Genomic DNA, 115,343 nt, shown 5'->3' with positions numbered 1-115,343 from the left:
TAAAGCATATAAAAAATGGTGATCAGGTAACTTGGTTGATCGCTACCAATGTGTTTGAAGAACATGGTTTTTCTAAAGAAAGAGTAGATTCGAGGCAAGAGGAAATTAAGAAAGTAGCTAAGGCTTTTGGATTCGAGAAGACATTCCTGTTAGATTATCCGACTATGAGCCTTAGTAGTGCTAGTATTATCAAGATGGTACCTGAGATTTCTGAGGTATTTAATAAAGTTAAACCAGAGGTTATTTATTGTTTAAACCGATCAGATGCCCATTCAGATCATAGAGTTTTGTTTGATGCGGTAATGGCCTGTACTAAATCATTTAGATATCCTTTTATTAAGAAAGTATTACTTTACGAATGCCTTTCTGAAACTGAATTTGCTCCAGCACTTGCTGAAAAGGCTTTTGTTCCTAATTACTTTGTGGACATCAGTGAATTTTGTCATCAAAAAATTGAGATCATGAAAATATTTGATTCAGAATTGGGTGAACATCCTTTTCCCAGATCAGCAAGAAACATTGAAGCATTAGCGACTTACAGAGGGGCCACAGTTGGTGTGGAATACGCTGAAGCTTTTCAAGCCCTTAAAATAATAGATAAGTGAATTATCAAAAGCACCTAGTTGACCAAGATAGTACCATAAAAGAAGCACTTGCAAAATTAGATGTACTGGCTGCAGATGCTATTTTATTTGTGGTTGATCATGAGCAGAAGCTTGTAGGATCATTAACTGATGGTGATGTAAGAAGAGGCTTGCTAAAAGATATGTCAATTCATCAGAAGGTGATTGACTTCATACAACCCAATCCAAAATACATACTCAAATCAAGTTATAATGTAGAGGATTTAGAAAAATTTAGGGCTGCAAATCTAAAAATTATCCCAGTTCTAAATGATGCCCATCAGGTCATCAATGTTATCAATTTTAGATTTCTAAAATCCTATTTGCCCATTGATGCTATTATTATGGCAGGTGGCAAAGGTACTAGGTTAAAGCCTTTAACCAATGACATTCCTAAACCCTTATTAAAAGTAGCGGATAAACCCATAATTGAACATAATATTGATCGTTTAATTACTTACGGAATCGATGATTTTTGGATCTCCATCAATTATCTTGGAAACCAATTGAAAGAGTATTTTAAAGAAGGAGAAAGTAAGGGTGTACAAATTAAATATGTTTCTGAGGAGAAACCTTTAGGTACTATTGGAGCCGCAAGAGCTATAAAAAACTTTCAACATGAAACTGTTTTAGTCACCAATTCCGATATTTTAACAAATCTTGATTATGAAGATTTCTATAAAGATTTCATCCAATCAGGTGCCGATCTGTCGGTAGTCACTATTCCTTATGAAGTCTTAATTCCTTATGCTGTATTGGAAATGGAGAAGGGAAGTGTAAAATCTTTTAAAGAAAAGCCTACTTATACTTATTATTCCAATGGTGGGATTTATTTGATCAAAAGAGAATTGTTGGAATTAATACCTGAAAATGAATTCTACAATGCAACAGATTTAATGGAAGAGCTGATAATTAGAGGGAAAAAAGTGAATTCATATCCGCTCAGAGGCTATTGGTTAGATATTGGTAAACATGAAGATTTCCAGAAAGCCCAAGAAGATTATAAACATATAAAATTTTAATGAAGCCATTAGTAGTGATACCAGCAAGAGGAGGTTCAAAAGGTGTTCCTCGAAAAAATATTAAAGAACTAGGAGGGAAGCCTCTTATTTATTATACGATTGAAGCTGCAAGAGAAGTATTTGAGGATAAATACATAATGGTAAGTACTGATGATGAAGAAATTAAAGAAGTTGTAGAGAGAACTGGACTTAAAGTTCCATTTCTACGACCTCGAGAATTAGCTACTGATGAGGCTGGAACTCAGGAAGTATTGCTACATTCTATTAAGTTTTCAGAAGAAAATGGTTATTACCCTGATACACTGATTTTACTACAGCCCACTTCACCTTTTAGAACAGGGGAACATATTAAGGAAGCTTTATACTTATATCATAATGAATTAGATATGGTGGTTTCTGTAAAGGAAACGAAGTCAAACCCATATTATGTATTGTTTGAAGAAAATGAAGAAGGCTATTTGAGAAAATCGAAGGAAGGTGATTTTACAAGAAGGCAGGATATACCCAAAGTTTGGGAAATTAATGGGGCAATCTATATAATTAATATGGCTAGTTTAAATACGAAAGTATTAACCCAATTAAAACGACTTAAAAAATACCCTATGAATGATATAGCATCAATAGATATTGATAGTGAACTTGATTTTAAATTTGCCAAATTAATTCAAAAACAATTAAGAATTGCTTAAAACACTAATACTAAATACTGTTTCGCAGTATTTTCTGAAAATTCTATTACTTGTCTTAAGCTTTTATACTGTTCCTTTATTTATCAAATTCGCGGGTTATCAGAATTATGGTATTTATCTTTTAGTTCAATCTATTGCAGGTAGCCTAGCTGTACTTAATTTAGGCTTTCCAAAAGGATCTGCCAAGTTCATTGCACAATTTAATGCTCTTGAGGACTACGATAAGCTAAACAGAATTATTAATAATAATTTCGTTTATTATTTTATAATAGGCTTAGTTATTTCTATTTTATTATGGTCTACTAGCATTTTCCAATTAGATCACTGGTTTGATATAAAGGCGCAACAAAGGTCAACTTTTTACAGTTTATTTACCTTCGCTGGTGTTTGGACACTGATTTATTGGCCTGCTACTGTTTCAAGCAATGTACTAATTGGTTTACAAAAAATTCTTTTGGACAATACAATTTCCGCTTTAAGTCAACTTCTAGGCTTCATAGGGGCTATTATATTATTGAAAATGGGTAAGGGGGTGGTGGAAGTTTTTATAGTTCAAAATTCTTTTATTTTAATAGGACTTATAATTAAGTTTATTATTATTAAAAATACTCTTCCATCCTATAAATTTTCTCCAAGATTAGATAAGGACATTTTTAAACTAATATTTGCTTACAGTGGATGGGTTGCTCTTACTAGCATTGCAGGTATTTTATTATTTAACTTGGACAATATAATAATAGGAGCGGTTCTTAGTGTTCAATTAATAAGCGTTTACAAAATTCTAAATACACCTTTTCGAGGAATTGGTACCTTAATCGGAACATTCAACTCGGCAATTATGCCCTACATAAGTCACAAAAATGCAGTACAAAATGAATCGGTCATAAATGATTTTATCTATAACGGTTCAAAGTTATTTAATTCTATCAATGCACTTATAAGTATATCTGCTTTCTTTTTCGTAAAGCCTTTTTTGTATTTATGGGTAGGTGATGAGTATAAAGAGTATTATTGGATAGCTCAATTACTTTGTCTTTTCCAAATAGTATGGAAATCAAACTCTTTTCTCATGCAAATATTCCATGGGATAGGTAAAATTAAGATTATTTCTATAATAACTATAGTATTTGCTATATTAAACGTTCCTATTGGATATTTTGGAGCTAATTATTTCGGCTTGGAAGGTACCGTTTATGCGACAATTATAGTTGCTTTAGCTATACTTCCTTTTCAATATATGTATGCCTTTCCAGTAATTAACGTTGATAAGCTAAAGTATTTAAAGGGGTCTATCTTAAAGGCATTTTTACCATTTGTAGGTTATGCATTAGCTTTGTATCTCTTAAGGGATTATTTATATGCAATCGACTCTTGGCTCTCGCTATTTGGTCACTCTACTATAATTGGTTCTATTGGTATGTTAATAGTAGCTATTTCCAACCGTAGATTAACAATACGTATAATAAAGAAAATTAAAAAAACATGAAAGTAATATTTGTAGAGCTAAGAATGATTCGAAGTAATCTTTATAGGAATTACGATATTGCAGAAATAAAACAAAATGGAAATGAGGTTGAAATTTGGCATGTAGGTAAAATTGTAAATGCCGTTGAAGGTTTTAAATTAGAAATACCAAACTCATTAAAAGGATTAATAAAAATTTTTTATAAGCGAGAAGAACTAGATTTAAGTATTTCAGAACTAACCGGTAGAGTTGTTTTTATCTCTCAACTTGGCCTGCAACGTAAATATCCTTCATTTATAGAACAAATAAGAAAATACGACAATTTTGCCTGGATTGGAAGAATAACAAAGCAGGCACCTACATCTGGATGGTTAAATAATTCAAATATATTTCAATACCTGAAACGTTTTGTGCCAATCAGATACGAGTATGAACCAGATGTATTGTTATTGGCTACTTCCAAAGATGTTTTAAGGCTCAAATTTCCTAATGACCCAAAAAAAATAGTCATACAGCATAGTGAAGACTACAATGAATATATACGACTTATTGAAACTGAGAGACCTATAGATTTCCCAAAGAATTATGTAGTCTTTCTTGATCAAATGATCTGCCATCAACCAGCAGTTCTGGCTTCTCTAGGTGAAAATTTTATCGATAAAGAAAAATATAAAAGGAAATTAATAGGTACACTTTCAGAAATTCAAGAAATTTTACAACTTCCTATTTTAATCGCAGCTCATCCCGAATCTGAAAAATATCCAGAATACTTAGCTAGTTTTCCATTTAAGGTGATTAAAAGTCGTAGTGCTGAACTGGTTAAATTTTCTAAATTAGTGGTTACGCATTATTCTACAGCCATCAATTTTGCTGTTATTTACAAAAAACCTATACTACTTTTGGATTTTCATGAATTTAATAACCACAAGTTAGTCAAGAAAGCAATAAATAATTTTCAGTATACTCTTGATATAACTAAGGTGTTTATAGATGAAAAAATCAATAAAAATGATATCAAGTTGAGCGTAAACGAAGATTGCTATAAGCATTATTTTAAAAAAAATATAAAAGAAGAAGATACAATAGAGGAATTAACATATCCCTATCTTCTAAAACTTTTAGAATGATGAAAGATGAAGTTTTTATTCATATAGGGTTACACAAAACAGCAAGCTCATTTTTGCAGCAGTCTGTATTCAGAGATATCAATATTAATTTTGTACCTATTCCAAGAAGGGAGTATTTCGTTAATGATGAATTTGATTCAAAAAAGGCTTTGAACGAGATTAAAGATCGATGTATTCAATCAAAAAATAGTAACAAGATGCTTATAAGTCAGGAGTACTTTTCTGGAGATATAGAGAACAATAATATAATTAATATAAATAAGGTTGCTGATAGACTCAAGTTTCTATTTCCCAATGCCAAAATTCTGCTTGTTTTGAGACATCAAATAGGTTATTTAGAATCTCTTTATAATTACAGAGTTGTAAATAGAGGTTATGTTTATACGAAGTTTGACCAATTTTTTGAAGAAAGGATTGCTCATAATATTGTAGAAAAGCTTTGTTATAGTTCATTAATAACAACATATCATAATGTTTTTGGTCAGCATAATGTGAAAATTCTACTTTATGAACAATTAATTGAGAATCAAGATGATTTTTTATCTAAAATTTATAAATGGTTGGGTGAGGTACCTAAAATAAAGAAGGATTACCAAAAAATAAATAACGTTCGTAAAAATCCTAAGTTAATAGAAGCGCATAGATTGGTAAATTACCCTTTTAACAAAGTGGTTGATTGTCTACATAGCAATAGAATAATATCAAAGGAACAATTACGAGTGTGGAGAAATTTTTATAGCAATAATAAACATAAAAGCATTACTAATTTTGCTAGTAAATTTATCAGTAATAAAAATACGCAAAAGTATGCTGTTTCTGAAAAATATGTAAAATATTTTAGAGCAGATAATAACTGGATAATGACAAATCTAGGCCTAGACTTGGAGTCTTATGGCTACCCGTTATAGCTTATATATGTCTAATTCTTTTAGCGTTCACATGTTGCTTACAAACATTGTAAAATCTAGAATAATATTGTTTAAATTAATATTGTAAAAATTATTAACGAATGAATAGTTTAGAGATGGACAGGCTCAGGTATGGCAGTAATTCATTTAGAGAGTTTATTAGACGGCCTGGATATAGATTTTGTCATTATTTCCGATGGTCAAAAAAATTTGGTTTAGCACATCCTTTAGGATTTATTAGCAGACTATTACTTAAATCAAGTAAAGTAAAGTATGGTTTTCAAATACCTCATTTTTGTGAAATAGGTGGCGGCCTGTTTCTAGGTCATTTTGGAAACATAGTTATTAATCAGCATGTTAAAATCGGTATAAATTGTAATTTGGCGCAAGGAGTAACAATAGGATATGTTAGTAGAGGTAAGATAAAAGGCTGTCCCACGATTGGTGACAATGTATGGATTGGTGCTAATGCTGTTGTAGTAGGCAATATTAAGATAGGCAATAATGTATTAATTGCACCTTTAAGTTTTGTGAACTTTGATGTACCTGATAATGCTGTGGTAAGTGGGAATCCTGCCAAAATAATTAATTATAAAGGTTCTGTTGGGTATGTAAATAATACCTTAAACTAGTTTTAATGAATATTGCAAATTTTAAAAAATTCATTGCTTACCACACTTTTAATCCTAATAATAATCTTGGAAAACACCTTAAATATTTAAAGTCACAAAAAGTATTAATTACCGTTGATGACGGGCATTTATCCTTCTGCAAAAATGCCTTTCCTTTATTAAAGCAATATCAAATCCCTACTTTTTTATTTATTATCCCTTCACTAATAAATACCGAAATACCATTTTGGTGGGATGAAGTGATGTATTATTTGGGGAATGAAAAAGGATCTAAAGAACTTCAAAGGTTAAAATTGATCCCCAATCAGGAAAGATTGGATTATTTAGAAGAGTTAAGGGATAATTCAGAACTGCCACCATTGAAGCAGCAGCAATTAACAGTTGCTCAATTAAAAGAAATGCAGGAAACGGGGATCATGATTGCCAATCATAGTTTTACGCATCCTATGTTTGATCAATGCACGGAAGAGGAGCTAAGAGATGAGTTGAGAAAGACAAAAGCTTTCTTTGAGAAGTATGATTTAAAAGGCTACGAATATTTTGCTTATCCTAATGGCAATTATAATGAGTTAGCAGAAAAGGTTTTAATAGAAGAAGGAGTGAAGTATGCTTTTTTATTTAATCATCAACTCAATAGGGGTAAGGTAAATCCGATGAGGATTTCTCGCCTAAGCGTGAATGATGATACACCGCTATGGAAGTTTAGGTTTATTTTGAGTGGATGGCATTCAAAGGTTTTACCGTTGAGGAAGAGGTTGTTTAGGTTTTTAAAGAGGTGAGTTTCATTAATTCTATATCATGGTATCGTTAAGTATTAAGCCTTTTACTTTTTCTTTTTTCTTTCCCGAATTAGTCGGGACAGGGATCAAAAGGAAACAAAAAGTCACGAAAAAACAAAGCTGCTTCTCTGGTCCGATGTTTTGTCCTCCAACCCGCCCTCTTCGATCATATTTAACAGGGGTTTGTTAGTTAGTAGCATATCATTTAATTCGGTAAAAACTTGAGTAAAAAACCTTTAAAAGTTCGTATATATACTCGTTTTAGAAACAGCGTAATTCTAAATGCTTTTCTAAATCTTACTCAAAAACCATTAAAACCTAAAAAATGGGTTTTTATATTGGGCTGCTATAATTCTGGTACCACTTTGTTAGCAGAATTGCTAAGTCAACATCCACAATTAACGGTACTGCCTGATGAGGGAGTGATGTTAACGAATCAGCTCAAAAGACCAGAGGATTTTGGCTGGCGTAGAATGTGGTGGAAATGTGCTGAAATGATTAGATCATCAGATTTAAAACTTAATAAAAAAAAAGCTCAAATTGTTAAAGGCCACTGGGCATTCTTTATTCCTAAAACTTCTAGTATTGTAGTTGAAAAATCTATTTCAAATATCTTACGAATTCACTTTTTTCAAAAATATTTTACTGATGCCTATTTTATCCATATCAGAAGAAATCCTTATGCCGTAGCGGAAGGGATTCAGCGTAAAGCCAAACCTATGGGAGCGCAAGCACAGAAATATGGTGTTCAATATCCTTTGGAACTCTGCATTCAGCAATGGGTAGCTTCTCAAACCGTATTTGAAAATGAAAAAGAAAAAATTCAGAATTTATATGAATTATCCTACGAAGACTTTACAGTTGACCCCCAAAAATTAGCTAATCAAATTTGTGATTTCTTAGGAATTAGATACTTCGATCCTAGAATTTTTACACAAAAAATGGAAGTTCACGGAAAATCTATGAAAATTATGAATCAAAATGATAAGAGCTTTCAAAGATTAAGTAAACAGGATTGGGGTCTAATAAATCAAAACGCGGAAAAAGCAATTAAGCACTATGGCTATTACCAGGCAGAAAAGCCTCAGTAAGATATTATTCATTCAAGATTCACTTGGCACAGGGGGAGCGGAGCGTAGTAATGCCAATCTTTGGTACTTTCTAAGAAGCCAAGGAATAGATATTAAAATTTTGGTGTTGGAACATAGAACCGTTGGGATTGAAAAGGAGATACTAGAAGCAGGCTTTGATGTTACTTTTCTGAAAAAAGGAAATCTTATAAAAACGGCAAAAAAAATAGCCGGTCAGATAAAAGCCTTTAATCCTGATTTAGTGCATTCGGTACTATTTAAAGCAACTTTGCGAGCTAGACTGTCAAAATTATTCACCTCTTTTACTTTAGTAGAAAGCTTGGTGAATTGCACATATGATCCCTCCCGATTAAAAGATCAAAACTTATCAGCTTATAAACTAACTGGCTACAGATTATTAGATAAATTTACTGCTCACCTATTCGGAGATTTTTATATTCCAATTACAGAAACAGTTAAAAAGCATTATCAGTCTTATCTAGGTTTAAACGCGAGTAAAATGAATGTCATCTTTAGAGGGCGGAAAGATAATGCTTGTGAGAGGGAAAATGTAAGAACTCAAATAGCTGAAAATGAAAGTCTAAATCCCGATAAAATCTGGCTTCTTCAAGTAGGCCGCCAAGAATTTCAAAAAGGGCATATTCACACACTTAAAGCATTAGCTAGACTTCCAGTTCCGATTAAAAATAAAATCGAACTGCTATTTCTTGGGAGAGAAGGGAACGCCAGCAAAAGCATACAAAATTATTTAAAAGAAACAGATTTAGTCCTTACTCTTCATTTCTTAGGTCATCGTTCAGATGTTGCACAGTTTATGAAAGCTGCTGATATTTTTTTGTTCCCTTCCTTATACGAAGGCTTAGGTGGATCATTAATTGAAGCACAAGCAGCTGAATTACCTATCATCTGTTCAAATATTCCGGTACTAAATGAAGTAGTGGAAAAGAATAAAAATGCTTTGATGTTTGCAGCAGGAAATGAGCAAGAATTTGCCAAAAAAATTCAAGAGTTAATTGAAAACGCTGATCTAAGAAAAGAAATGGGTGAGTATAGTTTTAAAAGGTTTGAAAAGCTATTTCAAATTGATAAAATCCATGAGGAGATGTTGGAATTCTACAAAAGTGTATTGACGGACAAAGTCCGTAGCTAACCAAAAAGACACGAAGTCACAAAGCAATTTTAATTCACTAGACATTAAATGAAAGTATTATTTTGTTGGGCCAGAATTATTTTAACTATCTTTTTTATACTTTCTTAATAAACTTAGTGTCTTTGTGCCTCCCGACTTCTGGTACGGGACAAGTTTTGTGGTTTAATAATAGCTTTAGCTCTCTAAAATATTAGCTTGAAAATTATACAGATCATACAGAAACCCCAGCTACGCGGAGCTGAAATGTTTGCAAGCCAGTTGAGTAATCATCTGCAGGCTCAAGGTCATGAAGTAGTTTTAGTATCATTATTTAAAGGAGCAGGTGAATTGAGGTTTTCAGGCAAACAAATTCATTTAGGTTTAGCAAGCAAGTTGAGATGGTTGGATTTTGCTGGCTTTAAAAGCTTAGCTGCAATCATCAAAAATGAAAAACCTGATATTATCCAAGCCAATGCAGGAGATACTTTAAAATATGCCGTGCTTTCAAAGCTAATGCATGGCTGGCCACAGCCCATTGTCTTCAGAAATGCCTCTATGGTCAGTTTGTATATTAAAAATCCTGTAATTAAAAAGTTAAATGGATTTTTATACCAAAATGTAGAGGGTATTGCTTCTGTAAGTCAACAGTCAAAAAAAGATTTGAATGATTTATTTCCTAATACAGAAAATAAATCAAAAGTAATACCTATTGGTATTGAACCGAAGCTTAGCGAAGGTCCTGACACGAAATCGTCATTGTCGAAGCAAAGCGGAGATCCCGAGAGGAACGAATCGGGAAAAAGAGAACTGTGCATAGTCCATGTTGGAGGCTTTAGTTTTGAGAAAAATCATCAAGGTCTACTCTCTATTTTCAAAAAGCTATTAAAAGAATATCCAAATGCTCAACTTAAATTAGTTGGTGATGGAGTTTTAAGAAAAGAAACTGAACAACTAGTTCAAGATACGGGGATTACTAATTACGTGGAATTCTTAGGTTTTCAATCCGATCCTATGCACTATGTTCGACAAGCGGATGTTTTTGTATTGCCCAGTATCATTGAAGGCTTACCTGGCGTTATTTTAGAGGCTTTTGATTGCCAAATACCTGTTGTGGCTTATAATGTGGGCGGAGTCGGGGAAGTGGTAAAAAATGAACAGACTGGTATTTTGATGAAAAAAGGAGATGAGGAAGGCTTTGTTGAAGCGATCATAGAAACCATTGAGAATCCTGATGCAACTAAAGAAAGAGTCAAAAGAGCTTATGAATTAGTGCAAAAGGATTTTAGGAATGAGGTCATAGCGGAAAAATTCGCTGATTACTATAAAGAGGTTTTAGACAGCCGGAGGCTGTGATGGAACCACAAAACTTGTCCCGTACCAGAAGTCGGGAGGCACAAAGCCACTAAGAATATTAATTAGTAATTAATAATTCAGTTTAAAAATACATAGTTATGCTAAAACCACTTTTTTATTAAAATTTTATTTGTGAAACCTTTGTGTTTCCCTGACTTTGTGGTTCAAAAAAGAGCTTTAGCTCCAAAAATCAATTTAAATGAATTATAGTTTTTTAAAAGGCAAACATATTTTAGTTACAGGCGGAGCGGGCTTTATCGGTCATCATTTGGTTAAGACCATTATTAGAGAAAAACCTGCTAAGCTTTATATCATCGATAATTTATCTACTGGTCTTCAAAGTAATATAGAAGATATTATTGGATTGCCTGAAGTAGCATTTATCAATGAGGATGTTGCCAAACCTTCAACAGTGGAATCTATCACTGATTTAGATTACATTTTCCATTTAGCAGCAGTGGTCAGTGTTCCTAAATCATTTGAGATGCCATTTTTAACGCACCGAACCAATGAAAGTGGTTTTATCAATATGTTGGAATTGGCAAGAAAGCTTAAAGTCAAAAAGCTATGCTATGCCTCATCCTCCGCAGTCTATGGTGAGCAAATGCAAATGCCCATACAAGAAACCGCTACATTAAACCCACAATCCCCTTATGGCTTAAGCAAATTGTTGAATGAGCAGTATGCCAAAGCATTTCAGGAATGGGAGGATATTGAAAGCGTAGGTTTTCGCTTTTTCAATGTTTTCGGTCCCGGACAAAGAGCAGATTCACCTTATTCGGGTGTGATTTCCATTTTCATGGATAGAATGCAAAAAGGAGAACCCATTCAAATCTTCGGAGATGGGGAACAAATCCGTGATTTTGTTTTTGTGGACGATGTAGTGCAAGCTTTGTTGTTAGGAGCCCAATCTGAAATAACCTTTGGATTATATAATGTAGGGAGCGGACAAACGACTTCTCTAAATGAATTGTACGATGTGCTAAAAAATCTAACGAAATACTCTAATGACCCAACATACCAAGAAGCTAGAAAAGGTGACATCAAAAAAAGTGCTGCGGATATAAACCTAATCAAAAACCAACTAAACTACAATCCCAAATTCAATCTTAAAGAAGGATTGGCTAAACTCATCGGGACAGCCTGAGGCTGTATTGAACCACAAAGGCACGAAGGCGCAAAGAAAAATGAGAATTAATGATAATGACAGTATTTACTGTCATTGCTAGGGATGAAGCAATCTCAAGTGTGCTTTAGCTTACAATAGATTGCTTCACCCTATATGGATTCGCAATGACGCTTGGAAATAGCTTTTGTGCTCAAGTTAATAATCCTTAGTGTCACTGCGACTCCCGACTAAAGTGCGGGACTGGTTTTGCGAGATTATTGTTTCAGCTTTAGCTGAATTACTTTGTGCCTTCGTGACTTTGTGGTTATCTACCAGCTTTAGCTGGTTCAGCAGCCCTTTGCCTCCTTACTTTCCTCATTCTTGCCCTAAAAGCCTCCTTTTTCTTATCATCATACATCTGAATGATTACAAAGAGAAATAAAATCATTACCTGGCTTTTCTGCCGGATGGCAATTCCCAAATTGCCTGAAATCTGTGCTAGTGCGATAGAAACGGTGATAAAACTAAAAAAAGCAGTTTTCACGGCAAAATCTCCTTTGATTATATAAGCTATTCCTCCTTTAAATACAAAAGCCAATGTAATTCCCAATAGAAACACATTTTCAAAGGATACGATAATCCCTAACATACCCGGAGCATCAAAAAAGAGGGGCCTAAAAAGAAAAGTAAAGACTTGCTCAGGCAGACTCATAGTAGTAATGTCTATACCGGAAGTAGCTTTTGCTAATTCAGAAGCTCTATGGTCCATATTTAAACCTTCAGTGAATAGGGTGTCTGTTTCTAAGCCCACCATTTTCAAAACATCTTGATAAATAAAGCCTAGCGCAATTGTAGCTACTGCAATCATTATGAACTTCACAGAATAACCTAAACCTTTGGTACTAAAGGTAAAACCAATCAAAGATGAAGCTAGAATTACCAGTAAAATATGTGGTCTAATATGATAGGTAATCAATGCTCCCACCAATAATACCCAATATCTTTTTTTAATATTGTTTAAGCTATAGAAAAGTAATCCAATTCCCAAAAAAATAAAAGAACCTTTCCCAAAGGAACCTGACCAAAAGTGAAGGTTGGGGAGTAGGAAAAATAAATGTAGGAGGTCAAAACCAAATAAGGTGTTTTTAAAAGCAATTCTCTCCCTAAAGAATTTGTAAAAATATATAAATCCTAAAAAACCAAATAAGGCAAATAGAGCCATCATTGCCTCATAAGAGAAGCCTAACCATTTTACAAAAGGATATCCTGTCCATTCTATAAAAGTGGTAGAAGTACCATAAAAGTCCATCCATTCAGGCCCTCTAAAGTTATTTATCACCTTCTCATAGTAAAATTGAGAGTCAGAAGGATTAAACAGTGCATAAGTATAATAAACCAAAGACAAAAACAGATGATACCAAAAAAGCTGCTTGAGAAACTTATTGTCTTTAGTGCTGTGGTTTGGGAGGCCAAATTTATTGAGGCCCTTACGAACTGGCATCAGTCGGTCTATCACCTGCATGGAAATGAAGTAGGAGAGGATAATGATGAAGATGCCGTAGATCATTTTGTAAAAATACTTTCTAATTAAATAGTCAGCAAAGCTTTGCATAATTAATTCAAGACTATGCTTTTCTTACAACGGAAAAAGACTGTATTTTTAACTAATAATTACGAATTAGTAATTAATTAATAAATCACATAATTATAACATCCATCCTTAATTCTCTTCCGATTCTCAGAACAGGTAGATTGGTAAACTTTTGTTTTCTTTTGCCTCTTTTGTGGTTAAAAAAATATCATAGCTTTGCATAATTAGCCGAGATTATTGATTAGAGAGTAGAAAATAGGAAAGTTTTCCATAAAATTAATGTTCAGCAGTTCAATAATTAACTAATTTCTAATTACTCATTACTAATTACCATTTAACCAATTACTTGCACACTTGCCAACATGACAACCAGCAAACCTAAAACAAAAGTCCTTCACATCATTAAATCCCTTGGTAGGGGCGGAGCAGAGATGCTATTACCGGAAACGCTCAAACTACACGATAAAGACCAATTTGAATTTCATTATATCTACTTCCTACCCTGGAAAGATCAGATGGTGGCGGCTTTGGAAGAGGCGGGTGCTAAAGTGAGTTGTTTGCCCGCTAAAAATAATATACAGCTGATGCGACAGATTGATAAAGTCGACCACTATATCAAAAAGCATGACATCAATTTGGTGCATGCCCATTTGCCCTGGGCTGGCTTTTTAGCGCGCTTTTTGCATAAAAGCAATCCGGTGCCTTTGATTTATACCGAACATAATAAGCAGGAACGCTATCATAAAGTGACCTTCTGGCTGAATAAATTAACTTTCAACTGGCAATCGAAAGCCATCGCGGTAAGCGCTGATGTGCATACTTCTATTCAGCAAAATATAAAGCCCAAGGTGCCAGTACAAACGGTTCTAAATGGCGTCAATACCGATTTCTATCAACGACAGACTTTGGATGAGACGGCTTCGGCAGTAGAAGCACTAGCTGATGAATCCAGTGCGATTACTTTTCGAGCAAATGATGCAGAGGCGGTCGAACTGCCTTTTGATAATGGAAAACAAGTTTTGCAAGAGCTAATCAGACAAAAGAGAGATAATCATGAGCTTCAGGTAGTGGGTACCATTGCCGTTTTCCGTTTTCAAAAGCGCTTAGTGGAATGGATAAAGGTATTTCATACGGCTGCCAAAGAAAATCCGAATTTAAGAGGAGTGATAGTGGGGAATGGTCCTTTTGCGGCTCAATTATTGCAATTACGCACTGAGTTGGGTTTAGAAAAGCAGTTATTTTTACCTGGCCTACAGACCAACACCAAAGATTGGTTTTCCATGATGGACATCTTTATGATGAGTTCTCAATTTGAAGGCTTACCCATAGCACTACTGGAGGCCATGAGCATGGAATGTGCGATTTTGTCTACTGATGCGGGTGGAGTAAAAGAGGTAATTCAGGAGGGTAAAAGTGGTTTGTTGGTAGCTGTAAAGGAGTGGGAAAGCTTAGCTAAGAAATTGGAGCATTTAAGAGATAAGGAATTGCGAGCCAAACTAGCAAAAGGAGCTAGAAAGAGAGTGGAAGAGGCTTTTAGTTTGAAACGGATGGTGAGGGAACTTGAAGAGGTTTATTTGGCTACAGCCAAAGGCTGATTTGAACCACGAAGACACGAAGGCACAAAGTTTTTTTAAGACTATAAATAACCATTTATTACTCTTTTTATCCCATTTTTGATTAAGGGAACATTAAAGTTTATCAGCAGTCCTAATTTATTATTGGTAAGTTTTAAATAAGTTAATAACTGAGCTTTATGGATAGGCATAAAAGAATCAACGCATTTTAGTTCGATTATTAACTTATTCTCAATCCATAGGTCAATTCAGTATCCTAATTCAATTTTTTTATTTTTGTAAACAACTGACAAAGCAACTTCTTTCTTAACCTTAATTCCTGCATCTTGTAACTCACTAAATAGACATTCCTGATAAACGTTTTCCAGTAATCCAGCACCTAATTCAGTGTGGACTTGATAAGCTGCATTAACTACAATTTTAGATAATTCATTTTCACTCATTTGATATGGTTTTGGGTTGAAATAGTATAATAATTATACTTTGTTAAAGTAATACAAATAAAAATTAATTAAAAGCAAATAGGATGATCCAGAATGAACTTGTCTTTTTAGTTCTTTTTCTTTGTGCCTTTGTGTCTTTGTGGTTAATTAGCGGCTTAGCCGTCAAAAAATGAACATAAGACCTTCAACTCAATCAGACATTCCAAATATAATCCAGCTGCTTAAAGCCAGTTTGGGTGAATCTATGATGCCAAAATCGGAGGAATACTGGCAATGGAAGCATATTAATAATCCATTTGGAGCATCACCAGTTTGGGTAGCAGAGGAAGCGGGAGAACTGATTGGAGTGCGGGCTTTTATGCAATGGAATTGGGAAAAGGAGGCTAAGATATACAGAGCTATAAGAGCGGTTGATACTGCTACCGATCCTAACCATCAGGGGAAAGGAATTTTCAAGAAGTTGACCTTAGGTTTATTAGAACAATGTGAAGCTGAAGGAATCCATTTAGTATATAATACACCTAATAATCAATCTAAGCCAGGCTATTTAAAAATGGGCTGGGAGGAAGTCGGAAAATTACCAATTCAAATTAGTATAAAGAAACCGATTCGTATTGCCATTGCTAAACTAAAAGGCGATCAAAAAACGGAATTTTTAGAATTGCTGAATCCTCAAGATTACAATTTGGAAAAAGCTCTAATTGATTTTAATTTCAAATTTGAAGCATCATCAGAATGGAACTCTAAATACTCATTAGACTACTTAAAATGGCGCTATCAGCAGATTCCTATTATTCCATATTATGCTCATTTCAATACAAAAGCCTGTGTGATTTTTCGTTTAAAAGCTGGAGGTTTAGGAGTAGAGCTAAGAGTTTGTGATGTATTTGGTGACAAGCATTCTGTGGAACAATTACTGGATGAAATCTACTATCAAAATGATTTTGATTATATGAGCATCAGTGGCTTTGAGTCTGTAAAGCTTCCTGGCATCTTAAAACAAAATAAAAAATTAGGGCCAGATGTGACCATTAGAACTTTAGCGGAAAAGGATCTGGATGAGTTCCGAAATTTTAAAAATTGGTATCCTGCTTTGGGTGACTTGGAGGTCTTTTAACAGCCGAAGGCTGCAGGGTAACCACAAAGACACAGCCTGTCCCGCATTTATCGGGAAAGGCACAAAGAAAAATAATTAGTAATTAATGATTGGTTATTTAATAATTAAGCTCGAATCTCATGCCATCTCCATACTTCATGTTAAATTTATTTATATGGAATCTAATAATTAATTTCACAAATATTTATTATTTGGTATTGAATATCAGAGAGATACAAGTTTTACTCGTGTAATAGCTTAATAGCTCTGTTTAAATATAGTTTTCTTTGTGAAAACCTTAGTGTCTTTGTGCCTTTGTGGTTCAGGTTTCAGCTTTAGCTGATAAATATTTATGTAAATTTGTAGTTATAAAAACTTAGAATTTGAATTCAATTTTCACCATATCACTTGACTTTGAGCTTCACTGGGGTGGCTTTGAAAAATGGCCTCTGGATAAAGCCAAAAAGCAATACTTTCTCAATACTCGAAAGCTTATCCCGCAGTTGTTAGATTTATTTGAGCATTATGAAGTGCATGTGAGCTGGGCTACAGTGGGTTTGCTGATGCATGAAAATAAGAATCAAGTTGAAGCAAATTTTCCTGATAAAAAACCAAGTTATGATCAAAAGCATTTATCCGCTTATCATTTTCTTGAATCTGTTGGTATTGGTGAGAACGAACAAGAAGACCCTTACCATTATGCAGATTCACTAATTAAAGATATTATAAGTCGAAGAGGCCAGGAACTAGCTTCGCATAGCTTTGCCCACTATTATTGTAATGAGAAAGGTCAAACTTTAGCGCAATTTGATGCAGACTGTAAAGCGATTACAAAGGCTTCTGAAAAATATGAGCAAAAGTTAAGATCCCTAGTTTTTCCCCGGAACCAATTCAATGCTGATTATTTAAAAGTATGCAGTGAGAATGGAATTAAAATTATCCGCTCTAATCCAGTGGATTGGTGGTGGGATATTTCCGATGGAGCATTAAATGAAAGCAAATGGAAGCGATTAAATCGTGGTTTAGATGCTTATTTTAATATTGGCGGTAAAACTTCTTATGGTATAAATGCTATTCAGCAAAAAGAAGGCGTGTATTTATTACCGGCTAGTCGATTATTAAGACCTTATAATCCTAAGGAGCTATTCTTAAATAAGAAAAAGATCAATCGTATAAAGAAAGAAATGACGATTGCAGCTCAAAAGGCTGAATTTTATCACTTATGGTGGCATCCTCATAATTTCGGCAATCATTCAGAAGAGAATCTGGATGGATTGAGAGAGATATTGACTCATTTCAGCTTTTTGCAGAAGGAGTACGGTATGAAGAGTTTGAATATGGGGGAGATAGCGGAGAAGTTGGAAGATGGAAGTATATTACAGCCCAAGGCTGATTTGAACCACAAAGGCACAAAGACACAAAGGAATTAGACCAAAATTTGATAAATGTATAGTAATTATAGATTTTGTTAGTCAATATTGATTTTCACTGGAAATCATATAACAAGATCTATTCATTTCAAACCCTTAGTGTCTTCGTGTCTTTGTGATTAGTTGCAGCCTTTGGCTGAAAATAATGCTTAGCATTATAAATAGAAATCAAAATTTGGCATCTTAGCAGTTTAAAACTTAATAACCTAAATACCTCAAAACTTCTACACTTACATACATGAAAAAAATCCTCCGCATTACCACAGTGCCTATCTCCTTAAATATTCTTCTGAAAGGACAACTAAAATATATGCGGGAGCAAGGTTATGAGGTAATTACAGCTAGTGCTGATGGTCCGGAGGTTCAAGAAGTATGCGATAGAGAAGGAGTAAAACACTATATAATTAATTTTACTAGAATTTTAAGTCCGCTCCAGGATCTTAGAGCGCTTATACAACTCATACGATTAATTCGAGAAGAGAATCCAGATATTGTGCATACTCATACGCCAAAGGCTGGCCTATTAGGGATGTTAGCAGCTAGAATTTGTAGCGTTAATTGTAGAATGCATACGGTAGCTGGAATGCCTTTAATGGAAGCCTCAGGTCTAACTCGCAGGATTCTTAGGGTGACAGAAAAAATCACTTATTTCTGTGCTCAAAAAGTTTATCCTAATTCATATAGACTGAAAGAATATATGGAAACTGCATTTCCTTCCTATCAATCTAAATTTAAAATTATAGGTGAGGGGAGTTCAAATGGAATCAATACAGATTATTTTTCGACCCATGAAGTATCGGAGGGCCTGATTAAAAAGGTTCAAAATGATTATAAGATTCCGTTGAATTCTACGGTTTTTGTTTTTGTGGGACGATTGGTTGAGGATAAAGGAATTCATGACTTAGTTAAAGCCTTTAAAAATATAGAAGCTAATTCTTATCTTATTTTAGTTGGAGCCTTTGAGGATGAGCGCGAGGCTGTGAATCCAGAAATCAAAAGTGAGATAGAAAATAACTGTAGAATTATACATGTAGGATTTCAAAAAGATATAAGGCCTTTCCTTGCTGCCTCAGATATTTTTGTTTTCCCTTCTTATCGCGAGGGATTTCCTAACGTTGTATTGCAAGCTGCATCCATGGGGCTTCCTTCTATAGTTTCAGATATCAATGGAAGCAATGAGATTATCACTCATGATGAAAATGGATTAATTGTTCCTGTAAAAAGTGCTAATGAGCTTGAATCTGCAATGGTGGAGCTACTTACTGATTTATCTAAAAGAAAAGAGCTAGCTGCTAAAGCCAGGCATTCCATACTGGATAAATACGATCAACAGAAAGTTTGGAAAGCAATTTTGAATGAATATCAGCAGTGTAAATAGGAGTGGTTGTTTCAGTCTTGCTTTCTTAAAATGACGGATGTTATACAACGTCAAACTTCTAACTGCAAACTATTCAACCTATACCAAGCTAAACCATATTTCATCTCCGGGTTTAAGCTGTGCCATTGAATCTAAATCATCTTCTTCGATATTGGCAATTCTGGGATAACCACCAGTAATTTGGGCATCGTTTAGTAAAATTATGGCCTGTCCACTTTGTGTTAATTGAATAGTTCCAGGGATTATTCCTGAAGAAATTAATTCATCTCTTTTTTCAGCCTTAGTAAGTTTGCTTTCTAAACGATACCCCATTCTGTTTGAATCATTAGAAATGGTATGTCCTTGGCTAAAAAACTCAGCTATGGTCATTCTAGATATTTTTTCGAAATCTGGTCCCGCCTTAACTTTCACTCTTATTTTGTTCGATAGAACGGGTAAAGTTTTGTTTTTATCCCAGCTTTCTGTTTTGTTTAAATAATGAGAATCAATTGATATTTTAGATCCCTTCTTTATGAAACTATCTGCTGTTGCCTCGGGCGATTGCAATAATGGGCTGGCACTGTTTTTCCACTTTTGTACGTTCCATTTTCCTGCTACAGCTAAGTAGGCTCTACTTCCTGCTTTCAGCTTTCCGAAGCTAATAATGGATCCGCTAGTTAAATAATGTGCTTTATTATTATCAATTAGTACTCCATCTGAATAGACTTCAAAATTTGCTCCGGTTATGGCAATTAAAGCATCAGAATCAAAAAGTATTTCAGGTCCAGTTAATGTAATTTCAAATACAGGTTCATTTTCATCATTACTGACTAAAAAGTTAGCCATTTTAGCAGATTTTTGATCCAATGCACCCCCAATTGGAATGCCCAGATATTGGTATCCTAATCTTCCTTTATCTTGAATGGTGGTTTGTAAACCAGGTTTGAGAAATGTGAGTGTAAGCTTAGGATCCATGCTGTACTAATTCTTTATATTCTTCTTGACCAATCGATTTGAACTTCACTTTATCCCCCATATTTAATAGTATGCCTTCCTCTTTTGAAGCATCAAATATTTCGATAGGAGTTCTTCCAATAATTTGCCAGCCTCCTGGTGCATTAATGGGATAAATTCCAGTTTGACTACCAGCAATTGCAACACTTCCCTTATCCACTCTTTTTCGTGGCGTATCCTTTCTTTTGCATTTAAGTTTTTCAGGAAGCTTACCCAAATAGGGGAAGCCAGGAAGAAATCCCATCATAAAGACATAATATTCTTGGCTAGTATGTAATTTGACTAATTCATTTATACTTAAGCCTAATTCATTTGATAAGCTTTCTAAATCTACTCCAAAGCTCAAATCATAGCAAACAGGGATTTCAATCAGATTTGAGTTCTCATTTAGATTAAGTTGATCAATTTCAATGTCTTCAATTTTGCTTTTTAAAGCATGATAAGAGGTTTTTGACTTATCATATCTTACGGTTAAAGAACAATATGCTGGGATTTGATATAGAATATAATCTAGCTTATTGATTGATTTAAAATAAGCATTGACTAGCTTGTTAATCTCTAAGTCAATTTTTTGCTCAAAATTAATGAGAAGAGCGCTATCACCATATTCTATAATATCCATCATATTGAAAAAGCTTTAATCTCAATATTTGAGTTCGAGATTATGGTTTTTAGTATTTCCTCAGCAAGTGGATTGTCTCCATGAATGCATAAGCTATCGATTTCTAGTGGAATGTTTCTGCCTGAAGAAGTTTTAACTGCATGCTCTTCAGTTATTAATTTAAGCTGCTTAAAGCTTTCATCTACTGACTCTAAAACAGATCCTTTTTCTTTTCTACTCATCAATTTACCATTCTCGAGATACCTTCTGTCTAAAAAGCCTTCTCTTATAAATTTAAATCCAGCTTTTTGTGCTTGCTCTTGAAATGGACTTCCTGCTAATCCCATAATAGCTAGTCTTGGGTCAATTTCTTTCACTGCCTGTAAAAACACTTCTGCTTCTTTCGAATTATGTGCTATTTCATTATATAGAGCCCCATGTGCCTTTACGTAATTCATTTTAGCTCCCTTACTTTCAGCCATGCCTTTAAGTGCAGCTATTTGATACTTTATTTGTGATTTGAGTTCCTCAGCAGGAATATCAATTTTTCTTCTACCAAAACCTGCTAAATCAGGATAGGAGGGGTGAGCACCTATTTGCACCTTATGTTTTATAGCACGTTCAATAGTCTTTTCCATATGATATGGATCTCCACCATGAAAACCACAGGCTATATTACAAGAACTTATGTAAGGGAAAACGGCATCATCATTACCTTTTTTGAATTGGCCGTAGCTTTCTCCTAGATCACAATTTATATCAATAGAATTCATTTGAATGTTTAAATAATTCCGAAGGCACTTAATATGCTTCTTGAACCTAATAAAATAGTTATCATGATAACCACAACGCCTATTACGTTAATGAGTTTAGAATTTACATGATTTCCCATTAATTCTTTATCATTTACGATCCATAATAAATAGATAGCTAATATTGGCAACAACAATCCATTGGTGACCTGAGCAAATAATATTAAGGCGGTAGTCTCAAATCCCCAAGAAGCAACTATAATTCCAGAGACAAGAACTAATGCCCAGGTAAGCTTAAATTTAATGTTCTGCAATCCGCCTTTCCAATCCAGAATTTCTGATGTGGCGTAAGCTGCAGCCAAGGGTGCAGTTATACTCGATGAAAAGCCAGCGGCTAAGAAACCAAATGCAATAAAACTTGTAGACCAATCACCTAAAATGGGCTGTAATTGTGCCCCCAAAGAATTAATGCCTTTAAATTCATTTTGATTTCCTTCAAAAGCAATCGCTGCTGTAATCATAATGGCCATGGTAATAATCCCTCCTAAAGTTACAGATATAACAGTATCCAATCGCGACATATTCAGACTGTCAGTATCTTTAAACTTAGTTTTACTAGCTGAAGCATGTAAAAATAAGTTATAGGGCACTACGGTTGTTCCCACTAATCCTACCACCATTAAAGTAGCATTTTCTGGGATAAGGGGTACAAATAACCCTTTAATAATTGCTGAGATTGAAGGTTCTAATAAAATGGCTGCACAAATGAAAACTATTCCCATAATGCTTACCAATACCACCAAGAATCTTTCAATGTATTTATATTTACCTATAAGCAACAAGATGAATGCTGTTATACCTATCAGTAACAATAAAGAGTTTATCCCTAAAAACTCTGGTACTTTACCGAAGCCCATTATTGCGCCTGCTAAGTTCCCGGATTCATAAGCTGCGTTCCCCACCACTATGGCACTAATGACTAATGCGAAACTGAGGTATCGAAAAACTTTATTGACTGACTTTTTTCTAATAGCCTCGCCCAAACCCATTTTGGCTTGTGTACCTAAGCGAGCCGTCATTTCTTGTAAGATTATCGTAGCAAAAATGGAAAATAACATGGCCCATAGGAGTGTATAGCCATATCCAGCACCTGCTAAACTAGCAGTAGTTACTGTGCCAGGACCTATAAAGGCCGCAGCTACAATCATTCCTGGCCCTAGTTGTTTTAACTTTTTAAACATGCTGAAAATATAAGTAAAATATTCTCAGCACGCTTAAATTTAGAATGAAGAATCGAGATTTATGCGGTTTCTAATTCTTGATCAAAAATACTACTGTCAGCAGCAAATTTTCTTATTACATTAATTTCCAATCTATCGGTTAATCCTTTTGAATAATGTAATTTTTTTAATCTTAAGCTTTCATCTACCAAAAACTCAGCTGGAATGGTATTTAGCGACTCACCCTCTGTTGGCATATTCATAGGTACACCTGCTATTTTGGCTTTGATTGCAGTTTGCACAAAGCTTTTTATATGACTTTTGGCTGAGGCAGATTTAGATTCTTCTAATCCATATTTGGCATAAATTTCCTTTTCAGGATCAGATATTAAAGGAATTGGAGATACTTCCTTGTGAAAAGTACTTCTTAACAAAACACTTTCTTTTGATTCAAAAAAGAAAATCATTTCTAAGCCTTTTGTTTTCAATTCTTCATGAACCTTCGTTAATGCGTGAACTCTTAGATTACAGAATGGACAACCGGCATGTCTAAAGAACGCTATGAGTAGTTTTTTACCTTTATATTCTTCTAAGTTAATTTGTCGATCATATATATCTTTTTCATTAAAAAGAGGCGCTAATGCTGTTTTTGTTAATCTCATATATTATTTATTTTCACTATTTACGATCATTCTATAATCGTCAGATTTAAAAATTAAATTTTGTTTTTTAAATTCTTAGGCTGACAACAAAGAAATCGTCAATCTGTTATCAGAGACTTAAAATTATATTGATTTAGGTTAAAAGAATGAAGTATACTATTAAAGTCTTTTAAAAAGTTAAGAGCTTTAATGAATTCTTGCTTAACTTTGCAACTAATGTCAGCAAAAGATGTTGACAATTGAAAATAAATGTATCACCAAAGCAGGGCTGTGAACCCTGTGAAACCGTGAATTATGAGTAAAAAAGGAAGAGTATTAGTAGCCATGAGCGGAGGAATTGACAGCTCATTGGCAGCTGTGTTACTACACGAGCAAGGTTATGAAGTTATTGGAATGACCATGAAAACCTGGGATTACGCATCTTCAGGTAGTTCAAAAAAAGAGACTGGATGTTGTAGTCTAGATTCTATCAATGATGCCCGAAATTTAGCAGTAAATTTGGGTTTTCCTCATTACATCTTAGATATCCGAGAAGAATTTGGAGATTATGTAATCGATCACTTTACGGATGAATACCTAGCTGGAAGAACTCCAAATCCTTGTGTATTATGTAATACGCACATTAAATGGGATTCCTTATTAAGAAGGGCGGATAAATTAGGATGTGATTATATCGCTACCGGTCATTATGCTAAAGTGAGAGAAGAGAATGGTCGATATGTTATTTCAAGAGGTAAAGACTTGAATAAGGATCAGTCTTATGCACTCTGGGGTGTATCTCAAGAAAGCTTAAGCAGAACGATTTTACCTTTAGGTGATTTAACAAAGCCTGAAATTCGTAAAATGGCTGAAGATAAAGGGTTCTATGAATTAGTGAATAAATCAGAATCTTACGAAATCTGCTTTGTACCGGATAATGATTATAGAGGCTTTTTGAAAAGAAGAGTAGATGGCCTGGAAGAAGAGGTGAAAGGTGGGGAATTCGTATTAGAGGATGGAACCGTAGTAGGTACGCATGAAGGATACCCTTTCTACACAGTGGGTCAAAGAAAAGGTTTAGGTATAGCGCTTGGCTATCCCGTTTATGTTACAGAAATACAAAAGGATAAGAACAGAGTGGTTCTAGGTACTTTTGATGAATTATCTCGTGATGGAATGTATGTTAAAAGTCTTGTGATGAGTAAATATGAATCACTTGATGACAGAAAAGATACCGTAACTAAAGTTAGATATAATGATGGTGGGACTCCCGCTGTAATAGAGCAAGTAGGAGATACTATGAAAGTGTTCTTTGGCAAAGGTGTTCCGGCTATTGCGCCTGGTCAGGCTGCAGTATTCTATGAAGGAGATGATGTGATTGGTGGTGGTTGGATTCATTCCTCTTTCAATCAACAAAAAATAAAAAATGAGGCTTTATCAAATTCTATTTAGTCTCTTTTTAATTCTTGCATCATGTGAGAATTCTACTGTAGCTCCAAATGAAGAAATATTGGGGCTACAGTTCTTTCCTCTAAATGTCAATGAATCTGAATTATACTCAGTAGAAGAAATCAATTACAATAATGATGGCTCTATTGATACATTACGCTATCAAATTCAAGATGAATGGGTTGATTCTATTTCTTTGCAGAATCGTATTAAATTAGAGGGGTATCGTTATAAATTAGATCAGGCTGGTAATAAGGAGATTTTATCTTCAATAGTAAAAGAAAGATCGGACAAATTAGCAAGTTTGAAAATTGGTAATTCTGAAGAAGTAAAGCTTAGTTTTCCTGTTGCCGAAGGTAAATCATGGGATGGTTTTCCTCAGGAATTTGAAGAAGATGAATTTGAAATTTTTAAAGCATTTCAACCTTATGAATTAGGAGATCAAACCTTTGAAAGTACTGTTCAAGTCATTCAAGAAGATAATCAAGATTCTGTATCTAATTATGATCAAAGAATTGAAGTATACGCTGCTTCACTAGGCCTTATTTACAAAGTATCCTCTCAATTAGAATTTTGTAGAGAAACAGACTGTTTGGGCTTACAACAAATTGAAATTGGTAGGACAATCCGAATGGAGAGAGTTATAAACTAAGCATCCTTAGGCTAAATTTCATTTCTATATTCATTATTCCATAAAAGCAGCTTAACTTGCAGGCATGTTAACATTAGGAAAATGGAATAAATTAAAAGTGGTCCGTGAGGCCCCTCAAGGACTATATTTAAGCGATGGCGAGGAAGATGTATTACTACCTAATAAATACGTTCCTCAAAATAAGAATATAGATGATGAAATAGAGGTTTTTATATATAAAGATTCTGCTCAAAGACCTATAGCCACCACTTTAAAACCTTTAGCTGAATTAAATCAAGCTAGTCTTTTTGAAGTAAGACAAATAACTAAAGTTGGTGCTTTTGTAGATTGGGGTTTAGAAAAAGAATTATTAATTCCATTTTCAGAGCAGACTGATGAATTAGAGGTAGGGGACTTAATAGTAGCTTTTGTAACACTCGACCCTAAAACTGAGCGAATTGTAGCTTCTATGCATATTGAATCCTTTTTAGAGGAAGGATCTGGTGATTTAGAAGAGGGTCAGGAAGTAGACCTTTTAATATACAGAATTACGGATTTAGGCTATGAAGTAGTGATAAATCAACAGTATAAAGGATTGATATATGAAAATACAGTCTTTGATCCTTTAGATATAGGGATGTCTGGAAAAGGTAAGATCAAATCTATCAGGATAGATGGAAAAATTGATGTTCAATGGAAAGTGGAGAAGGAGGAGAAGCAAAAAGAGATTCTAGAATTATTGAGGGATCATAATGGTTTTATGCCTTATCATGATAAATCAAAACCTGAAGAGATTTACGATATGTTTGGCTTGAGTAAGAAAGAATTTAAAAGACAGATCGGACATCTTTACAAAGAGAAGAAAATTACAATCAAATCTGATGGGATTTATTTAGTATAAATTCGGAATGAGTAAAATACTATACGATAACTGGAAAGAAAACAGCAAAGAATATAAGTCCAATAATAAGGATCTTTATAAAGCATTAAGAAAAAAGAAAAAGCTTGATGATGAATTCCATGAATTAGATGCTCTAGTATTTGATGAAATGGATTGTTTAGAATGTGCTAATTGTTGTAAAACTACTAGTCCCATTTTTCAGCAATCTGATATTGAAAGAGTTGCCAAAGCTCTAAAAATGAAGGTCCCGGAATTTATTGACCAGTATTTACATATTGATGAGGACCATGATTACGTCTTAAACTCTGCACCTTGTCCATTTTTAGGATATGATAACAAATGTATAGTGTATAAAAATAGGCCAACAGCATGTAGGGAGTATCCTCATACTAATCGTAAGCGCATGCACCAGATCCTAAATAAGACCTTTAAAAATGCTGAAATATGTCCGGCCGTTTATCATATTCTTGAGAGGATGAAAGAAAGAGAACGTTAACAAGTTTGTATGGTTTACTTTTTGGCATGTTTTAACAGTATCTTATTTATAGCCACTAATTTTAATATATGTATATCATTTGTTTTATTTGATTAATTCAATACTAACATCCAACTTCTATCTTCCAACTATTACTAAATTAATTTCAATACAAAATTGCAATAGATTATATTCGCACGTATGGCACAATCAGCAGAGCAAATACTGGCCGATCTTAAAAACGGAAATTACGCACCGGTTTATTTCTTACAGGGTGAAGAACCTTATTTTATTGATTTAATCAGTAATTATATCGAGAAGAATGCTTTAGATGAAAGTGAGAAGGGGTTCAACCAGCAAATACTATACGGAAAAGATGTAAAGTTAAATCAAGTTGTTTCTGCTGCCAGATCATTTCCTATGATGGGGCAAAGGCAAGTCATTATTGTCAAGGAAGCTCAGAATTTGGGTGAATTCACTGAAAGCAATTTCGATTTTAGTTTACTGGAAAATTACCTTCAAAGTCCTCAAGCTTCAACGGTTTTAGTATTCTGTTATAAGCATAAAAAGCTCGATAAGAGAAAGAAGATATATAAAAGCTTGCAGCAGCACACTATTCTATTAGAATCTAATAAAATATATGAGAATAAAGTGCCGGATTGGATTCTTCAGTATGTGAAATCAAAAGGACATGGTATTAATAGGCAGGCTCTGATGTTATTAACTGAATATATTGGCAATAACCTAGAGCGCCTATCTAATGAAATTGATAAAGTACTTGTAAACTTTAACGAACCTTCAGAAATAACAGAAGCTTTAATTCAGGAGTATGTTGGTATCAATAAAGATTACAATATATTTGAATTACAATCAGCCATTATTAAGGGGAATGCTTTGAAGGCAAATCGAATTCTTAATTATTTTGCCTCAGACCCCAAAAATCATCCTGCAGTAGTGAATATTGGTTTTCTTCATTCATTTTTCACAAAACTCCTGCTAGTACATCATTCTGGAGATAAAAGTGAAAGAGGTGTAGCGAGTGCAGCTGGAGTAAATCCTTTTTTTGCGAAAGATTATATAGTAGCTGTAAATCGTTACAATCTTGGTAAAACAATTCAGAATCTAAACCATATTTTCCAAGCTGATTTAATGTTTAAGGGAGTAACAGCAAATATCAATGAATCACAGTTGATGAAAGAATTGGTATATAAATTGATGCATTAAGTACATCAATTAAAATAAAAAGCTGATTTAGTAGTTAACTAATCAACAGCTAATATGATTATTTAATATAATTTAGGTATTGCATACAACAGGAAGTATGATTAAAAATATTTTAATAGCAGGAATTCTAATAGCATTCCCATTTACTCTTTTTAGCCAATATGCTTTTGTAAATGAAGGTGAAAATGACATTTACAGCAATGCATTATCTTTATATAAGGATAAACAATATTCTGCTGCTCAACATAAATTCGAAGAATATGTTCAGCATAAAAATGCAGATCAGTTAAAGGCTAAAAATGCAGAATATTACGGTGCCTTAATATCGATTTACCTTTATCAAAATGATGGTGAAAAGAGAATTAAATCTTTTGTAGAATCTAATCCATCACATCCTAAAGCCTTTGAGGCTTATTTTGAACTGGCAAACTTCTATTTCCGTGAAAAGAATTATGCAAAAGCCATTCAATACTATCAAAAAACGGATGATAATGTTTTAAATGAAGAGGATCAAAAAGACTATCAATTCAAATTAGCTTATTCCTATTTTAGCAGAAGAGCATTTGATGAAGCATTACCTCTTTTCAATCAATTGAAAAGAAGAAATAATGAGTATCAATCAGCTGCAAATTACTACGCAGGATACATCAATTTTAATCAAGGAAGTTTTGATAATGCATTAATTGATTTGGAAAGGGCTGCTGAAAATGATACCTACAAAGTCTCTACTGCCAATATGATTGCCAACATATATTATCAGAAAGGAGATTATAAGGCTTTAATAGAACATGCTGAAACATTACTTCCTCAGTTAAGTAGGATTGATGCTTTGAATATCAAATTGTTAATAGGAGATGCTTATTTCAATCAAAATGAATATAGCAAAGCAAGTCAATATTTTCAGGAATACAGGGATGCGAGCAGATCAAAGCTTGATCGGGAATTATTATATCGAATGGGTTATGTAGCCTATCAGCAAAAAGACTTTGAAGAAGCGGTTCAATTATTTGAAGAAGTAGGAATAGAAAAAGATTCTCTATCTCAATTTAATGCTTATTACTTAGGAGAGTTATATCTTAAAAATGAGAATTACAGATATGCCGCTAATGCCTATGAGCAAGCAAAATTGCTAGATTTTAATAGGGGCATTACTGAAGAAAGTCACTTTCAACTTGCGAAGCTTTATCTACAAGAATCTAATATATCAAAAGCAGTTTCTGAATTAAAATCTTTTATTTCTCAATATCCAAAGAGTAGTTATGTAACGGAAGCTAAGGAATTATTAAGTGAAGCTTATTTAAATTCAAATGAATACAATCAGGCAATTGAGTTTATAGAGTCCATTCAAAGTAAATCTTTAAAGCTAAAACAAGCCTATCAGAAAGTTACCTTTTTACAGGGTGCAGAATACTTCAACCAGGCGAATTATTTCAGGGCAGTTCAGTTATTTCAGAAATCTGTAGAATATCCTCAGGATAAAACATTATTAGGAGAGACTTACTTTTGGATGGGAGAGTCATATTCTACGGGAAAAAAGTATAAGGACGCCATCGCTGCATACCAAAAATCATTTAATTACAGTGTTGAAAAAGATGATTGGTTTTCAAGTTTAAATTATGGAATTGCTCATGCATTATATAATGATAAGCAATTTGAGAAAGCATTAGGGTATTTTAATGCGTATGTTAAAAAAGGAAGAAAAGCAATTTACTATCAAGACGCATTAATTCGATTAGCGGATTGTTATTATGTGACTAAATCATATGAATTAGCATTAGATTATTATCAAAGGGCGATAGGTGAGAAGAATGCTAATATTGATTATGCTTATTTTCAAAAAGGGATTATTAATGCGATAAATGGAAAAAATACTTTAGCGAACCAGAGTTTTGATAAGATAATAAATGACTATAAAAACTCGAATTATTACGACAATGCGATTTTTCAAAAAGCGCAATTGGCATTTGAATCCGGGCAGTACCAAACTGCAATTAATGGGTTTACAAATCTTTTGAAAAATCTACCACAAAGTCCTTTAAGACCCTATTCATATGCTAAAAGAGCGCTTGCCTATTTTAATTTACAGCAATATGAAAAAGCTGAAGGTGACTATAAGCTAATCCTTAATAACTATTTGACTCATTCCACAGCAAATGGTGCATTAGCCGGTTTGCAGGAATTATATGGCATTATGAATAAGGAGGAAGATCTTGATCAATATCTAACAGCCTATAAAAATGCTAATCCGAATGATGGGGAAGTAACTAAAATTGAATTTGATGCTGCTCAGTCATTGTATTTTAATCAAAAGTACGATCGTGCCATTGCTTCTTTTCAAGCTTACATTAACAATTATCCTGATCATTCATTGACAGCGGATGCTAAATACTATCTAGCGGATTCCTATTACCGAAATAACCAATTCAATGAAGCCTTGGATCTATTTTACGAGGTAGTTGAATCTAATAATACGGCCTTTAATAAAAGATCAATTCTTAAAATAGCAGAAATAGAATTACAGAATAAAGCCTATGATAAAGCAAGATTATACTTCTCAAAATTACTAGATAATGCAGAGAATAAGAAAGATAAATTCAATGCCTATACGGGTTTAATGGAGATTGCTAAATCTCAATCTGATTATAGTAAAATGATTTATTATGCTGATTTAATTATAAAAGAAGCAGCCGTTAATGCTAATGCGGTTAATGAAGCCTATTTAAATAAGGGAATGGCTAACTATTATCAAGGAAAGTACGATGAGGCAAAAGTGAGTTTCCAAAATGCTGTAAATGCAGCAAAGGATGAATATGCGGCTGAATCAAAATATATGATTGCGTTGATGCAATATAATTCTGAGGAATATCAGGAATCCATCAATACCTTGTTTGAGTTGAATAAAACGTATAATTCTTATTCAACATGGTTAGGCAAATCATTTTTATTAATAGCGGATAATTATTATGCAATGGGAGAGTCTTTTCAAGCTAAGGCAACCTTGAATTCTATTATTGAGAATTCAGATTCTAAAATTTTAAAAGATGAAGCTCAATTAAAGCTTGATTTGATTAAAGAGGAGGAGACCAGGCTAGATGGGATTGAAACGGATAGTATTTCAAGTAAAAAGAATGATAGCATTAGCAACTCATTAGAAATGAATGAAGTAATTGAAAATGACTCAACGAAGAATTAATATGTTAAAATATGTTTTAATTGTCATTTTAAGCTTTCCAATAGCTGTTTTAGCTCAGGATAATTGGAATCAGGAAGGTGATCTAGAGGATTCTCAGGTGATCATTGAAAAGGATAGAAAGATTGATTTAGCAAGGGTAAATAGAGATTTTAAAAAAGTGCCGAATGCTAAATCAAGTCAATCTTCCATTGATGTGAAATTCAATTCAAAACAGTTTATTCCTGAACTTAATAAATTGTCTCCTCGGATTAGAGTTTTGACTATTCAAGATGAAAAACTTGAGAAATTATATGGAAGCCAAGTAAGATTAGGGGGTGGAAATTATGGAGCTTCATATTTTGAAGGCAATTTCTCTAGCAAAAGAAATAAAGATAAAAGCTATGGTTTAAATCTACTACATCAAAGCTTTGCTAATGGACCTATTGATGGAAGGAATTCAGGCTCCGGATATCAAAACATAAATCCATATGGAAAATTTATATTTCAAAATGCAGCTCTTTCAGCTGACGCATTTTATGAAAGAAATAATAACTATTTGTATGGTTATGATACAACCTTAGTAAATGAAGTAGATCGAGATAGTATTCAAAGAACCTATCATTCAATTGGAGCTAATATAAAACTAGAAGATCGAAATGATAATTCTAATTACCATTATAAGTTGGGGTTAAATTCCTATCAGCTGTTTTCTAATATTGAAAATTCAGAGTTTTCATTTAACTATGCCTTAGATAATAGTTATGATATTAATGAAGACATCTCTGCCTATTTCAATCTAAATGGATTTCTCTCTAACCTTAATTTCAATGCAATAGATTCTAGTCAAAATAGGAATTTAATTCGTTTCCAACCTGGCATCCATTATAATTGGAATGATTTGAGAATAAAGGCGGGAATTATTATTGCCTATGAAAACGACACATTAGAGAATTTGGGCAAAACACATCTTTTTCCAGATTTGAATGCTGAGTATACTGTGTTCGATAAATTAAGTTTATTTATTGGGCTTAAGGGTGATATAAGAGCAAATCAATATAGAAGCTTCTTAAATGAAAATCCTTATTTAGACAATACCATTCCAGTATTTAATACTTTAATGCCTTTAAAATTCTATGGTGGAGTGAATGGTGCCATCAGTAATGTATTAGGCTATGAAGTAGGAGGAAGTATTGCATCTGTTCAATATAATTACGGTTTTGCTGCAATTTTTGATGAATCGGAGGGTGAATTAAGATATGCTCCTCGGTATTTTACAGAAAAAAATACCGAAGCCAATGCTTACCTCGCTTTATCTACGAATCTAGATAATTTGAATATAGATTTAAGAGGAGACTATTTCTATTATAATGTTGGCGATAATCAATTAATGCCATTTAGACCACAGTTTCGACTCAAGCTGAATTCAGATTATGTAATCGCTGACAAACTAAAAATAGGATTGAATGCACATTTACAAGGTGCTATGAACAATGAAAATATATTCTTAGAAGAAAATGCTAATTATTCCTTTAATATAGATGAAGCTATACCACCCATATATGATTTAGGAATAAAATTAGCATATCAATTGAGCAATAGAAGCCAGATTTTCTTACATGCTAATAACCTGATAGCCAACAAATATGAGTATTTCTTGGGTTATCCTAACCGTGGGTTCCAAGTTTTGGGAGGTTTCACATATTCATTTTAATGTTTTTAAAATCAATATTTGCCATTATATTTGATTTTTGTAATTAAATGTACTTATAAATAAGTATTGATTTTATTGAAAAATTATAGTTTATTGATAAAGTATTATGATTTTTTAATACTTTTAAGTTAGAGTAAACCTTAAATTACCAGAACATGGCCAAGAAGGACAAAAAAGACGAAGAGTATAAAGACGAAAACTTACATAATGGACCGGATCAAGATGATGAGGATTTCGGTTTGCCTGATTTAGATGATGAAAGCGATTCTGATCAATCTGATGACTTCAACACTACTGAGGATGATAAAGAGGTAGAAACTTCATTTGATACTTCAGAAACCTCAGAGACTTCTGATGAGCCTTTTTCCATGGAGGATTATGATCCAAATCCATTTGGAGACGATGATGATGAAACTCAAGAAGAACCAACTGCTACTGAAGAAGAAAAAAAGCCAGTAGCTTCTTATACTCCACCTAAAAAGCAATCAGCTGCTCCGATTATTATTACCTTATCAATTATTATAATTGCTGCAGTTGCTTTAGTATATTTTTTCTTCCTAAAAGAGCCTGAAAAAGAGCCAGTAGTAGAAGAGCCAGTTCAAGATACAACAACTTATGTGGTTGAAAAACCAGTTGAGCCTGAAGAACCAGAAGTTATTGAACCTGAAGAACCAGAAGTTGGAGTAGTGAATACACTAAATTCTAGAACAGGTCGTTCATATGTTGTTGTAGGAAGTTTCTTTGATGAAGATCTTGCGAAGGACTACGCAGAAGAACTTATAAAAGATGGAACGAATGCTTATATCATTCCTCCATTTGGAAAAAGTAAATTCAATAGAGTGGCTATTGAAGAAACTGAAAGTTTTGCTGCAGCTAGTACAAGAGCTACAGAATTATCAGGACAATTTAAAGAACAACCTTGGCCTTTGAAATATTGATAAAATAAAATATGACACTATTACAAGTTACTACCCTTGCAGATTCTGCAGCGGTAAACGCTCAAGAAAACAGCGTTAATTTGTTTGACTTACTTTTAAAAGGGGGATATGTTATGATTCCCCTTTTGTTATTATCGGCAGCGGCAATTGCAATTTTTGTTGAAAGAGTATTAACCATTAAGAAATCTTCCAAGACACCAACTGGCCTTCTAGATCAGGTAAAATCCTTGGTTTCTGATGGTAAGATTGATGAAGCAAAAATGCTATGCAGTCAAAATGAAACCCCCATAGCTAAAATGTTAGAGAAGGGAGTTTCTAGAATTGGTAGTCCTCTTAAAAACATTGAGGTGTCTATCGAAAATGTAGGAAAAGTAGAGATTTACAGATTAGAAAAGAATCTTTCTCTATTAGCTACAATATCAGGTGCTGCACCTATGATTGGTTTTTTAGGAACTGTTACGGGTATGATTCAAGCTTTTATAGCCATTGCACAGGAAGAAGGCTCAGTTAGTCCTAAATTATTATCTGAAGGGATTTATGAGGCTATGATCACAACAGCTGTAGGTCTTTCGGTGGGTATTATTGCTTATTTAGGATATAATTACTTAGTGACTCAAGTTCAGAAAGTAATCCATAAAATGGAATATACTTCGGTTGAGTTTATTGATTTATTACAAGAATCTAAATAAGTAAGGTGCTATGTCAATGAAATCAAGACATAATGTAGATCCAGCATTTAGCATGTCATCAATGACTGATATCATATTTTTGTTGCTTATATTTTTCATGCTTACTTCTTCTTTTATTACGCCTTCTGGTTTACCGGTTAATTTGCCTTCCAGTAAATCTACCAATATCGTAATGCAAAAAGTTAGCGTTACGATAACAGAAGATATGCTTTATTTCGTTAATGATAGGAGAGTTGCTGTTTCTGACCTAGAAACTGCTATTCAAAGAGAATTAAGAAATGCGGACGAAGGAGTTGTAGTTTTACATATCGACAAAACTGTTCCTACAGAATATCTAGTAAAAGTAGCAGGAATAGCAGCCTCATTAAAAGCAAAAGTATCAATTGCTGCACAACCGAATGAGTGATTATGTACATAGAGAAAAGAAAAATCGGATAATAGGAATATCCGTATCATTAGGGCTACACATATTGCTGCTCCTGCTATTCCTATGGGTAACCGCTTGGAAGGAGCCTTATCCACCTCTTCCAGAATATGGGATAGAATTAAATATAGGTATGGATAATACGGGATCAGGTGATGAACCCGTTGCAAGTCAAGAAACGGAAGTGACTGAAGAAGAGCCTGTTGAAGAAGTACAGGAAACTACCGAAGAGTCAGTAGAGGAAAGTGCTGAAACCGAACAAGTGATTGATGAGAGTGAGAATACTACTGAAGATGTAGCAGAAGAAACTGTTGAAGAGGTAGTTAGTAATCAAGAATCACCTGTAAAGGTTGAAGAGAAGAAAGAAGAAAAAAAGCAGGAAAAAACTCAAAAAGAAGAAGTAGAAGAGAAGAAAGAAGAGCCAAAAGCCAATCCTAATGCTTTATTTCCTGGTAATAATGATTCACAAGGAGAAACTACCAACAACAAAGGGGATCAAGGAAATCCTGACGGGCAAGTAGATGCCGAGGCTATGATGGGGCCTCAGGGTGGTGGAAATGGAAGCTCATTGGATATGGCCGGTTGGAAATGGGATTCTCCTCCCAGACCAAACGATACTTCACAGCAGAGTGGTAAAATTGTATTTGAGATTAGAGTAGACGGAAATGGAGAGGTCATTTCTGTACGGGCTATTGAGACTACTGTATCTGCTGAGGTGGTTAAAATTTACCAAGATGAAGTAGCTAAATTAAGTTTCAGCAGAACGTCAGGAGGTAGAACTGCTCCTCAATCTAAAGGAACCATTACATTTTTGATTCGCGCTAATTAAATGATGACCTATCAAGAAGCAGAAGCTTTTTTATTCGAGCAGTTACCCATGTTTCAGAGAGTAGGTAGTGCTGCATATAAAAAAGACTTACACAACACAATTGAATTATTAAAATACTTAAATAATCCTCATGAAAAGACGAGGTATATTCATGTTGCAGGTACGAATGGTAAGGGGAGTACCTCATCATTTATCGCATCGGCTTTAAAAGAAGCAGGCTATAAAACAGGCCTCTATACTTCTCCTCACCTTAAGAGCTTTACAGAACGAATGAGGATTAATGGATTATCAATTCCAGAATCTAGAGTTATTCAATATGTAGAAAAGTTTAAACCTATAATTGAATCATTAAAACCTTCATTTTTTGAATTAACAACTGCAATGGCATTCGATTACTTTGCTGAAGAAGAAGTGGATATTGCGGTGATTGAAGTGGGCATGGGAGGTAGATTAGATTGTACTAATATCATTAATCCAGAATTATCAATTATCACTCAAATTGGTTTAGACCACCAGCAATTTTTGGGTGATACCGTAGAGGAAATAACAAAAGAGAAAGCGGGTATAATAAAAGAAAAAACTCCTATTATTACTTCAGTGAATGAAAATGAACTTAGGTTAATTATTAAATCTATTGCTGATTCCAAAGGGGCTCCGTATTACGATGCTTCTAAATATTATGATATTTCTACAATAGAGGAGACGATCCCACATTGGAAATGTAGAGCAAATAGTCTTAAAAACGATTTATCCATTGATTTTGAATTAGGAATGTCAGCAAGCTATCAATTGCAAAATCTTAAATCTGTATTTACGGCTATTGACATTTTGAATGAACAAAATTATGGCATTTCAGAGCAACATATTAAAGATGGCTTAAAAAATGTAATAGTAAATTCGGGTATAAAAGGAAGATGGCAACGGATATCAAATGATTATAACAAAGCGAAGATTATTGCTGATACTGGCCATAATTATGCCGCTTTTGAACATTTGATAAAGATGATAGATAAAGAAGAAAAGGAAAAACTTCATTTCGTTTTTGCCTCTGTAAATGACAAAAAATTAGATGAGGTTTTATCTATACTTCCGAAAAATGCATGCTATTATTTTACTCAAGCAAAAATACCAAGAGCATTAGAGGCTTTAATTCTAAAAAACAAAGCTTCGGAATATGATTTACTAGGTGAAAGATATTCTTCAATTGAAGAAGCTTATGAGGCTGCTAAAAAAAATGCTAGTGACAAAGACTTAATTTTTGTAGGAGGTTCTACCTTTGCAGTCGCTGAAATTCCTGAATTATAATATGAGTAGACAGAAGTTAAAAAGGTTTGAAGATTTAAGAAATCGTCATAATGTAATTGAGTATGATGATGATAGATATTCTAACATTAAATCAAATTGGGCTAATGAAATCTTTAAAAATTCAAATCCTATCAACTTAGAGTTAGCATGTGGAAGAGGCGAGTATTCGATTGGGCTTGCTAAGGAATTTCCTAATGAAAACTTTGTAGGTGTCGATATTAAAGGGGAAAGGCTTTGGCAAGGGAGCACAAAAGCCTTAGAGGAAGGTTTAGAAAATGTAGCATTCGCCAGAAACTTCATTCTAGATTTGGAACAAATGTTTGCTGAAGGTGAAGTAAAAGATATTTGGATTATTCACCCAGATCCTAGGCCTAGAGATAGAGATGAAAAAAGAAGGTTGACTTTTCATAGGTTTTTGGATATATATAAAAACATACAAGGAGGAAATGGTCGTGTACATTTAAAAACAGATAATACTCCTTTATACGAATGGACTTTGAATGAAGTGCTTGCCAACAGAACTGATTTTAAAGACTTACATTTCGTGGATGATTTACATAATTCAGTATATTTAGAAGAGCATTATGGTATCAGTACTCGCTATGAAAGGAAATTTTCAAAAGCGGGTGAAACCATTAAATACTTAAGATTTGAATGGAAAGTATAAAAGATAAACTACAGAGTCCTGCATTTTTAATGTTTGTACTTTACTTTTTGACTGCTATTTCTTTGGTTCTATTTTTTGAGAAAGGAACTTTCATTTTATGGCTAAATCAAAAGCATAATCCTTTCGGAGACTCCTTTTTTAGTTTTATCACCTTGGTAGGTGAGTGGCATATATTTGTAGTGGTGGGTATTATATTGCTCATGTATAGATTTTATTATGCTATACTGTTAACCTTAACAGGGCTCATTCATTTTTTAATTATCCAGTTTTTAAAGATTATCGTGTTTAAAGCACCTCGTCCAGCAGATTATTATGCCGATAAATTAAGCTCATTTAATTTAGTGGAAGGAGTTGATTTGAAAAGCCTTTATGCAATGCCCAGTGGCCATACAGCTTCAGCTTTTGCATTAGCTACTATTTTGATTTTAATAACTAAAAATAAATTATTACAAGTGATTTATATGCTGATAGCGATACTAGTTGCTGTATCAAGAGTATATCTATTCCAGCATTTTATGGTGGATACACTAGTTGGAGCTTCAATAGGATTACTAGTTTCAGCCATAATCTGGTGGTACCTTTCTTTTAAAAATAAATCACTTCTATATAATAACAATCGATTACATAGAGGTTTAATCTTCAATAAATGAATATAAATGGTGTAGAAATAGCGCCAGGTGAAGAGAAAGTGGTTGATGTAAATATTGCACGTTTACCTTCTCATACTCCTATAGACGTTTCCATAACAATTGCTAGATCATCAGAGCCAGGTCCTACATTATTACTGATGGGAGGATTGCATGGTGATGAGATTAATGGTTCGGAAATCGTAAGAAGGATAATTGAAAAAAACGAACATATCCCGAAAATAGGTTCTGTAATATGCATCCCCATTATAAATGTATATGGATTCATTTATTTTTCAAGGTATGTACCAGATGGAAAAGATGTTAACCGATCATTCCCCGGTAATAAAAATGGATCTTTAGCTGCAAGAATGGCTTATTTCTTAACTAAAGAGATTTTGCCAGTAATCGATTATGGTATAGATTTTCATACAGGCGGTGCAGATAGAACAAATTATCCTCAAATAAGATGTATGATGAAGGATGATGTGAATGTAGAGTTGGCGAAAGCCTTTCATGCTCCTTTCACTTTGGATTCAAAGTTTAGACCTAAATCATTAAGACAGACAGCTAATAAATTTGGTAAAAACATATTAGTTTATGAGGGGGGTGAATCTTCCAGGTTTGATGAGTACGCTATCAAAGAAGGAATCAATGGAGCAAAAAGAATGATGAAACATTTAGGAATGAGGGATGAGGCAGAAAATGCACCATATCAGAATTTAATCATTAAAAACTCTTCTTGGGTGAGAGCTAAGAAATCTGGAGTGTTTTTGTCCGCAGTAAAAAGTGGGGATGCAATCAAAAAGAATCAATTATTGGGACATATTCATGATCCTTTTGGTGGCTTTAAAAGTAAAATTAAATCTGTTGTAAATGGTTATGTCATCGGTTTAAATCATAATCCAATAGTTCATGAAGGTGATGCAATAATGCATTTAGGAGTAATCAAATAATATGTATAGGAATTTCATAAAACCATTTTTTGATAAACTTACAGCATTAATTGCACTTGTAGTGGCGAGTCCTATATTTATTATAGTAGCTATACTGCTCGCAGCTTTTCAAAAAGGTAAAGTCTTTTTTACTCAAAGAAGACCTGGCAAAAATGCAAAAATATTTATGCTTGTTAAATTTAAAACTATGCGTGATGATAAGGATGAGCAAGGAGAGTTATTACCCGATGCGGACCGCCTTACCTGGATTGGTAAAATAGTTAGAAAGACCAGCATGGATGAGATACCGCAGCTACTAAATATTCTAAAAGGGGATATGTCATTTATAGGCCCCAGACCATTATTGGTAGAGTATCTTTCATTGTATAATAGCGAGCAAGCGAAAAGACATCAAGTAACGCCAGGTATTACAGGGTGGGCTCAGGTTAATGGAAGAAACACTATAAGCTGGAGCAAGAAATTTGAATATGATATATGGTATGTTAAGAACCAATCTTTTTGGCTCGATTTAAAGATCATCTTTTTGACTATTTTTAAAGTATTCAAAGCGGAAGGAATTAGTGCAGAAGGAGCAGCTACTATAGAAAAGTTCACGGGTAATAATGGTTAGTGTATTCCTAGATTATCCGTTTATTATCAATTTTCGCAGTTTCGGTTCTTAATATTAAGCCTATTTTAACAAGAGGTTATATTCATTTTAATTTCATTATTTGGATGTACTACTAATTATATTTTTTACAAACTTGGTAGAGAGTTAATTGGAACAGACAAAAAATGAACCCTGCTAAAACAGCCATAATTGCTGATGATGATAAAAATACGCTTAGAGATTTAGTAGATGTATTAGAATCTGAAAATTTCAATGTATCCCTTGCTCTGGATACAAATCATGCCATTCAACTTGCCAACAAAATCCAGCCTTTACTTGTCATCTCAGAAGTTGCTAACCAGAATTATGATGGTATCAGCTTATTCAAATATTTCAAAAATCAGCAAAATAATTGTAAGCATGATCCTAAATTAATTGCGTTAACATCCAATTCTGATGAACAGTATGAGATATTGAGTTATGATACAGGAATTGATTTCTTTTTGAAAAAACCATTGAGAAAAATGGCTTTTAAACATAGAATATCAAAATTTTTTAATGATGAAGAAATCACTTCTGGAACTGCTTCTATGGAGGATTATCAAATCCGAGATTTGCATTTTGATATCAAACACCATTTACTTTATAAGCTTCCAAATAGAAATCAAATAGTTATTCAATCCAAATCATTTGATATTCTATTGCATTTGGCAAAATACCCTAACCAAGTATTTAAAAGAGAACAATTATTAGAAGATATATGGGGAGGTGAATCAAAAGTTAGTTTAAGGACGGTTGATATTCACATCTTAAAAATAAGACAAGCTTTAGGTGATGAATATATCAAAACTATTAAAGGTGTAGGCTATATTTTTAAGCTTAAAAAATAATATTCCTCACTATTTTCTGTAACCTATCGAATTTGAATCAGTTGTTTAAATGAAAACAAAATCAAATTATGCAAATTATAGAAAATAAAACAGCACTAATTACAGGTGGAAGTAAAGGAATAGGGTATGGAATTGCTGAGGCATTACTTGCTAAGGGTGTAAATGTAGCTATTACAAGTAGAAGTCAAGAGGCAGCAGATAAAGCAGCAGAATCTTTAGCGAAAAATGCTAAAGGTGAGGTTTTAGGGCTTCAGGCTGATGTGAGATCATTCGAAAATCAACAAACTTGTGTAAATGCTGTATTAGACAAATGGGGTAAGCTTGATATTGTTATTGCGAATGCAGGTCTAGGTCATTTTGCACCCATAGATGAAATGGAAATCGATCAGTGGAATGAAGTGATCGATACAAACTTAACGGGTGTATTCTATACTATTAAATCTAGCGTTGAAGCATTAAAGAAAAATGGCGGTTATTTCTTCACTATTTCTAGTTTAGCGGGTACTAATTTCTTCCCTTCAGGTTCAGCATATAATGCAAGTAAATTTGGGTTAACTGGATTTACACAAGCTGTTATGATGGATTTAAGGCAATATGGTATCAATGTTTCCACTATAATGCCCGGCTCTGTAGCTACTTACTTTAATAATCATGAACCTAACGAAGATGATTATTGGAAAATACAGAAAGAGGATATTGGTAAGATGGTAGTAGATTTATTAGAATTAAATCCGAGAACATTGCCAAGTAAAATAGAGGTAAGGCCAAGTAGACCTCCTCAAAAATAATAGATAAAAAAAGGTCAGCATTTACTGCTGACCTTTTAATATATACCGTAAAACTAGGTTTTAATATAAAAATTCTAGTGCTACTCTATCAAACTGACCAAATTCACCATCTTCATTTGCACTAAAGCAAGCTAACATTAATGAATTAGGGTCGATATCAGTAGGAGTACCAGGAATATGAATTGCACCAACTCCAGCAGTACCTTCGCTTCCGCCTGTACCACAAGAGAACGAACGGTTGAACCAGTCAGTGTGTCTTAATCCAACTGAATGGCCTATTTCATGACCTATTACGTGTTCTACTACGTTGGTGTCAAAATTACTAGTTCCAGATTGGATTTGAATGAATTTGTTTGGATTTCCTCCGCTTGGGAAGCCTGCACTTCCACCACCAGATCCATTTACTCTATAAACAACCATATCAAAAGGGCTGAAATTTGAACCAAAAGTAAGAGTGAACGTTAAGCCAGTATTTAATGCGTTATAATTATCTATTGCCCACGATAATGCAGTTCTCATCTTAGAATCTAATCCATTTGCATTATTTGCAGTGTAACCGATTACATTAATGGTACGGTTTTGACTTACTAGGTTTGAAGTTCTATACTGTTCTGCAAATTTTCCTGTATGAAAAATTTCACTATTAGACATTTCATCTAATTGTTCTTTACTTATTAAGATATCACCTTCAACCACATAGTTGAAACCCTGATCACCAGTAAGAGGATTATTGAATTTTTCTTTGTAAACATCAGAAGGATCAAAACCTAATTGGGTCAATTGCTTTATTACTTGATCAGAAACAACTGTGTTGTCTACTTGATTTGCCATTTCGTCTTCTTGGCATGAAGTCATTAGTAGTGCTGTCATTACGAAAGCGATAGCAAGCGTAATGCCTTTTCTTAAATTTGTCATAACTTTAATAAAATTTTGATTAGGTTTGCAACATATTGTAATTATTTTGAAAAGGAAAAATATTACATTAAATAATTTCGAATTAAGATGATAAATCATATTAATTATTTGAATAATAATATTAATATGAAGATGATTTAACCAAAACTGAATGAAATCTTACTTATTTACGAAGGCTAGTTTTAAAAATAATCTTTTTCTCTGCTTTTTATTTTTATATTTCCTAATCGTTAACAATTCTCTATTGTATGGTCAAGGAATAAGCAGCAATTCAAAAGAGAATTATATTATTGATAAACAAGAATCTCTGAATAGTATAAAAAATCAAAAGTATTACTTGGTTCATTTTGAGTCTGATTCTAATTTGTTAAAAAAGAATTTTTCTGTTATTAGAAGACTAAAAAACAATGATTATATTGTTAGAGCTAATGATTTAACTGATTTAAGATATAAGACCTCACAAAATGAATTCTCTATTTTTAGAGTAAATAATAACTGGAAGAAATCTTCTAATATAACAATTTCAAATAATCACTTATTAAACGGAGTATATTGGATTGAAAGTCAAGATATACAAAAATGTAAAAATTTTCTTGCTTCAAACCCTAAGATAAATACTATTTTGACTCAAAATTATTTTTTTAAAATTCATGTAGATAATGTTATTTTAGATGAATTATTAAATAAATCATTCATTTCTTACATAGAGAAAGTGCCTCAAAATGTCATAAGTGAGGCTAGAGTGCTGGATCTAAATTTAAATCCAAATAAAATAAATACTATTCAGGCCTATTATCCAGAATTGGATGGTTCAGGTGAAGTAGTAAGTATAAGAGAGCCTTTTTATACTATTGAAGATATAGATTTACAGGGGCGATATATTCAAACTGGTCTTGAAAGTGAGTTTTCTGATAATCATGCCCTAGAAATGGCAACTATAATTGCAGGAAATGGTAATTCTTTTTTGACAGGTTTAGGTGTTGTTACAAATGCTCAACATACTTCTTCCTCTAATGCAGAAGTTAGCCCTAATAATTATGGTTATTTTTCGGATAATAATATCCAAACTCAAAACCATTCCTATGGTACTGTGATTGAGTCTTTTTATGGAGTGGATGCTGCTTTATATGATCAGCTGGCGTTTGAACATAAAGAAATAATTAATGTTTTTTCAATTGGTAATTCAGGATTAGAAACAGCCCAAGAGGGAGTGTATGCCAATATAAATGGTTATGCTAATATTACTGGAAACTTTAAGCAGGCAAAAAATATTCTGACCATTGGAGCTGTAGATACTGCTATGAATTTAATCAATTTCAACAGTAATGGACCTGCATTTGATGGAAGAATAAAACCAGAATTGGTGGCCTACAGTATGGCGGGTACTTCAAACGCAGCTGCTTTAGTAAGTGGGACTTCTGTTTTAATGCAACAAGCTTTTAAGGATAAGTATAATACCCAAGTAAATTCAGCATTGTTGAAAGCTATTTTGATAAACGAAGCTGATGATATTGGTTTATTAGGGCCTGATCACAAAACAGGTTTTGGAAGTTTAAATAGTTATTCGAGTGTTAATGCAATTTATAATGAAAGCTATCTAGAATCCGAATTAGTTAGTATTGAAAATACACATACTTTAAAAAGACCAATAAATGCTTCTCAATTAAAAATGACCTTAGTTTGGACGGATCCGCCAGCATCTCCTAATGATGCATATGCTTTGGTAAATGATTTAGATTTAAAGCTAATTGATGCTAATGGTAAGGAGTATTTACCATGGGTTTTATCTACAGAGGCTAGCTTTGAAGCCTTAAGTTCCTCTGCAACATTAGGTGAAGATCATATTAATAATATAGAGCAAGTTTATATTGACAAGATTAAAACTGACTCAGTTAAGATAATTGTAAGCACTAATCAAACTACTGATATTTCTCAGCCTTATTCAATTGCTTATAAATGGATTACAGAAAATGAGTTTAGTTGGACAAGTCCCACATTTAAAGATAACATTCCTTATAACGGTGAGACTGCATCTCATATTAGATGGGAGAGTACTTTTGATTCCAAGGCTCAAGCTAATTTATTTTTTAAATTGGTTGGAGAATCAGAATGGACATTAATAGAGGAGAATCTTAATCTTTTAGCTGAAAATTATAGATGGAATCCTATTATCTATAATGATTTTGCACAGTTAAAAATGGAGATCAATCAAGAGAGCTTTGTCAGTGATACTTTTCCAATCTCTAGCCCTATTCGCTTAAATGTAGGTTTAAACTGTAGTGATTCAATTTCATTGAATTGGAAAAGGATTGAAGGTGCAGATTATTATAAAGTTTATAATCTTAAGTCCAACGAACTATTCACGATTAGCCAAACATCTGATTCTAGTATTACCCTTCTTAAATCGAATATAGAGAGTGATTATTTTAAAGTACAAGCTTTCAAAAATGATAAAGCATTAATAAATGGGGTTTTAATTAATTATACTCAACAAGGTGCAAACTGTTATTTAAACTCCTATTATTTGGAAACAGTACAGTCAGAGGGGATTTATCAAAACATCCAATTAGCTTCATTAAATGGAATAAGGGAACTATCCATTGAAAAGCGTTTGAGTGATGGTAATTGGAATGTCATCAGCACCTTTACTCCTGAAAATTTCGAAAATATCTATTTGGATGAAAATCCAGATAATGGATTTAATTATTATAGAATTGTAATTCATTTTGAAAATGGTCAAGAAATAATTAGTCAAACGGAATCAGCCTATTATGTAAAAGATTCCAACTTTATAATCTATCCGAATCCCTGGAATACAGAGGAAGATTTAAAGGTATTTTCGAAAGAAGAACTACCAAATGCAATCATAACTTTCATAAACTCCACTGGCCAGGAAATAGGCTCATTCTCAATTCCAAGAGATCGCAACTTTTTGCAAATTGAAATCTTAGAGGAAGGTTTATATCTCTATCGTATTTCTAATCAAGAGGAAATTATCTCTTCAGGAAAATTACTGATCAAAAGGTAGTTTAAATATTAGGGAATATTTCCAGTAATTCTGTTTTCTGACCATTTATATAATTCCAAAACAATTCATTGTAGTCGTAGTGTTTTTAGCGTAAACTAGTAAAATGAATGAGTTTTTCTTCACACGTTTACAATATGAATCAGGCGATTGGAATGTAGATCAACGGATGCCTTCTAATCTATTGAATTCATTAATAGAATATACAAACATTCCGGTAGATACTCAGGAAAATGTTGTGGCTTTAGCAAGTAAAGAGCTTTTTAATTGTCCCTTCTGCTATTTAAGTGGTCATAAATTGGTTCAGTTTACTGCTGATGAAAAGGAGAATTTCACAAAATATATCGAAAACGGAGGATTTATATTTGTAGATGATTGCAATCACGATATTGATGGATTATTTGCTAAATCATTTGAAAGACAAATGAATGAAATATATGGAGAGAATGCCTTGAAGAAAATTCCTAATGATCATGATATCTATTACAGTTTTTTCGAATTCGAAGATGGTCCTCCTACTACTTCACAGGAGCTAAATGGTTGGGGGGATGATATTGTTCATGATTATTTAAAAGCTATTGAAATAGATAATAAAATAAGGATACTATACAGTAATAAAGATTATGGTTGCGAATGGGACTATGATTTTAGAAATAAACGATGGTTAGCAGAAGACAATACCAAATTTGCAGTCAATATTGTAATGTATGCACTATTTAACTGATAAACCTTCAATTGAACATAAAAAATGGAAGAAAAAGAAATAAAGGATGCGGTTAATAAATTTAAATCGGCTAGAAAAGAACTATCAAAAGCGATTATTGGCCAGGAAAACGTAGTAAGTGAGGTATTTATGGCCTTATTAGCAAATGGCCATATTTTATTGGAAGGGGTTCCTGGTTTAGGGAAAACCCTTTTAGTGAGGTCATTAGCTAAAATTTTACATCTTGATTTCCATCGTGTTCAGTTTACCCCTGATTTAATGCCCTCGGACATAGTTGGGATGGAAGTTTTGGAAGAAGATAGAAGCACTGGCAAACGATTCTTTAAATTTAATAAGGGCCCTATTTTTACTAATATTTTATTAGCTGATGAGATCAATAGAACTCCACCTAAAACTCAATCCGCTTTATTGGAAGCCATGCAGGAAAGGGAAGTTACTTATGCTGGTACAACCTATGAGCTGCCTAAGCCTTTCTTTCTTTTAGCTACTCAAAATCCTTTGGAGCAATCAGGGACATATCCTTTGCCTGAAGCTCAATTAGATCGCTTTCTATTTTACACGGTAGTAGAATATCCAACAGATCAAGAAGAAGTTGATATATTAGAGCTGACCACAGCAAATGAAAAAAATGACCTCAAATCAATTTTGTCAGCAGAAGATATTATTCAGGCAAGATCTTGGGTTCGCGATATCCATATTGATAAAAGTTTATTAGAACTTATCAGCAGATTAGTACGTTCAACCCGGCCTCAAACTTCTGATCTGGAGATAGTAAAACAATATGTAGATTGGGGTGCAGGACCAAGAGCTGGGCAGTCTATAGTTCTGGCAGCAAAAGCACATGCTTTTTTGGCGGGTCGGTTATCTGTAATTCCTGATGATATAAAGGCCGTAACTTTAGCCGTTTTAAGACATAGAATTGTTTTAAACTTTGTGGCTAAAACAGAGAAATATACTGTTGATCAACTTATTAAGGAATTGCTAAAGCAGATTAAATAAAGCTTCATGAGTTCATTCAATACCATATTTCAATTACCTGATTTTGAAGCGCTGAAAGCAATGCAGCTTTTCATAAAGCATCATATTGAAGGTTTGATGATTGGTTTGCATCAAAGTCCTAAATCTGGATTTGGAATTGAATTTAAGGAATACAGGAATTATACACCCGGTGATTCATTAAAGCAATTAGATTGGAAATATTTTGCCAGAACGGATCATTATATGATCAAGGAAGCTGAAATGGAAAAGCAGCACGACTTCATATTTGTACTGGATAATAGCCTTTCTATGAATTTTGAATATAGCAAAAATTCTAAATTTAATTGGTCCAGAACCTTAATTGCTGCTCTTGCATATATAGCTAATAATCAGTTTGATAAATATTATATTTTCAATCAAGATGATCCGCCACAAGGCTTCGAAGAATTCCTTTATCGCTTGATTCATCTAGAAACCGAACAGAATATTGAGCTAAAGGATTTAAAGCCTCATTCTCAAATCAACAATAAAAATACAGTATTCCTATTTACTGATGGATATGGTGAGTTTTCTCAGCTAAAAAGCTTGTTAAGTGATTGGTCAGTGGCATCAAAAGAGGTAATGCTCATTCACCTATTATTTGATAATGAAGAGAATTTAGATTTCGAAGGACAGTATTTTAGCTTTAAGGATTTAGAAAGCGAAGCTATAGTAGAAATAAATAAAAATGAAAGTAAGACTGAATATGTTGATAGAATTGCAAAATGGAAAGCTGAAATCAAACAAGAATGTGTGAAAAACGGAATCGTGTATTGGCAAATGAATGGTAAAGAAAGCTTCAATAAATCTATATTTCAGTTATTGTCTCACTTAAATCAATCTTGGGTATGAGTTTGACTAACTCTATAGCATTCTATGGGTTATTGGCACTCATCATTCCTATTGTTATTCATCTATGGAGTAAGAATAAAACGAAGCTTATTTCCTTAGGAAGTATTCAGTTTCTTAAGGAAAGCAGTACACAGCGATCAAATAAAATTGCATTTTCAGAAAAGCTATTATTTCTATTAAGAGCCTTGATTTTAGTTATGGTAGTATTCTTAATGTCGAATCTATTCTTTAAACAAGAAACTGAAAAGAAGACTGTTGTATTAATAGGAGAGGATATTGACCTTCCAAATGCTTACATTTCTGATAAATATCATAAAATGGAAGCTATTGAATTTAAAACCTATTCACTTGCAAACAAATGGTTTCTTTTAAGTGAGTTAGCAAATAAAAGAAATGATATTGATTCAGTAATTTACATTGATAACTTACCTAAAAACGGCTTTGTAGGAGCGATACCAAAACTTCCATTTGATTTGAAAATTATTAACAAAGGTGAAAATAATCAATTGAAATCTCTGGTTAAATCAACTGATACAATACGTTATAATCTAGAAATTGAGGATAAACTAGTAAATAATAAAATAGAAAACGTATTACAGGCCAATCAAAATTATACTTCAAATCAATTGGTATTTCAGCCAAATAAACAGCTCAATTCAGAACTTATTTTATCTGATGAGTTAGGTGATTTAAATGTCAATCAACTTGTCATTAATAATTCTGTGTCAAGTGATTATACCTTAGAAAGATACCCTAATTACCAAGCTTTACTTATTAATAAGACTTGGTTTTTAAATCCACTAAATGAGGATTTTATTGTATTATTAATCTCTGAATTTATAGCTGACATTGCTCAACCAGAGTATTATTATTCCTCATTAAATCAATTATATAATCGTCAAAACGAAGGTAAATTAAAAGCCATTATTAATCAGGATTATGACGAATGGATTATGATTTCTATTCTCTTATTAATTCTATCAGAACGTTTTATAAGTTATAGAAAGCATCATGGATAGAGCGTTTAAAAAATATTGGAATAAGCTTTTAATTCAATTTTACTTAAGATTAATAATCAATGTCTTATTGTGGTTATTTAGTTCTAGCTTATTGCTTGAAACTTTATGTAATATTTTTGATCTTCAGTCGGTACTAGCTTTTCAGATTGTCTTTCATTTATCAGTTTTACTACTAGTATTATTATGGCATCCTAGAATACTGTGGAATGATGAGGAGATCATAAGTTTTTTACATCATAAATACCCTAAACTTGAATATAGTTTAGGAGTTTTTCAAACAGAGCGAGTTAGTGAGCTAGAAGAAATTCAAAAATCTAAAGTCAAAGCTCATTTACCAAAACTCAACCAAATCAGTTTTGACTTTAATTGGTTCACTTCATCTATTTTATTGGTATTGAGTGTATTAATTTGGATTATATCAATAACTATTCCGTTCGATTTTCCATCGGATTCACAGAGTCTATCTAAGGAAAATTCACCTAATGAATTATTACTTTCAAATACTGATGATAGTTTGATATTTGATTATGAGCTTAAAATATATCCGTCACTTTATACGGGATTAAGATCATTTATTTGGCAAGAAGGTAAAAAAATACCTGAGTACAGTAAGCTTATTTTTTCAAATAGGGGAGAAATAGATTATGATTTATTATGGCAGAATAAGAGCACATATTCAGTAGCTAAAAATACTCGAAAGATATTTAATTTTTATAAGTCATCATTGTTTGAGATATCATACTTGCAACAAGACAGTTTAATAACAAATGAACCAAAACTTTTGGAAATAATTGAAGATGATAAACCCGCTCTCTCAACAAATTTAGAATTTAACCGATATGAGATCAAATGGGAAGATATTAATCAAAGGTTTGAATTCAACTTAACGGCAGATGATGATTATGGAATCAAATCAATCGATGCTATTATGACCTTGAGTAGGGGTGAAGGTGAATCTGTAAAGTTTCGAGAGATGAAAGCCTCAATCCTGAAAAGAAATCAGAGTTTAAAAGCATTTCAAAACAAAATCAAAATACCCTTAGATACTTTTGATCTAAATCCTGGAGATGAATTGTATTTCTATTTTGAAGCAAAAGATAATAATCCATATCGATCTCAATTTACCAGAACAGATGTGTATTTTCTTTCTATTGAAGATACAGCAGAATATGAGTCGGTAGAATATGAAGGTTTCGCTTTAACCAATGAAGCAGAATATTTTAAAAGTCAGCGACAAATTATTATAGATACGGAGGCTTTACTTAAAGATCAAAATGCGATTAGTAAAAATGAGTTTGATGCTAGAAGTAATAACATTGGCGCGGATCAAAAAGTATTAAGGTTACGGTATGGAGTATTTTTAGGAGAGGAATTTGAAACTACTGGAGGCTTAGGAGAAATTGATCATTCAGGACATGACCATGGACAAATAGAAAGTGAAGAAGAGTCCGAGCATGAAGGTCATGATCATGAAAATGAAAGTGGAGATGAGCATAGTAATTTTTCTAATCCCATCTATAATGAAACTCCTGAATTAGCTGCTTATGTACATGCTCATGATGAAAGTGAGTTGTCAACTTTTTTAGATGCGGAAGTAAAAGCTAAATTAAAGGAAGCCCTCGCCAATATGTGGGAAGCGGAGCTTTATCTAAGAACCTACAAACCCAAAGAAGCTTTGCCTTATGAATACCAAGCCTTGAAGTTGATCAAAGAAGTTAAAAGAGCTTCCCGAATTTATGTTCAAAGATTAGGCTTTGAACCGCCACCAATAGATGAGGCTAGGAAGCGCTTAACTGGAGAATTGAAAGAAATTAAACCAAATCTTGTCAATACCAATAGACAAGAAATAAGCTTTAATGAAAAGATAAGGAATACTTATCAAGGATTAAATTCAGCTTATATAGCTAATGATTTAGAAGGTGCAGATAAAATATTAAATAGTTTTGTTGAGGCACTAATAATCAAAATCACAAATGAGCCTGTTCGTTATTCCAAAATTTTAGTAGCTATAAAAGCTTTCCAAAATGACAAAACATTAGATAATCTACGTGATGTATTGGCTTATTTAGAGTTGATTTTAGAATTGAATAATCAAATATCCAAATCTAATCAGGCTTCATTGAAATCAGACTTATTGCAATCCTATTATCAACTAATAAATGAATAAGTTTTTACTAAATATATATTGGGAAAATCAGTGGTCTTTTGAACATCTAATTGTGATAATTTCAATTACAATACTTCTACTCTTTTGGGAAATAGGAAAGAAAGGAAGAAGACTTCCTTTAAGAGTTTTAGCTGTAATATTGACAATTGCTTCCTTATATCTCATTTATCTAAAGCCTTATATACTACAAGAAAAACCCAAGAGCTCTGCTGTATTAATTAGTCACGGTCTATTGCATAATTTTCAAGATTCATTATTTAGTAAATATGATATTCCAATTTTAAAACAAGATTCAAATTACAAGTTCAGCTATTTCGGAACTGAAAATGCTAATTCATTTTCACTTGAGGAATTAGATTTTCAAATTGATACGGCATTCTTATATGGCTATTTTCCACAGCTTAATCCTCGTTATTTTAATACAAGAATTGATCTTAATTTAAAGGGGGGACTAACGATCGATTATCCAAAGTCAATTGATTTAGGAGATAGTTTAAAGATCATAATTAAGAATAATTATGATCAAGAGATATCAGAAAAATTATTCATAAATCAGAATACAATTCCATTTAAAGTGGCTAAAAAAAGTCAGGCTGAAATATCTACTTTACCGAAAGTATCAGCCGATAATTTTATTAAAATATCAGATAAAAATTACGATTATAATTTTTCTGTTGAAGTTAAAAAACCTGAATTATATAGGATTCAAATTCTATCTGCAGCACCTGATTTTGAGTGGAAATTTTTAACAAATTATTTAAAAAATGAAGGCCATTCTGTTTATCAAAAAACAAAAATTTCAAAGGATAAATACAATATAAAAAGAATTAATTGGAGTGATTCAATTTCAATTAATAGGGGGGTAGTTTCCAATTTGAAAGTTCTATTGGTAGATGCTAAATCTTGGAATAATTTAACTAAGGTGCAACAAGTTAGATTCCGAGATGAACTCACTAAAAACAAAGGTAGCTTAATCTTCAGATCGAACGAAAACACGAATATCTCGCTTGATTTAGATATGTCTAAAATAACTAATATTTTTAGTACGGGCAATAATTTACTTGATCAAGAACATTATAAGTACCTACAAATCAATAGTATAAGAGGTTTTACCGAAGTAGCTGAAAACAGCCTTTTTAGGATGGTCAGGCCTGATATAATTTATGGTGTAATAAATTTTCAAAATACATTTCAATTGAGCTTATCTGGCAATAATGAAGAATATAATAGAATATGGAAGAACGTGTTTCAAGAATTAGTACAAAATGAAAAATCAGTATTTTATAATAAAACTGCTTGGCCTGTTTTACATCATCCTTTTAATTTTACGGTTTGGTCTGAAAATAATTTTGATCGATTAGTAGTAATTAATCCTTCAAAGGACACTATTGAAATGGTCAAAATTAAGGATGAAATTTACCCAGAAAGAGCGCACTATATGTTTTATCCTGCAAGGCTTGGATGGCATTTTATCCAGCTTGAAAATCCTTCAAAATTAATCCCTTTTTATGTTCATGATTCTGAGCTTACAAATGCTTCACAATTCCTGAATGAATACAACAATAGTTATTTAAATTATCTTAATTTTGAAAGTTTAGAGCAGAAGCAATCAAACTATAAATTTCAAAAGCACTTTATAACAATATGGATTTTTATACTGTTTGTTATAGGTGTTGGATATTTATGGATGGAAGATAAAATAACCTAATATGAGGCTAATATTTTTTACGCTATTTACTTTTTTAATTTCGAGTGTAGTAGTAGCTCAAAAAATATCTTATTCTGATAGTTTACCTAAATCAATTTCATTTCAAGAATCTATTGATTTACTATCAGCCTACATACAAAGAGAATCTGTATCTGGTAGTGAAAAAGAAGCCGCTATCTTTATTGAAGATTACATCCTAACAACTGATCTACATTTAAGAGTTTTTTCAAACTTTTCGGATAATTATAACCTGGCTGCCTCGCTTTATCCCTTAAGTAGTGGTAAGCCTAACATCATTCTTCAAAGCCATATTGATGTAGTTCCTATTGATGACTTAGATCGATGGAAACATGATCCGTACAGTGGTCATTATGATGGAAGTTATGTACACGGTAGGGGTGCTTTAGATGCTAAAGGTCTTGGCATTATGCAAATCAAAGCCTTGGAGGCTTTTCAACATGATTACGATACAACTGAATTGCCTTATAATGTTACAGTCCTATTTCTTTCTGCTGAAGAAACTGGGGGTAAAAATGGAGCTCGTTATCTAATGAATAATTTTAAAGATGAACTAAATGCAGCAGTAGTATTAGGTGAAGGAGGAGCAGGCTATCAAAATGTATTGAAAAATTATCCAGATAAGGTAGTTTTTGGAGTTTCGGTGGCCGAAAAACAAAGCTTATGGCTTCAATTAAAAATCAACAGCAATTCTGCAGGTCATGGAGCAGCACCTTCCAATAATTATGCAAATATGCAGCTGATCAATAGCCTTAATAATTTAACAAATCGAAAGGTTATACTTTTCTTCAACAGAAGCACTCGACAAATGTTCAGAAGGTTAGGTAGGGCTGAAGGTGGAGTGAGAGGCTTTTTTATTCGGAATATTAACTGGTCAATTTTAGCCCCTTTTGTACGTAAACAAATAGAAAGAGAGCCCTTTCTATCCTCTTTATTAACGAATACTGTTACAGTAACTAATATCTACAATCCACCTGGCCCACCGAATCAAGTAAGTACATCGGCTACTGCAGTGTTGGATTGTCGCTTAGTACCTGGCACATCCTCAAAAAGCTTTATTCGTTATATCGAGAGAAAGTTAGATAATGAGAATATTGAAATTAGTGTGATTGCTGAAAGTCCGGAAGCGGAACCTTCTAAATTGAATAAATACTACAAAGTAATTGAGAAATCAATTTCTGTAAGCTACCCTGAAGCGGAAACCATTCCATTTTTATTTCCTGCTACAAGTGATAATAGCTTATTTAGATCATATGATATTCCATCTTATGGTTTTATACCTGCTGTAGTTACTGAAAGAGATATAAATAGCATTCATGGTTCTAATGAAAGAATAGGGGTTGAAGTACTCAAGTCTGGAATTACGATCTATTATAACTTTATAAAGGAAATCCAGTTTAAAGAACCATTTTCGTTATTTAACTTAAATAATGATGAAGAAAATTAGCTATGAAAAAGTCTAAAGTATTTTTAATAATTGCCATAATATTTATGCTCATTGTTTTCTATGTGGTGTATGATATGTCCACTAGAACAAGGTTTCCAGGGGGAAAGCCATCTAAGAAAGGGGAGTATAACAATTCCGATAAAGATAGTGTTAAGCAAGTGGATCCAATGGAAGTAGAAATCCGAAGGTAATATATAGAATATGAGTGAGAAGGGTAAAAAAATTGATGTTGATAAAATAGATCTGGATAAAATGAAAGAAGGTACCACCGAAAAACCTGGTACTATTTCTTTTCCGCATCATTCTGGCAGTGCTATTATTAAACCAACCGATAGAGGTAAAATTAAAGGCAGAGCGGTTTTAGCCATGCATGAGCAAACTGATCGTCAGATGAGCCAGTTGTATGAACAAATGCAGTTGTTGGCCAAGCAGGCGAATGAGCTTCAAAATAGAGTTGAAATTTCAGAGCGAATATATTTAGCTAAGATTAATTTTGAGCCACTTATCAATCATACTTACTATATGTATGAAGGTGCTGATGGGAAAGATATCTTATCTTTAGTTGCACCAGGGGAATGGGGTAGAAGTCAGAAGAATATGAGATATTTAGCTACTGTAAAATTATTGGCAGATCATACTTGGGAAATAATTGAAAAAGCTGAAGATTAATTGCTTAGGGTAACTTAGGTTACTGCTTTAGTCCGAATTTATATCTAAATTGATTTTGTTATCTAATTAGAATGAATATGAAAACTTTGGGACTAATCGGAGGTACCTCCTGGCATGCTACGGTAGAGTATTATACACAAATCAATCAGAAAGTATCAGAAGTAATAGGGAAACAAGCCAATCCAGAGCTTTTAATTTATAGCATTAATATTGAGTTAATGCGAGAACAAAATAAGGAAAAAATCAATTCCAAATATCTTGAAGTAAGCAAAAAGTTACAAGAAGCAGGAGCGGAAGCTATTATAATTTGTGCTAATACACCACACATGGTCTACGATTATGTTCAGCCTAAAATTGATATCCCAATCTTACATATAGGAACTGCCACAGGAAAAGCAGCTCAAGTTTCAAAAATGAAAACATTAGGTTTACTTGGGAATAAACCCACCATGACTGGTGATTTCATATCTTCAAAATTAAAAAATGATTACGATATGGAGGTCATTATCCCTGAAGGCGAAAGTTTAGATAAATCTCACTACTATGTTTCCAAAGAGCTTACTCAAGGCACATTCTCTGACGAAGCCAAATCTTTTTACCTAAATCAAATTAGGGATATGAAGAAAAGAGGAGCAGAGGGAATAATATTGGGGTGTACAGAACTCCCAATTTTGCTAAAAGGAATAGATTCAGAATTGCCGATGCTTCGAACAACAGACTTGCATATTAAGATGGCGGTTGAATTTATATTAGAGAATTAACAAATTCATATTTGAGGAGTTAATAGGAAAAATAATAGATGAAAACTGAAAAAACTCTTCAACTAAAGCCCACCCATTTCAAAAACCACGTCTTTTCAAGGGAATTTGAATCTTACTATACAGAAGAACAAATCTGGCAATGGCTAAACGACCCAAAAACTTTTACCGATAATCAAATATGGCCATTTAGAGTTGAGTTTCTTAAAGATGCTTCCCAAGAACATGAATTTGAACCCGGTGTATTAAACACTCACCATGGGCCGCTATTGTCATTAGCGGGTGAAATAGGAGAGGTAAATCCACATTACAGAGATTTAAACTATTATTACGGTAGTTATGTGTTTTCATTTAGATTCATTCGTCCATACCGATTAGAGTTTTTTACTGAAGATATAGAGGATAAACGAATCGTTACAGTTCAGCTTAGTAGCTTTGTAAAACCATCATTTTATAAATTATGGAGCTGGATGCAAGGCTTATTTTGGTCAAATTTCGGAAAATGGATGAATAAAAGTATTAAGAAACGTTTGAAATGAGTTTAATAAATTCTGAATCAACACTTGATGAAATAAAAGAAACGGTATTAAGTCTTTTAAACCGAGCGGGTAATGACCCAAAATCAGCATATAGGTACATTGTGTTTAATACCCTTTCAGATGACTTTCCTAATGCGAGATATGTAGTGTTAAGGAAATTCGATAAAATAGAATTAGAGCTTTATGTTTATACGGATTATCGTTCAGATAAAATTCATGAAATAGAAGCTAATCCTAGGGTTTCAATACTTGCTTATGACAAACAAAAAAAGTTTCAGATTAAGTTAAAAGCACAGGCTACATTGCATTATAAGGATGAGATATCGAATCATCATTGGAACTCAATTAACTCAGGAAAGGAATCTTATAACACTGAATTGAACCCGGGTAAACCAATTGAAAGCATAACTGAAGGACATAAATTGAAGCCTGAGATTGATGATAAATATTTCACAGTCATTAAGCTAAAGATTCAATTTATGGAAGTATTGCAATTAAATAAAGAAGGGCATATTAGAGCTAAATTTGATTTTGAGAATAATAATGAAGCATTTTTGGTTCCTTAAAGTTTAAGATTTATAATTCAGGATTCTTTCTCAGTTTTTTCTTTTCGGAATGTAGTTTCTTAGACTTTAGTCTTTTTTTCTGTGCAGCTTTGGTTGGCTTGGTCTTCTTTCTAACTTTTGGCTTTTCAAATGCCTTTTTTAATAATCTCTCCAGCTTTTTATATGCAATTTCCTTATTCTTTAGTTGAGATCTTTTTGCTTCAGCAGTAACGATTAATTCACCATTTTTATTTAGTTTATTGGATAACTTTTGTTTTATCAATTCCTTTTGATGGTTATTTAGAGATCGGGAGGTATTAATGTTGAATTTCAGCATTACTTTGGTTTCTACCTTATTCACATTCTGTCCTCCCTTACCACTGCTACGTGAAGTTATTATTTCAATTTCTTTCTTTATGTCGCTAAAATTTAGATTATTCATACATTCATTTGTCTGTCAAAAAATAATATTGGTCTAATAAGTATTAATATATATCTATATTATTTACTGAAATTCAATAATTTAGGTAGTTTTGTTTCATGTAATAATTTAATCTTTTATATTCGTATAGATCAATCCTAATACTGAATGATGAGAATTTATAAAATTTCCATTATTTCAACCAGCATTTTCTTATTGAACTTAAGTTTAGTATTTGCCCAAGAAATAATTAAAACTAATCTTTCTGACTCAATAAATACAATTTACACAGAATCAAAACCCATGATTTCTGCGGATGGTAATTATCTGTTTTTTGCCAGACAAAATTCACCTGACAATGTTATGGGTGTTGATGACGACCAGGATATTTATGTGAGCAAATATGGTTTAAGAGGATGGGAAAAAGCCATTAACATTGGCGAACCACTTAATAATGAATATCCTAATGGAGTAGTTTCAGTATCTCCAACTGCAAATTCTTTATTCTTACTCGATTCCTATGATAATTCTAAAAAGGAGGAAGGTATAGCGGTTAGTAATTTAACAGACAGTGGATGGACGGTACCTAAGAAAGTAGCCATTAAAGATTTCTATAATAAAAGTTCTTATATCGATTATTTCTTTAGTACCAGTGGTAAGGAACTACTTATTGCTGTAGATCGTAATGACAGTTATGGTGATCAAGATTTATATGTTAGTAAAAAGGATAAAGAGGGTAATTGGTCTACTCCTATAAATTTAGGAGAGCAGATTAATACCAAAAGGCCTGAATTTTCTCCCTTTCTGGCAGCGGATAATAAAACTTTATTTTTTGCCTCTATGGGACATGAAAACTATGGGAATGCCGATATTTTTTATTCTAAAAGATTAGACTCTACCTGGACAAATTGGTCAGAACCACAGAATCTAGGGCCTGATGTTAACAGTGAAGGATTTGAAGCCTATTATACAATACCCGCTAATGGATCAATTGGCTATTATGTTAGTGCGGAGGGCGGAAGAGAAGGTAGCAGAGATATATATTCCATCACCATACCCTATCAGTTCCGACCAGATCCTGTAATCTTACTTAAGGGTCAATTTCTATCTGAAAATAAAAGTTCAGATAGCATTGAATATAATGTGAACTTTTTGACAACAAGTGCTTCAGAATCTGAGGTTAATATAGATTATGAGGCGGATCACTTTAATGCCATTCTACCTACTGGTGCATCCTATTTCTTTTATGTAAATAAGTCAAATGTCATAAGCGAGAGTCATTATATTGATCTAACTAAGCAAAAGGAATACATGATTGAAACAGCGGATATTCATACAGTTCCGGTTCAGGAAGGAGAATCATTCACAAGTCATAACATTCAATTTGAAAAGGAAGGTTCTGAATTTGTTATGTCAACTTATTTTGAATTAGTCAGATTATTAGAAGATTTCAAGCAATATGAGGGATTACAATTTGAATTGACTGGACATGCACATGATTTTGAGGATAGTTTACAAAACTTAGAGTTATCAAAAGAAAGATTAGAGAAGATACGGGAATTTTATGTTCAGCAAGATTTTAATGAAGATCAATTCATACTTACACCTAAAGGAGATGTTGAGCTTAATCAAGATGATTATAAGAAACATATCAATTCCATATTTAATGTTAATAATAGAATAGATTTTAAAATTATTAGTACGAATTGGGCAGAGGAATTCAAATTGGCAATGCTTAGTGAAAATACCAGTTCAAGCCTGAGCAGCGGCAGCAGCGCTTCAAAAGCAGGAAATAATCAGACCGAATCAGAAGATATAGTGATTAAAAACTATTCAGTACTATTTGATTTTGATGATGTAGTAATTGATGAAAATCAGAAATCATTAATGGAATTGAATGAGAATTTGAAAAAGGGCTATATTAAGGGTTTTGTGCTTACAGGGCATACTTGCAATGTTGGAGATGAAAACTACAATAGAATCTTATCTGAAAAGAGAGCTGAAAGTTTAAAAAACTGGCTTATAAAGCATGGAGTTAAATCTGAAAACATTTCAATAGAACCAAAAGGAGAGTTAAACCCAATTGCTGACAATTCTAGTATTGATGGTAGAAAATTAAATAGGAGAGTAGAGGTTCAGATTAGAAATTAATATTCGATATTAAGAATTTCGATTTCTCTGGTTTCTTTACCCAATTGAAAGCTGGTTGTATCACCTTTTTGTTTACCAGTTAAGGCTCGTGCAATTGGTGAGAAGAATGCAATCTTTTGCTGCTTTACATCTGCTTCATCCGCTCCCACGATTTGGAAATTCTGAATTTGATTATTCATTTTAAATTTTATGAGGGCTCCAAATCTGACCTCATGAGGGTTTTGGTTGTCATTTATAATGACTTTGGCAGAATTTATTCTTTCTTCTAGAAGCTTTAGTTTTCCATTTATTTCCAGCTGTGATTTTCGTCTGTCAGATTCTTTTTCTATTTTCTTTAATTGCTCCTTTTCTAGCTCCAATAATTCTTTTTCTTTCAATAGCGCTTCTTTACCTGCTGGAGTCACATAATTAGATTCCCCTGTAGGCAGTGGTGCTCTGGGGGGTATAAATGGAGCTTCCTCCTGATCATCTTCTTTAACAAATGCTCTACTCATAATTTCATTTCTTTAGTAATTAATACGGAAATGAGAATTTATGATTCAGAAATGGATGAATTTTGCTTCAACCAATTTAATTTTGGATGAATATAGGTTTTACAAAAAGGCTTATCCGGATTGTTTTGAAAGTAATTTAAATAGTCATCTTTATTTAATTTGAATTCAATAAATTCTAATGTTTTTGTGATTAATTCTTGATTGAATTCGTTTTTTAGTTCATTTAAACACTGATCAGCTGTACGCTTGTCTGTTTCATGAAAGTAATAAATAGCGGATCTATATTTAGATCGCATACTATGTTGAGAAGTTGCACTATGAGTGTTTAAGTGTATGTAAATGAGTTCTTTTAAGGATATTATGGACTTGTTGTAATGTACAATAACAGCCTCTGAAAATGAATGATTGGGATATTTAGATTTTATCCATCCTTGCTCGACTTTTTCTACTCCCTTTACAGATTGAAATACTGCTTCAGTACACCAATGGCAACCGCCACCAAATCCTATTTTATCTATAGTATTATCCAAAGTGAATTTTCAACAGGAATTACATATATTTAATTTCCTAAAAATATAATTTCACATTTAAATCTTATAATATGAAAGAAGCACAAGCGCTTAATTCTGTTAGTAAATTTCATAAAACCTTTAACCATCCTATATTATCTGATCCTCAAATTCCACCCCAAAAGAGAGCTGAATTGCGTCTGAATCTTTTAAAGGAGGAACTAAAAGAATTAGAAGAAGCGGTTGAAAATCAAGATGTTGTTGAAGCTGCAGATGCTTTATGTGATTTGCAATATGTTTTAGCGGGTGCAATTCTTGAGTTTGGGATGGGAGATAAGTTTGCAGAATTATTTGAGGAAGTTCAAAGGTCAAATATGAGTAAAGTTTGTACTTCAGAATCAGAAGCGCAGGCAACCGTAAATCATTACCAATCCCAAAATCAGGATGCGTTTTATGAGAAAAAAGATGATTTTTATTTAGTGTTCAGAAAGGATGATCACAAAACATTAAAATCAATTAATTATTCTGAGGTCGATTTGAAAAGTATATTAGACAAATAAATATTAAATATGGATTAATCTGGTCAGAACTGAAGGTCTGACAGAAATTACTTTAGGTCTGACTGTCGTCTGACCATATGAATCAGCATTAAGGTCAGCACCAAAGGTCTGACTATCGTCTGACCAAGATGAGTCAGGCATTAAGGTCAGTACCAAAGGTCTGACCTTTTGTTTCTTTTATAGCATGAAGAATTCAACTATCGTCTGTTCGTTTGCACAGTTTTTCAGCAATTTTGGAATCAGTTTTAGGTCTGACTGTCGTTTGACCATATGAATCTGCATTAAGGTCAGCACCAAAGGTCTGACTATCGTCTGACCATATGAATCAGCATTAAGGTCAGTACCAAATGTCTGACTGTCGTCTGACCAAGATGAGTTAACATTAAGGTCTGTACCAAAGGTCTTACTATCGTCTGATCAAGATGAGTAAGGCACTAAGGTCTGTATCAAAGGTCAGACCTTTTATCATTTTCTTGATATAGTTCAGGTAATAGATCTTCATTGATGATGGAATATGAATCATTGTAAAATGATCCTGCGTCTAAATCAAGTAATTCATAAGCAAGTTTGAAATTACAAAGTGTGCCATTCCTTAAACCCATATAATCCTTAAATGATGAGTATTCCCAATCTTCCATTTTATTAACTATACCAGCTTTTAGAGGATTTTGATGAATATAATTAAAGCAAATAAAGGGATAATCACTTTTTGAATTTTCTAATTCTTTAAACTTTGTTTTTTGCCTAAACAAAGAACCAGATCGACTGTGTTTTTTATTATAATCATTAGCATAAGAACTATTCAACAATCTGAAACCATTTTTTAATGCTTGTGAGTTTATATTTCCCAATTTAATGGGTTTAATTGAATCCTCAGTCGTGGAAATTAAAAAGTGATAATGATTCGGCATAAGGCAATAACATATAATATTTGAAATGGAACCTATATTTATTCTAACCTTATTCAGGAAGTTTAAGTAGTCTTGATGGTCTCTAAAAATCGTTTCCTTATTGTTACCTTGATTATATACATGATAAAGTTGGTTGGTTGAAATATTCATGCTTTAATATAATATCTTCCTAATAATAAATTGAATTAAACTCTTTTTTTTGAGGTTAGCTTTTACCAAAGGTCCGACTGTCGTCTGACCAAGATGAGTAAGGCACCAAAGGTCTGACTATCGTCTGACTAAGTTAACTCAAACACAAGGGCTGGTGCCGAAGGTCTGACTGTTGTCTGACCAAGATGAATCAGCACTAAGGTCAGTACCAGAGGTCTGACCTTTTGTTTCTTTTATAGCATAAAGTATTGAACTATTTTCTGTTCGTTTGCACAGTTTTTCAAGAATGTTTTAATCAGTATTAGGTCTGACTATCGTCTGACCAAGTTAACTCAAATACAAAGGCTGGTGCCTAAGGTGTGACTGTTGTCTGACCAAGATGAATCAGCATTAAGGTCAGTACCAAAGGTCTGACCTTTTGTTTCTTTTATAGCATAAAGAATTCAACTATCGTCTGTTCGTTTGCACAGTTTTTCAGGAATGTTTTAATCAGTTTTAGGTCTGACTATCGTCTGACCAAGTTAACTCAAACGCAAAGGCTGGTGCCGAAGGTCTGACTGTCGTCTGACCAAGATGAATCAGCATAAAAGTCAGTACCAAAGGTCTGACCTTTTATCTTTTTTATCAATTATTGAGGATTAAGCCTATAAACAACTTATTTAATTTTTTGGTTATCATACAAATACTAGAAATATGACTAAGGAAGAAGTAATCGAGGCAATAAAAGATATTCCAATTGATAGTAAAATTCAGGTTATTTTAAAATCTGGTGCTATACACGAGGCAAGGTTGTCTAGTCATAAGGTTGATAAAATTCCTGAAAAGAAATACGAAACGCTTACAGTTCCTGAACTACCACCTGCATTATTGGTAAACGGACATATTCGGCAGGGTAATTATAGAATTGAAGTTGAAGATATTGTCAAAATAGCATGGGTTGACAATTAAATTATTAGCAGTAGAAATTTATAACATAAAAAAGGCGGTTTGAAATATTTCAAACCGCCTTTTAACTTTTATCACTTAGTTATTGCTATTGTATTCCATTTGCTTCTTCCTTTAATAGATCGTTATCATCTTCTAGGCCAGCTTGAATGAATTCGTTGATTGCATCATTTCTTTCTAAGCCTTTATTCAATAACACACCTAAAGCAATAGTAACTCCAATTCTCGTACCTACTTTCTTTTTAGCAGTACCAAATAATGGTTCTAATTCTTCATAGCTTATATCCTCTGCAAGCTTTATTATGCTGTTTCTAGCAGTCTCTAATTTATTGCCTGACAGATTAGTGTATTTTTTACTGATCTTCTGTAATTCATTAATTGGGCTTCTTCCACCACCTTTTGCAGGCGCCTGATTCTGTTTTGGAGCTTGGTTTTGCTCTTTTGATTGACTCTTAGCCCATGAATCTTTTAGTCCTACTGTTTTATTGAATATGAGATGATCCTTCGAAGAATCTTTGTCTAAAGTAAAATAGCCAACTCTCTGAAATTGAAATTTATCATCCATACTTGAGCTAGCCAAAAATGGCTCTAAATAGGCCTCTTTAGTGATTTTTAAGGAATCTGGGTTAATAAATTCCATAAAGCTTTTTTCTCCATGTGCATCAGGTGCTTCATCAAGGAATAATCTGTCATATTCTCTCACTTCAGCTTTGACCGCATGTTCAATTGAAACCCAATGCAAGGTTCCTTTTACTTTTCGCATACTTGCTTCTGTTCCACTTCCAGAACGCGAATCTAAATCAGCAGTACAATAAATAGTGGTGATGTTACCGTTTTCATCCTTGTCAACAGATTCACCCTTTATGATATATGCATTTTTCAATCTTACTTCTTTACCTAAAGTAAGTCTAAAATACTTATTACCTGCTTCTTCTTTAAAGTCATCTTTTTCTATGTATAGCTCTCGTGAAAAAGGGACCTCATGAACACCAGAATTCTCCATTTCAGGATTATTCTCAGCTTCAAGCATTTCTGTTTTTCCCTCAGGATAATTGGTGATAACTAATTTAACAGGATCTAAAACCGCCATTGCTCGTGTTGCTTTTTTGTTTAAATCCTCTCTAATCGCATATTCTAATAAGGATACATCCGTAACGCTATCTCTTTTAGAAATACCTGAGATCTCACTGAATTTTCTAATGGATTCAGGTGTATAGCCTCTTCTTCTTAATCCTGAGATAGTAGGCATACGTGGATCATCCCAACCAGCAACTGTTTTTGATTGTACTAATTCTAATAATTTACGCTTACTCATTACCGTATAGCTTAAATTACGTCTGGCAAATTCTCTTTGCTTAGGTCTTAATTTGTTCTCATCATAAATTTGATCTAAGAACCAATCATATAATTCTCTGTGCGATTTGAATTCAAGTGTACAAAGGGAATGCGAAACTTGTTCGATATAATCAGACTGACCATGCGCCCAGTCATACATAGGATATATACACCAATCTGTACCCGTTCTGTGGTGAGCCTTATTTATAATTCTGTACATTAAAGGATCACGCATTAACATATTAGGAGAAGCCATGTCAATTTTAGCTCTTAATACATAAGAACCAGCTTCAAATTCTCCATTTTTCATTTTCTCGAATAAATCAAGATTTTCTTCTACCGGTCGGTCTCTATGTGGAGAAGGCTTACCAGGCTCTGTAGGTGTTCCTTTTTGCTCTGCTATTAATTCAGGAGATTGGCCATCAATATAGGCTTTTCCTTTTTTAATCAATTCTACAGCCCAATCATATAGCTCTTGAAAGTAATCAGATGTGTAGCATTCTTTTGCCCATTCAAAACCTAACCACTCAATATCACTTTTAATGGAGTCCACAAACTCTTGCTCTTCTTTGCTTGGGTTAGTATCGTCAAACCTCAGATTTACAGGAGATTGATAATCTTCACCTAATCCAAAATTTAGGCATATTGAGGCTGCGTGCCCTATGTGTAGGTAACCATTTGGCTCAGGAGGAAATCTAAAACGCAGGACATTTTTATCCATTCCTGATTTTAAATCTTCTGAAATGATTTGTTCTATAAAATTGAGTGAATCTGATCCTTCTTTCATGATTGTTAATTTGAGATGCAAAATTAGCTTAAAAGCATTCATTTGCAATAGGAGATAAGCTCTATTTCTCCGATATTATTTCACTAATTCTTCAGCTACAGCTTTTATAAAAGGCCATTTTGGTACTGTATTCATAATTCTAAGGTCTTCTAAGAGATTAGTTTCCTCATTCAGGAATTTAAGGAGTTGCGGCAGCTTATTTTTCTTGTATAAATTTCCAAATACCTGATGGCCACTGCTTTTGGAAGTGTGCAATACGTTGATTAAAACCTCATCATAAAATTTAAACTTAACAGAGCTATTAATAGCAAAATCATCTTTATTTGATTTTATATTTTTAATAATCTGCTGAATATGTTGATAATTTCTCACAAATGAATAGCCCGTGCTAGGTTTAACGGTGCCCGCTAAAGTACCAATCGGAACTATACTTTTTGACCTTTGTGAAAAGCTGGCATTGGTCATCGGAATTTTATTAAATTCGATTTCTTCAATTTCATATTCCTTGATTCCAAGATTATTTTGGATATAGTCAATTAAGGCATTTTTATAATCTTCTTCTGACCACAACTGAGCAGAAAACAAAGTATATTCCACCATTGCTTCATATTGCGAATCAGGCAAAATGTAGGCAAAGCTTAATCCCTTGATTTCCTCAGCCACATTCATATCCATATAAGTGATGACTTTGGGATCGAAAGCAATTTCTTTAGTTTTGATCTTCCAACCGTAGAAATGCTGCCAAATAAAATGTTGCTTTGGATTTTGAACCGAATTTAATTCATCTGGATAGAAATATGATTTGAAAAAGTAGTCCTTGAAATGATAGGTTGACTCGGAAGTGGTCACTGATTTTTCATTTGCATCTTCCGAAATTATATGGTCTTGAATAAAAGTGATTTGGGAGTAATTATTTAATTCATTTTTAATGAAGTTATAATAATCTATTCCTTCAATTTTATAATAACGATAGGGGGCTAAGTCTTGCACTAAATCAAAGTCCGAACCCTTTACCTGAGCCTTATTCCATGATTGCTTGATTGGTAGTTCTGTAATCCACATTTCAGGTTTAGCCCAAAAGCACCAAGTACGGTCATTGGCTTCTTTTTTATCCGCATCAATTATTAATAATTGCTTATCATCCAGTATGTTATGCTTCGCCATTTGCCAGGCTAAAGTAAGTCCGGATAAGCCAGCACCTCCTATAATGTAATCGTATTTCATGTGATCAATAACCGTATCAGATTCAAGATTGATTAGCTTAAATTTAAAATTAAGCTTATTGTTATAAGAATATCGAATTCAACGGAATTATTTTGAAAATCACTTGTTAGCCCTTATCGCGGAATATGTATGTTATTCTGCTATATTGTTGTATATTTGAGCTTTTAAAGCAATATTAACGCTTGTAAATTCATAAAAAGAACCAAGTCTATTATTAAATTGAGGAAGAGTACATTAATAATTGCCATTGTTTTAGGCGTAACCGCGATTAGTTTTGCTTTTTACACTACCACTGAAGTTGCCTTCACTAGATCCATAGATGAGGGGAATCAGAGTCAATTAAATTACATTAATTTTAATGTGGTTGCTCCAGCACCCGAAATGGACTCAGTCGAGTTTAATCCTGAATTTGATCAAACCATACATAAGTTTTTGGATAGATGGGATATTAAGGGTGCTTCTGTTGCTGTAATGAAGGACAATAAACTGATTTATTCAAAAGGCTACGGTTATACTAATATAGATACTAAAGAACCTACAGATACAAAACATTTATTTAGGATTGCAAGTGCCTCTAAATTAATAACCGCTATTACCATCATGAAAATGGTGGATGATGGGATTATTGATTTAGATGATAATGTATTCGGTAAAAAAGGAATCTTATCTCATTATGATGAGATGAAAGACTCTAATCATAAAAAAGTAAAAGTAAAGCATTTGTTGAATCATAAAGGTGGATGGAGTTGGAGAGATGGTGATTTTATGTTTCAAGCTGCTAAGATCAAAAGAATAATGAATCTGCAAGGGCCACCTTCAGAGGATGATATAATCGAATTCGTTTTGAAGCATAGAAGATTAAGATATATACCAGGAACACAATATGCTTATTCCAATTTTGGATATATGCTGTTGGGAAAAATAATAGAGCAAAAAACAGGGACTTCATACGAGAACTATGTGAATCATAATATTTTAGAGCCTAATGGCATCTATGGTATGCGGATTTCAGGGAATTATGAATGGGAGAGAAGACCATTTGAAGTTCACTACTATAATCATCCTGGAGCCTATAAATTCGAATCATTCGATGGTAATTATGAGTCTGTAGATAAACCTTATGGCGGTAGTGATATCAATACTTTAGGCGCTGCAGGCGGATGGATTGCAAATGCATCCCAGCTTGCTAAGCTTGTTACCTTAGTGGATCCGAACAATGCCTATCAACTGCTGTCGGATGAGAGTAGATCCATGATGGTAGCAGGAAATTCCTATAAGGACGCATATGGATGGAAAGGGGCTAAAGGTGAAAATTTTTGGCGTACAGGAACATTAGCTGGCTCTGCTTGTTTTATTAACAGAAAAGATAATGGTTATACTTATGTAGTCATTCTCAATTCTAGTGTATGGATGGGACATAAATTCAATCGTTATATCAAGTGGATGATGGATAAAGCGATTTGGAAATTGGAGAATCATGATAGAAATCTATTTTACCAAAATCCAACGGCTTCAAGCATACTGCCAATGGCTTTATAACCGCTTATCAAATTCAGTAAAATAAATTGAAAATTTTCCGTTCAAGTATTTTGAACTACAATATTTACAGCATGAAAAAAATATTCATTTATATTTTAATTGGCTTATTTAGTGTTAATGCATTTGCGCAAAAAGAGAAATCTTCGAAGCTTAGCCCTAATCAAAGCCAATCAATGGAGGCGCGTTTAGTAGCTGGTTTACTAACCCAATATCATTATGAAAAGATTGCAATTGATGATGATCTATCACGAATCATTTTTGATGAATATCTTTCTTCACTTGATGTAAACAAGCATTATTTCCTTAAAGAAGACATAGAAGGCTTTCAGAAATATAGAGAACGTTTGGATGACCACATCAAGCTTGGTTATTTATTACCTCCTTTTGAAATCTTTAATGTTTTTAGAGAGCGTTTTTTCGAAAGAATGGACTATATAGAGAATGAATTATCTTTCGATTTCGATTATACAAAAGATGAGTATTTAACAGTTAATTCTGATTCTATTGATTACGTAGCATCCAAAGATGAATTAAATGATCGTTGGAGAAGATTAGTAAAAAGCCAAGCAATAGATTATAAATTGGATGACAAGGCAGACACTACGATTGCACGTTTAATTAAGGAGCGTTACAGCAGATTGAAGCAAACAATAGGAGAGTATGAAGGGCGAGATGTCTTCCAGTTATACATGAATACTTTCGCAGAAAGCTTTGATCCTCACAGCAGTTACTTTTCACCTATCACATCTGAAAACTTTAAAATTAGAATGAGCCAATCCTTAGAAGGAATTGGTGCAACCCTAACTACAGATGGGAATTATACTAGAGTGGCTTCAGTAGTACTAGGTGGACCTGCCTTTGAAAGCAAATTAATTAATACAGATGATAAAATATTAGCGGTAGCACAAGGTATTGAAGGTGAATTTGTGGATATCACCGGTTGGAGATTAGATGATGTTGTTCAAAAAATTAGAGGTCCGAAGGGAACAATCGTTCGTTTAAAAATTATTGAAGCGGGTACTCCAATTTCTACTGGCGTTCCTCAAGAAATCACGATCGTTAGAGATAAAATAAAATTAGATAATCAAGTTCCTTATGCTGAGGTAAAAGAGGTTTACCGTGATGGAAATCAATACAATGTAGGCATTATTACTATTCCTTCCTTTTACTTGAATTTTGAAGCCATGCGTAATGGTGAAGAAGATTATGGTAGCACTACCAGAGACGTTAAAGCGATTCTTGATACTATTAAATCAGAAGTAGATGGAATTGTAATTGATTTAAGATCAAATGGTGGTGGATCTTTACAAGAAGCTATAGAATTAAGTGGCTTATTTATTAAGGAAGGACCTGTTGTGCAGATTCGTGAATCAGATGGGAGTATTGAGTTAGGCGAAGATGAAGATGAAGAAATATATTATGATGGTCCTTTAACGGTTTTAACCAACAGATTCAGTGCTTCTGCTTCAGAAATCTTCTCAGGAGCAATTCAAGATTATAAAAGAGGTGTAATCATTGGAGAGAATACTTTTGGGAAAGGAACGGTTCAAAACTTAATCTCTTTAAATCAATTTGTGCCTAAAGTTCAAGATACATTAGGTCAGGTAAAATTAACTTTAGCAAAATACTATAGAGTAAATGGTAGCAGTACACAACATAAAGGAGTGTCACCTGATATTAAAATGCCATCGCCTTATGCTGCAAAAACTTTTGGTGAAAGCTCTTATGTACGTGCTCTAGAATGGGATCAAATAGAAAGCTCTAATTATCAGACTACCAAACACATAAATGATGATATACTGACGAAACTAAATGCCAAACACGAGAAAAGATTAGAGGAAGAGCCATATTTAAAAACGCTTAAAAATAACGTAAAAGAAGCGGTTAGCCAGCAAAGTATGTATAGAGTCAGCTTAAATATTGAGCAAAGAAAAGCTGAAAATGAAAAAGCTCTAGAGAGGCAAAACGCAGCTAACGAATTAAGTGAGAAAATATCTGCTGATCCTGAATTGGTGAATAAAATCAATACGGATGGCGAAATTAAAGACCCTTATTTAAGAGAAGGAGTTGTAGTGCTAGCAGACCTTATTGCATTAGGAATTGGTTAAAATGCTGAAGGTAAGAAGTTTTAGGGTGTAGGTTTTAAGTAAGGATGCAGATATCACTTGGGTCTGACCGAAGGTCAGAACCAATAGCAATTAGCATAGAAAGAATAACAATTAGGTCAGTACCAAAGGTCGGAATCATTAGCAATTTGGTCAGTACCGAAGGTCGGAACGATTAGCAAGTCAGTACCAATGGTCAGAACCATTAGCAATTTGGTCAGTACCAATGGTCAGAAGCATTAGCAATTTGGTCAGTACCAAAGTTCGGAACCAATAGCAACTTGGTCAGTACCGCAGGTCGGACCAAAAATAAAGCCCTTTAATAGACCATACCTAAAACTCTTTACTAATATTTGTCAAAAAAGTGACTGTAAAATCGCATTCAGAACCGATAGGATGATGCTAAAGAAGAAAGCCCACCAGAAACTTTTTACCACGAATCCCTTCAATATTTTATCCACCAACATGATCATTAATGCATTGATTACCAGTAGGAAAAGGCCTAAAGTAATAATTGTAATCGGGATGGTGAAAAATACCAATATAGGCTTGACGACTGCATTTACGATTCCTAAAATGATCGCCACCATAATAGCCTGACCAAAGCTTTCTAGCTTAATGCCAGATAATAATTTAGCACTTAAAAACACTGCAACAGCCGATAATAATAAACGAATTATAAATTCTGTTAAGTCCATAGCTTATATTTATTGGATGAGCACTGAAGTTAGAAAATTAATTTCAAGCTACCAATAAAGCAATATCTCGAATAATCAATAAATGCAGTATTTCTACTGAAAGAATATCCATAAAGTTTAAATAAGGAAGAGGATAATAAGAGTTGAATATCAGTGAGTTATAAATATATTCTCATCTTTTTATAGTTAAATACAAGTAGTTATCGGTGAAGGTAAAACTCAATCTCAATATTATGTTAAGTTGAGGATGAAAACTAGAGATTAATCAAGCCTATTCACCGCTCAGATAGAGAAGAGTAACCATAGCGAACAAGCCTCGTGTTCATAGTATAACAAATGGACTTTTTATGATTTTGAGAGGACTAACTTTTTTAATAATAGTAACATTTACCAGTTTTAATGCCCAGGCTCAGTTTGACTTAACTCTGGAATCAGGCGCTGCTTTTAATGGTTATAATGATGTGCGTTATGCAAATGCGGAAGGCAATAAAGGAGATCTATTTTCACTTACAGATGATTTTGAGGTGAATCAACCGGTCATTTATGCTAGGATAGAGGCTAAATTCCAGTTTTTGGATCGTAATATCATAGAGCTAACTGCCGCACCTTTAGCATTTGACTATACAAAAACAAGCGCTGAGAATATCGTATTCGGTGCTCATACTTACGGACTAAGTAATGATGAAGTCTCAGGGCGTTATGAATTCAATACCTATAGAGCCAGTTATCGCTATCAATTTATAGAGTCCGATCAATGGTATTTATCGGCTGGAGCTACCGTATTAATACGGGATGCTCGAATTGCATTAGCAGAAAGTAATCTGGAGGATGAAACCACAGACTTAGGCGTAGTACCGCTGCTTAGTTTTAATTTAAAACACTATACCTCAGACAATTTCCATCTATTGTTAAAAGGAGATGCTTTAGTAGGAACTGTTGGCCGAGCTGAAGATATATTGATTGGTGGCGAGTATCAATTCGGTGATTCAAATCTAAGCGCTCGTGCAGGCTATAGAATTATTGAAGGCGGTGCTGACATCGCACAAGTCTATAATTTCTCCTTAATTCATTTTGCTTCGGTAGGCTTGCAGTATAGTTTTCTTAGATAGGGCATTACAATTAAAAGTCTTTAGGTTTTAGGGCTATTATTATGCTTCATTACAAAGCGCATCAAGCGCATACATCAATCTGTTTTGAGCTCCTAATTGCGAGCCGAAAATGGAGCGATACAATTTCCCATCAGCTGTAATTAAAAGCCATTGCGGGGTACCTTCAGCATTAAACTGATCGTACACTTTGTGGTCCTGATCAAGATAAATAGGGAAGGGCAATTCCCCGCTGGTGAATATGCTCTTTATATCTTCCTCTGTAACAGGGAGTTTGTTGAAAATAGAGTGAATGCCAATTACTTGAAGATTATCATATTCTTGCTGATATTCATAGGCTAGAGGAATGGCACGACCCGTACATCCCAAACATTGGTTATTATAGATGATGATTAAAAGCGGCTTTCCCGCATACTTATCCATCAGGTTAAGCTCCTGATTATCAAAATCCTGTACTTTTATAGAGGGTATAGGGGCGATTTCTGTTTCCATGCCTGATCATTGTATTGAGATGCAAATTTAGCTATTTCAGAATACACAAACTCAATATTACTAGCATTTAGTTCAGGCTTGCAATATTTTCTAATATGGCAGATTCGAGGAGCCTATAAAAGATCTGTGCTTTAAATATTATGTTAAGTTAAATGGATTTATGAAAATCTCTTAAGAAAGTGGTAGTGATTCTACTGTGAGATGTATTCAATAATGAAAACAAAACTGATTGTTTATAAATGAATTGTAGAGCTCTAGGTAACTAGAGCTATTTATAATGCGCTATTTTCCTAAAGAGATTTTAAACTCCACATCTGTACTATGTATCGCAAAATAGAGCGCTGAGATTAGATGATTTATGAAGGAAGAAATTTAAAGCTGAAATAGAGCGGCTAAAATATAGAGGGCTTTACCATTGGGAATACATTCAAAAATAGAGCAATAGAAATTAAATGTTTATAGAACCATTGGTTTTACATGAAGAATCTAGATTGACTAGCGCTTCGCTAGAGGTAATCCTTATTCGGAAAATGATAAGATAGGTGGGAATTAAAAAACATAACTTAACATAATATAAATTATATAACCTTTATCCATAACAAAGTGATGCGATGTGTATATTTAGATTCTGATCCTCAAATAAAATAAGATCAGTCACAGCCAACAGTTGAGAAAATTTTTATTGTTTATCCCTGATTGCTCAGGATATTATTCCTCAATCTATTAATTTTCGACTGCACTATAATAAGATCATCCAAACATGAGACGTAAAATTCCGGAATCTACATTGCCTAAATTGAATCGATCGCAAATGATTACTGCTGAAGGATTACAAAAATTGCGGGATGAGCTGGATCATTTGTGGAAAGTGGAACGCCCAGAGACTACGGCCAAAGTTTCATGGGCCGCCAGTTTAGGCGACCGATCTGAAAATGCTGATTATCATTATAATAAAAAACGCTTACGTGAAATTGATAGCCGTGTTCGTTACCTGCGCAAATGCATTGATAACTTTAAAGTCATTCATTATCACCCTTCTCAGGAAGGCAAAGTAATGTTTGGCGCCTGGGTGGAAGTTGAGAATATTGATAGAGGATTAAAAAGACGATTTCGTATTGTGGGATATGAAGAGATTATTGGCAATAAAGACTATATTTCCATGGACTCTCCTCTTGCAAAAGCGCTTTTAAATAAAACTGAAGGCGATGAAGTCGTGGTTAAAACGCCTGCCGGTGAATTTAATTGGAGAATACTTAAGATTGACTACGAACAAACTGATACTTCTGATTCCTAAACCATCGGTTTTTTGCTTTCCGTCAGCGCTTATTTTTAAATTCATCATACGACAATTCATACAATTTCACTGGATGATCCGTTATGGGGACTTCAATATTACCCACATGACTAAAGCCAACCTTTTCTAAAACTTTGCTCGAGCCTAGGTTATCTACATTCGTGATTGCACAGACTTTACTGAGCCCATAGGTACCAAAGGCCAAATCTACCATTTTTTGAGCTGCTGCAGTGGCATAGCCCATCCCCTCATAGCGTTCTAAAATGGCGTAGCCGATATCAACCCCATTTATTCCTTCTCTATCATGTAGACTACAAGTTCCAATCTCCGCTTTTGTTTCACTATCCATAATAATATGGTTGACAAAAAAGCCTTTTTTCTTTAAATCAGGATGCATTTTGGCTAGTATATACTGCCTGGCATCCGCTTCAGATTTAATCCCCCTATCCCCGATTTTGGCCAGAAATTTAGCGCTGGTCATCAATTCAAATAATAAGGACGCATCTTCTGGTGCTACGGGTCTTATAGTAATTGCTTTTAAGGCTATGACATTCACTGGCTGCTGAGTTTAAAGAATACTTTATTTTTATTTTAATAAAAGTAGTGAAATAAATTAAACAGAATAATTGAGATAAAGCGACCTTAGTTTTTATAGCTATATAACTTAATTCCAGTTTGGTTTTCACTATAATCTGATGTATTTAGCAATAAATACCCATCTGATATGAAATAGCTAATATTTTTACGTCTGAAGCCATTGATAATCTCACCTTCAAACCGATCTATAATGGCTGTAGTTTCTACATTATATATGAAATTCTCAGCGGGTTCCTTTGCTCTTGCGCTATAATTCTTTTTAAATAGATAATGATGTCCTGAATTACCTATCCAGCCATGTGGTTCACCGAGTTCTTTATTTGAGAAGTATTCCACCACTTTTCCCGCAGCGACTTCTATAATTTTAAAACAATACTCTTTATCACAAGCACCATAAGCTGTAGATTCATAGTTGCTTACCGCAAGATATTGACCATCAGGAGAAAAGCTGTTCGCTAAATAGGAAGTTTTGGTAAAATTTTTTTTGATTTACATCATAGGCTACAATTCCAAAATTGCTTTGTATATCATTTGATCTAAAATAGATGGTATTCATCTGATCATTTTTAATCCAGTTCAATTGAAAGGGATAATAATGGTCCATTTCTAAGCTCACCTTTCTCCCATTATGTAATTAAGTATCTTCTTTACAGCTATTCTAAATGTTTCAGGATTTGTTCTGTACAAATAGCATTGAAATTAAAAGATTTATTACTTTTAAATACTAATGCTGTTTAATATGGATAAAAGAAAACTAAGTGCTGGAGAATTCATTGAGGAGCTAAAAAACATATCGAAAAGAAATTCAGGTGATGTAAAAATGGATAATATTATAATTGAAGAACCACTATCCCTAATAGGTATAGGCATGCAAAGCTTATCTTTTGAGGATTGTGAAATCTCTCAATTAAGTATTAGCTCTGAAATTCGAAAAAGCATTTCGCTTAATGGAATTAAAGGTGAATATATAAAAATTACCAACTTGGGATGCAATTTGATTTCTTTGAACAGCTGCACTTTAAACAGTTTGGATATTAAAAAGAATTTTAATGGAAAGTTAAATATAGGGCCTTCGAATGAAGTAAAAGACATATTATTTGAAAATATAATTCCATCTGGCGGAGAAATCTATTCTAAAAACAAAGTGGTGTTTTCTGACTGCAAACTAAAAGAATTACTCAAAATTAATACACGTGAATTAACCTTTTCGAACAATTCTAATATTATTAAGCTTGAACCAGAAAAATCAATAAATATTTTAAAATTCTTAGACTCCAGTTGTGGTCACCTTCAAACATCTCAACAAGGAAACTTAACCATTTCAGGTGAAAATGTTAATTTAACTACATTAGAAATCAATTATGATATCGGAGAATTAAATTTTCTTAATTCTTCATTACAAAAAATAAAACTTGAAGGGCACCAGACATCATTAAATAAAATATCGCTTTCAAATTGTAGAGGTTTAGAAAGCTTCACTTGTGATGGGTATTTCGTAAATGAGTTTTATGTAGACAGAATTGTGAACTACTCTAAATTCGAAATCACACATTCAAATATTAGTGATAGTTTAACGATGACTGACTGTGATCTTTCTGATGCTGTTTTTAATGACCTAAATCTATCATCCTGCACTTGCAAGTTTAATAGATCATTCTTGGTTGGTGCCAATTTTTTTAATATTCAGTGGAATGAAAAAGAAATGATAGGTAAGGAAAACAAAAAAGATCTTCAAGAACTAAGGGAAAGAAAAGAAGTATTTAGGCAATTAAAATATGCCCATTCAAAACAAGAAAATGCTCTGGACGCTTCTTTTTTTAAGGTTCAAGAATTAGAGTCCTATAGAAAGTTACTAAGTATTATTAGAACAAGAAATATAAGAGTTTTAGGAGATAGACTGATTCTATGGACTCATAAAGTTCTAGGTGGTTACGGAGTTAATGTCTGGGTTCCATTCTTCTGGTTATTTAGCGCTCACCTTCTATGGTTTTGTTTAAGTGAATTCTCCCCTTCAATCATGAATTCTGCAGATGATTTTAGCTGGACAAATACTAAACTGGCAATTGTTTCATATTTTTATTTTCTAAATCCAGTTCATCCTTTCTTTTACCAAGGGGAAAGAATTATGAGTGGCTGGGATATATTGATGCGACTTTCTTCAGGCTATTTTATCTTTTACTTTTTAAAGGCTAGCAGAAAATTTCACTAAGACTGGTTAGGAATCCAATTTAGTATTTTGCTAGAGGTACATATTTATTTATGTTTTATTGAAACCATGTTTATAAGCTTAAAATAGAATTAGAGTGTTTTTTAGATAAAATATAAGCTAATCATTTTCATCTGCTTCTTCTTCACTTAACTCAAGTCTCATTCTAGCACTTTGGACTAGGTCAGAATAGGTAATTATCTTAATATTCTTGTGGGAATCTTTCAACTCACGGTAAGCTCTTTCACAATTGGTGTTATAAGCATCTCTTGTTATTCTACCCCTAACACCATCCTCTAAATCATCATAGTCCTTAGCCCAAGTTCGCGTAGAGCCAATAATAATGAGTCCAGTTGGTCGAACCGTATCTACATTGATTAACTCACCAAGCTCGTCATTTAAGTATTCTCTTACAGTTTGATTGTTTATAAGGTATTCTCTATCGTTATCATTGGTTACTGAAGTAATATACCTTTCTGTTTGAGCAATCGCTTTTGATAGTTCCGAAGAGGCGTAGAACTTATTTCTTCGATCATCAAAGTCTAAGACAATGGTATCAGTTCTTTTTAATTCTACTACTTCAATATCTCCCAAACTCGTAATTAAAAGTAAATCAAATTGTGCCCGAGGAAACCGGTCGTTCATCACATACTTGCCTGTATTAATAAGAGCGGGAACTCCAAAAAGGGCGTGTTGCCCAAAGTCAGTTAATATTTTTTCCATTAAATGCTCTGGACCCTTAATGGAAGCTTGGGTGTATTGCTCGATTTGTTCAGCCCCAAGCTCTTTGGATCTTGGAACAGTCAAATTTCCTTCATCAATAATTATCTCTATCGTATTAAGCAACCATGAAACTTGTTTATTCACCTGTTTTTCCAGGACAATTTGAATATTCTCCCCTGGGTTTAATTGATTAGCTATTTCCTGAATGTCTGCTTGGGAGACTTCTCCACTTGCAATTACTTCTTGCAATCGAACACCCCAATCAATTTGATTTTCAGGAATAGCTAGTTCATATCCAAAGTTTTGAGCAATTAGAGGCTGTACTCGTGTTCTAAATCGAATGTTTTCATCTCTTCGTTCTTCTGTGTTTATAATCCTCAGTGTATCATAGAGTCCATAGGTGAGTTCAAGATTATTACCGTCAATTCTACTCTCAGTTGCACCAATGATAATACGATTTAAACCTTGATTATGCTGACTTCCTACGAGGGTGAATATTTTCTGAAATAAGTTTTTAGGTTTAGCTGATGAGCTACTTATTAAGGGAATTGTTTCATGTGAAAGTATTATCCTAGCTGAAAAGTCTGCTTCTCCTATTCGATCTTCAGATCTGGGGTAATATCTTCTCCGAGAATAGGTGATGGAATTCTCATTGAATGATATGAGCAATTGACCTTGGTAATAGATTCGGTTTCCATTTCTATTCAATTCCGGGTTATTATTCAGAATCCCGTTAATTCTTGTTTGTAGCTTTTCATATGGTGTTTTCCTAGCCATTTATACAACAAACCTTTTTTGAATTACTTTACAAATTATTCCGAAATGTTTATGTTTGACAGGCATATCTTTTAGGTTTTAGTTGAAAGTAATTAATAATCTCAATCTAGCACTTTTAGATTATATATAAAAGGCCTTTAGACCAATCAACTAAAATCTTAGATGAAAAATAGGGCGATCTCCCCTATTCCCATTTTTATTTTTTAATCCACGCATAAAAAATTCTAAAAAAATTTCACGCATATATGCGCGATGAATTTGAAGTACGCATATATTCTAGCTCTACAGAAAAACTTATGCGTACTTTTAAAATTTGAACCACGCATAATTTATTTTACAAAATAAAAATACGCATAATTTTATTTGGATAAAATTAAAAAAGCCATGCGTAAATATGGTTTTTGGCACAATGCTTGAATGTTCTATTAGCATATGTTCAACCCTAAACTTAATGCCTTATGAAAACTAAAGAAATTAGTGCTAGAGTATTTCGATTCGTTCGAAAATACCACAAATTCAGCCAGCAACAACTGGCAATTAAACTCAATGTGAATCAATCCACCATCTCCAAAGTAGAGCACGGAATTCATCTCCCCTCTGCCCAACTCTTGAAGTGCCTTGAGCAATTCATGAATAGCAGTATGCGAGAACTGGTAAGGCTATCCCGATTTGAATTAGCGTAGTATGTTCAACCTTTTAAATATAAATAAAAATGAAAACCCTAGATCAAATGACAAACGAGCAGTTGACTTATCTGAAGCAGAAATGGTCAGCAGAATCAAAAGAGTTAGATAGAGATATTGTGCGATCACAAGTACGATTGACCAATAAGCTGTCTAAACAGGAAATGGATCAAAGCGAAATTGATGCATTAAAGGATGATTTAGCCAAAGCGGAAAGCTTGTTGGCGCACTTAAACAGTACCAATGCGCCTCAAGAGATGATTGACAATCAGCAGGCTTTGTTAGACAAAATCAGCATGGAAGTAGAGACGGAATCGAAAGGTAGAAATGTGTTGACCCCAGAGGAAGCCTATCTTCAGCAAGCCAGTATCGATGAACTAAAATTGCAAAAGCAATACAGAGAAGATAAAATTATGGAAATTGAAAGTCTTCTAACCGCATAGCATATGATCATTTCATCGCCTTAAGCCCTTTGAGCAATTTTGTTCAAGGGGCTTTTTTGTGGGTGAGAACCACCCCGTCCTTCGGACTGGGTATTGAAACCACCCCGTCCTTCGGACACCCCTCCTTTGAAAGGAGGGGAGCCGGGAACTGCTTCTAGCAAACTTGGTAGTTATTTTATAATACTATCTAAAATTAGCACACTTTTTTTTAAGATGTAATTAAATATTAAGCACGCTGATTATGATTTGCACACTCTGCTGCTCCCCTTTTTAAGGGGAGCTTCCGCCACTAGGCGGATGAGGGGTTTTAATTATTCCCCTTTTAAGGGGAGATTCCGCTAGCTAGCGGATGAGGGGTATTATCTATTCCCCTGTTTAGGAGATATTCCGCTATTTAGCGTACAGAGGGGTTATTTCTTAAAACAGCTTTTAATACTCTCCAACACACTTTCTGTATGATCAAAAACCATTTTGTTTTCGAATCGAATCACTTTTATACCCTGGGCATTTAAAAATGCAGTTCTTTGCTGATCATATTCATAACCTGCATCTGTAAAATGGGCAGCGCCATCCAATTCAATGCATAACTTCTCAGCAGGACAATAGAAGTCCAAAATGTAATGACCTACGCTAAATTGCCTTCTAAATTTCCTTCCTTCTAGCTGTTTGTTTTTTAGAAAACTCCACAAATAGGCTTCAGCTGGGGTGCCATTGTTTCTAAGGTTTTTGCGGTAGGCTTTTAGTTCGGGTTTATTGTTTATTGGTTGATTTTTCACTTTTTGGGGAATTAAGCTTCATCAAGATATTAATTTTATTCTAATCTTATGATGCTAGGTATTTAAAAGTTATCAGTCCTGCTGCGGAATGGGATTTAAACCACCCCGTCCTGCGTACTTGTTGTTAAAACCACACCGTCCTTCGGACAAGGTATTGAAACCACCCCGTCCTGCGGACACGCCTCCTTTGCAAGGAGGGGAGCTGGGAACTGCTTCTAGCAAACTTGGTAGTTTAATTAATATCATATAATCCTTGAATTAATAATGTTGATAAAAATAAATGTTAAGCAGTCAGATTATGATTTGCACACTCTGCTGCTCCCCTTTTTAAGGGGAGCTTCCGCCAGTAGGCGGATGAGGGGTTTTAATTATTCCCCTTTTAAGGGGAGATGTCCGCCAACTGGTGGACAGAGGGGTATCATTTACCTCTGTTTATGGGAGCTTAACGAACCAAAATGCAAAAGATTGGTTAAGTTTGCATTCTTATTGAAATTTTTAGCATGATTAAAAAGTACCTTCCCTATTTTCCCATTTTTGGCTTGGCCATTTATTTAGTTGTTTTTACCCTCGCGGCATCGGATTATCCTGGAGGTTCTCAAAATCATGCGATTTATGAGGGGTATAGCTTCTTTCATAACTTTTTATGTGATGTGATGAATCCTGTGACGGAAGGTGGATTGGTAAACGAAGCTAGGGGTCTTGCCATAGTCTCACATCTGATATTGAGCCTTACCATGATCATTTTCTTTTACATACTACCCGATATTTTTCATTGGGAAAACAGAAAAACTCAGCTCATCAGAGTATTTGGGGTGCTTACCATGACGGCTTTTATATTTATGTATACGAGCTACCATGATGCAATTGTGGTGGTGACCGCTTTATTTGGAAGTGTAGCCTTAATCCCCTTCTTTATTGAGCTTACAAAATATTCAAACAAAGGATTTAAAAAGCTTGCCTATGCTTGCTATCTACTCAGTTTTGTGGTATTTGTGATTTTTGTAACGAAAATAGGCTTCTACTATCTTCCATTTTTACAAAAAATAGTATTCTTCCTGGATGCTTGGTGGGTCATTTGGGTTAGTGTTATTGTGATTAACAAACAGACATTAGTAGCGGAAAGAGCATAAGGTATTTCCAATAAAAAAACCCCTGGAAAACTTATGATCCAAGGGGCTATTTCTTTTACCGTTAAAAAAATCTGAATAGACATAGCTTAAAGCTTTGGCTAATTTAGAGTGAACAATAATTATAAAAGATAGCTATTATTTCTTCTGCATTTTGCACTACACTGCCTTCAGTAGGATAACCCTCTGCATTATAAGTATAACTAATGGTAGAGCTTTCATCTGCAACGAATGCCCCAGCCACTGCATCCCATTCTTCTTGCACAATAGAAACTACATTATGATCAGAAAAGTCCATGCCTGGAACATCAATGTAGAAGTAGAAGAATCCCCCTACCATTCGGTATGGGTTTGGATTAGAATCGTAAGTGTAGAAGCTTCTTTCAGTAACTAAGCCGCTCGATTGGTGAGAGTTTACCTGCTCGGGATCATTAGTAGTTGTGTTAGGGTAAATATAAGTATGGTAGCTGCCAGGAACAGTGTAATTTCCTGACCCATCATTATTATAAAATTGACTTTTTGTAAGTTGAGTGCCCGTATAGGTATTTACAATGCGTCCATTAAGTTCAAAGTTTCCAGCCCCTAAATTATCGTAATACAAATATTCTGAAATTCTACCGCTACCATCATAAAAGTATTCATACGCCCCATCAATACTTTCGGCTCGGATTACCTGATCATTGCCGTTATAGGTTAAGTTCACTTCAAAATATGGAGGTGCACTCTCCTGCTCCAATAAACCGATTACGTTCCCTGTGGTCTCATCATAATAGAGCTTGTATTCATTTTCCTCATCAGGATCCTCGTATTCTATGTATCGAACTCCTGTAAATTGACCTTCAATAAAACATTGATTTTCGGAATTTGTAAAGGTCACATCAATATCATTTGTACTATCATCAACCTCTATGGTAAAAGAAGAACTACCCGCTTCAAGTGTTGCATCAATTGTAATCGTGTAATGATCTTTTGGTTGGGGATTGTCGATAGTTCCTGAAACGGTTCTTGAGTCAGTTGTACCATCGGATTTTGTAAAATATAAAGTCGCATTTATGGTTAAGGGTCCAACCTCAAAATAACCCGATCTAGTCTCATCTTTTACAAAAATTAAGGCATCAGAACCTAAAGCTACTTCTGTTTCCCAATCATCAAAATTGGTTAAAACACTATCTGAATAAGCAACACTTACTTTTACATTGGCCAATTCGCTAGTTACGATTACCTCTTCTACTTCTCCTTTATTAATGGTGAATAATGAACTAGTACCATAATAATATGGATTATCGAAAGCAGCAGGCAGCAGGTTATTTGAATGAACCACCACATAATAATTACCTTCCGGCAATTCCACTTGTGCTGGCATGTCTGCAAATCTTTCAAAAGAGCTAACCTCATTATCTAATTCATCATAAATAATCACTTTAAAATCATCAGTATTGACAGACAATTGTCTATTAGTCTTTTGAATGTCAATATCTAAATTTAAGGCTAGTGACAAAAACCCTATTTCCTTTTCTGATTCTGGATCTGTGAGTTCTTCATTACAGGAAAGGAATGTGGCAAGGAATACAATGGCAAGATAACTAGATATAGTTTTCATAATAGGTTCTTAATGTGATAGTTATACCTAATTTATGAATAAAAAATGAAATAATTATAATATTTTGTTAAAACAATTTTTGGAGGTTTTGGGAATGTTGGGGGTTAGAAGTTGGATGTTGGATGATGGATGTTGGGGGTTTGATGTTGGATGATGGATGTTGGATGTTGGGAGTTGTGGATTAGAAGTTGTAGGTTGAATTTTCTTGTAAGACTTGGTTTAAAAATCTTTTTTCTTTTTTAAAAAGCTATAAGATACCACAGCATGACTGTTCCAAAAGCAAAAATTGGGGCTAGAATAATAAAAAAGATACCTCCTTGTCTAAAATCCTTTTGTTCCATCATACCCGTAGAATAGGCAATGGCATTTGCTGGAGTTGAAACGGGTAAAAGTACTGCGCAGGAGCAACTTAAGGCTACAATAATAGGACCAGTAATCCCAAATGGAAGGGCTAAACTGGCTGCTAATGGAACCAAAATAGAAGCCGCTGCCGTATTGCTCATCACATTGGATACTAGCACTGCCAGCACACTGAAGATTATCGTTACGAATAGGACTGATATAGGCAATGCATTAATCTCATTGATCACGATCTCAGCCAGTCCAACTTTAACAATGGCTATACCTAATGCCAAACCACCCGCTACTAGCATTAAGGTATCCCATGGTAGCTTGCGGACATGTTCCGCTCTGATAACCTGAGTAATGGTTAAAAATAAAATAGGAATGGCGGAGGTGGCAGCCACTGGCAAACCATGGAAATATTCAGTTAACCACATGATAATGGTCACACTCACGGTGATCATTACAGCTCTTCTTTTGAATTTATCAGTATTTTGATTGGGTTGTAAAATTTCATCGAGATTCAGTCTGACTTCCCCTAACTTTAATCTGCTTTTTAGAAAATACCAAAACATATAGACTAATATAATCACCATAGGAAATCCTATCGCCATCCAGTCGGTAAAGGAAATATAGATTCCCACTTCTTGCAATGCCCCAACCGCTATAGCATTTGGCGTGCTCCCAATAATGGTTCCCACTCCCCCTACGGATGCCGCTGCTGGTATGCCTGTTAAGATGGCTTTGGAGAAGGGAGATGATTTTCCGATCGTATGCACTAGCGGCAATACAGAGGTAATCATCATCGCTGTGGTGGCAGTGTTCGACATCACCATACTGGCTATGGCAGTAGTGAACATAAGGCCAAGCAATAATTTATCTTCCTGATTTCCAAATCGTTCTACCGTAAACCGAAATAATGCTCTGTCTAAACCTGCTATTCGCATACCTTCAGCCAGAAAAAAACCTCCTAACAATAACCAAATCACATTGCTAGTCCAGGTGCCGGTAAAAAGTTCTACTGGAAATTTTGTTTCTAATAAATAGTCTGTGCCAAAGCCAAAAGATAATAATGAGATGATGAGGATGCCAACTGCAAATGGTGGAATGGCTTCTGTAACCCATAAGCCTACAGATAATATACTAACCAAAAACACAAAATCTACAGCCTCACCGTATCCTAGCCTCCTAAAAAAATAAGAAATAATCAAAGCTATGAACAAATTGCCTATAAAGGTGGAAGTATTGAAAAGCCAGTTTAAATGCAGCTTTTTATACATCCTTCTAGCCGTTTTACGGGAATCATTAAAAAATCTCATAGGGGTAGAAATTAATAAGCAATTGTAGTTATTTAACTTTGCAAGTTTAGTATTTTTTTTCAACGATCTAAACCTAAGAGTAGTGCTATTTAAAGTAGAACTATAATATCATTGAACCTCAAATCCTTAATTTTACTTATTTTCTAGTGCTACTATCATTAAATAAATTTCATTAGGACACTAATCACAGATTCCCTATTTTCGACTTCAAAAAAAGAGCATGAATATATTCCAAATCATAACTTTACTAATCGTCATTTCTGCCTTATTTAGTTATTTGAACGTTCGGTTTTTCAAATTGCCGACTACCATAGGCCTCATGATCATGGCCATGCTGTTCACGCTTGGCATTACCATTTCTTCTTTTTTTACGGATGTGCTTTTAAATAATGCGGTTGAAATTATTAGTTCTATTGATTTTAAAGAAGTTCTACTTGATGTAATGCTTAGTTTCCTGCTTTTTGCTGGGGCACTGCATACTAAACTGAGCCATATCAAAACACAACGCTATCCTATTTTGATGTTTGCTACTTTCGGGGTTTTGGTATCTACCATATTGATTGGAAGTCTTACTTTTTACTTGCTTAACTTCATGAATCTTCCCATAAGCTTTATGCAAGCTTTACTTTTTGGTGCGCTCATCTCTCCTACTGACCCTATTGCGGTTTTAGGTATTCTCAAAAAAGCGGGTGCTCCCAAAAGGCTGGAAACCAAAATAGTAGGTGAAAGCCTTTTCAATGATGGTGTGGGAGTAGTCATTTTCCTGGTCCTTTTTCAGCTCGCAGCCAATCCTGAGGCAGATATCTCCATAGGTCATATCAGCTTTTTATTTTTTGAAGAAGTGGGTGGTGGTATACTTTTAGGTTTAGGCTTAGGCTATGCTACCTATTGGATGCTCAAATCAATTGACAATTATGAAACTGAAGTCATGCTAACCTTAGCTATGGTGATGGGAGGCTATTTATTGGCTAGCAGTTTACATTTCTCTGGTCCTTTAGCCATGGTAGTGGCAGGCTTATTTTTAGGGAATGATACACAAAGACAGTCTTCCATGAGCGAAATTACTGAACGCTATGTAGATAAGTTTTGGGAAATCTTAGATGTATTTTTGAATGCCATCCTTTTTGTTTTAATAGGTTTAGAAGTACTGATTCTAAGTTTTGAAGATAACTATATTATAGCCGGATTAATCCTCATTCCTATTTCCTTGATCTGTCGTTACCTAGCACTTTTAGGGCCAATTCAAATTTTCAAAAAGAAATTGGATTTTGTTCCAAGAACAGGATTAATCATGACTTGGGGAGGATTAAGAGGAGGAATCTCAATTGCCTTAGCGCTTTCCCTTACGGATGAGATGAATCGAGAGCTTATTGTGGCCATAACCTATATCATTGTGGTATTTAGCATTATCGTACAAGGACTAACAGTAGAAAAAGTGCTTAAATGGTTGAAAGTGAGTTGATTTTGAAGAGAAAAGTATAAAACATATAGTACTATGGCACTTATTCGGCTTAAAGTACTGAGAATATTTGATCCCATAAGACGATTCGGATTATAGTATATTTAAGCCCTTTCTATTACTTTAGCGGGCAAAATGAACCTGACTAAACTTATGAAGTATTTTTTGCTGCTGTCATTAAGCTGCTCTTCAAGCTTTTTCTTGTCTGCTCAAACGAACTTTTTGATGCAAGAAGATTTTATAGCCCCAGCTCTTTCATGGCAATTTAAAAGTGATAGTTATGCCCAATATCATTATGATGGTCAGCGCTTAAGCATCGACCGAACGAATCAAACAGATCTTTTTGCTACTTATAGTCACATTGCCATAAACCCTAAATCAGATTATAAAATTGAAGCTTTGCTTAGGCAAACTCAGGGTGGAAATGAGGCTTCATACGGTATCCATTGGGGATCGGATTATAATAGCCGATCGACTTTTTCCTTTGTTATTAATTCTACCGGAGTCTATAAAATTTATTCGAGCTGGGGAAGTCGAATCAAGCAGTTTACGGGCTGGCGTAAGGCAGCTGAAATTCGAGGCAAAGGCAACGATCATAAACTGACCATTCATAAACGGCAAGACTCCATATATTTTAGTATAAATGATCGAGAGTTAGCTCAAATACGGGCAAGCAGGTTCCATTTTCAAGGGGGCAAAATTGGAGTGGTATTGAATGGAGATATTGGCATAAGCGTAGATTATTTCCACGTATTACAAGATAAACCGGCAATTAATCAATTGGCAAGCCAGCCTAAAGTGATCAAGGAAAAGCTCCCCTATCCTATTAATACGGATGCCCAGGAATTAAATCCCATCGTGTCTTATGACGGCCAAAGCTTATATTTTACCAGAAATGAAGGGGGCGAAATGGCGCAGGAAATATGGCGTTCTAATTTGGAGAATGGGAAATGGGGAAATCCGGTAAAACTGGGGTTTCCACTGAACACAGCCGGCAACAATAATGTGATGGGGATAGGCACTGATAATTCTACACTAATTTTAAGCAATACCTATTCAGATGATGGTTTAAGCCTAATTGGGAAGGGCTATTCAATTGCAAAATGGGAAGGCGATAAATGGTCTATACCTGAAAAAATAGAGATATCAAGTTATATGAATTCCTCAAATACGGCAGAAACGAGCCTTTCAGCCTCAGGTACCACTATGATTATGTCTTTAAAAACAGGGTATAATGCCGGTATGAATGATTTATACCGATCTATTTCACGAACCTACACTAAAAGTTGGTCGGGCCCCAGTTCTTTAAAAAATGTTGTGAACAGCTTTGGTAATGAAATTACCCCCTTTTTAGCGGCTGATGGTAAAACACTCTATTTCTCCAGCGAAGGGCATTCGGGTTATGGTGATCAGGATATTTTTATGAGTCGTATGTTGGATGAAAGAGGATTTGAATGGAGTGAGCCGATCAACTTAGGACCTGAAATCAATACCGCAAACTGGGATGGATATTTTACGATTCCGGCTCATGGTGAGTGGGCTTATATGGTATCAGCAAATGATAATGCTTCCCAGTTAGATCTATACCGAGTGAAACTACCAGAAGCACTAAAACCTGATCCTGTGGTATTGATTAAAGGTAAAGTGTTGGATGCTCAAACAAAAGAGCCTTTAAATGCTCAGATCTATTTTGAATCCTTACCTAGAGGAAGAAGATTAAATAAAGTAAAGTCAAAGGGCTCTAATGGAACTTATCAAATAATCCTGCCCTATGGTGAGCACTACGGTTATTATACACACTTAGACGGTTATTTATCTACGCATGACAATATAGATTTAAAGCAAAAGGAGAACTATCAGGAAATTACCCGTGACATTTATTTAAGCCCGCTAAGCGAAGGCTCATTTATAAGTTTGAATAATGTATATTTTGCTCAAGGGAGCTATGAAATTTTGGAAGCTTCATATCCTGAATTAGATCGCTTGATCAGACTCATGCGTTCTTCTGAAACCATGGAAATAGAAATTGGAGGTCATACGGAAAGAAGAGGTTCTGCAAGGCTTAATAAGATCTTGTCACAAGACAGAGCCGATGCTGTAAAAGCCTATGTAGTGCAGGCAGGAATTGATGAGAAAAGAATTAAGACCAAAGGTTATGGTTCTTCAAAACCTATTACGGAAGGAAAAACTGAGTTAGAGAGAAAGCAGAACAGAAGAGTGGAATACACTATATTGTCTTTATAAATTATTCTTGAGTACTTAAAAGGTGGCGTTTCAATTAGAAAATGTTTTTTAACGATAGTCCGCCTTATGTAAAATAGTCAAAAAAGAAACTTAGCTATTTACCGCTAATAGGATGGATAGCTTTGGTTATATTTTTCTAATGTTGTTTAAAACAATCAATAATAAATTTTTTGTTAGCAATTATCAGCAACTATCTACAATTTAGCTGAGGCTTTTAAGAAATTCTATTCATGCATTCGAGCTTTCTTTTTGTTGTAGTGGTCATTTCCATATCGGTATCACTGCTATTAGCGCTTTTTCTTTTTACCCTAAAGTCGCCTAATCAGCGGAGTAATTATCTATTTGCAACCTTTTTATTACTCACAGCTATTGATACAAGTGGCTATTTTTATACTTCAGATAATGGACTGATGACCAATCTGGCGATGATGAGGAATCTGGTGATCTTTTTGCAATTACCAACTTTGTACCTTTATGTACTTTCTGCTTGCTATTCTAATTTCAGCCTTCGACCTAAACATCTGGTACATACTATACCTTTTGTTGTGGTTAACCTGATGTTTATGCCTCGTTTTTACTTGCAGGGAAATGAACAAAAAATACAGTTTCTTACAAATTTTAAAGAGGTATTTGAAGTACAAGTCAATCATGTGTTACTCCACTTACAAGTCATCCTTTACCTGGTGTTGATTTTTTTAGCTATAAGGAAAGCGAGAAACTTATATATGGAAAATAATGCCGGAAAGAAAGTACAGGCCTACCAATGGCTATTTCAATTGGCATTCGCTATATCGTTATTTTATGCGGTGGCCTTACTTAAAAATATCTTCAAGTTTTCGAGCTATGAGCATATTTCCACTCTTTTACGTGCTTCTTTATATGTCTTTTACCTCATCATCATCTGTTGGTACTTATTAAAATCCTTGAACAATCCTGGCTTATTTAGGAATGTAGATTCTAAGCAAAAGCTTGTAGCTACTTTGGTAGCCGAAAATAAAACTGTAGACAAGAATGATACCCTTCACAATGCCCGAATTAAAGAGCTTAATGATTATATGCTGAAAGAAGAGCCTTATCTCGATCCATCGATTAACATTCAGGCGCTATCAGATAAAATTGAATTACAGGCAAGGGAGCTTTCTGTCTTGATTAATCATGAAATTGGTCTTCATTTCTTTGATTATATCAACTCATTCAGAATTAAAAAGGCAACTCAGATTTTATCTGATCAAAATAATAAGAAGTTAACTGTGTTAGAGGTATTATATGAAGTAGGCTTTAACTCAAAATCTTCATTCAATACGGCCTTCAAAAAACATACAGGCTTCACACCTACAGAATACCGTAAAAAGCACTTATAATCAGGCTCTTGTAAAAAGTCGAACGTTTTGTTTTGTAAGTAATGCGTTCGACTTTGCGTTGTCGGTCGATTCAGAATGACTTTAGGTGCAGATTTGTGTCATCATTTAATCAAAAAATTAAAACACAATGAAAACTGCATTTACTATTATTTCGCTTCTATTATTCGTTAATACCTTCACTTACGCTCAGCGCATCACCCAACGTATCGACTCTCTGGTCAATAGCTTCCATGAGTCTAATCCTGAGATAAGCATGAGCGTTGGCTTTATACAAGGAGGAGAAACTTTTTTTACGGCTTATGGCAATTTGAGCCGAGAAGGGAATGAAGCTATTGACAAGCATACGCTATTTGAAATTGCCTCAATCACCAAGATTATGACTGCGAACCTAATTGCTCAGGCCGTATTAGAGAGTAAGTTAAAGGTTGATGACTATATTGATGATTATTTGCCTGCGGTTTATCAGCTGAATAAAACTATTCAAAACAAGATCAAAATATCGGATCTGGCCTCGCATCAATCAGGTTTGCCAGATATTGATTTTAGAGAACTCATTGAAAAAAATCCTCAACAACCTACTGCTTCGGTAGACCAAGATTTATTAACTAAGCTGATCAATCAATGTAACAGCTTAAAAGACTATGGTAGTTATAGATATTCTACTGTCGGTTTTGTGCTGCTGGGTCAGATTTTGGAGGATTTATATGGGAAAAGCTATGATCAACTTGTCAGAGAAAAGATTATTGCCCCACTCAACATGACCCGTACTTATACCACAGACTTTGATGTTGCTAATGTCGCAATTGGCTATAATAAAGACGGTGGCGTGCAAGCTCCTTTTATCTGGAATATTGTTGCGCCTTCAGGCTTGGTGAAATCAAGTACCTCTGATATGATGAAATTCTTAAGCGCTTTGCTAGATGAAACTAGTGCAATCGGTCAAGCTGCTAAATTAACTGAAGTACCGTATTTTATTGAGGGAAATGAAGCTATTGGCTTAGGTACAAATATTATACAGGATGGCGATAATACTTTATACCTAAAATCCGGAGATTTATTAGGACAATCCTCTATGCTCTGCTATAATAGACTTTCTGATTGGGGAGTGCTAATTTTTATGAATCAGAATGACTGGAAGCTCAGAAACGATATGCTTAATACCATGTATGAAAGCATATTAAAGGATCAATAAAATAGCATTATTTTTATTAGAAGCTCCATCGACCTGATGGAGTTTCTGTATTTTAAAGTATCAGTATTTGCCCTAAGCGCATCATAAGCATACTATCAATGATATTTAATGAGTTTGGTGTATCATTTTTTTTTCGCACAATCCATATTGACATACCGATAATAAGCATCAAATCATTAGCTAATAGTTCCAAGAGCTTTAAGATCGATTCTGGCTCCTATATTAAAAGCATTCTAACTTTTCATTCAGATCTATTAAGTAGTGGTTGTTTCTTCAGTATTTTGAATAATTGCGTGTCAGGACCTCATAGTGCCATTAAATTATTTTAATATGAAAATTAATTTTTTTTATATGAATAATGTGAACAACTGTACTCCACCTATGTTAATACGATTGTAATAAAAAAAACTAACTATGAAAAAATTAAATTATTTATTCGCGATTGGATTATTGTTCTTGTTTTCATGTGGTGGTTCTTCAGAAAAAAGCTCTGATGAAAGTGCCGACATGACTGAAGAAACAGTAGAAAACACAGAAATGTCAGAAGCTGAAGAGGTTGTAGAGGAAGTGATGGAAGAGCCTTCAAATGATATTGTAGCCCTAGCTATGGGTACAGAAAGTTTATCAACTTTAGTAAGTGCTGTAAAAGCTGCGGGTTTAGTAGAAACATTACAAGGAGAAGGTCCTTTTACTGTTTTTGCTCCTACCAATGAAGCATTTGCTGCATTACCTGAAGGTACTTTAGATGACTTATTGAAACCAGAAAATGTTGAAAAGCTTAAATCTATTTTAACCTATCATGTTGTAAGTGGAAAGGTGATGTCAACCGATTTATCTGATGGTATGGAAGCTGCTACTGTGAATGGTAAGAAAATTACAATCGGAACTACTGATGGGGTTAAAATAAACGATGCAAATGTTGTTTCAGCAGATGTTGAGGCTTCAAATGGTGTTGTTCACCTTATAGACGCTGTAATTCTTCCACCAGAGAATTAAAAAATTAAAAAACATTATAAAAAGCTCCAATTGGAGCTTTTTTTTGGTCAATACTAAAATGAAATGTGAGTTACTATTCTTGCCTCAGTTTATTTAAATAACCTATTTCAAGTAAACATAAATAAATTATATGTAAATCATAAAATATATTAACTTTTATTTATGTTACAAATGCTTTTCCTTTGCATAAAAATAAAACGTTATGCAAACAAACCTTTACGCTTTAGTTCCCCTAGTGGCTCCTTTACTTCTGTATGGACTGGCCATAATGTTACTGTTTAAATGGAAAAAACCAGCGAAGCTATTGATAGAAACAATAGGTTGGTTAGGTATTTTCATATCGCTCACATGTGCTTTTGTTGTCTACTTTTTAGGGTCTAGCCAATCCATGCTTTTAGGAAGTTCTGGTTTAGGATTTGCAATAAGAATGGATCCTTTGAGTATCACTATGTTGATTATGATCGCACTATTAGGATTTATAGTTTTAAAATATAGCCTAAACTATCTTGATGGTGATGATAGACAAAATATTTTCATAGCCAGATTAGCGACCACCATTGCCTCAGTAGAACTTCTTGTGATTGCAGGGAATATTGCTCAATTATTTATCTTCTGGGTAATCACCAGTATTTGTCTTCACTACCTTCTTATTTTTTACAAAAATAGACCTCAAGCAGTTGCAGCAGCTCGAAAGAAATTTATTGTTGCTAGAATAGGCGATTTCAGTTTTTTAGCGGCTTGTATCATTCTTTATCTACAATTCAATACAGGAAATCTGGAATTAATTTTTGAGAAAGCCAGTGCAATCTCTAACCTAAATACAGCTTTAACATCAGCAACTATTCTTTTGGTTATTGCAGCAGTATTGAAATCAGCGCAATTTCCAACTCATGGCTGGTTAATTGAAGTAGTTGAAACCCCTACTCCTGTATCTGCTTTACTTCATGCAGGTTTACTTAATGCAGGCCCTTTCTTGATGGTCAGAATGGCATTCTTAATGAATATGTCCGAACCAGCTTCTCTCCTACTTATCTTCATCGGAGGATTTACCGCAATGATTGCTTCAGTAGTATTTTTGACTCAACCCACTGTAAAAATTGCTTTAGGATATTCCTCAGTAGCTCATATGGGTTTCATGTTGCTAATTTGTGGCTTTGGAGTTTACACGGCAGCTATTCTTCATTTAGTGGCGCATTCATTTTATAAAGCCCATGCTTTTCTTTCTTCAGGAAGTGTTATTGACACGGTTAAGGCTAAAAGAGTTAAGCTACCTAGCAGAAAGGGAAGTATTGGCAGAATTATCACTAGTATAATGATAGCCATTGTTATTTATGGATTATTTAGTTGGATTTGGGGCATTAAGCCAGATGAAGAATTTGCACTTATGGCTACTGGAGCCATTATTGTAATGGGTTTATCTCAAATAATTGCTCCAGCTTTAGATTCTTCAGGTGGCATAAAAGGTATTATGAAATCAGCCTATTTAGCTTTCATGGTTGCACTAGCATTTTTTAGCTTAGAAAAAGGAGCTCATTACTTATTGCACAGTCAAATCCCAACACATTACGAACCTACAATGGTTATTAAAATGGCTGTACTATCAATTTTAATTCTCTTTGCTTTAGTGGTTTTATTGCAATTAATGGCCCCAAACCTCAAAAAAGGGAGTTTTACATACAATCTCGGTATCCATATCAGAAATGGCCTTTATGCCAATGTAATTTTTGATCGATTGATCGGGGCTTTAAAGAAAGATAAATTCAAGTGGGCAAATCTTACTGTTGAGGAAGAGCAAACAGAAGAACAAAGGTCTTCTGAAATAAAATTAAGCATGGAATCTCAACGATAATTAGATCTAATAATACTTTAATTGAAATCAAATGCAAACTCAAAATAACATCAAGCACGGGACAGTTTCTGCCGCAGTTAAAAATGCAGCATCAAAGATTGCCCCTTTATGGTCTTTAGAAAATTTTGTTGCTGTAAATCCATATTTGGGAATGGCAGACCAAAAATTCTCTAAGGTTATGCAACAATTGAATATAACCGCTAATGCAAAGGCCACATTGCCCATTTCTTTTTACCTGGAAGCTTTAAATCAAGCTAGAATTACAAATGATGATATTCAGGAAGCATTAAAAAGAAACCATTCAAATTTATCGGTAAATGAATTTATTCAGGCTTTGATAGAGGATGATATAGAAAATGATCAGTCTTTCAGAGTAAAATCAATAAGTGAATTGTGCAGCGAGTTGGAGGAAAAAGATTGGAAAAGATTTATGATTGATCGTATTTCTCAATGGGCTGCCGCTTACTTTGATAATGATCAAGCCATATGGAATACGCAGGATAAAAGTGATTCAATATATCAATCTTGGAAAAAAGAGGCTGAAGTAGACCGAAGTACAGAACTGATGGGCTTAAAAGGTTTCAGAAGCTTGATAAAAGAACTACCTAATAATTACTTAGAACTGAATGAACTGCTAATCAATAAGCTAAATATACATGATGAATCGCTTGATCTTTACTTACATTCTATTTTAATGTCCCTTGGGGGCTGGGCAGGATTTACCTCGAGAATCGATTGGGATGCGAATTTAGCTGGAGATCAAGAATCACATGCTACTGAAGAACTTTTAGCTATATTATTAAGCTGGGAATATGCCTTTTATAAAATTAAATATTCAAAAGAGCTGGAAAAAGAATGGCTTAATGATAAAGTTAAAATGAGCTTGTTTGCTAATGATTCTGATCAAAGCAAGGCATTAGCCTACCAACTTATTATGCAAGATGCTTTTGACATAGCCAATCAAAGACAAATTATCTTAAAATTTGAAAATCAAAAACTTGATAATGATGAAATAGAAACTAAAAAAGCTCAAGCCATTTTTTGTATTGATGTTCGATCTGAATTATTTAGAAGAAATCTTGAAGCTGCTGATTCGGGAATTGAAACAATGGGATTTGCAGGTTTCTTTGCTTTTCCAGTTAAATTCCTTCAATTGGGACATAATGAAGCAAGTAATCAATGCCCTGTATTGTTAAATACAACGCATACAATAAAGGAGACGACAAATAACAGTCAAAATGATTTGAATGCTATAAAAAGTAGAACTTTAAAACAACATGTTAGCAGAGCTTGGCATTCATTTAAGCTAGGAGCCATCAGTTGTTTTAGTTTTGTAGGCCCAGTGGGACTCTCCTATCTCCCTAAATTATTTACTGACTCCTTTGGTTTAAGCAGGCCTTTTCCCCATCCAAATGAAGATGGAATTAATAAGAAGTTAAATCATATTAAGAGGGTTGATCTGAATTTTACAGATGTTGAAGGCAATACTTATGGGATTTCGGATGAAGATCAATTAAGTATGGCAGAATCAACATTAAGAGCCATGTTACTTACTGAAGATTTTGCTCGCACTGTAATGATTGTTGGGCATGGTTCAAGTACGGTCAATAATCCACATGCAACAGGATTGGATTGTGGAGCATGTGGCGGGAATACGGGTGAGGCTAATGCAAAAGTTGCGGCAGCTGTTTTAAATCAGCCTAAAGTAAGAGCTAGATTGAATGAAAAAGGAATTCACATCCCATCAGAGACTCATTTTATTGCTTGTCAGCACGATACAACAACAGATGAAGTAACAATTTATAATGAGGAATTAATTCCGGCATCACATCATGCTGAAATTGAAGAGATAAAGCATGCACTTAAAGTAGCAGCTAAATCTTCAAGAAAAGAGCGAGCTTCACGAATGAATATAGAAGCTTTAGATTTAGATTTCAAAGTTCTTTCTAGATGTAAAGATTGGTCTCAAGTTAGACCAGAATGGGGTTTGGCAGGTTGTTCTTCTTTCATTGTGGCTCCCCGAAAAAGAACTCAAAATTTAGATTTTGGTGCCAAAGCCTTCTTGCATAGTTATGACTGGCATAAAGATACTGAATTTGGGGTGTTAGAATTGATTATGACCGCTCCTATGGTGGTGACAAGCTGGATCAATCTTCAATATTATGCTTCTACAGTAGATAATAAAGTTTTTGGGGCAGGTAATAAAACGCTTCATAATGTGGTAGGAGGATTAGGTGTTTTGGAAGGTTTTGGAGGTGATTTAAGAGTAGGCTTACCGTGGCAATCAGTTCATGATGGTACGCAATATCAGCATGAACCACAGCGATTAAACGTAGTTATTGAAGCACCAATTGATGAAATGAGTAAAATTCTAGAAAAGCACCAATCAATCCGAGACTTATGCGATAATGAGTGGATTTATTTATTTGCGATGAATGAGGAAGGAAAGGTTGCATATCAATACACTGGTGATTTGGAATGGAAAATTATTAAATAAAATATTTTTTATTGCTAAGGGTAAACAAATTATACCCTTAGCAATTTTACTTTATTGAATTATTGATACGATTTACTTAATGAAAACTAAGCTTTGTCCGTCTTGTAATCTTGAATATGATGTCATGTATAGAATTCAGCAAAGGAAAGGGAAAGATTGGATTTTCGTTTGTAAAAATTGCTTACCAAAATATCAATCTTTAGCAGATTACCGATATGGAGGAACCTGGAAGGGTTATAGGCATTAATCATCCTAATTTTGCCATTTTCATTAAAACTATATTACAATATTAAATTGAAATTAATGCTGGATGTATATTTTCAACCCAATCTAATTAGTTAAAACTTTAATCACTTTAGAAACAAAGTTGATATTTTGCCCTTTGGTTTTGTTAATCTGATGTATTCATTGATGAATATTTACTAAATTGAAAGAACAAAACTAAACAAGAACATGAAAAAGAAAATTTTATTAGGAATCGGAATACTCTTCATAGTTTTAATAGCCTACATTGTTTACGCTTTGTTCATAGCTACACCCGTTAGTCCTCCTGCAACGGTATCCTTTAATGAAGATGGATTAGAAATCACTATAGATTACAGTCAGCCTTCAAAGAAAGGTAGATTGATTTTCGGAGAGGAAAGTGAGCAGGCACTTCAGCCCTATGGTAAATACTGGCGATTAGGAGCAAATGCGGCCACTGAAATCACTTTTAATAAAGATGTTAATTTTGGAGGCAAAGCGGTCTCAGCTGGGACTTACCGTATGTATGCCATTCCAGGCCCAGAAGCTTTCAAAGTAATTTTAAATAGTGAAACGGGTGTCTTTTTTGGCGCAGTAGAACCTGATTATGAGTTGGATGTGGTAGCTGTAGATGCACCAGTAGAAAAATCAGCTTCAATTGTTGAAATCTTTACTATTGGTTTTATGCCGAATGATGGAGGCACTACCATCCATTTTAGCTGGGACGATGTGATGTTTACCGTTCCTGTATCAGTACAATAAATCATGGCATTCTCAGCAAAAAAATGGGTAGGAATACCCATTTTAATTCTACTTTTTCTAGGTCTTGCCTATTGGTTAATTGGCAAGATACATTATCGATTAAACGTAATGGATGTTGAAGAATATGAACCTATCTCTACCTTAAAGGTAGAAGAACATCACTTGAAAAGTGCGAAATTCCCTTTCGTGGATGTTCACAATCATCAATGGACTATGCCTGTACAGGATTTAGATAAACTGGTGCAAGAGATGAATGACTTAAATATGGCTGTAATGGTAAATTTAAGTGGATTTAGAGGTAAATATCTGGAAGAGTCTCTTGAAAATGTGAATGAACAATACAGCAACCGCTTTGTATTATTCATGAACCTTGATTTTGAGAAACTGGATGATGAAGGATGGCCAAATGAAACCTTATCGGTAATGGAAGAAGCTGTAAAAATGGGTGTAAAAGGCCTTAAAGTGTATAAAAGTTTAGGGCTTACGGATACCGATAATGAGGGAAACAGAATTAAGGCAGATGATCCCAGGCTTGATCCTATATGGGCTAAATGTGGTGAATTGGGTATTCCAGTATTAATTCATACCGGAGAACCCGAAGCTTTTTGGTTTCCTAAAGATAAAAACAATGAACGCTGGCTAGAATTAAAACAATATCCTAGCCGATACAAGGATCCTGAAAAAAATCCTTCTTTTGAAGAAGTGATGGCTGAACAACATGCTGTTTTTAGAAAGCATCCGGAGACCACATTTATTGCTGCGCATTTAGATTGGTTTGGAAATGATTTAAAACGATTAGCTAATCTATTAGATGAAATGCCAAATGTATATACTGAAATAGGTGCCGTATTAGCAGAATTAGGCCGTCAACCCATAACTGCAAGGGAGTTTATGATCAATTATCAAGACCGGGTGATGATGGGAAAAGATGCTTACAACAAAGAAGAGTATTATACTTATTTCCGAGTATTAGAAACCAGAGATGAATATTTTGATTATTACCGAAAACGTCATGCACACTGGAAAATGTACGGTTTAGGTCTCCCCGACTCTGTATTACAAAAAGTTTACTATCAAAATGCACTAAAGGTAATTCCAGGTATTGACTCAACTCTATTCAATACTAATGTAAATTAATTGTTTATTATAATATTAAAATCACCTTCCACTTTTTAAGGGTATCAGTTTTTATGAGAAATAGACTTATTGTCTTAATTATCCATTCCATTTTATAGAACAAAAAAGAGGCCTATCAGGCCTCCTATTCTTCATTGTTTACTCAACATACTGGAAAATTAATTATCATCATCATCATCATCATCGTCATCATCGTCATCATCGTCATCTTCTTCCTCATCATCATCAAATTCTCCGTCATCATCATCATCTTCACCTGCTTCGAATGTTTGATCTAAATTGCTTTCTATAAGAGCCGCAATTTCAGAGTTAGAAGTGCTGTTTATTCTGATTACACCATCATCATCAGCTGTAGCATTGCTTAAATCGATTCCTGCAAAAAGTGCATCTAAGTCAAATACAATTAGCATTTGGTTGGCAACACCACCATCTAATTGGAAACCATTTTCATCTTCGATTTCGAATTCAATCTCTTCATCAAATGTATATTCGACATTGATTACTTCATTGTTTGCATTAGTATAGTTAAAAGCAATAAAAACAGAATGCTGACCATCAATAAAGGGCTCCATTTCCATTTCAATTTCTTCATAAATACCTGGTGCTAAATCAGCCATTCCAAAATCAGGGCTGCTAGTTCCAGTTAGTAAATCTACTATGAATTCGCCTTCATATTCGATCTCTTCATTTTCGTCTTCACCTTCTTCATCTTCTCTTTCGTTTTCTTCTAAGGTTTCAAATTCTAATTCAGAAACCCCTAATAAAACCTCAGTGAATACAAATCCTGAATTGATGGAACGACCAGTTGCTATAGTAGATTGAGTAGTTTGTGCCTTCATATTTAATTCAACTACAGCCTCTGCTGAAGGATCTGTATCTGAATTACAGCTTTGAAAGAATAATCCTAAGACCATCATTAAAGCTAATAGAGAGTTTTTAATACTTGATTTCATATTATTTGATTTTAAAGTTAAATACTTGATTTATTATTTTTATTGTTGTTTTTCCAGATTGAGTTTTAGCAGATAATCTTCCATATCTGCCTCTAATTTGAGACTGGTAGAATCAATGCTTTGCAATACCCATTCATGATTAAAATTTCCAAATGGAGATTCCTCAGTTTCTAATTCTATTATTAAAATGGTCGTTATATCCTCAGAATAAGTTTCCCATTCACCCGCAATATCTTTTTCACCATTCGATAATAGCATTTGTTCTGCTTCCAAGAACTCAATAGAATAAGCGGAAAGTACGGCAGTGTAATCCACGCCAGCAGAATCTAAAAGGCTTACTACCCATTTTCCTGATGCAAGAATAGTAGATAGGCTATCGGCCTCAGTAATCACTTCTTCATCTTCCACATCTTCTATTTCACATTCATCTCTATAGGTATTAATGGCCGTTGTTAATTCAGAATTTGTATTAACATTAAGAATCTCCCCACTTTCTAGGCTGAGTTTTATAGGATAATCAAGGCTGATAATTTCTTCTACCTTAATGTTGCTTAAGAAAACATATAAGTCTTGATCATTTTCTATAGATACAGTTCTAGCATTTTGTGCTTCTTCATTATAAACAGAAAAGCTGATAGGATATTCAATATCAATACAGCTGATATATTCTTCGTTACAATCATCCTCCAATTCGTCTAACTCAATATAATTATTGATTTGCAGGCTGTTATAATCATATGAAGTAAGCATAATAGGGAAAACGATAGCGAAAGAATCTTCATCATATTCGTTATCATCCAGAAATTCTTCCAAATCATATAAATAATCAGCATCATTAACTTGAATGATACTATCTCCTATTGTTATAGAATATGGAAAATGAATTGCAAAGCAACCGTTATCATCCAAGAAATCGTCTTTACTTCCATCAAGTTCACTCATCGCTAGTAGTAAATCAAAACTCTCAGATTCCACTTTAATCTGCTCTTCTTCCGAAGGATTATCTACTTGTACAAATTCCTCCTGACAGCTGGAGAAAGTCATACTAATAATTATAAGTGAACCGATGAGATTGTAAATCTTTTGCATAATAATTGCGCTCTTTGTGTATAAAACAGAATGAAGGAGCAAACTCCTACCACTGACTTTAATTTTTTTTATTTAGTTCAAATTACCACCTCTATTATAAAAGAGTATGTATTTGTAAACTATTGATAAATAGCACTTTACAAAAATTGTAAAAATCTTATTATTGAATAATAAAAAAATTATTTCGGATATAAGTAAATTATATAATAATTTGATACATCCCCCTTTTAGTTTTTTTAACTTTATTAAGTGATTAAAACTTCAAATTTCTTTTTAATAGATTTATGAGCGAATCGAAACAGGATGTTTGCCAAGAAAAAGTGTATAGTAAACTCTTTAGTGCCCACGCTAAGGATTTACACAATTTCCTATATTATAAATATGGGGATGCTTTTAATCCTGGAGATGTTGTTCAAGAGGCTTTTGTTAAACTTTGGAATAACTGCGCAAGTGTTCCTTTTGAAAAAGCAAAAAGTTTTTTATTCACTGTAGCTAAAAATTTCATTCTAAATGAGATTGATAAATCTAAAACAGCTCAAAAGTTTAGTGCAATCAAACCAAAATCATATACACATGAGAATCCAGAATACCTTTTAGAAGAGCAGGAATATCAAAACAAATTAGAATCTGCTATTAATGAATTAACGGAAGAAATGAGGGTAACTTTTTTACTAAACCGTATTGAAGGTAAAAAACATCAGGAAATAGCCGATATGCTTGGGATTTCACGAAAAGCGGTAGAAAAAAGAATATATAAGGCCTTGGCTCTAATAAGAGAAAAGGTAGAAGGCATATAAAAATTAAGTAATGTGGTAGGAGATTTATCTCCTTGTCTGTTATATTATTAGGACAATCATGAAAAAGGAAGAATACATACAAAAATGGCTGGATAATACACTTTCCGAGCAGGAATTTAAAGAATTCAGAAAAACAGATGATTACAAAAATCTTGTGAAGCTTGATAGACATTTACAAGCCTTCAGAGCGCCTGAATATAAAGAGGAATCCGAATATTCATATTTACAAGAGCAATTGAAGGAGGCGCCTAAGCAACGCCAAATTAGGTTCAACCCATGGAATAGTATTTATAAAGTAGCAGCAACCCTATTATTAGTCTTGCTGAGTGCTTATTTATATTACAACTATACAGCTGAGGATGTAAAATCAACCTATACGGCTGAGCACAGTAATTTTTTATTACCAGATTCTTCTAAAGTATGGCTTAATGCAGTATCAGAAGTATCCTATGATGCCAAGAACTGGGATGAAGAAAGGACTTTATCATTAAAAGGTGAAGCTTTTTTTGATGTAGAAAAGGGTATTCAATTTGATGTTAGAACTAAAAATGGTAATGTTAAAGTATTAGGAACAGAATTTAATGTATTAGCTAGAAACGATATATTTGAAGTTAGCTGTTATGAAGGTTCTGTTAAGGTGAGTTTTGGTGATGATATTAAGGTGTTAAAGCCTGGCGATATTTTTAAAGCCCAAAAATCTAATTACCAACTCATTCATAAATCATTGTCAACAACTCCTTCATGGATGAATCAAATCAGTAGTTTTTCCAGTATCCCTTATCAATATGTATTAGAAGAATTCGAAAGACAATATGATGTAACCATCGATACAAAAGATATAAATAAAAAAACCTTATTTAGTGGAAGTTTTAGCCATGATGATATTAATCTCGCATTAAAATCTATTACTGAACCACTTCATTTATCTTTTGTCATAAAAGGCAAAAAGGTTATTATAAATCGTGATTAAAAGAATAGTATTTTATATAGTATTCATTTTACCTTTTACCAGCTTTGCCCAAAAACAGAGCTCTATTTCTTTGCCTGCCCTTCTCGATTCACTTGAATCAAAATATCAGGTTAACTTTTCCTATGTAGATGAGCATGTTGCGCATTTAAAACTTCCTTATCCTGTCTCCCATCAATCTTTAGATGATTATCTGCAATGGATTGAGTCAAAAACTCCTTTAAAAATCAATAAGTTAAATGCACAATTCTACACCATCAGCGTCAGGAATGATCAGCATTCGGATTTGATTTGTTTACATGTTTTCGATAAACAGAATAGAGCCTCTATAGAAAATTGCATTATAATCTATGGAAAAAAAGTATTTTATACTGATAGCCTGGGTAATTATTGTTTTAAAATAAGGGATGCGGAAGTAGATAATCTCATAATTCGCCATTTGAATTATGAAAGTCAGCAGTTGAGCATAAAATCATTAAATAGAGAAAAAGTAAATAAAATAGGGCTTCAGTCTCGTAATACAATGCTTAAAGAAGTGCAAACTAAGTATTATCTAACTGAAGGGATTAATAAAAAAAGTGATGGAACCATAAGCATAAATGTACCCAATACTTCACTCTTACCTGGCCTGAGTGAGCAGGATGTTCTTTTCAGTATTCAGAAGCTTCCGGGCATTCAAAGTCTAAATGAAAGAGTTTCTGATATTAATGTGCGAGGTGGTTCAAATGATCAAAATTTACTGCTCTGGGAGGGAGCCAGAATGTATCAAACTGGGCATTTTTTCGGGCTTATCTCTGCCCTAAATCCCTACTTAATTAATCAGGTTGAATTGACTAAAAATGGAACCTCTCCCCTATATCCAGGCGGTATTTCAAGTGTGCTCAATATTAAAATGGAAAATGAAATTAACCAAAGCTTTGAAGGTGCAGTAGGTTTAAATATGTTAAATGCTAATAGTTATTGGAAGATACCACTTACTAATAAAATAGCCATAAATCTATCAGCCAGAAGGTCAATAGCGGATGTTTTGAATACTCCTACTTTTGATAACTATTTTGAACGGGCTTTTGCCAATACGGAGGTGTCACAGTTTGTACAAGCCACTGATACTTTAAGGAGCAATCAATATTTTAATTTTCACGATTATTCGGCTAAACTACTTTATGATATTAATTCAAGAGATAAACTTAGAGTTAGTTATTTAAACATGTACAATACTATTTCTTATGAGGAAAGTGCACTTAATAATGGAATTATTGATTCTAAGACTAGTGAGTTAAGCCAGCAAAACTGGATAGCTTCTGCAGAATTAAATCGAAAGTGGTCTCAGCAGTTGAATACAAAAATTCATTTATCTGCTTCCTCATATGATTTAAATTCAATTAATTATGATATACCCAATGATCAAATTCTTCGGCAGCAAAATGAGGTTCTAGACCTGAATTTAACACTCATGAATAGTCAAAAGCTTAAAACCGGACTTCAGTATGATTATGGATATCAATTTAATGAAGTTGGCGTGCTTAATTTTGATGAAATTAACAAACCAGCCTTTAGCCGAAATGTAAAAGAAGTACTTCAAACTCACTCTATTATCAACGATATTCGATGGTCTTTTTTTCAGGGAAAATCCATTGCAAAAGTGGGCTTAAGAATGAATTATTTTAATAAGTTTAATCAATACAGTTTTGAACCACGCTTAACCTTTAACCAACAGCTTAATGATGCATTTGACATTGAGCTTTTGGCAGAGCTTAAAACACAAACGACAACTCAAATCATTGATTTTCAAACCGATTTTTTAGCAGTTGAAAAGCGTAGATGGGTTTTAGTAAATGATCAAGATCTTCCTATAATCTCGAGTCGTCAAATTTCGATAGGTGGGCACTACCGCAAAAATGGCTGGCTAATTAGTGCTGAAGGCTATTGGAAAGACGTAAAAAATATAAGCAGTAGTAGTCAGGGATTTCAAAATCAATATAGATTCATCAGAAGTAGCGGGAATTATACTTCAAAAGGGATTGATATCTTAATTAATAAGCAGATGGATGATTTGAATGCATGGTTGAACCATTCTATTTCAAATACCGAATACAATTTTTCGGAATTTACACCTTCTTCTTTTCCAAGTAATTTTGATGTACCACATGCAGGTGGAATGGGGATAAGCTATCAATTGCAGCAATTGGAATTTGCATTAGGCCTAAATTACCATTCAGGTAGGGCTTTCAGTAGAATTGTAGAAGGGCAAGAGGTTGTTAATGACTCGATATTGTATCAGACGGTCAATAGCTATCGTTTACCTTTTTATATGCGACCTGACTTATCTATAAGGTATACATATAATTTGAGGCTTAATCAGAAACTACAATTCGCTATTTCACTTTGGAATTTCATTAATTATGAAAATATCATTAATCAGTACTATCTATTAGATTCAGATAATACGATACAAGAAATAAGGCAGCAAGCCCTAAAATTCACTCCTAACCTTTCAATTCAGTGGAGTTTGTAGAATGTTTGTGTAATGATTAATAAATTATGATGCGAAAGTTTTGACATCTGCATATGTTTCCTAGTCCCTTATAAATCTCTAAATCATGAAAAAAAGCATAAAAAAACACAGACTGATAGTCTGTGTTCAAATTTTTTAATCGGTAAATTTTTAATTAAATACCTTCTTCAGCAATTCCACTGAATTTGGAGAATTTTCTCCGTTAAGAATTTTATTAAACTCTCCTTTATCTTTCTCAGTAATATCGGTTTTGAATTCGATATTTGAGAAATCAAGTTTTTTAGCGCCCATGTGCCAACTTGGGAATACTTTTTCTTTAATTGGACTGCTATTGATCAGTCTAATTTCTTTATGACGATCATCCAATTTTATTTTATCATATAATTCGAAGATCTTTTTATACTCTCCTTCAAGGTATTGAACAAAGCTGTCTTTTGAGTATAGCAATACCCCTGTGATATCTTCACCCGAATTATTTCTCTCACAAGAATCCAAAATCTTCTTGATTTCTTCTTCTGTGCAATTACTCTTACGTTTACTTACGTAAATTAAATTTGAAAGCATTTTATTTAGTTATAAAGTAAAAAAATAGTAGGGAATAATTTATTAGCCATAGCCTATATAAATCATTTTAATAATGCGCTAAATACTTGATTATTTGGAAACTATACTAATTTCTTTTTACTTTTTGATTAAAAAATTATCAAGTTCTGAGAAATGTAAATTCTCTTCATGGTTTAACCACATATTGTGTACAAATGTGTATATAAGTTACGCACCTATTCAAATTTTTATTGTAACCTTCTGATTAAATAATAAATTCTATTTTATAGTTAATAGGGTATTTTAAGCAATATCAACAATTCAAAAAAAATGAGTGGCTATGTCATATTTACGGATATAAATATTCTTTAACAGTATAATACATTTTATTTATGTTACTGTAGATTTAACTTTCAGCCATTGTAATAAATTATTAATATCTTTATTATTGAAATATTATAACTTAAATCCATAACTATTATAAAATGAAAAACTATATACTATTATTTTTCTTACTGCTTTCAACTAACATGATTATGGGTCAAGATGGTGATGACGATTTTGATGATTTTGATCCTTCTATGTTCGAAGAAGCTGGAAGTAGTCTGAAAGTTTTCTGTACGAATAAAACTTTAGGCCAAAGTCCAACCCAATTGGTAAGTTTTGGATTAGATTATCACGGACCCTCTACATTAACTACTCCTGCGATTGGAGATGTAGCTGAAGAGGAAGCTGAATGGTCGCAAGCAAGTGGGTTTCGTTTCAATTCTAATGTACCCTTGCTTTCCAAAAACAATATCTTAATAAACTGGAGTTTTAATTATGTTCAGTTTGGTTTTAATAGTGGAAATGATGTGATCTACCAAAATCCTTTAAATGCTACTTTATCGGATTACAGCTTGAAATGGTTAAATACAAACTTTACATTATTCAAACCTTTAAATGAAAAGAGCTTTTTATTGGCGCAATTAGGAGTTGAATTAAACGGTGATTACTCTTTTGATAATCCACCTTCTTTATCCAATACGAGAGTTCCTGCAGCCTTAATTTATGGTTTTAAACCCAATGATAATTTAATGTGGGGAGCTGGAGTTTCAAGAACCTATTTAGGTGGTGCTTTAAATGTACTGCCTGTAGTCTATTATTATAAAACCTTTAAAAATGAAAAATGGGGAATTGAAGCCCTGCTACCTGCTAGATTACAAGCACGATATCGTATGAATAGTAGAAATTTACTTTTAATGGGGTATTATGTTGAAGGTGCTACTTACAACCTAAGCAATTTTGGAAATTATCAGGCCGCTTCAACTATTACTAATAATTCAGTAGAATTGAGAAGGTCTGAAATAAGAGCTGGTTTAACTTATTCTAGAGGCTTAAATGATTTTATTTGGGTTAGTGGCCAAGCAGGCTATAGAGTTAATTACTCTTTTGAGCTAGATGAAGGTGAATTTTATCGAGGATTTAATGGAGATGATTATTTGCAAGAAAATAGCTTAAGTAATACTTGGTATATCCAGTTTTCATTGAGTTTGGTAAGCCCATAAAATATAAAAGGGCTGCAACCTTAAAATTGCAGCCCTTTTAAATGAATTAACTATTTTTATTTTCTTTTCAGTCTCGTCCAAACATCAGTTCTACCAAAAACAGCAGCACCAATATATCCTCTTACTTCAATTGTGTTATCATCCTTCAATTCGATTTTACAATTATAAGTACTTCCATTATTAGGATCATATATAGTGCCATCTACCCATAAATCTTCTTCCTCATCATAAACAAAGTCCTTAATTAATCTGTAACCTTTAAGTGGTGTTTCACGCAAGGATTCATCTGGATTGTTTACATCAGTCCTTGGACTTCCATCCTCATTTGTTGGTTCTTTTAACCATACAACACGTCCATAATATTTATTACCAATTTTATCGATTTTCACCATTGATCTTCCATTGCTAGGCTTCCATACTCCTATTAACTTGTCTCCCGGATCATTTTCAGCAGACAAAGAAAATGTAACGAAAAAACAAAGTACATAAATTAACTTTTTCATATTTACTTACTTTTTATATTCAACATTAAATTCAAAACTTACTTTCGCACTTAGATAGTCCATATCCGAAGATATATTAGCATCTACCACCAAGGTATAACTATCATCTTTTAAATAAGGCAATATATCTTGTTCAGCTGTCACTTCAAGAGAAATAACCTCTTCTTGCGGTAAAGGACTTTTAGTTGCAACTGAAATCAACTCTAGGTCATCAGATACTAATTGAATCAATGCACTCTCAACATCTGTGCGTAAACTATCAGGAAAAAATGAAATCGTTGCAGACTTTAGTTTTATAGATTTAATATTTTCCTCTGTAATTTCATTTTGAGATGCGATCTGAGCCAGAATATCTTCAGATGCTTTTCCCTGAAGAGTATTAGGACCTTCAAATAAAAATTCTCCTTCAACTTCAATTGATGGGCTTTGGTATTCTACAGTTTCTGGGGCACTACAAGCTAATAATACTGAAGAAATAAATATAAAAGCGAATAATTTATTCATACGTTTAAAATTATAATTTAAGATTAAATTAAAGATCCTCTAAAATACAAAAGAATCTTAAAATCGGCTGAAAAGATGAGGCTTTTATTCATTGTTTCATTTATTTCTGTCTATTCTTCTTTTTTAACTTAGAATTGTTTAGCGAATATAATGCCAGAAAAATATCAATAATTCAATCTTATGATGTAAAACTTACTAAACTATTTTTGTATTATTGATTCTGATTAAGGAATTAATAATTCTGAATAAAAATTAACTGCCTAACCATGAGTAAATTAAAATACCTGATTATTGATGATGATATTATATTCAGCAAATATTTAAAAGCAAATATGGATGAATTGTATGCTGAAATTGAACACATTAGCTCAAGAAACAATACATTAGGAGGCTTACTCGATATTCATAGAAATCATCCAGATATTATCTTTTTGGATCAATATATTGATGGATTAAGTGGATTTGATGTGTTAGATTTAATGAAGCATCAACCCAAAACCATTATGATTTCATCTGAACATATTGATCAAGAAAAACTAGCTGAATATCCTCATGTAATAGGTTTTTTAGAGAAGCCTGTAAATTTTGATAAACTCAAAGAGTTAATTGATAAGTCAGGTTTAGTTTAATTATTTAGTTAATTGCTTGTACAGCTGAAGAATAAATTTTTTAATCGTAGAATTAAACGTATAGATAATACCGAATTTATTCATAAAGGTATTCTCTTTATTTAATGGTAATTTTTTTCCATTTATCGTTGAAACCAGTAATCCTGCTTCATTAAATATTAAACGGGTAGCGGCATAGTCCCAAATGCTACCACCTCCCCTGTTTTCCTTTGGAAATTTAAAGTAACATCCGTATCCTGATTTTAATACTCCAATAGCATTGCATACTGCGCCCTGACCTGAATGGAGCTTTAAATTTTTCAGCCCATTATTTATGGCAAAATTATGCAGTTCATTCTTAATGGTATTAAAATAAGGTGTCTTTTCAAGACTTATATCGTAATAAAAATGGAGAATATCAGATGACCTTGATTTCTTAAATGGACTTCCATTAAGAGATAGTCCTTTTTTTAGAATGGCTGAAAACAATTCTTTTGAATCAGGTATATATACACAGGCGATGATCGGATCCCCTGCTTCTGAAATTAAAGCAATGGAAACCGCATAACCGGATCTACCTTCAGTAAATGCTAAAGTACCATCCAAAGGATCCACACACCAGAAATAATCCTTTTCAAATCTTGATTGGTTATCCTCTTGCTCTTCCGTAAGCAACCCTAGATCATATTTAATAATACTTTCTTCTAATTGATCAAGTATGATTTTTTGAGCTTGAATATCTACTTCAGTTACTACTTGTGAAGCAAGAGAGTCTCCTCCCTCTTTATGCCTTTTTTCATATTGTTGGTCAAACTGCTTTTGAATATAATGTCCCGCTTCAATAGCTGCTTTTTCTGCTATTTTAGATAATTCAGCCATATCGTGATTAGTCAGATTCATTTTAAATCCAATTCACTTAATACTTCTTGCGTTAAACGCTGGCTATAATCATGCATTTTCCAATGACCAGGACTCCACCCATCTAAAAAGCGATAAAAATCAGCCCAAGCATATTTATATAACTTTTGCCATTCTGACTTTAATGATTTGAAATCCAAAGTATTATCTAAGGCTTTATCAAGCTCATTAAAATAATGCCCTAGTAATTCTTCTTCGTATTTTTCACATTCCTCTTCCTCAAAACAACTGCTTATAAAATAGGCGACATCTTTCATTCCGCAGCCTTTGCCTACATATTGGAAATCAACTGCTGCCACATTATTATTATTTCCGAAGCAAAAATTAGCTAGCTTTGCATCTCCATGAATGATGGTCTGATATTGAGCTTGATTCAATTTTTCATCTATAGCCTTAGCTGTATTTTTTAAGCTAAGATTATTCATTTTATCCCATTCGTCAGGACGAGTGTCTAAATGCCAATAGGTTCCAATTGGCCAAAGCCCTTCTGCAGGATTATTCATGAATTTTGCATGAAAATTGGCCAGCCACTTTAAGCAACTTTTTACATTAGGAAGTGTAATATTATCTGGGTTATGGCGGTGAGGATATCCTGATTCATTCAAATCTTCCATTATTATAAGCATTTCCATTTCAGTCTCAGTTGAATGCAACGCCTTTGGAACTCTACAATTTTCATCAGTTAAATGAGCATAATTTTGATACCAAACTCTTTCAACTTGATATGATTTTAATTTACGCTGATGTGAACTTGAGGTGTTCCAACCTTTAGGGTGCTGCTGACCATCAGAGAGTTGAATATGTTTTGCAATTATACTTTTAAACTTACCTTCTTCTAATTGGTAACGTTTTATTTCACCATACCCACTCCAGAGATTTTGAACCGATTGAGTTTCTAAAATATTTGAAGCAGAAGTAACTCTTAGAATTTCTTTTTTTAAGTTTAACATATCAATTCAAAGCTCTTATTTTTTCATGAGATGCCAAACTGCAATCTAATACCAAGTCAATAATTATTATTTCTCAAACTGAAGTGCCTTATCTTTTACTTTACCAAAACGAGTGGCTAGCATGTCCACTAAATAGCTTTGATATACCCTCCATGGTCTTCTTTTACCCTGCTTTGGAAGAATCTCTTTTGCTCTTTCAATGTAACCTGAATTCAAATTTAAGAAGCTTTCATTTGAAGCAGCGTTTTCTTCGTGTGGTATCACTACTTCATAGGAGTGTTTGTCCATATACTTCAAAAGCTTACAAAGATAATTCGCTGTTAAATCAACTTTCAAAGTCCATGAAGCATTTGTATAACCAAAAGCATAAATAAGATTTGGTATATTGCTGACCATCATGCCCTTATAGATCATTGATTGATTTATTTTAGCGAGTTCACCATTCACACTAAGTGCTGCCCCTCCTAGAAGTTGCACTTTAAGTCCTGTTGCTAATACGATAATATCAGCATCAATTTGATCTCCTGATTTTAATGAAATACCTGTTTTAGTAAAATGCGAAATTTGATCGGTGGCTACACTTGCTTTTCCTTCTTTTATAACACTAAATAGATCACCATCAGGCACGACACAGAGCCTCTGATCCCAAGGATTATAAGTTGGATTGAAGTGTTTATCGACAGGATATCCTTCTGGTAATTGCTTTGCAGCAGCTTTCATCAGCATGCCTTTCATCCATTTGGGAAATACTCTGGATAGACCAAATGATAACATTTGTAAGGCAATGTTCTTCCATCTGGTAACTTTATATGCCCATTTTAATGAGATGTAATTTTTCAGGCTAATAAACATCTGATTCCTGTTGGGCAGATTCATAATGTAGGTGGGAGATCTTTGAATCATGGTAACATGTTCAGCTCCCCCTTTAACCATAGAGGGTACTAAGGTTACAGCGGTAGCTCCACTACCTACAATGGCCACCTTTTTTCCTGTATAATCTAAATCTTTTGGCCAAAATTGAGGAACTACAATTTTGCCTTCAAAATCATTTTCATTTTCAAAAGTCGGTCTATAGGATTCCTTATAATCATAATAGCCAGTACAGATACTCAAAAATTTACATGTATAGGTTAAATTTCCTTCTTTAGTTTCTACCTTCAGCTCCCAGCATTTTGCTTCATCAGACCAATTGGCAGTGGTCATTTTATGATTAAACAGAATGTTGTCATCGATATTATTTTCTGCAGTGGTGCTTTTAAGGTATTTTAATATTTTGTATCCGCTTGAGATAGATTGAGGATCATTCCACGGTTTAAATCTATAGCCGAAAGTAAACATATCAGAATCTGAGCGAACTCCAGGATATTGAAACAATGACCAAGTGCCCCCAATTTTATTTCTAGCTTCTAAAATTTTATAATTCTTTTCCGGACATTTTTTATTTAGCCAATATCCCATTCCAATTCCAGAAATTCCAGCACCAATAATTAAAACATCATACAGCTTATTTTCCATAGATTTATATCTTCTTAGCTATCAAATATAAAATAATTTATGGCAGGACATACATTCTATGATACTTTAATGCCTTAGATGGTTTACATATTCAATGAGTAGAAGATGGTTGTAAAGGAGAATGGTTATTTCTAGAAGTTAATTATTTATAATTCCATTTAGCAAATTTATACTCTTTATCTCTGGAGGCTTTTTCTCTACTATTTGCAAACAAATAGTGGTCTCCAATTTCAACACTTCTGTAGCCTAGCAAGTGGAATATTGGTTTAGCAAAAAAGCGTGCTATTCTTAAGTTGATTTTCAATCCTTCTTTCGCTTTGGTTTGCCAGCTAACACCTGGTAATAAGGTTAGTAAATGATCCATCCTAAGCTTACGAAGAATCGCTGATATGTGTAAATATATTGGCGCAATTTTACGGATTAAAAAGAATCCATCCTCACCTTGCGTTTGGTATAGCGGCATTAATACTCTTGATTCATGAGGTGCATATATTCCTTCGTTAATGCTTTCTGCTAAATAGGCATTTTTCCTTACGGTTTGAAAATTCACGAATCCTGGTCGCATAATAAATTCTTCCTCCTGCTGAATTTCATGACGGTAGAAAATTTCATAAAAGCCTCCAATTCCTCTCGTTGCTTTTTTTAACCTCTGCATATAGCGGTGAAAAAGCTTAGTCTCTGGTAGGACTCCTGTCAAAACTAAGCTTACATAAGCAAAGGCTTCGTGATTATCTACCGATTGTTTTTCATCATGTTGACCTGCCTCAAAACCAAAAGCAACGTAGCCTAATTCATTAATATAGCTTAAGGCGGGTCCTTTTAAATATTCTTCTATCCCTAAAATAATGGGCATTGGAAATTGTCTGGTAAATTTTCTATTAAGTATGGTATCATTCAATGTAATAAATGGAATAGTATGGGATGAGGTAGTATGTAAATCCATAAAATAAAAAGGACCTTCATGACGATTAATTATACTCATAAGATTTTCATATAAATCTTGTTGTTCTGCCTGATCTGGGTTGCTAATAAAGACATGCTTTTGATTCAAAGCTTGCATTCTGCTTTTAGTCCATAAACGGTTTAGGTCTTCTTTCTCAAAACGAATTCCTTTCTCCAAAGCATTTATATTTCCTCTTAATGCATAAATATTTCCACTAATGTTTTTTTCATTACCAACTAGTTTTTGACTAAGCCTTTCTAAGGCAAAAACTCCTGAAGGTTCATTGCCATGTATACCTGCTAAGAATACAACTATTGGTCCTTGATTATTTCCTTCAATATGAGTAATTAATCTTTCGGTGGAAACTTGCGGCATGATATCTTCAGAAATGCTTGTCATTGCTAAATGGAATTAGGTCAGTATTAGTAATGATTCCAACTAATTTATCTTTTTCAACAACTGGTAAACATCCATAACCATGTTTTTTCATAATATTCATGGCTTCTTTGATAGATGTATCTGAATGAACAGTGAATGGCTCAGTTACCATTATGTCTGATACTACTTCTTTTTCATTACGCTTCTTAGGATACCTTTTCGTCATATGCGACCATGTAAGAAGCCCAACTAATTGACCACTACTGTTTTCAACAGGTAGATGATGAATGTTATTCCAGCGCATTATGTTTGTTGCTAGATCTGCTAAGTCAGTATCTTCTACCAAGAAAAGTTTAGTAGACATGATACTGCCAACCGTGATAGCATTTTTATGCGTGCAACAAATTTCATTAATAGGTTGCCATTTGTGTATTGGAATATTTTTCTGTTGATTCTGGTAAATAGAACTGGTAAGTGTTTTTAAGGAGTCATCTAGTTTGTATTGTTGTCGCAGTCTACGAAAATTGGAAATTTGCCATTGCACTCCGTTTTGACCATTTACCCTGTTTTTAATTATGTTAATATATTTTTGAATATCTGCTTCGTCAATATCAAGTTTTTGCAAACCATAGAGAGCAATTGGAATCAGTTTTTCAAGTATTAATTCATTTACTTGAAGGTCTTTATTTTCCCAAGAAATTACAGAATCTTTTCCATATCTAGCAGCTTTCCAAAAATTAGCTTTGACATCTTTAAAATCCATAATACTTGGCATATCATCAAATTTTGAAGGTCTGCCTGCCATTAAGCCTACCCAGAAGGCTAGGTTTGCAATTTCATCATCAGTAGAAGGACCAGCGGGAAGGTATCTGTTTTCAATTCTTAGATGAGGTTTGCCATCACTTAATCCATAACAAGCTCTATTCCAATGATATATAGTACTGTTGTGAACTTTTAACGCTTCAAGTTTTGGAACTCCACCCCTTTCCAAAATGTTGATAGAATTATTTTTAATGGCTTTAGCCAGCATAACCTTATGCCTTGCGATATCATCCTTAAAAATATCTACTACAGAGCCGCTGGCCCATTTATGACCGAATGAAATTCGTGATTCTTTCTCATGTAAAGCATATGATGTTGCTCTTGTATCTATACTTTGTTGAAATAAGGCTATTCGAGTTTCATTCCATAACTCACGGCCCATTAGTAAAGGAGAATTAGCACTTATTGCTAATACTGGTGCTGCAATGGTTTGAGCCCAATTATAACTTGAAATAAAATCATCAGGCGCTATTTGAAGATGAGTTTGAAAGCTAGCATTACAACCTTCAAAAACTATGGTATCATGTAAAACTGTTAGTTCATCAACGCCCTTTATATGCAGACTAAAATCTTCACCACGTAATTCTTTTGTACGCTCATTAAGAGCATAATAACGCATGATCGGTGTCATATGCTCTAGTGTTATCTCATTCATTCTGATCGTGGGAAGAATTCCAGTAAGAATGACCTTAGCCTTATATTGTCCCGCTACATTATTAGCCTTATATAATAGGTCATTTAATTGTTCATGCATTTTGGTTAAGCAGTTATCCTTAGCTTCAATTGGGTCTGCATTGATTTCTAAGGTGTAACGAGTCATTTCAGTTGTATAATGGGGGTCATCAAGTGCTTTCAGAATATATTCATATTCGAAATATGGTCTCCATTGCTCGTTAACAAGGAAAAACTCTTGTTCAGCACCTATTCGGATTTTATCATCTTCTATTAACTTATGCTTCAACATGTATTCCAATGATTCAATATCATTCAAAAGCTGTCGCATAAATTTATTTCTAGCTGAAATATTTTCGGTACTAATGACTTTATTATCTCCCATTTTTAATGAATTTGAAATTTTTCTATGGACTAGCCGTTTGCATTTTGTCTTTTAGTCCCCACAATGGGCGTAATTCAGCGGGCATGCTCATGATAATATGAGTAATTTCTCCTTCACTAACATGGTTTCTGATTACTTTAAAAACTGTACGGATAACATTTTCGCCATCTTTTACAGTTCTGATATCATGATGTCCTAAGGGTTGGTCTTCATGAATTACTTCCCTAATAAATTCACCTATATTTTTAATTCTAGTAGGTTTTTCTTGATATTTCCAGCCTTCAACGTATATCGCTTTTAATAACATTGGGAGTTGTGCCATTAATTGGAATGACTCCTGTATAGTTAGTCGGGATCTTAACGTATGT

The 115,343-nt window shown here is 33.8% G+C and carries 107 protein-coding genes and 1 pseudogene (2 of these 108 only partly in view); 74 read left to right on the top strand and 34 right to left on the bottom strand.

All coding sequences use genetic code 11. From position 1 onward, the window contains the following. The 12 genes from QYS48_RS15845 to QYS48_RS15790 form a co-directional block, all read left to right on the top strand. Positions 1-605, top strand: the 3' portion of a protein-coding gene (locus tag QYS48_RS15845) for a PIG-L family deacetylase (protein ID WP_308356777.1). It extends 67 nt beyond the left edge of the window; only the last 605 of its 672 coding nucleotides appear in the window; the start codon falls outside the window, past its left edge; it ends in the stop codon at positions 603-605. Further along, a complete protein-coding gene (locus tag QYS48_RS15840; RefSeq protein WP_308356775.1) occupies positions 602-1,645 on the top strand; it encodes a nucleotidyltransferase family protein in 1,044 nt (347 codons plus the stop codon). Before QYS48_RS15845 ends, QYS48_RS15840 begins: the two co-directional genes overlap by 4 nt. After that, positions 1,645-2,334: an acylneuraminate cytidylyltransferase family protein gene (locus QYS48_RS15835; RefSeq protein ID WP_308356774.1), complete on the top strand. Its 690-nt coding sequence runs from the start codon at positions 1,645-1,647 to the stop codon at positions 2,332-2,334. The genes QYS48_RS15840 and QYS48_RS15835 overlap by 1 nt, the downstream gene beginning before the upstream one ends. Next, entirely contained in the window at positions 2,327-3,820 is a 1,494-nt protein-coding gene (locus QYS48_RS15830; RefSeq protein WP_308356773.1) for an oligosaccharide flippase family protein, read from the top strand. Before QYS48_RS15835 ends, QYS48_RS15830 begins: the two co-directional genes overlap by 8 nt. Then, positions 3,817-4,926 carry a hypothetical protein gene (locus tag QYS48_RS15825; protein WP_308356772.1) on the top strand — a complete coding sequence of 370 codons (1,110 nt, stop codon included), beginning with the start codon at positions 3,817-3,819 and terminating at the stop codon, positions 4,924-4,926. Before QYS48_RS15830 ends, QYS48_RS15825 begins: the two co-directional genes overlap by 4 nt. Further along, complete coding sequence (locus tag QYS48_RS15820) at positions 4,923-5,834, top strand: sulfotransferase (protein ID WP_308356771.1); 912 nt, start codon at positions 4,923-4,925, stop codon at positions 5,832-5,834. The genes QYS48_RS15825 and QYS48_RS15820 overlap by 4 nt, the downstream gene beginning before the upstream one ends. Before the next feature lie 101 nt (positions 5,835-5,935). Beyond that, positions 5,936-6,466 (top strand): serine O-acetyltransferase, encoded by a 531-nt coding sequence (locus QYS48_RS15815; RefSeq protein ID WP_302100527.1) that lies wholly within the window; start codon positions 5,936-5,938, stop codon positions 6,464-6,466. A 5-nt stretch (positions 6,467-6,471) separates the two neighbouring features. Next, positions 6,472-7,245: a polysaccharide deacetylase family protein gene (locus QYS48_RS15810; protein ID WP_302100528.1), complete on the top strand. Its 774-nt coding sequence runs from the start codon at positions 6,472-6,474 to the stop codon at positions 7,243-7,245. A gap of 221 nt (positions 7,246-7,466) precedes the next feature. Beyond that, a complete protein-coding gene (locus tag QYS48_RS15805) occupies positions 7,467-8,336 on the top strand; it encodes a sulfotransferase (protein ID WP_308356770.1) in 870 nt (289 codons plus the stop codon). Then, positions 8,305-9,486: a glycosyltransferase family 4 protein gene (locus QYS48_RS15800; RefSeq protein WP_308356769.1), complete on the top strand. Its 1,182-nt coding sequence runs from the start codon at positions 8,305-8,307 to the stop codon at positions 9,484-9,486. Before QYS48_RS15805 ends, QYS48_RS15800 begins: the two co-directional genes overlap by 32 nt. A gap of 195 nt (positions 9,487-9,681) precedes the next feature. Beyond that, positions 9,682-10,818, top strand: a complete 1,137-nt coding sequence (locus QYS48_RS15795; RefSeq protein WP_308356768.1) for a glycosyltransferase — start codon at positions 9,682-9,684, stop codon at positions 10,816-10,818. 199 nt (positions 10,819-11,017) lie between these two features. Next, on the top strand, positions 11,018-11,965 hold the full coding sequence (locus tag QYS48_RS15790) for an NAD-dependent epimerase/dehydratase family protein (RefSeq protein ID WP_308356767.1): 948 nt from the start codon (positions 11,018-11,020) through the stop codon (positions 11,963-11,965). A 286-nt stretch (positions 11,966-12,251) separates the two neighbouring features. Here the strand turns inward: QYS48_RS15790 and QYS48_RS15785 are convergent, their stop codons facing one another. Next, positions 12,252-13,265 (bottom strand): hypothetical protein, encoded by a 1,014-nt coding sequence (locus tag QYS48_RS15785; RefSeq protein ID WP_308356766.1) that lies wholly within the window; start codon positions 13,263-13,265, stop codon positions 12,252-12,254. A 72-nt stretch (positions 13,266-13,337) separates the two neighbouring features. Between QYS48_RS15785 and QYS48_RS15780 the strand changes: the two genes are divergently transcribed. Next, positions 13,338-13,517: a hypothetical protein gene (locus QYS48_RS15780; RefSeq protein WP_302100542.1), complete on the top strand. Its 180-nt coding sequence runs from the start codon at positions 13,338-13,340 to the stop codon at positions 13,515-13,517. Positions 13,518-13,948: 431 nt separating this feature from the next. Further along, complete coding sequence (locus QYS48_RS15775; RefSeq protein ID WP_308356765.1) at positions 13,949-15,112, top strand: glycosyltransferase; 1,164 nt, start codon at positions 13,949-13,951, stop codon at positions 15,110-15,112. Positions 15,113-15,153: 41 nt separating this feature from the next. Here the strand turns inward: QYS48_RS15775 and QYS48_RS15770 are convergent. Further along, positions 15,154-15,534: pseudogene (locus QYS48_RS15770) on the bottom strand (GxxExxY protein). A 169-nt stretch (positions 15,535-15,703) separates the two neighbouring features. On the opposite strand from QYS48_RS15770, the gene QYS48_RS15765 reads away from it, so the two are divergent. The 3 genes from QYS48_RS15765 (at position 15,704) to QYS48_RS15755 (ending at position 19,438) form a co-directional block, all read left to right on the top strand. Beyond that, positions 15,704-16,651, top strand: a complete 948-nt coding sequence (locus QYS48_RS15765) for a GNAT family N-acetyltransferase (protein WP_308356763.1) — start codon at positions 15,704-15,706, stop codon at positions 16,649-16,651. A 362-nt stretch (positions 16,652-17,013) separates the two neighbouring features. Continuing rightward, positions 17,014-18,060 (top strand): polysaccharide deacetylase family protein, encoded by a 1,047-nt coding sequence (locus tag QYS48_RS15760; protein WP_308356762.1) that lies wholly within the window; start codon positions 17,014-17,016, stop codon positions 18,058-18,060. Between the two features lie 238 nt (positions 18,061-18,298). Next, complete coding sequence (locus QYS48_RS15755; RefSeq protein ID WP_308356760.1) at positions 18,299-19,438, top strand: glycosyltransferase family 4 protein; 1,140 nt, start codon at positions 18,299-18,301, stop codon at positions 19,436-19,438. Between the two features lie 78 nt (positions 19,439-19,516). Here QYS48_RS15755 and QYS48_RS15750 read toward each other — a convergent pair whose 3' ends face one another. The 5 genes from QYS48_RS15750 to QYS48_RS15730 are packed head-to-tail and all read right to left on the bottom strand — an operon-like array spanning position 19,517 to position 23,666. Continuing rightward, positions 19,517-20,392 (bottom strand): biotin-dependent carboxyltransferase family protein, encoded by an 876-nt coding sequence (locus QYS48_RS15750; RefSeq protein WP_308356759.1) that lies wholly within the window; start codon positions 20,390-20,392, stop codon positions 19,517-19,519. Beyond that, positions 20,382-21,056, bottom strand: a complete 675-nt coding sequence (gene pxpB / locus QYS48_RS15745; RefSeq protein ID WP_308356758.1) for a 5-oxoprolinase subunit PxpB — start codon at positions 21,054-21,056, stop codon at positions 20,382-20,384. The genes QYS48_RS15750 and pxpB overlap by 11 nt, the downstream gene beginning before the upstream one ends. Beyond that, positions 21,053-21,805 carry a 5-oxoprolinase subunit PxpA gene (locus QYS48_RS15740; protein WP_308356757.1) on the bottom strand — a complete coding sequence of 251 codons (753 nt, stop codon included), beginning with the start codon at positions 21,803-21,805 and terminating at the stop codon, positions 21,053-21,055. Before QYS48_RS15740 ends, pxpB begins: the two co-directional genes overlap by 4 nt. A gap of 8 nt (positions 21,806-21,813) precedes the next feature. After that, a complete protein-coding gene (locus QYS48_RS15735) occupies positions 21,814-23,025 on the bottom strand; it encodes an Nramp family divalent metal transporter (protein WP_308356756.1) in 1,212 nt (403 codons plus the stop codon). A 59-nt stretch (positions 23,026-23,084) separates the two neighbouring features. After that, positions 23,085-23,666: a redoxin domain-containing protein gene (locus QYS48_RS15730; RefSeq protein ID WP_308356755.1), complete on the bottom strand. Its 582-nt coding sequence runs from the start codon at positions 23,664-23,666 to the stop codon at positions 23,085-23,087. Positions 23,667-23,960: 294 nt separating this feature from the next. On the opposite strand from QYS48_RS15730, the gene mnmA reads away from it, so the two are divergent. The 18 genes from mnmA to QYS48_RS15640 all read left to right on the top strand — a co-directional run bounded on the left by mnmA (position 23,961) and on the right by QYS48_RS15640 (position 41,909). Next, complete coding sequence (gene mnmA / locus QYS48_RS15725) at positions 23,961-25,097, top strand: tRNA 2-thiouridine(34) synthase MnmA (protein WP_308356754.1); 1,137 nt, start codon at positions 23,961-23,963, stop codon at positions 25,095-25,097. Further along, positions 25,072-25,746 (top strand): hypothetical protein, encoded by a 675-nt coding sequence (locus QYS48_RS15720; protein ID WP_308356753.1) that lies wholly within the window; start codon positions 25,072-25,074, stop codon positions 25,744-25,746. Before mnmA ends, QYS48_RS15720 begins: the two co-directional genes overlap by 26 nt. A gap of 64 nt (positions 25,747-25,810) precedes the next feature. Continuing rightward, on the top strand, positions 25,811-26,626 hold the full coding sequence (locus QYS48_RS15715) for a S1-like domain-containing RNA-binding protein (RefSeq protein ID WP_308356752.1): 816 nt from the start codon (positions 25,811-25,813) through the stop codon (positions 26,624-26,626). Between the two features lie 7 nt (positions 26,627-26,633). Then, positions 26,634-27,122 (top strand): YkgJ family cysteine cluster protein, encoded by a 489-nt coding sequence (locus tag QYS48_RS15710; RefSeq protein WP_308356751.1) that lies wholly within the window; start codon positions 26,634-26,636, stop codon positions 27,120-27,122. A 180-nt stretch (positions 27,123-27,302) separates the two neighbouring features. Next, the gene (gene holA, locus QYS48_RS15705; RefSeq protein ID WP_308356750.1) at positions 27,303-28,325 is read left to right on the top strand and encodes a DNA polymerase III subunit delta; all 1,023 of its coding nucleotides are present in this window, start codon (positions 27,303-27,305) and stop codon (positions 28,323-28,325) included. A gap of 97 nt (positions 28,326-28,422) precedes the next feature. Beyond that, positions 28,423-31,518, top strand: coding sequence for a tetratricopeptide repeat protein (locus QYS48_RS15700; RefSeq protein ID WP_308356749.1), 3,096 nt, complete (start codon positions 28,423-28,425; stop codon positions 31,516-31,518). After that, positions 31,499-33,208: a hypothetical protein gene (locus QYS48_RS15695; protein ID WP_308356748.1), complete on the top strand. Its 1,710-nt coding sequence runs from the start codon at positions 31,499-31,501 to the stop codon at positions 33,206-33,208. Before QYS48_RS15700 ends, QYS48_RS15695 begins: the two co-directional genes overlap by 20 nt. A 155-nt stretch (positions 33,209-33,363) precedes the next feature. Next, complete coding sequence (locus QYS48_RS15690; RefSeq protein ID WP_308356747.1) at positions 33,364-34,146, top strand: SPOR domain-containing protein; 783 nt, start codon at positions 33,364-33,366, stop codon at positions 34,144-34,146. Between the two features lie 11 nt (positions 34,147-34,157). Further along, the gene (locus QYS48_RS15685; protein ID WP_308356746.1) at positions 34,158-34,835 is read left to right on the top strand and encodes a MotA/TolQ/ExbB proton channel family protein; all 678 of its coding nucleotides are present in this window, start codon (positions 34,158-34,160) and stop codon (positions 34,833-34,835) included. A 10-nt stretch (positions 34,836-34,845) separates the two neighbouring features. Then, positions 34,846-35,241, top strand: coding sequence for a biopolymer transporter ExbD (locus QYS48_RS15680; RefSeq protein ID WP_302100583.1), 396 nt, complete (start codon positions 34,846-34,848; stop codon positions 35,239-35,241). Then, positions 35,234-36,088, top strand: coding sequence for a hypothetical protein (locus QYS48_RS15675; protein WP_308356745.1), 855 nt, complete (start codon positions 35,234-35,236; stop codon positions 36,086-36,088). Before QYS48_RS15680 ends, QYS48_RS15675 begins: the two co-directional genes overlap by 8 nt. Then, positions 36,089-37,393 (top strand): folylpolyglutamate synthase/dihydrofolate synthase family protein, encoded by a 1,305-nt coding sequence (locus QYS48_RS15670; RefSeq protein ID WP_308356744.1) that lies wholly within the window; start codon positions 36,089-36,091, stop codon positions 37,391-37,393. It abuts the gene before it with no gap. Position 37,394: 1 nt separating this feature from the next. Beyond that, positions 37,395-38,060 carry a tRNA (guanosine(46)-N7)-methyltransferase TrmB gene (gene trmB / locus QYS48_RS15665; protein ID WP_308356743.1) on the top strand — a complete coding sequence of 222 codons (666 nt, stop codon included), beginning with the start codon at positions 37,395-37,397 and terminating at the stop codon, positions 38,058-38,060. Next, complete coding sequence (locus tag QYS48_RS15660) at positions 38,048-38,710, top strand: phosphatase PAP2 family protein (protein ID WP_308356742.1); 663 nt, start codon at positions 38,048-38,050, stop codon at positions 38,708-38,710. The genes trmB and QYS48_RS15660 overlap by 13 nt, the downstream gene beginning before the upstream one ends. Next, positions 38,707-39,642 (top strand): succinylglutamate desuccinylase/aspartoacylase family protein, encoded by a 936-nt coding sequence (locus tag QYS48_RS15655; RefSeq protein ID WP_308356741.1) that lies wholly within the window; start codon positions 38,707-38,709, stop codon positions 39,640-39,642. The genes QYS48_RS15660 and QYS48_RS15655 overlap by 4 nt, the downstream gene beginning before the upstream one ends. A gap of 1 nt (position 39,643) precedes the next feature. Beyond that, positions 39,644-40,252 carry a sugar transferase gene (locus QYS48_RS15650; RefSeq protein ID WP_308356740.1) on the top strand — a complete coding sequence of 203 codons (609 nt, stop codon included), beginning with the start codon at positions 39,644-39,646 and terminating at the stop codon, positions 40,250-40,252. Between the two features lie 164 nt (positions 40,253-40,416). Then, the gene (locus QYS48_RS15645; RefSeq protein ID WP_308356739.1) at positions 40,417-41,121 is read left to right on the top strand and encodes a response regulator transcription factor; all 705 of its coding nucleotides are present in this window, start codon (positions 40,417-40,419) and stop codon (positions 41,119-41,121) included. 68 nt (positions 41,122-41,189) lie between these two features. Continuing rightward, positions 41,190-41,909 carry an SDR family oxidoreductase gene (locus QYS48_RS15640; RefSeq protein WP_308356738.1) on the top strand — a complete coding sequence of 240 codons (720 nt, stop codon included), beginning with the start codon at positions 41,190-41,192 and terminating at the stop codon, positions 41,907-41,909. Between the two features lie 60 nt (positions 41,910-41,969). On the opposite strand, the gene QYS48_RS15635 is transcribed toward QYS48_RS15640, so the two are convergent. After that, a complete protein-coding gene (locus QYS48_RS15635; protein ID WP_308356737.1) occupies positions 41,970-42,824 on the bottom strand; it encodes a M57 family metalloprotease in 855 nt (284 codons plus the stop codon). Positions 42,825-42,975: 151 nt separating this feature from the next. Here QYS48_RS15635 and QYS48_RS15630 point away from each other — a divergent pair, with 151 nt between their 5' ends. The 13 genes from QYS48_RS15630 to QYS48_RS15570 all read left to right on the top strand — a co-directional run bounded on the left by QYS48_RS15630 (position 42,976) and on the right by QYS48_RS15570 (position 57,333). Further along, positions 42,976-45,852 (top strand): S8 family serine peptidase, encoded by a 2,877-nt coding sequence (locus QYS48_RS15630; protein ID WP_308356736.1) that lies wholly within the window; start codon positions 42,976-42,978, stop codon positions 45,850-45,852. Between the two features lie 103 nt (positions 45,853-45,955). Next, on the top strand, positions 45,956-46,573 hold the full coding sequence (locus QYS48_RS15625; RefSeq protein ID WP_308356735.1) for a DUF4159 domain-containing protein: 618 nt from the start codon (positions 45,956-45,958) through the stop codon (positions 46,571-46,573). 24 nt (positions 46,574-46,597) lie between these two features. Beyond that, complete coding sequence (locus tag QYS48_RS15620; protein ID WP_308356734.1) at positions 46,598-47,572, top strand: MoxR family ATPase; 975 nt, start codon at positions 46,598-46,600, stop codon at positions 47,570-47,572. A gap of 6 nt (positions 47,573-47,578) precedes the next feature. Then, on the top strand, positions 47,579-48,442 hold the full coding sequence (locus QYS48_RS15615; RefSeq protein ID WP_308356733.1) for a DUF58 domain-containing protein: 864 nt from the start codon (positions 47,579-47,581) through the stop codon (positions 48,440-48,442). Further along, positions 48,439-49,461: a BatA domain-containing protein gene (locus tag QYS48_RS15610; protein WP_308356732.1), complete on the top strand. Its 1,023-nt coding sequence runs from the start codon at positions 48,439-48,441 to the stop codon at positions 49,459-49,461. The genes QYS48_RS15615 and QYS48_RS15610 overlap by 4 nt, the downstream gene beginning before the upstream one ends. Further along, entirely contained in the window at positions 49,454-51,628 is a 2,175-nt protein-coding gene (locus tag QYS48_RS15605; protein WP_308356730.1) for a hypothetical protein, read from the top strand. The genes QYS48_RS15610 and QYS48_RS15605 overlap by 8 nt, the downstream gene beginning before the upstream one ends. Further along, positions 51,621-53,336: a hypothetical protein gene (locus QYS48_RS15600; protein ID WP_308356729.1), complete on the top strand. Its 1,716-nt coding sequence runs from the start codon at positions 51,621-51,623 to the stop codon at positions 53,334-53,336. Before QYS48_RS15605 ends, QYS48_RS15600 begins: the two co-directional genes overlap by 8 nt. A gap of 1 nt (position 53,337) precedes the next feature. Beyond that, a complete protein-coding gene (locus QYS48_RS15595) occupies positions 53,338-54,801 on the top strand; it encodes a M20/M25/M40 family metallo-hydrolase (RefSeq protein WP_302100604.1) in 1,464 nt (487 codons plus the stop codon). Between the two features lie 2 nt (positions 54,802-54,803). After that, positions 54,804-54,992: a hypothetical protein gene (locus tag QYS48_RS15590; protein ID WP_308356728.1), complete on the top strand. Its 189-nt coding sequence runs from the start codon at positions 54,804-54,806 to the stop codon at positions 54,990-54,992. A 10-nt stretch (positions 54,993-55,002) separates the two neighbouring features. Beyond that, the gene (locus QYS48_RS15585) at positions 55,003-55,470 is read left to right on the top strand and encodes a DUF2452 domain-containing protein (protein WP_302100606.1); all 468 of its coding nucleotides are present in this window, start codon (positions 55,003-55,005) and stop codon (positions 55,468-55,470) included. 77 nt (positions 55,471-55,547) lie between these two features. Next, positions 55,548-56,231: an amino acid racemase gene (locus tag QYS48_RS15580; protein ID WP_308356727.1), complete on the top strand. Its 684-nt coding sequence runs from the start codon at positions 55,548-55,550 to the stop codon at positions 56,229-56,231. Positions 56,232-56,269: 38 nt separating this feature from the next. Continuing rightward, positions 56,270-56,767 carry a hypothetical protein gene (locus QYS48_RS15575; RefSeq protein WP_308356726.1) on the top strand — a complete coding sequence of 166 codons (498 nt, stop codon included), beginning with the start codon at positions 56,270-56,272 and terminating at the stop codon, positions 56,765-56,767. Then, complete coding sequence (locus QYS48_RS15570; RefSeq protein WP_308356724.1) at positions 56,764-57,333, top strand: pyridoxamine 5'-phosphate oxidase family protein; 570 nt, start codon at positions 56,764-56,766, stop codon at positions 57,331-57,333. The genes QYS48_RS15575 and QYS48_RS15570 overlap by 4 nt, the downstream gene beginning before the upstream one ends. Before the next feature lie 10 nt (positions 57,334-57,343). Here the strand turns inward: QYS48_RS15570 and arfB are convergent, their stop codons facing one another. After that, positions 57,344-57,754 (bottom strand): alternative ribosome rescue aminoacyl-tRNA hydrolase ArfB, encoded by a 411-nt coding sequence (arfB, locus tag QYS48_RS15565; protein ID WP_302100611.1) that lies wholly within the window; start codon positions 57,752-57,754, stop codon positions 57,344-57,346. Between the two features lie 147 nt (positions 57,755-57,901). Here arfB and QYS48_RS15560 point away from each other — a divergent pair, with 147 nt between their 5' ends. Further along, a complete protein-coding gene (locus QYS48_RS15560) occupies positions 57,902-59,884 on the top strand; it encodes an OmpA family protein (protein WP_308356723.1) in 1,983 nt (660 codons plus the stop codon). Here QYS48_RS15560 and QYS48_RS15555 read toward each other — a convergent pair. Beyond that, on the bottom strand, positions 59,881-60,378 hold the full coding sequence (locus tag QYS48_RS15555; RefSeq protein WP_308356722.1) for a GreA/GreB family elongation factor: 498 nt from the start codon (positions 60,376-60,378) through the stop codon (positions 59,881-59,883). The genes QYS48_RS15560 and QYS48_RS15555 overlap by 4 nt on opposite strands. A gap of 38 nt (positions 60,379-60,416) precedes the next feature. Further along, positions 60,417-60,908 carry a peptide-methionine (S)-S-oxide reductase gene (locus QYS48_RS15550; protein WP_308356721.1) on the bottom strand — a complete coding sequence of 164 codons (492 nt, stop codon included), beginning with the start codon at positions 60,906-60,908 and terminating at the stop codon, positions 60,417-60,419. 71 nt (positions 60,909-60,979) lie between these two features. Between QYS48_RS15550 and QYS48_RS15545 the strand changes: the two genes are divergently transcribed. Further along, on the top strand, positions 60,980-61,447 hold the full coding sequence (locus QYS48_RS15545; protein ID WP_308356719.1) for a nucleoside triphosphate pyrophosphohydrolase family protein: 468 nt from the start codon (positions 60,980-60,982) through the stop codon (positions 61,445-61,447). Between the two features lie 3 nt (positions 61,448-61,450). On the opposite strand, the gene QYS48_RS15540 is transcribed toward QYS48_RS15545, so the two are convergent. After that, positions 61,451-61,588, bottom strand: a complete 138-nt coding sequence (locus QYS48_RS15540; protein ID WP_308356718.1) for a hypothetical protein — start codon at positions 61,586-61,588, stop codon at positions 61,451-61,453. A 305-nt stretch (positions 61,589-61,893) separates the two neighbouring features. Then, on the bottom strand, positions 61,894-62,298 hold the full coding sequence (locus QYS48_RS15535; protein ID WP_308356716.1) for a hypothetical protein: 405 nt from the start codon (positions 62,296-62,298) through the stop codon (positions 61,894-61,896). 903 nt (positions 62,299-63,201) lie between these two features. Between QYS48_RS15535 and QYS48_RS15530 the strand changes: the two genes are divergently transcribed. Next, entirely contained in the window at positions 63,202-63,456 is a 255-nt protein-coding gene (locus tag QYS48_RS15530; protein WP_302100623.1) for a hypothetical protein, read from the top strand. A gap of 85 nt (positions 63,457-63,541) precedes the next feature. On the opposite strand, the gene QYS48_RS15525 is transcribed toward QYS48_RS15530, so the two are convergent. Further along, positions 63,542-65,575 (bottom strand): glutamine--tRNA ligase/YqeY domain fusion protein, encoded by a 2,034-nt coding sequence (locus QYS48_RS15525; RefSeq protein WP_308356715.1) that lies wholly within the window; start codon positions 65,573-65,575, stop codon positions 63,542-63,544. 75 nt (positions 65,576-65,650) lie between these two features. Next, positions 65,651-66,799, bottom strand: a complete 1,149-nt coding sequence (locus QYS48_RS15520) for a lycopene cyclase family protein (protein WP_308356714.1) — start codon at positions 66,797-66,799, stop codon at positions 65,651-65,653. A 219-nt stretch (positions 66,800-67,018) separates the two neighbouring features. Here QYS48_RS15520 and QYS48_RS15515 point away from each other — a divergent pair, with 219 nt between their 5' ends. Next, a complete protein-coding gene (locus QYS48_RS15515) occupies positions 67,019-68,338 on the top strand; it encodes a serine hydrolase domain-containing protein (protein ID WP_308356713.1) in 1,320 nt (439 codons plus the stop codon). 71 nt (positions 68,339-68,409) lie between these two features. Further along, a complete protein-coding gene (locus QYS48_RS15510; RefSeq protein ID WP_308356712.1) occupies positions 68,410-70,446 on the top strand; it encodes a carboxy terminal-processing peptidase in 2,037 nt (678 codons plus the stop codon). 353 nt (positions 70,447-70,799) lie between these two features. Here QYS48_RS15510 and QYS48_RS15505 read toward each other — a convergent pair whose 3' ends face one another. After that, the gene (locus QYS48_RS15505; RefSeq protein WP_302125402.1) at positions 70,800-71,141 is read right to left on the bottom strand and encodes a phage holin family protein; all 342 of its coding nucleotides are present in this window, start codon (positions 71,139-71,141) and stop codon (positions 70,800-70,802) included. Positions 71,142-71,488: 347 nt separating this feature from the next. Between QYS48_RS15505 and QYS48_RS15500 the strand changes: the two genes are divergently transcribed. After that, positions 71,489-72,250 carry a hypothetical protein gene (locus tag QYS48_RS15500; RefSeq protein ID WP_308356711.1) on the top strand — a complete coding sequence of 254 codons (762 nt, stop codon included), beginning with the start codon at positions 71,489-71,491 and terminating at the stop codon, positions 72,248-72,250. Positions 72,251-72,289: 39 nt separating this feature from the next. Here QYS48_RS15500 and QYS48_RS15495 read toward each other — a convergent pair whose 3' ends face one another. Further along, on the bottom strand, positions 72,290-72,739 hold the full coding sequence (locus tag QYS48_RS15495) for a redoxin domain-containing protein (RefSeq protein WP_308356710.1): 450 nt from the start codon (positions 72,737-72,739) through the stop codon (positions 72,290-72,292). Between the two features lie 760 nt (positions 72,740-73,499). Here QYS48_RS15495 and greB point away from each other — a divergent pair. After that, positions 73,500-74,033 (top strand): transcription elongation factor GreB, encoded by a 534-nt coding sequence (gene greB / locus QYS48_RS15490; RefSeq protein WP_308356709.1) that lies wholly within the window; start codon positions 73,500-73,502, stop codon positions 74,031-74,033. 22 nt (positions 74,034-74,055) lie between these two features. Here the strand turns inward: greB and QYS48_RS15485 are convergent, their stop codons facing one another. Both QYS48_RS15485 and QYS48_RS15480 read right to left on the bottom strand, forming a co-directional pair. Next, a complete protein-coding gene (locus tag QYS48_RS15485; protein WP_302100639.1) occupies positions 74,056-74,589 on the bottom strand; it encodes a GNAT family N-acetyltransferase in 534 nt (177 codons plus the stop codon). A gap of 86 nt (positions 74,590-74,675) precedes the next feature. Next, a complete protein-coding gene (locus tag QYS48_RS15480) occupies positions 74,676-74,966 on the bottom strand; it encodes a hypothetical protein (RefSeq protein ID WP_308356708.1) in 291 nt (96 codons plus the stop codon). Positions 74,967-75,369: 403 nt separating this feature from the next. Here QYS48_RS15480 and QYS48_RS15475 point away from each other — a divergent pair, with 403 nt between their 5' ends. After that, positions 75,370-76,839 carry a hypothetical protein gene (locus tag QYS48_RS15475; RefSeq protein WP_308356707.1) on the top strand — a complete coding sequence of 490 codons (1,470 nt, stop codon included), beginning with the start codon at positions 75,370-75,372 and terminating at the stop codon, positions 76,837-76,839. A gap of 117 nt (positions 76,840-76,956) precedes the next feature. On the opposite strand, the gene QYS48_RS15470 is transcribed toward QYS48_RS15475, so the two are convergent. Beyond that, positions 76,957-78,336, bottom strand: coding sequence for a Shedu anti-phage system protein SduA domain-containing protein (locus QYS48_RS15470; protein ID WP_308356706.1), 1,380 nt, complete (start codon positions 78,334-78,336; stop codon positions 76,957-76,959). A gap of 458 nt (positions 78,337-78,794) precedes the next feature. Between QYS48_RS15470 and QYS48_RS17115 the strand changes: the two genes are divergently transcribed. Then, complete coding sequence (locus QYS48_RS17115) at positions 78,795-79,019, top strand: helix-turn-helix domain-containing protein (protein WP_369592736.1); 225 nt, start codon at positions 78,795-78,797, stop codon at positions 79,017-79,019. Positions 79,020-79,048: 29 nt separating this feature from the next. Continuing rightward, complete coding sequence (locus QYS48_RS15465) at positions 79,049-79,462, top strand: hypothetical protein (protein ID WP_308356705.1); 414 nt, start codon at positions 79,049-79,051, stop codon at positions 79,460-79,462. A 410-nt stretch (positions 79,463-79,872) separates the two neighbouring features. Here QYS48_RS15465 and QYS48_RS15460 read toward each other — a convergent pair whose 3' ends face one another. Further along, positions 79,873-80,238, bottom strand: coding sequence for an endonuclease domain-containing protein (locus QYS48_RS15460; RefSeq protein WP_302100646.1), 366 nt, complete (start codon positions 80,236-80,238; stop codon positions 79,873-79,875). A 500-nt stretch (positions 80,239-80,738) separates the two neighbouring features. On the opposite strand from QYS48_RS15460, the gene QYS48_RS15455 reads away from it, so the two are divergent. After that, complete coding sequence (locus QYS48_RS15455) at positions 80,739-81,368, top strand: hypothetical protein (protein WP_302100647.1); 630 nt, start codon at positions 80,739-80,741, stop codon at positions 81,366-81,368. A 103-nt stretch (positions 81,369-81,471) separates the two neighbouring features. Here QYS48_RS15455 and QYS48_RS15450 read toward each other — a convergent pair whose 3' ends face one another. Both QYS48_RS15450 and QYS48_RS15445 read right to left on the bottom strand, forming a co-directional pair. Next, positions 81,472-82,965 carry a DUF4493 domain-containing protein gene (locus tag QYS48_RS15450; protein ID WP_308356704.1) on the bottom strand — a complete coding sequence of 498 codons (1,494 nt, stop codon included), beginning with the start codon at positions 82,963-82,965 and terminating at the stop codon, positions 81,472-81,474. A 239-nt stretch (positions 82,966-83,204) separates the two neighbouring features. Beyond that, entirely contained in the window at positions 83,205-84,626 is a 1,422-nt protein-coding gene (locus QYS48_RS15445) for a DASS family sodium-coupled anion symporter (protein ID WP_308356703.1), read from the bottom strand. Positions 84,627-84,846: 220 nt separating this feature from the next. On the opposite strand from QYS48_RS15445, the gene QYS48_RS15440 reads away from it, so the two are divergent. From QYS48_RS15440 to QYS48_RS15395, 10 genes are all read left to right on the top strand, one after another. Next, on the top strand, positions 84,847-86,088 hold the full coding sequence (locus QYS48_RS15440; protein ID WP_308356702.1) for a sodium:proton antiporter: 1,242 nt from the start codon (positions 84,847-84,849) through the stop codon (positions 86,086-86,088). 222 nt (positions 86,089-86,310) lie between these two features. Next, on the top strand, positions 86,311-88,329 hold the full coding sequence (locus tag QYS48_RS15435; protein WP_308356701.1) for an OmpA family protein: 2,019 nt from the start codon (positions 86,311-86,313) through the stop codon (positions 88,327-88,329). 563 nt (positions 88,330-88,892) lie between these two features. Further along, on the top strand, positions 88,893-89,690 hold the full coding sequence (locus QYS48_RS15430; protein ID WP_308356700.1) for a helix-turn-helix domain-containing protein: 798 nt from the start codon (positions 88,893-88,895) through the stop codon (positions 89,688-89,690). A gap of 127 nt (positions 89,691-89,817) precedes the next feature. Continuing rightward, positions 89,818-90,882, top strand: coding sequence for a serine hydrolase domain-containing protein (locus tag QYS48_RS15425; RefSeq protein ID WP_308356699.1), 1,065 nt, complete (start codon positions 89,818-89,820; stop codon positions 90,880-90,882). 537 nt (positions 90,883-91,419) lie between these two features. Beyond that, positions 91,420-91,878 (top strand): fasciclin domain-containing protein, encoded by a 459-nt coding sequence (locus QYS48_RS15420; RefSeq protein ID WP_302129070.1) that lies wholly within the window; start codon positions 91,420-91,422, stop codon positions 91,876-91,878. A 202-nt stretch (positions 91,879-92,080) separates the two neighbouring features. After that, positions 92,081-93,727, top strand: a complete 1,647-nt coding sequence (locus QYS48_RS15415) for a proton-conducting transporter membrane subunit (RefSeq protein WP_308356698.1) — start codon at positions 92,081-92,083, stop codon at positions 93,725-93,727. A 31-nt stretch (positions 93,728-93,758) separates the two neighbouring features. Continuing rightward, positions 93,759-96,224 carry a DUF2309 domain-containing protein gene (locus QYS48_RS15410; RefSeq protein WP_308356697.1) on the top strand — a complete coding sequence of 822 codons (2,466 nt, stop codon included), beginning with the start codon at positions 93,759-93,761 and terminating at the stop codon, positions 96,222-96,224. A gap of 79 nt (positions 96,225-96,303) precedes the next feature. After that, positions 96,304-96,471: a hypothetical protein gene (locus tag QYS48_RS15405; RefSeq protein ID WP_308356696.1), complete on the top strand. Its 168-nt coding sequence runs from the start codon at positions 96,304-96,306 to the stop codon at positions 96,469-96,471. A 206-nt stretch (positions 96,472-96,677) separates the two neighbouring features. Further along, entirely contained in the window at positions 96,678-97,229 is a 552-nt protein-coding gene (locus QYS48_RS15400; RefSeq protein WP_302100663.1) for a DUF2911 domain-containing protein, read from the top strand. 3 nt (positions 97,230-97,232) lie between these two features. Then, positions 97,233-98,366, top strand: a complete 1,134-nt coding sequence (locus tag QYS48_RS15395; protein WP_308356695.1) for an amidohydrolase family protein — start codon at positions 97,233-97,235, stop codon at positions 98,364-98,366. Positions 98,367-98,524: 158 nt separating this feature from the next. Here the strand turns inward: QYS48_RS15395 and QYS48_RS15390 are convergent, their stop codons facing one another. Further along, the gene (locus tag QYS48_RS15390) at positions 98,525-99,319 is read right to left on the bottom strand and encodes a hypothetical protein (RefSeq protein WP_308356694.1); all 795 of its coding nucleotides are present in this window, start codon (positions 99,317-99,319) and stop codon (positions 98,525-98,527) included. A 39-nt stretch (positions 99,320-99,358) separates the two neighbouring features. After that, positions 99,359-100,408, bottom strand: coding sequence for a hypothetical protein (locus QYS48_RS15385; protein WP_308356693.1), 1,050 nt, complete (start codon positions 100,406-100,408; stop codon positions 99,359-99,361). 284 nt (positions 100,409-100,692) lie between these two features. On the opposite strand from QYS48_RS15385, the gene QYS48_RS15380 reads away from it, so the two are divergent. Genes QYS48_RS15380 through QYS48_RS15370 form a run of 3 tightly spaced genes read left to right on the top strand, consistent with a single transcriptional unit; the run spans position 100,693 to position 104,687 of the window. Next, complete coding sequence (locus QYS48_RS15380; protein ID WP_302100671.1) at positions 100,693-101,205, top strand: RNA polymerase sigma factor; 513 nt, start codon at positions 100,693-100,695, stop codon at positions 101,203-101,205. Between the two features lie 58 nt (positions 101,206-101,263). Further along, positions 101,264-102,175, top strand: coding sequence for a FecR family protein (locus QYS48_RS15375; RefSeq protein ID WP_308356692.1), 912 nt, complete (start codon positions 101,264-101,266; stop codon positions 102,173-102,175). Then, the gene (locus QYS48_RS15370) at positions 102,168-104,687 is read left to right on the top strand and encodes a TonB-dependent receptor (RefSeq protein WP_308356691.1); all 2,520 of its coding nucleotides are present in this window, start codon (positions 102,168-102,170) and stop codon (positions 104,685-104,687) included. Before QYS48_RS15375 ends, QYS48_RS15370 begins: the two co-directional genes overlap by 8 nt. Positions 104,688-104,837: 150 nt before the next feature. On the opposite strand, the gene QYS48_RS15365 is transcribed toward QYS48_RS15370, so the two are convergent. Further along, the gene (locus tag QYS48_RS15365) at positions 104,838-105,251 is read right to left on the bottom strand and encodes a BLUF domain-containing protein (protein ID WP_302100677.1); all 414 of its coding nucleotides are present in this window, start codon (positions 105,249-105,251) and stop codon (positions 104,838-104,840) included. Between the two features lie 464 nt (positions 105,252-105,715). Between QYS48_RS15365 and QYS48_RS15360 the strand changes: the two genes are divergently transcribed. After that, positions 105,716-106,777, top strand: a complete 1,062-nt coding sequence (locus QYS48_RS15360; RefSeq protein WP_302125280.1) for a DUF6268 family outer membrane beta-barrel protein — start codon at positions 105,716-105,718, stop codon at positions 106,775-106,777. Between the two features lie 56 nt (positions 106,778-106,833). Here QYS48_RS15360 and QYS48_RS15355 read toward each other — a convergent pair whose 3' ends face one another. Continuing rightward, positions 106,834-107,280: a DUF2147 domain-containing protein gene (locus QYS48_RS15355; protein ID WP_302100679.1), complete on the bottom strand. Its 447-nt coding sequence runs from the start codon at positions 107,278-107,280 to the stop codon at positions 106,834-106,836. Between the two features lie 6 nt (positions 107,281-107,286). Beyond that, positions 107,287-107,784: a hypothetical protein gene (locus QYS48_RS15350; RefSeq protein ID WP_302100680.1), complete on the bottom strand. Its 498-nt coding sequence runs from the start codon at positions 107,782-107,784 to the stop codon at positions 107,287-107,289. Between the two features lie 266 nt (positions 107,785-108,050). Between QYS48_RS15350 and QYS48_RS15345 the strand changes: the two genes are divergently transcribed. Then, positions 108,051-108,413, top strand: coding sequence for a response regulator (locus QYS48_RS15345; protein ID WP_302125276.1), 363 nt, complete (start codon positions 108,051-108,053; stop codon positions 108,411-108,413). On the opposite strand, the gene QYS48_RS15340 is transcribed toward QYS48_RS15345, so the two are convergent. The 6 genes from QYS48_RS15340 to QYS48_RS15315 form a co-directional block, all read right to left on the bottom strand. Next, a complete protein-coding gene (locus QYS48_RS15340) occupies positions 108,414-109,292 on the bottom strand; it encodes an inositol monophosphatase family protein (protein WP_308356689.1) in 879 nt (292 codons plus the stop codon). Then, complete coding sequence (locus QYS48_RS15335; protein WP_302100686.1) at positions 109,289-110,260, bottom strand: oxidoreductase family protein; 972 nt, start codon at positions 110,258-110,260, stop codon at positions 109,289-109,291. The genes QYS48_RS15340 and QYS48_RS15335 overlap by 4 nt, the downstream gene beginning before the upstream one ends. Positions 110,261-110,326: 66 nt before the next feature. After that, a complete protein-coding gene (locus tag QYS48_RS15330; protein ID WP_308356688.1) occupies positions 110,327-111,775 on the bottom strand; it encodes an NAD(P)/FAD-dependent oxidoreductase in 1,449 nt (482 codons plus the stop codon). Between the two features lie 142 nt (positions 111,776-111,917). Next, positions 111,918-113,117: a succinylglutamate desuccinylase/aspartoacylase family protein gene (locus tag QYS48_RS15325; protein ID WP_308356687.1), complete on the bottom strand. Its 1,200-nt coding sequence runs from the start codon at positions 113,115-113,117 to the stop codon at positions 111,918-111,920. Next, positions 113,101-114,975 (bottom strand): CBS domain-containing protein, encoded by a 1,875-nt coding sequence (locus tag QYS48_RS15320; RefSeq protein WP_308356686.1) that lies wholly within the window; start codon positions 114,973-114,975, stop codon positions 113,101-113,103. Before QYS48_RS15320 ends, QYS48_RS15325 begins: the two co-directional genes overlap by 17 nt. Before the next feature lie 22 nt (positions 114,976-114,997). Beyond that, positions 114,998-115,343 carry the 3' portion of a DUF2267 domain-containing protein gene (locus QYS48_RS15315; protein WP_308356684.1) on the bottom strand. 113 nt of this gene lie beyond the right edge of the window, so the window shows 346 of its 459 coding nt (coding positions 114-459); its start codon lies beyond the right edge, outside the window; it ends in the stop codon at positions 114,998-115,000.

Source organism: Marivirga arenosa (assembly GCF_030503895.2).
GTDB lineage: Bacteria > Bacteroidota > Bacteroidia > Cytophagales > Cyclobacteriaceae > Marivirga > Marivirga arenosa.
This window is presented reverse-complemented; position numbering and strand designations above follow the sequence as displayed.

Coding starts and splice junctions, on each gene's coding strand:
- QYS48_RS15455 (WP_302100647.1), top strand. CDS start 80,739: ATGATTAAAAAGTACCTTCCCTATTTTCCCATTTTTGGCTTGGCCATT.
- QYS48_RS15355 (WP_302100679.1), bottom strand. CDS start 107,280: ATGAAAAAGTTAATTTATGTACTTTGTTTTTTCGTTACATTTTCTTTG.
- QYS48_RS15495 (WP_308356710.1), bottom strand. CDS start 72,739: ATGGAAACAGAAATCGCCCCTATACCCTCTATAAAAGTACAGGATTTT.
- QYS48_RS15500 (WP_308356711.1), top strand. CDS start 71,489: ATGATTTTGAGAGGACTAACTTTTTTAATAATAGTAACATTTACCAGT.
- QYS48_RS15700 (WP_308356749.1), top strand. CDS start 28,423: ATGATTAAAAATATTTTAATAGCAGGAATTCTAATAGCATTCCCATTT.
- QYS48_RS15475 (WP_308356707.1), top strand. CDS start 75,370: ATGGATAAAAGAAAACTAAGTGCTGGAGAATTCATTGAGGAGCTAAAA.
- QYS48_RS15375 (WP_308356692.1), top strand. CDS start 101,264: ATGAAAAAGGAAGAATACATACAAAAATGGCTGGATAATACACTTTCC.
- QYS48_RS15610 (WP_308356732.1), top strand. CDS start 48,439: ATGAGTTTGACTAACTCTATAGCATTCTATGGGTTATTGGCACTCATC.
- QYS48_RS15380 (WP_302100671.1), top strand. CDS start 100,693: ATGAGCGAATCGAAACAGGATGTTTGCCAAGAAAAAGTGTATAGTAAA.
- QYS48_RS15660 (WP_308356742.1), top strand. CDS start 38,048: ATGGAAAGTATAAAAGATAAACTACAGAGTCCTGCATTTTTAATGTTT.
- QYS48_RS15765 (WP_308356763.1), top strand. CDS start 15,704: ATGAACATAAGACCTTCAACTCAATCAGACATTCCAAATATAATCCAG.
- QYS48_RS15710 (WP_308356751.1), top strand. CDS start 26,634: ATGAGTAAAATACTATACGATAACTGGAAAGAAAACAGCAAAGAATAT.
- QYS48_RS15680 (WP_302100583.1), top strand. CDS start 34,846: ATGTCAATGAAATCAAGACATAATGTAGATCCAGCATTTAGCATGTCA.
- QYS48_RS15395 (WP_308356695.1), top strand. CDS start 97,233: ATGGCATTCTCAGCAAAAAAATGGGTAGGAATACCCATTTTAATTCTA.
- QYS48_RS15435 (WP_308356701.1), top strand. CDS start 86,311: ATGCAAGAAGATTTTATAGCCCCAGCTCTTTCATGGCAATTTAAAAGT.
- QYS48_RS15800 (WP_308356769.1), top strand. CDS start 8,305: ATGGCTATTACCAGGCAGAAAAGCCTCAGTAAGATATTATTCATTCAA.
- QYS48_RS15810 (WP_302100528.1), top strand. CDS start 6,472: ATGAATATTGCAAATTTTAAAAAATTCATTGCTTACCACACTTTTAAT.
- QYS48_RS15445 (WP_308356703.1), bottom strand. CDS start 84,626: ATGAGATTTTTTAATGATTCCCGTAAAACGGCTAGAAGGATGTATAAA.
- QYS48_RS15790 (WP_308356767.1), top strand. CDS start 11,018: ATGAATTATAGTTTTTTAAAAGGCAAACATATTTTAGTTACAGGCGGA.
- pxpB (WP_308356758.1), bottom strand. CDS start 21,056: ATGATGGATATTATAGAATATGGTGATAGCGCTCTTCTCATTAATTTT.
- QYS48_RS15510 (WP_308356712.1), top strand. CDS start 68,410: ATGAAAAAAATATTCATTTATATTTTAATTGGCTTATTTAGTGTTAAT.
- QYS48_RS15450 (WP_308356704.1), bottom strand. CDS start 82,965: ATGAAAACTATATCTAGTTATCTTGCCATTGTATTCCTTGCCACATTC.
- QYS48_RS15400 (WP_302100663.1), top strand. CDS start 96,678: ATGAAAAAGAAAATTTTATTAGGAATCGGAATACTCTTCATAGTTTTA.
- QYS48_RS15530 (WP_302100623.1), top strand. CDS start 63,202: ATGACTAAGGAAGAAGTAATCGAGGCAATAAAAGATATTCCAATTGAT.
- QYS48_RS15625 (WP_308356735.1), top strand. CDS start 45,956: ATGAATGAGTTTTTCTTCACACGTTTACAATATGAATCAGGCGATTGG.
- QYS48_RS15390 (WP_308356694.1), bottom strand. CDS start 99,319: ATGAAATCAAGTATTAAAAACTCTCTATTAGCTTTAATGATGGTCTTA.
- QYS48_RS15720 (WP_308356753.1), top strand. CDS start 25,072: ATGAGGCTTTATCAAATTCTATTTAGTCTCTTTTTAATTCTTGCATCA.
- mnmA (WP_308356754.1), top strand. CDS start 23,961: ATGAGTAAAAAAGGAAGAGTATTAGTAGCCATGAGCGGAGGAATTGAC.
- QYS48_RS15675 (WP_308356745.1), top strand. CDS start 35,234: ATGAGTGATTATGTACATAGAGAAAAGAAAAATCGGATAATAGGAATA.
- QYS48_RS15560 (WP_308356723.1), top strand. CDS start 57,902: ATGATGAGAATTTATAAAATTTCCATTATTTCAACCAGCATTTTCTTA.
- QYS48_RS15670 (WP_308356744.1), top strand. CDS start 36,089: ATGATGACCTATCAAGAAGCAGAAGCTTTTTTATTCGAGCAGTTACCC.
- QYS48_RS15335 (WP_302100686.1), bottom strand. CDS start 110,260: ATGTTAAACTTAAAAAAAGAAATTCTAAGAGTTACTTCTGCTTCAAAT.
- QYS48_RS15645 (WP_308356739.1), top strand. CDS start 40,417: ATGAACCCTGCTAAAACAGCCATAATTGCTGATGATGATAAAAATACG.
- QYS48_RS15405 (WP_308356696.1), top strand. CDS start 96,304: ATGAAAACTAAGCTTTGTCCGTCTTGTAATCTTGAATATGATGTCATG.
- QYS48_RS15585 (WP_302100606.1), top strand. CDS start 55,003: ATGAGTGAGAAGGGTAAAAAAATTGATGTTGATAAAATAGATCTGGAT.
- QYS48_RS15320 (WP_308356686.1), bottom strand. CDS start 114,975: ATGGGAGATAATAAAGTCATTAGTACCGAAAATATTTCAGCTAGAAAT.
- QYS48_RS15750 (WP_308356759.1), bottom strand. CDS start 20,392: ATGGATCCTAAGCTTACACTCACATTTCTCAAACCTGGTTTACAAACC.
- QYS48_RS15415 (WP_308356698.1), top strand. CDS start 92,081: ATGCAAACAAACCTTTACGCTTTAGTTCCCCTAGTGGCTCCTTTACTT.
- trmB (WP_308356743.1), top strand. CDS start 37,395: ATGAGTAGACAGAAGTTAAAAAGGTTTGAAGATTTAAGAAATCGTCAT.
- QYS48_RS15470 (WP_308356706.1), bottom strand. CDS start 78,336: ATGGCTAGGAAAACACCATATGAAAAGCTACAAACAAGAATTAACGGG.
- QYS48_RS15505 (WP_302125402.1), bottom strand. CDS start 71,141: ATGGACTTAACAGAATTTATAATTCGTTTATTATTATCGGCTGTTGCA.
- QYS48_RS15525 (WP_308356715.1), bottom strand. CDS start 65,575: ATGAAAGAAGGATCAGATTCACTCAATTTTATAGAACAAATCATTTCA.
- QYS48_RS15690 (WP_308356747.1), top strand. CDS start 33,364: ATGGCCAAGAAGGACAAAAAAGACGAAGAGTATAAAGACGAAAACTTA.
- QYS48_RS15420 (WP_302129070.1), top strand. CDS start 91,420: ATGTCAGAAGCTGAAGAGGTTGTAGAGGAAGTGATGGAAGAGCCTTCA.
- QYS48_RS15430 (WP_308356700.1), top strand. CDS start 88,893: ATGCCTCGTTTTTACTTGCAGGGAAATGAACAAAAAATACAGTTTCTT.
- QYS48_RS15540 (WP_308356718.1), bottom strand. CDS start 61,588: ATGCCTGACTCATCTTGGTCAGACGATAGTCAGACCTTTGGTGCTGAC.
- QYS48_RS15345 (WP_302125276.1), top strand. CDS start 108,051: ATGAGTAAATTAAAATACCTGATTATTGATGATGATATTATATTCAGC.
- QYS48_RS15735 (WP_308356756.1), bottom strand. CDS start 23,025: ATGTTTAAAAAGTTAAAACAACTAGGGCCAGGAATGATTGTAGCTGCG.
- holA (WP_308356750.1), top strand. CDS start 27,303: ATGGCACAATCAGCAGAGCAAATACTGGCCGATCTTAAAAACGGAAAT.
- QYS48_RS15655 (WP_308356741.1), top strand. CDS start 38,707: ATGAATATAAATGGTGTAGAAATAGCGCCAGGTGAAGAGAAAGTGGTT.
- QYS48_RS15820 (WP_308356771.1), top strand. CDS start 4,923: ATGATGAAAGATGAAGTTTTTATTCATATAGGGTTACACAAAACAGCA.
- QYS48_RS15440 (WP_308356702.1), top strand. CDS start 84,847: ATGAATATATTCCAAATCATAACTTTACTAATCGTCATTTCTGCCTTA.
- QYS48_RS15650 (WP_308356740.1), top strand. CDS start 39,644: ATGTATAGGAATTTCATAAAACCATTTTTTGATAAACTTACAGCATTA.
- QYS48_RS15605 (WP_308356730.1), top strand. CDS start 49,454: ATGGATAGAGCGTTTAAAAAATATTGGAATAAGCTTTTAATTCAATTT.
- QYS48_RS15590 (WP_308356728.1), top strand. CDS start 54,804: ATGAAAAAGTCTAAAGTATTTTTAATAATTGCCATAATATTTATGCTC.
- QYS48_RS15325 (WP_308356687.1), bottom strand. CDS start 113,117: ATGACAAGCATTTCTGAAGATATCATGCCGCAAGTTTCCACCGAAAGA.
- QYS48_RS15635 (WP_308356737.1), bottom strand. CDS start 42,824: ATGACAAATTTAAGAAAAGGCATTACGCTTGCTATCGCTTTCGTAATG.
- QYS48_RS15835 (WP_308356774.1), top strand. CDS start 1,645: ATGAAGCCATTAGTAGTGATACCAGCAAGAGGAGGTTCAAAAGGTGTT.
- QYS48_RS15410 (WP_308356697.1), top strand. CDS start 93,759: ATGCAAACTCAAAATAACATCAAGCACGGGACAGTTTCTGCCGCAGTT.
- QYS48_RS15825 (WP_308356772.1), top strand. CDS start 3,817: ATGAAAGTAATATTTGTAGAGCTAAGAATGATTCGAAGTAATCTTTAT.
- QYS48_RS15555 (WP_308356722.1), bottom strand. CDS start 60,378: ATGAGTAGAGCATTTGTTAAAGAAGATGATCAGGAGGAAGCTCCATTT.
- QYS48_RS15520 (WP_308356714.1), bottom strand. CDS start 66,799: ATGAAATACGATTACATTATAGGAGGTGCTGGCTTATCCGGACTTACT.
- QYS48_RS15730 (WP_308356755.1), bottom strand. CDS start 23,666: ATGAGATTAACAAAAACAGCATTAGCGCCTCTTTTTAATGAAAAAGAT.
- QYS48_RS15365 (WP_302100677.1), bottom strand. CDS start 105,251: ATGCTTTCAAATTTAATTTACGTAAGTAAACGTAAGAGTAATTGCACA.
- QYS48_RS15330 (WP_308356688.1), bottom strand. CDS start 111,775: ATGGAAAATAAGCTGTATGATGTTTTAATTATTGGTGCTGGAATTTCT.
- greB (WP_308356709.1), top strand. CDS start 73,500: ATGAGACGTAAAATTCCGGAATCTACATTGCCTAAATTGAATCGATCG.
- QYS48_RS15695 (WP_308356748.1), top strand. CDS start 31,499: ATGACTCAACGAAGAATTAATATGTTAAAATATGTTTTAATTGTCATT.
- QYS48_RS15815 (WP_302100527.1), top strand. CDS start 5,936: ATGAATAGTTTAGAGATGGACAGGCTCAGGTATGGCAGTAATTCATTT.
- QYS48_RS15360 (WP_302125280.1), top strand. CDS start 105,716: ATGAAAAACTATATACTATTATTTTTCTTACTGCTTTCAACTAACATG.
- QYS48_RS15465 (WP_308356705.1), top strand. CDS start 79,049: ATGAAAACCCTAGATCAAATGACAAACGAGCAGTTGACTTATCTGAAG.
- QYS48_RS15640 (WP_308356738.1), top strand. CDS start 41,190: ATGCAAATTATAGAAAATAAAACAGCACTAATTACAGGTGGAAGTAAA.
- QYS48_RS15595 (WP_302100604.1), top strand. CDS start 53,338: ATGAGGCTAATATTTTTTACGCTATTTACTTTTTTAATTTCGAGTGTA.
- QYS48_RS15385 (WP_308356693.1), bottom strand. CDS start 100,408: ATGCAAAAGATTTACAATCTCATCGGTTCACTTATAATTATTAGTATG.
- QYS48_RS15580 (WP_308356727.1), top strand. CDS start 55,548: ATGAAAACTTTGGGACTAATCGGAGGTACCTCCTGGCATGCTACGGTA.
- QYS48_RS15340 (WP_308356689.1), bottom strand. CDS start 109,292: ATGAATCTGACTAATCACGATATGGCTGAATTATCTAAAATAGCAGAA.
- QYS48_RS15685 (WP_308356746.1), top strand. CDS start 34,158: ATGACACTATTACAAGTTACTACCCTTGCAGATTCTGCAGCGGTAAAC.
- QYS48_RS15715 (WP_308356752.1), top strand. CDS start 25,811: ATGTTAACATTAGGAAAATGGAATAAATTAAAAGTGGTCCGTGAGGCC.
- QYS48_RS15425 (WP_308356699.1), top strand. CDS start 89,818: ATGAAAACTGCATTTACTATTATTTCGCTTCTATTATTCGTTAATACC.
- QYS48_RS15755 (WP_308356760.1), top strand. CDS start 18,299: ATGAAAAAAATCCTCCGCATTACCACAGTGCCTATCTCCTTAAATATT.
- QYS48_RS15545 (WP_308356719.1), top strand. CDS start 60,980: ATGAAAGAAGCACAAGCGCTTAATTCTGTTAGTAAATTTCATAAAACC.
- QYS48_RS15780 (WP_302100542.1), top strand. CDS start 13,338: ATGATACCAAAAAAGCTGCTTGAGAAACTTATTGTCTTTAGTGCTGTG.
- QYS48_RS15350 (WP_302100680.1), bottom strand. CDS start 107,784: ATGAATAAATTATTCGCTTTTATATTTATTTCTTCAGTATTATTAGCT.
- QYS48_RS15600 (WP_308356729.1), top strand. CDS start 51,621: ATGAATAAGTTTTTACTAAATATATATTGGGAAAATCAGTGGTCTTTT.
- QYS48_RS15620 (WP_308356734.1), top strand. CDS start 46,598: ATGGAAGAAAAAGAAATAAAGGATGCGGTTAATAAATTTAAATCGGCT.
- QYS48_RS15630 (WP_308356736.1), top strand. CDS start 42,976: ATGAAATCTTACTTATTTACGAAGGCTAGTTTTAAAAATAATCTTTTT.
- QYS48_RS15775 (WP_308356765.1), top strand. CDS start 13,949: ATGCTATTACCGGAAACGCTCAAACTACACGATAAAGACCAATTTGAA.
- QYS48_RS15570 (WP_308356724.1), top strand. CDS start 56,764: ATGAGTTTAATAAATTCTGAATCAACACTTGATGAAATAAAAGAAACG.
- QYS48_RS15615 (WP_308356733.1), top strand. CDS start 47,579: ATGAGTTCATTCAATACCATATTTCAATTACCTGATTTTGAAGCGCTG.
- QYS48_RS15740 (WP_308356757.1), bottom strand. CDS start 21,805: ATGAATTCTATTGATATAAATTGTGATCTAGGAGAAAGCTACGGCCAA.
- QYS48_RS15575 (WP_308356726.1), top strand. CDS start 56,270: ATGAAAACTGAAAAAACTCTTCAACTAAAGCCCACCCATTTCAAAAAC.
- arfB (WP_302100611.1), bottom strand. CDS start 57,754: ATGAATAATCTAAATTTTAGCGACATAAAGAAAGAAATTGAAATAATA.
- QYS48_RS17115 (WP_369592736.1), top strand. CDS start 78,795: ATGAAAACTAAAGAAATTAGTGCTAGAGTATTTCGATTCGTTCGAAAA.